The sequence below is a fragment of the Pseudomonas sp. FH1 genome, from assembly GCF_000510895.2.
In the GTDB taxonomy this organism is placed as follows: domain Bacteria; phylum Pseudomonadota; class Gammaproteobacteria; order Pseudomonadales; family Pseudomonadaceae; genus Aquipseudomonas; species Aquipseudomonas azotoformans_A.
In genome coordinates this window covers 1-114,250 of record NZ_AOHM01000058.1, presented here as the reverse complement: position 1 = coordinate 114,250, position 114,250 = coordinate 1, and the positions used below count along the sequence as shown (strand labels likewise).

General features: G+C 60.6%; 105 protein-coding genes and 1 other RNA gene (1 of these 106 cut by a window edge). 51 read left to right on the top strand and 55 right to left on the bottom strand.

The genetic code is table 11. The features are described from left to right. On the top strand, positions 1-531 hold the final stretch of the coding sequence (locus H096_RS18420) for a sodium:solute symporter (RefSeq protein WP_028617385.1). It extends 852 nt beyond the left edge of the window; 531 of the gene's 1,383 nt are visible here — the last part of the coding sequence; its start codon lies beyond the left edge, outside the window; it ends in the stop codon at positions 529-531. 64 nt (positions 532-595) lie between these two features. Here the strand turns inward: H096_RS18420 and H096_RS18415 are convergent, their stop codons facing one another. The 3 genes from H096_RS18415 to H096_RS18410 all read right to left on the bottom strand — a co-directional run bounded on the left by H096_RS18415 (position 596) and on the right by H096_RS18410 (position 4,249). Then, a complete protein-coding gene (locus tag H096_RS18415; protein WP_033900664.1) occupies positions 596-2,686 on the bottom strand; it encodes an FAD-dependent oxidoreductase in 2,091 nt (696 codons plus the stop codon). Between the two features lie 404 nt (positions 2,687-3,090). Then, positions 3,091-3,213: a PA1414 family protein gene (locus tag H096_RS34750; RefSeq protein WP_003193089.1), complete on the bottom strand. Its 123-nt coding sequence runs from the start codon at positions 3,211-3,213 to the stop codon at positions 3,091-3,093. Positions 3,214-3,355: 142 nt separating this feature from the next. Then, positions 3,356-4,249 (bottom strand): LysR family transcriptional regulator, encoded by an 894-nt coding sequence (locus tag H096_RS18410; RefSeq protein WP_033900662.1) that lies wholly within the window; start codon positions 4,247-4,249, stop codon positions 3,356-3,358. 103 nt (positions 4,250-4,352) lie between these two features. Here H096_RS18410 and H096_RS18405 point away from each other — a divergent pair, with 103 nt between their 5' ends. After that, positions 4,353-5,561 carry an MFS transporter gene (locus H096_RS18405; RefSeq protein WP_033900661.1) on the top strand — a complete coding sequence of 403 codons (1,209 nt, stop codon included), beginning with the start codon at positions 4,353-4,355 and terminating at the stop codon, positions 5,559-5,561. Here H096_RS18405 and H096_RS18400 read toward each other — a convergent pair. From H096_RS18400 to H096_RS18390, 3 genes are all read right to left on the bottom strand, one after another. Next, positions 5,473-6,915: an NCS1 family nucleobase:cation symporter-1 gene (locus H096_RS18400; RefSeq protein ID WP_033900659.1), complete on the bottom strand. Its 1,443-nt coding sequence runs from the start codon at positions 6,913-6,915 to the stop codon at positions 5,473-5,475. The two genes, H096_RS18405 and H096_RS18400, sit on opposite strands and share 89 nt — an antisense overlap. Positions 6,916-7,114: 199 nt before the next feature. Next, positions 7,115-7,513: a DUF2177 family protein gene (locus tag H096_RS18395; RefSeq protein WP_033900655.1), complete on the bottom strand. Its 399-nt coding sequence runs from the start codon at positions 7,511-7,513 to the stop codon at positions 7,115-7,117. 52 nt (positions 7,514-7,565) lie between these two features. Further along, entirely contained in the window at positions 7,566-8,402 is an 837-nt protein-coding gene (locus H096_RS18390; protein ID WP_017845295.1) for a S1-like domain-containing RNA-binding protein, read from the bottom strand. A gap of 311 nt (positions 8,403-8,713) precedes the next feature. Between H096_RS18390 and H096_RS18385 the strand changes: the two genes are divergently transcribed. From H096_RS18385 to H096_RS18375, 3 genes are all read left to right on the top strand, one after another. Further along, positions 8,714-8,893 carry a hypothetical protein gene (locus H096_RS18385; protein ID WP_003193095.1) on the top strand — a complete coding sequence of 60 codons (180 nt, stop codon included), beginning with the start codon at positions 8,714-8,716 and terminating at the stop codon, positions 8,891-8,893. A gap of 207 nt (positions 8,894-9,100) precedes the next feature. Beyond that, a complete protein-coding gene (locus H096_RS18380) occupies positions 9,101-9,823 on the top strand; it encodes a TorF family putative porin (RefSeq protein ID WP_033900652.1) in 723 nt (240 codons plus the stop codon). Positions 9,824-9,888: 65 nt separating this feature from the next. Then, entirely contained in the window at positions 9,889-10,755 is an 867-nt protein-coding gene (locus H096_RS18375) for a DUF6279 family lipoprotein (RefSeq protein WP_033900650.1), read from the top strand. Here the strand turns inward: H096_RS18375 and copD are convergent. From copD to H096_RS18350, 5 genes are all read right to left on the bottom strand, one after another. Further along, positions 10,752-11,606, bottom strand: coding sequence for a copper homeostasis membrane protein CopD (gene copD / locus H096_RS18370; RefSeq protein WP_033900648.1), 855 nt, complete (start codon positions 11,604-11,606; stop codon positions 10,752-10,754). The genes H096_RS18375 and copD overlap by 4 nt on opposite strands. Next, positions 11,603-11,977: a copper homeostasis periplasmic binding protein CopC gene (copC, locus tag H096_RS18365; RefSeq protein WP_033900646.1), complete on the bottom strand. Its 375-nt coding sequence runs from the start codon at positions 11,975-11,977 to the stop codon at positions 11,603-11,605. The genes copD and copC overlap by 4 nt, the downstream gene beginning before the upstream one ends. A gap of 50 nt (positions 11,978-12,027) precedes the next feature. Next, entirely contained in the window at positions 12,028-12,843 is an 816-nt protein-coding gene (locus H096_RS18360; RefSeq protein ID WP_033900643.1) for a copper resistance protein B, read from the bottom strand. 10 nt (positions 12,844-12,853) lie between these two features. Continuing rightward, complete coding sequence (locus H096_RS18355) at positions 12,854-14,560, bottom strand: copper resistance system multicopper oxidase (protein WP_033900640.1); 1,707 nt, start codon at positions 14,558-14,560, stop codon at positions 12,854-12,856. 127 nt (positions 14,561-14,687) lie between these two features. Next, the gene (locus H096_RS18350; RefSeq protein ID WP_010208626.1) at positions 14,688-15,077 is read right to left on the bottom strand and encodes a hypothetical protein; all 390 of its coding nucleotides are present in this window, start codon (positions 15,075-15,077) and stop codon (positions 14,688-14,690) included. 154 nt (positions 15,078-15,231) lie between these two features. Here H096_RS18350 and H096_RS18345 point away from each other — a divergent pair, with 154 nt between their 5' ends. Next, positions 15,232-15,507: a hypothetical protein gene (locus tag H096_RS18345; protein WP_033900637.1), complete on the top strand. Its 276-nt coding sequence runs from the start codon at positions 15,232-15,234 to the stop codon at positions 15,505-15,507. Positions 15,508-15,557: 50 nt separating this feature from the next. Here H096_RS18345 and H096_RS18340 read toward each other — a convergent pair whose 3' ends face one another. Continuing rightward, a complete protein-coding gene (locus H096_RS18340) occupies positions 15,558-16,904 on the bottom strand; it encodes a DEAD/DEAH box helicase (protein WP_033900634.1) in 1,347 nt (448 codons plus the stop codon). 193 nt (positions 16,905-17,097) lie between these two features. On the opposite strand from H096_RS18340, the gene H096_RS18335 reads away from it, so the two are divergent. After that, positions 17,098-18,396, top strand: coding sequence for a mechanosensitive ion channel family protein (locus H096_RS18335; RefSeq protein WP_033900630.1), 1,299 nt, complete (start codon positions 17,098-17,100; stop codon positions 18,394-18,396). 2 nt (positions 18,397-18,398) lie between these two features. Here the strand turns inward: H096_RS18335 and H096_RS18330 are convergent, their stop codons facing one another. From H096_RS18330 to H096_RS18315, 4 genes are all read right to left on the bottom strand, one after another. Further along, on the bottom strand, positions 18,399-19,091 hold the full coding sequence (locus H096_RS18330; RefSeq protein ID WP_033900628.1) for an Abi family protein: 693 nt from the start codon (positions 19,089-19,091) through the stop codon (positions 18,399-18,401). 261 nt (positions 19,092-19,352) lie between these two features. Next, positions 19,353-20,225 carry a carboxylate/amino acid/amine transporter gene (locus H096_RS18325; RefSeq protein ID WP_033900626.1) on the bottom strand — a complete coding sequence of 291 codons (873 nt, stop codon included), beginning with the start codon at positions 20,223-20,225 and terminating at the stop codon, positions 19,353-19,355. Positions 20,226-20,427: 202 nt separating this feature from the next. Beyond that, positions 20,428-21,027: an FMN-dependent NADH-azoreductase gene (locus tag H096_RS18320; protein WP_033900624.1), complete on the bottom strand. Its 600-nt coding sequence runs from the start codon at positions 21,025-21,027 to the stop codon at positions 20,428-20,430. Between the two features lie 139 nt (positions 21,028-21,166). Then, positions 21,167-21,481: a hypothetical protein gene (locus tag H096_RS18315; RefSeq protein WP_033900621.1), complete on the bottom strand. Its 315-nt coding sequence runs from the start codon at positions 21,479-21,481 to the stop codon at positions 21,167-21,169. A gap of 49 nt (positions 21,482-21,530) precedes the next feature. Between H096_RS18315 and H096_RS18310 the strand changes: the two genes are divergently transcribed. The 5 genes from H096_RS18310 to aqpZ all read left to right on the top strand — a co-directional run bounded on the left by H096_RS18310 (position 21,531) and on the right by aqpZ (position 26,637). Then, positions 21,531-22,454, top strand: a complete 924-nt coding sequence (locus H096_RS18310; protein WP_016979354.1) for a LysR family transcriptional regulator — start codon at positions 21,531-21,533, stop codon at positions 22,452-22,454. Between the two features lie 14 nt (positions 22,455-22,468). Then, positions 22,469-23,272, top strand: a complete 804-nt coding sequence (locus H096_RS18305) for an alpha/beta hydrolase (RefSeq protein ID WP_033900614.1) — start codon at positions 22,469-22,471, stop codon at positions 23,270-23,272. Between the two features lie 3 nt (positions 23,273-23,275). Further along, positions 23,276-23,839, top strand: coding sequence for a peptidylprolyl isomerase (locus H096_RS18300; RefSeq protein ID WP_033900612.1), 564 nt, complete (start codon positions 23,276-23,278; stop codon positions 23,837-23,839). 81 nt (positions 23,840-23,920) lie between these two features. Continuing rightward, positions 23,921-25,753 carry an ABC transporter ATP-binding protein gene (locus tag H096_RS18295; protein ID WP_033900611.1) on the top strand — a complete coding sequence of 611 codons (1,833 nt, stop codon included), beginning with the start codon at positions 23,921-23,923 and terminating at the stop codon, positions 25,751-25,753. Between the two features lie 182 nt (positions 25,754-25,935). Then, positions 25,936-26,637: an aquaporin Z gene (aqpZ, locus tag H096_RS18290; RefSeq protein ID WP_033900610.1), complete on the top strand. Its 702-nt coding sequence runs from the start codon at positions 25,936-25,938 to the stop codon at positions 26,635-26,637. Positions 26,638-26,693: 56 nt separating this feature from the next. Here the strand turns inward: aqpZ and H096_RS18285 are convergent, their stop codons facing one another. From H096_RS18285 to H096_RS18275, 3 genes are all read right to left on the bottom strand, one after another. After that, the gene (locus tag H096_RS18285) at positions 26,694-26,942 is read right to left on the bottom strand and encodes a BrnA antitoxin family protein (RefSeq protein ID WP_016979349.1); all 249 of its coding nucleotides are present in this window, start codon (positions 26,940-26,942) and stop codon (positions 26,694-26,696) included. Beyond that, a complete protein-coding gene (locus H096_RS18280) occupies positions 26,920-27,198 on the bottom strand; it encodes a BrnT family toxin (RefSeq protein ID WP_033900609.1) in 279 nt (92 codons plus the stop codon). Before H096_RS18280 ends, H096_RS18285 begins: the two co-directional genes overlap by 23 nt. A 77-nt stretch (positions 27,199-27,275) precedes the next feature. Further along, positions 27,276-28,400, bottom strand: a complete 1,125-nt coding sequence (locus H096_RS18275; protein WP_033900608.1) for a GNAT family N-acetyltransferase — start codon at positions 28,398-28,400, stop codon at positions 27,276-27,278. Between the two features lie 283 nt (positions 28,401-28,683). Between H096_RS18275 and H096_RS18270 the strand changes: the two genes are divergently transcribed. Then, a complete protein-coding gene (locus tag H096_RS18270; protein WP_033900606.1) occupies positions 28,684-30,030 on the top strand; it encodes a putative porin in 1,347 nt (448 codons plus the stop codon). A gap of 107 nt (positions 30,031-30,137) precedes the next feature. Here H096_RS18270 and H096_RS18265 read toward each other — a convergent pair whose 3' ends face one another. From H096_RS18265 to hrpA, 4 genes are all read right to left on the bottom strand, one after another. Beyond that, the gene (locus H096_RS18265; protein WP_016979345.1) at positions 30,138-30,383 is read right to left on the bottom strand and encodes a zf-HC2 domain-containing protein; all 246 of its coding nucleotides are present in this window, start codon (positions 30,381-30,383) and stop codon (positions 30,138-30,140) included. Further along, positions 30,377-30,991 (bottom strand): RNA polymerase sigma factor, encoded by a 615-nt coding sequence (locus tag H096_RS18260; protein ID WP_016979344.1) that lies wholly within the window; start codon positions 30,989-30,991, stop codon positions 30,377-30,379. Before H096_RS18260 ends, H096_RS18265 begins: the two co-directional genes overlap by 7 nt. A gap of 17 nt (positions 30,992-31,008) precedes the next feature. After that, the gene (locus H096_RS18255) at positions 31,009-32,130 is read right to left on the bottom strand and encodes a beta-ketoacyl-ACP synthase III (RefSeq protein WP_033900604.1); all 1,122 of its coding nucleotides are present in this window, start codon (positions 32,128-32,130) and stop codon (positions 31,009-31,011) included. A gap of 217 nt (positions 32,131-32,347) precedes the next feature. After that, positions 32,348-36,259, bottom strand: a complete 3,912-nt coding sequence (hrpA, locus tag H096_RS18250) for an ATP-dependent RNA helicase HrpA (RefSeq protein ID WP_033900602.1) — start codon at positions 36,257-36,259, stop codon at positions 32,348-32,350. 280 nt (positions 36,260-36,539) lie between these two features. Here hrpA and H096_RS33975 point away from each other — a divergent pair, with 280 nt between their 5' ends. Together H096_RS33975 and H096_RS18245 are read left to right on the top strand one after the other, a co-directional pair. Then, on the top strand, positions 36,540-36,794 hold the full coding sequence (locus H096_RS33975; RefSeq protein ID WP_156487839.1) for a hypothetical protein: 255 nt from the start codon (positions 36,540-36,542) through the stop codon (positions 36,792-36,794). 51 nt (positions 36,795-36,845) lie between these two features. Then, entirely contained in the window at positions 36,846-37,433 is a 588-nt protein-coding gene (locus tag H096_RS18245) for a hypothetical protein (RefSeq protein ID WP_033900601.1), read from the top strand. A gap of 25 nt (positions 37,434-37,458) precedes the next feature. On the opposite strand, the gene aceK is transcribed toward H096_RS18245, so the two are convergent. After that, entirely contained in the window at positions 37,459-39,177 is a 1,719-nt protein-coding gene (gene aceK, locus H096_RS18240) for a bifunctional isocitrate dehydrogenase kinase/phosphatase (RefSeq protein WP_033900599.1), read from the bottom strand. A 389-nt stretch (positions 39,178-39,566) separates the two neighbouring features. Between aceK and H096_RS18235 the strand changes: the two genes are divergently transcribed. Both H096_RS18235 and H096_RS18230 read left to right on the top strand, forming a co-directional pair. Next, on the top strand, positions 39,567-41,192 hold the full coding sequence (locus H096_RS18235; protein ID WP_033900598.1) for a methyl-accepting chemotaxis protein: 1,626 nt from the start codon (positions 39,567-39,569) through the stop codon (positions 41,190-41,192). A gap of 52 nt (positions 41,193-41,244) precedes the next feature. Then, a complete protein-coding gene (locus tag H096_RS18230; protein WP_033900597.1) occupies positions 41,245-42,132 on the top strand; it encodes a DMT family transporter in 888 nt (295 codons plus the stop codon). Positions 42,133-42,166: 34 nt separating this feature from the next. Here the strand turns inward: H096_RS18230 and H096_RS18225 are convergent, their stop codons facing one another. After that, a complete protein-coding gene (locus H096_RS18225; protein ID WP_033900595.1) occupies positions 42,167-43,027 on the bottom strand; it encodes a DMT family transporter in 861 nt (286 codons plus the stop codon). A 408-nt stretch (positions 43,028-43,435) separates the two neighbouring features. On the opposite strand from H096_RS18225, the gene H096_RS18220 reads away from it, so the two are divergent. Both H096_RS18220 and H096_RS18215 read left to right on the top strand, forming a co-directional pair. Continuing rightward, positions 43,436-44,227 carry a CPBP family intramembrane glutamic endopeptidase gene (locus tag H096_RS18220; protein ID WP_033900594.1) on the top strand — a complete coding sequence of 264 codons (792 nt, stop codon included), beginning with the start codon at positions 43,436-43,438 and terminating at the stop codon, positions 44,225-44,227. Positions 44,228-44,300: 73 nt separating this feature from the next. Beyond that, complete coding sequence (locus H096_RS18215) at positions 44,301-45,866, top strand: PAS domain-containing methyl-accepting chemotaxis protein (RefSeq protein ID WP_033900592.1); 1,566 nt, start codon at positions 44,301-44,303, stop codon at positions 45,864-45,866. Positions 45,867-45,960: 94 nt separating this feature from the next. Here the strand turns inward: H096_RS18215 and H096_RS18210 are convergent, their stop codons facing one another. Then, positions 45,961-46,653: an alpha/beta family hydrolase gene (locus tag H096_RS18210; RefSeq protein ID WP_033900590.1), complete on the bottom strand. Its 693-nt coding sequence runs from the start codon at positions 46,651-46,653 to the stop codon at positions 45,961-45,963. Positions 46,654-46,732: 79 nt separating this feature from the next. On the opposite strand from H096_RS18210, the gene ccoN (H096_RS18205) reads away from it, so the two are divergent. From ccoN (H096_RS18205) to ccoP (H096_RS18190), 4 genes are read left to right on the top strand one after another with little or no spacing between them, the layout of a single operon-like run. After that, a complete protein-coding gene (gene ccoN / locus H096_RS18205; RefSeq protein ID WP_033900587.1) occupies positions 46,733-48,157 on the top strand; it encodes a cytochrome-c oxidase, cbb3-type subunit I in 1,425 nt (474 codons plus the stop codon). Between the two features lie 10 nt (positions 48,158-48,167). Beyond that, on the top strand, positions 48,168-48,776 hold the full coding sequence (ccoO, locus tag H096_RS18200) for a cytochrome-c oxidase, cbb3-type subunit II (protein WP_017735321.1): 609 nt from the start codon (positions 48,168-48,170) through the stop codon (positions 48,774-48,776). Positions 48,777-48,779: 3 nt separating this feature from the next. Further along, a complete protein-coding gene (locus H096_RS18195) occupies positions 48,780-48,980 on the top strand; it encodes a cbb3-type cytochrome c oxidase subunit 3 (protein ID WP_010208563.1) in 201 nt (66 codons plus the stop codon). Next, on the top strand, positions 48,977-49,924 hold the full coding sequence (gene ccoP, locus H096_RS18190) for a cytochrome-c oxidase, cbb3-type subunit III (protein WP_033900586.1): 948 nt from the start codon (positions 48,977-48,979) through the stop codon (positions 49,922-49,924). Before H096_RS18195 ends, ccoP (H096_RS18190) begins: the two co-directional genes overlap by 4 nt. Before the next feature lie 161 nt (positions 49,925-50,085). Here ccoP (H096_RS18190) and H096_RS18185 read toward each other — a convergent pair whose 3' ends face one another. The 3 genes from H096_RS18185 to H096_RS33380 form a co-directional block, all read right to left on the bottom strand. After that, on the bottom strand, positions 50,086-50,472 hold the full coding sequence (locus H096_RS18185) for a hypothetical protein (RefSeq protein ID WP_033900582.1): 387 nt from the start codon (positions 50,470-50,472) through the stop codon (positions 50,086-50,088). Further along, positions 50,469-51,821, bottom strand: coding sequence for a hypothetical protein (locus H096_RS18180; RefSeq protein WP_033900580.1), 1,353 nt, complete (start codon positions 51,819-51,821; stop codon positions 50,469-50,471). Before H096_RS18180 ends, H096_RS18185 begins: the two co-directional genes overlap by 4 nt. A gap of 273 nt (positions 51,822-52,094) precedes the next feature. Then, a complete protein-coding gene (locus H096_RS33380) occupies positions 52,095-52,385 on the bottom strand; it encodes a DUF3077 domain-containing protein (protein ID WP_082461647.1) in 291 nt (96 codons plus the stop codon). Between the two features lie 892 nt (positions 52,386-53,277). On the opposite strand from H096_RS33380, the gene ccoN (H096_RS18170) reads away from it, so the two are divergent. From ccoN (H096_RS18170) to hemN, 11 genes are all read left to right on the top strand, one after another. Next, entirely contained in the window at positions 53,278-54,720 is a 1,443-nt protein-coding gene (gene ccoN, locus H096_RS18170; protein ID WP_016979311.1) for a cytochrome-c oxidase, cbb3-type subunit I, read from the top strand. Continuing rightward, positions 54,720-55,328 carry a cytochrome-c oxidase, cbb3-type subunit II gene (gene ccoO / locus H096_RS18165; protein ID WP_003193167.1) on the top strand — a complete coding sequence of 203 codons (609 nt, stop codon included), beginning with the start codon at positions 54,720-54,722 and terminating at the stop codon, positions 55,326-55,328. The genes ccoN (H096_RS18170) and ccoO (H096_RS18165) overlap by 1 nt, the downstream gene beginning before the upstream one ends. 6 nt (positions 55,329-55,334) lie before the next feature. Further along, on the top strand, positions 55,335-55,520 hold the full coding sequence (locus tag H096_RS18160; protein ID WP_003175465.1) for a CcoQ/FixQ family Cbb3-type cytochrome c oxidase assembly chaperone: 186 nt from the start codon (positions 55,335-55,337) through the stop codon (positions 55,518-55,520). Next, a complete protein-coding gene (ccoP, locus tag H096_RS18155; protein WP_028617469.1) occupies positions 55,517-56,494 on the top strand; it encodes a cytochrome-c oxidase, cbb3-type subunit III in 978 nt (325 codons plus the stop codon). Before H096_RS18160 ends, ccoP (H096_RS18155) begins: the two co-directional genes overlap by 4 nt. A gap of 112 nt (positions 56,495-56,606) precedes the next feature. Beyond that, positions 56,607-56,786, top strand: a complete 180-nt coding sequence (locus H096_RS18150) for a hypothetical protein (protein ID WP_033900576.1) — start codon at positions 56,607-56,609, stop codon at positions 56,784-56,786. Between the two features lie 294 nt (positions 56,787-57,080). Beyond that, positions 57,081-58,484: a cytochrome c oxidase accessory protein CcoG gene (ccoG, locus tag H096_RS18145; RefSeq protein WP_033900574.1), complete on the top strand. Its 1,404-nt coding sequence runs from the start codon at positions 57,081-57,083 to the stop codon at positions 58,482-58,484. Positions 58,485-58,498: 14 nt separating this feature from the next. Beyond that, a complete protein-coding gene (locus H096_RS18140; protein ID WP_015885303.1) occupies positions 58,499-59,038 on the top strand; it encodes a FixH family protein in 540 nt (179 codons plus the stop codon). Between the two features lie 7 nt (positions 59,039-59,045). After that, positions 59,046-61,496: a heavy metal translocating P-type ATPase gene (locus tag H096_RS18135; protein WP_033900571.1), complete on the top strand. Its 2,451-nt coding sequence runs from the start codon at positions 59,046-59,048 to the stop codon at positions 61,494-61,496. 22 nt (positions 61,497-61,518) lie between these two features. After that, positions 61,519-61,731, top strand: coding sequence for a cbb3-type cytochrome oxidase assembly protein CcoS (gene ccoS / locus H096_RS18130; protein ID WP_033900568.1), 213 nt, complete (start codon positions 61,519-61,521; stop codon positions 61,729-61,731). After that, positions 61,724-62,407 (top strand): sulfite exporter TauE/SafE family protein, encoded by a 684-nt coding sequence (locus H096_RS18125; protein WP_033900566.1) that lies wholly within the window; start codon positions 61,724-61,726, stop codon positions 62,405-62,407. Before ccoS ends, H096_RS18125 begins: the two co-directional genes overlap by 8 nt. A gap of 103 nt (positions 62,408-62,510) precedes the next feature. Next, positions 62,511-63,893, top strand: a complete 1,383-nt coding sequence (gene hemN, locus H096_RS18120) for an oxygen-independent coproporphyrinogen III oxidase (RefSeq protein WP_033900564.1) — start codon at positions 62,511-62,513, stop codon at positions 63,891-63,893. Here the strand turns inward: hemN and H096_RS18115 are convergent, their stop codons facing one another. Then, positions 63,894-64,361: a FlxA-like family protein gene (locus H096_RS18115; protein WP_082461644.1), complete on the bottom strand. Its 468-nt coding sequence runs from the start codon at positions 64,359-64,361 to the stop codon at positions 63,894-63,896. A gap of 153 nt (positions 64,362-64,514) precedes the next feature. Between H096_RS18115 and fnr the strand changes: the two genes are divergently transcribed. Together fnr and H096_RS18105 are read left to right on the top strand one after the other, a co-directional pair. Further along, on the top strand, positions 64,515-65,249 hold the full coding sequence (gene fnr, locus H096_RS18110; RefSeq protein ID WP_033900561.1) for a fumarate/nitrate reduction transcriptional regulator Fnr: 735 nt from the start codon (positions 64,515-64,517) through the stop codon (positions 65,247-65,249). Between the two features lie 80 nt (positions 65,250-65,329). Continuing rightward, a complete protein-coding gene (locus H096_RS18105; protein ID WP_016979301.1) occupies positions 65,330-65,878 on the top strand; it encodes an adenine phosphoribosyltransferase in 549 nt (182 codons plus the stop codon). Here H096_RS18105 and H096_RS18100 read toward each other — a convergent pair whose 3' ends face one another. The 5 genes from H096_RS18100 to dnaX form a co-directional block, all read right to left on the bottom strand. Further along, positions 65,879-67,027: an acyl-CoA dehydrogenase family protein gene (locus H096_RS18100; RefSeq protein ID WP_033900559.1), complete on the bottom strand. Its 1,149-nt coding sequence runs from the start codon at positions 67,025-67,027 to the stop codon at positions 65,879-65,881. It lies immediately after the preceding gene. A gap of 64 nt (positions 67,028-67,091) precedes the next feature. Beyond that, positions 67,092-67,694 (bottom strand): recombination mediator RecR, encoded by a 603-nt coding sequence (gene recR, locus H096_RS18095; protein ID WP_028617479.1) that lies wholly within the window; start codon positions 67,692-67,694, stop codon positions 67,092-67,094. A gap of 58 nt (positions 67,695-67,752) precedes the next feature. Continuing rightward, positions 67,753-68,778, bottom strand: a complete 1,026-nt coding sequence (locus tag H096_RS18090) for an NADP-dependent oxidoreductase (RefSeq protein ID WP_033900558.1) — start codon at positions 68,776-68,778, stop codon at positions 67,753-67,755. Between the two features lie 134 nt (positions 68,779-68,912). Beyond that, positions 68,913-69,251 carry a YbaB/EbfC family nucleoid-associated protein gene (locus H096_RS18085; protein ID WP_003175481.1) on the bottom strand — a complete coding sequence of 113 codons (339 nt, stop codon included), beginning with the start codon at positions 69,249-69,251 and terminating at the stop codon, positions 68,913-68,915. Positions 69,252-69,293: 42 nt separating this feature from the next. Continuing rightward, entirely contained in the window at positions 69,294-71,348 is a 2,055-nt protein-coding gene (gene dnaX, locus H096_RS18080; protein ID WP_033900556.1) for a DNA polymerase III subunit gamma/tau, read from the bottom strand. A gap of 133 nt (positions 71,349-71,481) precedes the next feature. Between dnaX and H096_RS18075 the strand changes: the two genes are divergently transcribed. Next, positions 71,482-72,231 carry a transporter substrate-binding domain-containing protein gene (locus H096_RS18075; RefSeq protein WP_033900555.1) on the top strand — a complete coding sequence of 250 codons (750 nt, stop codon included), beginning with the start codon at positions 71,482-71,484 and terminating at the stop codon, positions 72,229-72,231. Between the two features lie 55 nt (positions 72,232-72,286). Next, the gene (locus H096_RS18070) at positions 72,287-72,658 is read left to right on the top strand and encodes a VOC family protein (RefSeq protein ID WP_033900554.1); all 372 of its coding nucleotides are present in this window, start codon (positions 72,287-72,289) and stop codon (positions 72,656-72,658) included. On the opposite strand, the gene H096_RS18065 is transcribed toward H096_RS18070, so the two are convergent. Continuing rightward, positions 72,572-73,531 carry a DMT family transporter gene (locus tag H096_RS18065; protein ID WP_033900553.1) on the bottom strand — a complete coding sequence of 320 codons (960 nt, stop codon included), beginning with the start codon at positions 73,529-73,531 and terminating at the stop codon, positions 72,572-72,574. The genes H096_RS18070 and H096_RS18065 overlap by 87 nt on opposite strands. 102 nt (positions 73,532-73,633) lie before the next feature. Here H096_RS18065 and H096_RS18060 point away from each other — a divergent pair, with 102 nt between their 5' ends. Next, positions 73,634-74,497 (top strand): LysR substrate-binding domain-containing protein, encoded by an 864-nt coding sequence (locus H096_RS18060; protein ID WP_033900552.1) that lies wholly within the window; start codon positions 73,634-73,636, stop codon positions 74,495-74,497. Here the strand turns inward: H096_RS18060 and H096_RS18055 are convergent, their stop codons facing one another. The 10 genes from H096_RS18055 to H096_RS18015 all read right to left on the bottom strand — a co-directional run bounded on the left by H096_RS18055 (position 74,498) and on the right by H096_RS18015 (position 88,053). Beyond that, positions 74,498-75,088 (bottom strand): hypothetical protein, encoded by a 591-nt coding sequence (locus H096_RS18055; protein WP_033900551.1) that lies wholly within the window; start codon positions 75,086-75,088, stop codon positions 74,498-74,500. 1 nt (position 75,089) lies between these two features. After that, on the bottom strand, positions 75,090-76,136 hold the full coding sequence (locus H096_RS18050) for an N-acetylmuramidase family protein (protein ID WP_033900550.1): 1,047 nt from the start codon (positions 76,134-76,136) through the stop codon (positions 75,090-75,092). 156 nt (positions 76,137-76,292) lie between these two features. Further along, positions 76,293-78,254 carry an AAA family ATPase gene (locus tag H096_RS18045; protein WP_033900549.1) on the bottom strand — a complete coding sequence of 654 codons (1,962 nt, stop codon included), beginning with the start codon at positions 78,252-78,254 and terminating at the stop codon, positions 76,293-76,295. Between the two features lie 20 nt (positions 78,255-78,274). After that, complete coding sequence (locus H096_RS18040) at positions 78,275-78,706, bottom strand: hypothetical protein (protein WP_033901074.1); 432 nt, start codon at positions 78,704-78,706, stop codon at positions 78,275-78,277. Between the two features lie 126 nt (positions 78,707-78,832). After that, an RNA gene (gene ffs / locus H096_RS33375) (signal recognition particle sRNA small type) lies at positions 78,833-78,929 on the bottom strand. Between the two features lie 116 nt (positions 78,930-79,045). Beyond that, on the bottom strand, positions 79,046-80,209 hold the full coding sequence (locus H096_RS18035; RefSeq protein WP_033900548.1) for a putative zinc-binding peptidase: 1,164 nt from the start codon (positions 80,207-80,209) through the stop codon (positions 79,046-79,048). A gap of 92 nt (positions 80,210-80,301) precedes the next feature. Further along, a complete protein-coding gene (gene ligA, locus H096_RS18030) occupies positions 80,302-82,659 on the bottom strand; it encodes an NAD-dependent DNA ligase LigA (protein WP_033900547.1) in 2,358 nt (785 codons plus the stop codon). Between the two features lie 88 nt (positions 82,660-82,747). Beyond that, entirely contained in the window at positions 82,748-83,611 is an 864-nt protein-coding gene (zipA, locus tag H096_RS18025) for a cell division protein ZipA (protein WP_016979286.1), read from the bottom strand. Positions 83,612-83,902: 291 nt separating this feature from the next. Further along, a complete protein-coding gene (gene smc / locus H096_RS18020; protein ID WP_033900546.1) occupies positions 83,903-87,391 on the bottom strand; it encodes a chromosome segregation protein SMC in 3,489 nt (1,162 codons plus the stop codon). Positions 87,392-87,393: 2 nt separating this feature from the next. Next, a complete protein-coding gene (locus H096_RS18015) occupies positions 87,394-88,053 on the bottom strand; it encodes a GntR family transcriptional regulator (RefSeq protein ID WP_028617494.1) in 660 nt (219 codons plus the stop codon). A 280-nt stretch (positions 88,054-88,333) separates the two neighbouring features. Here H096_RS18015 and xdhA point away from each other — a divergent pair, with 280 nt between their 5' ends. Genes xdhA through guaD form a run of 4 tightly spaced genes read left to right on the top strand, consistent with a single transcriptional unit; the run spans position 88,334 to position 94,343 of the window. Beyond that, positions 88,334-89,782 carry a xanthine dehydrogenase small subunit gene (gene xdhA, locus H096_RS18010; RefSeq protein ID WP_033900545.1) on the top strand — a complete coding sequence of 483 codons (1,449 nt, stop codon included), beginning with the start codon at positions 88,334-88,336 and terminating at the stop codon, positions 89,780-89,782. Further along, the gene (gene xdhB / locus H096_RS18005) at positions 89,775-92,174 is read left to right on the top strand and encodes a xanthine dehydrogenase molybdopterin binding subunit (RefSeq protein ID WP_033900544.1); all 2,400 of its coding nucleotides are present in this window, start codon (positions 89,775-89,777) and stop codon (positions 92,172-92,174) included. The genes xdhA and xdhB overlap by 8 nt, the downstream gene beginning before the upstream one ends. 12 nt (positions 92,175-92,186) lie before the next feature. Next, positions 92,187-93,026, top strand: a complete 840-nt coding sequence (gene xdhC / locus H096_RS18000) for a xanthine dehydrogenase accessory protein XdhC (protein WP_033900543.1) — start codon at positions 92,187-92,189, stop codon at positions 93,024-93,026. Positions 93,027-93,038: 12 nt separating this feature from the next. Further along, positions 93,039-94,343, top strand: a complete 1,305-nt coding sequence (gene guaD, locus H096_RS17995; protein WP_033900542.1) for a guanine deaminase — start codon at positions 93,039-93,041, stop codon at positions 94,341-94,343. A gap of 57 nt (positions 94,344-94,400) precedes the next feature. On the opposite strand, the gene H096_RS17990 is transcribed toward guaD, so the two are convergent. Further along, positions 94,401-95,165, bottom strand: coding sequence for a GntR family transcriptional regulator (locus tag H096_RS17990; protein ID WP_015885332.1), 765 nt, complete (start codon positions 95,163-95,165; stop codon positions 94,401-94,403). 226 nt (positions 95,166-95,391) lie between these two features. On the opposite strand from H096_RS17990, the gene H096_RS17985 reads away from it, so the two are divergent. Then, on the top strand, positions 95,392-96,582 hold the full coding sequence (locus tag H096_RS17985; RefSeq protein ID WP_033900541.1) for a benzoate/H(+) symporter BenE family transporter: 1,191 nt from the start codon (positions 95,392-95,394) through the stop codon (positions 96,580-96,582). 37 nt (positions 96,583-96,619) lie between these two features. On the opposite strand, the gene H096_RS17980 is transcribed toward H096_RS17985, so the two are convergent. Next, positions 96,620-96,964, bottom strand: a complete 345-nt coding sequence (locus tag H096_RS17980; protein WP_033900540.1) for a YggL family protein — start codon at positions 96,962-96,964, stop codon at positions 96,620-96,622. A 239-nt stretch (positions 96,965-97,203) separates the two neighbouring features. Between H096_RS17980 and dacB the strand changes: the two genes are divergently transcribed. Then, positions 97,204-98,664: a D-alanyl-D-alanine carboxypeptidase/D-alanyl-D-alanine-endopeptidase gene (gene dacB / locus H096_RS17975; protein WP_033900538.1), complete on the top strand. Its 1,461-nt coding sequence runs from the start codon at positions 97,204-97,206 to the stop codon at positions 98,662-98,664. A gap of 124 nt (positions 98,665-98,788) precedes the next feature. Here dacB and H096_RS17970 read toward each other — a convergent pair whose 3' ends face one another. Together H096_RS17970 and rlmKL are read right to left on the bottom strand one after the other, a co-directional pair. Then, on the bottom strand, positions 98,789-101,188 hold the full coding sequence (locus tag H096_RS17970; protein ID WP_033900536.1) for a GGDEF domain-containing protein: 2,400 nt from the start codon (positions 101,186-101,188) through the stop codon (positions 98,789-98,791). 140 nt (positions 101,189-101,328) lie between these two features. Next, on the bottom strand, positions 101,329-103,593 hold the full coding sequence (rlmKL, locus tag H096_RS17965; protein ID WP_016979274.1) for a bifunctional 23S rRNA (guanine(2069)-N(7))-methyltransferase RlmK/23S rRNA (guanine(2445)-N(2))-methyltransferase RlmL: 2,265 nt from the start codon (positions 103,591-103,593) through the stop codon (positions 101,329-101,331). Between the two features lie 532 nt (positions 103,594-104,125). Here rlmKL and H096_RS33370 point away from each other — a divergent pair. Then, on the top strand, positions 104,126-104,341 hold the full coding sequence (locus tag H096_RS33370; RefSeq protein WP_002553055.1) for a ribosome modulation factor: 216 nt from the start codon (positions 104,126-104,128) through the stop codon (positions 104,339-104,341). Between the two features lie 126 nt (positions 104,342-104,467). Here H096_RS33370 and H096_RS17960 read toward each other — a convergent pair whose 3' ends face one another. The 5 genes from H096_RS17960 to sctC all read right to left on the bottom strand — a co-directional run bounded on the left by H096_RS17960 (position 104,468) and on the right by sctC (position 108,251). Next, on the bottom strand, positions 104,468-105,493 hold the full coding sequence (locus tag H096_RS17960; RefSeq protein WP_033900535.1) for a quinone-dependent dihydroorotate dehydrogenase: 1,026 nt from the start codon (positions 105,491-105,493) through the stop codon (positions 104,468-104,470). Between the two features lie 85 nt (positions 105,494-105,578). Then, positions 105,579-106,040 carry a transglycosylase SLT domain-containing protein gene (locus H096_RS17955; RefSeq protein WP_033900534.1) on the bottom strand — a complete coding sequence of 154 codons (462 nt, stop codon included), beginning with the start codon at positions 106,038-106,040 and terminating at the stop codon, positions 105,579-105,581. Next, positions 106,033-106,428, bottom strand: a complete 396-nt coding sequence (locus tag H096_RS17950; protein WP_033900533.1) for a winged helix-turn-helix domain-containing protein — start codon at positions 106,426-106,428, stop codon at positions 106,033-106,035. Before H096_RS17950 ends, H096_RS17955 begins: the two co-directional genes overlap by 8 nt. A 155-nt stretch (positions 106,429-106,583) precedes the next feature. Next, complete coding sequence (locus H096_RS17945) at positions 106,584-106,808, bottom strand: FliM/FliN family flagellar motor switch protein (RefSeq protein ID WP_033900531.1); 225 nt, start codon at positions 106,806-106,808, stop codon at positions 106,584-106,586. Positions 106,809-106,823: 15 nt separating this feature from the next. Continuing rightward, the gene (gene sctC, locus H096_RS17940) at positions 106,824-108,251 is read right to left on the bottom strand and encodes a type III secretion system outer membrane ring subunit SctC (protein ID WP_033900529.1); all 1,428 of its coding nucleotides are present in this window, start codon (positions 108,249-108,251) and stop codon (positions 106,824-106,826) included. Positions 108,252-108,524: 273 nt separating this feature from the next. On the opposite strand from sctC, the gene H096_RS17935 reads away from it, so the two are divergent. From H096_RS17935 to cobA, 5 genes are all read left to right on the top strand, one after another. Then, the gene (locus H096_RS17935; RefSeq protein ID WP_033900526.1) at positions 108,525-109,751 is read left to right on the top strand and encodes a CmpA/NrtA family ABC transporter substrate-binding protein; all 1,227 of its coding nucleotides are present in this window, start codon (positions 108,525-108,527) and stop codon (positions 109,749-109,751) included. Positions 109,752-109,764: 13 nt separating this feature from the next. Then, entirely contained in the window at positions 109,765-110,340 is a 576-nt protein-coding gene (locus tag H096_RS17930) for an ANTAR domain-containing protein (protein WP_010208501.1), read from the top strand. A 157-nt stretch (positions 110,341-110,497) separates the two neighbouring features. Then, positions 110,498-111,709: a nitrate/nitrite transporter gene (locus tag H096_RS17925; RefSeq protein ID WP_016979267.1), complete on the top strand. Its 1,212-nt coding sequence runs from the start codon at positions 110,498-110,500 to the stop codon at positions 111,707-111,709. Then, on the top strand, positions 111,709-113,379 hold the full coding sequence (locus tag H096_RS17920; RefSeq protein ID WP_033900523.1) for a bifunctional protein-serine/threonine kinase/phosphatase: 1,671 nt from the start codon (positions 111,709-111,711) through the stop codon (positions 113,377-113,379). The genes H096_RS17925 and H096_RS17920 overlap by 1 nt, the downstream gene beginning before the upstream one ends. A gap of 26 nt (positions 113,380-113,405) precedes the next feature. Continuing rightward, complete coding sequence (cobA, locus tag H096_RS17915; RefSeq protein WP_033900520.1) at positions 113,406-114,149, top strand: uroporphyrinogen-III C-methyltransferase; 744 nt, start codon at positions 113,406-113,408, stop codon at positions 114,147-114,149. Positions 114,150-114,250 lie beyond the last annotated feature (101 nt).

The window sequence follows — 114,250 nt, the reverse complement described above, 5'->3', positions numbered from 1 at the left end:
GACCTGGATAACGTCAACAACGCCTTTGCCGCCATCGTCAAAGTCTCGCTGCCGGACGGCATCCGTGGCCTGGTGATTGCCGCAGCACTGGCGGCAATGATGTCCACCGCCAGCGCCGGCCTGCTCGCCGCCTCCACCGTCCTGACCGAAGACCTGCTGCCGCGTCTGCGTGGCGGCAAACAGTCGAGCCTGGCCATCAACCGCCTGTTCACGATGCTGACCGGCATTGCCGTGCTGGGTATCGCACTGGTGGTGAGCGATGTGATCAGCGCCTTGACCCTGGCCTACAACCTGTTGGTGGGCGGCATGTTGATCCCGCTGATCGGCGCGATCTTCTGGAAGCGCGCCACCACATCAGGCGCCATCACCTCCATGACCCTGGGCTTCGTGACGGCGCTGGTGTTCATGATCAAGGACGGGTTGGATGCAAACACGCCGATCTACTACAGCCTGGCGATCGGGCTGGTGAGTTTTGTAGTGGTGAGTTTGCTGTCGCGCCGGCCAGAGGGTGTGGCGGCCAACGCGGTTTGAGATACAAGTGGATTTAGAGCGGTTTCTTCAGCGGGCGCGACGTCGGATGTCGTGCCCGTTTTTTTCATTCAACAGCAAGATCTTGATTTGCCTGGATGATTTCCTGGACCAGGGAGGCCCATAGCAATCCCTGTGTTGTGCCGCCGGCGTAGGTTCCTCCTGCTGCAATTCGGTGGTAGGCGGACCAATGCACTATCGACAGCCCATCCGAGGTGCCGGGTCTGGCGCATTCGATAACTTGCAAGTCACCACTTTCGATTGCCCTGCGATAGGACCTCGGAAAGTGCCGAGAGACAGCAGCCAGACATGCCGCCAATATCTGCTCCTTGCGCTCTGCTGTCGAATCGGGCGGAACCTGTCCACCTGAAATGAGAATCCAGTCCCCATCCAAACGGCAATTCATGACACCGATTGGCAAATCGTACTGCAGCTTGAGTCCGCGCATTCCGGCACCTTCGTGATCAGCAGCGCGCAGCTTGAAAAACCAACCAATAGTCGAAACGACTTCAAACTCCTCTACTCCCATGGCAGTCACAACGAAGTGTTGCCTGCTTAGCTCAGAAATTTGGGCCGGATTCAGATGCCCAGGCATGAACTGAACCCCGGCGCTCAGTAAAAGCGCCTCTATCTCATCCTTCAAATGGACAAACTCCAAATCGTAGCCCGACACTTCAATAGCCCCACCAATGCCTGGAACGCCATACCGCTCAAAAAACTGTCGTTGACTGATCTCTGTGAGTTCGCATCCCAGTTTGCCACTCGGCCAAGGCCTGTTTTCGATATCGGACTGCTCCTTTATCGCTGCCTCTATTCCAAGGGCGTCGTCCCTGTAAGCACGTACAATTCGAGCCCGAGCGAATCGCGCCAACGCTGGATTATCAGCCAGCAGTTTTTCAAACAACTCAATGCCCGCGCGATTGCACTCAACGGCCAAATGCTGATTGGCGGGAAGTAGATAATCGTTATGCAGTGGCTTTGCGCTCGTCTCCGTGGCCGACAGGTGGCGCATGTTCACAGGCTTGTGACTGGCACCATCGCTCCTCTGATTGCCTCCATATATCGTCACTTGATAATTCGCCAGGCGGAGCATCACCGCCTGGAGCAGGCCATTGATCCCTCTGCCAATGATCGACACACGCGGTGCACCAGCGCCTGCGGTCCGAAGAGGAATCGCCAATGACTGTGTAAGTTTGCGCCTGACCAGGCCGCGCACAGCCATCAGGCTCAACTGAACTGAAACAGCGTAGTCAAGGTCGCAGTGGCAGGCCTCGCTGGTTGATGCCTGCGTAGTCAGCGTCGCAGGTCTGTACCAAATGGAGACCTCACAGCCGAGCGTTTGCGTACGTAGGCGGAACGCCTCCAATGTCGCAGGCCCATAGTCCACGACAAGCTGGATATCTTCAGCCGCTGCCAGGGCATGCAAAGCATCGTCACTCAACACATCCGGCTTGGCGACACAGACCAGCCGAGCGTGTGTGTGCAGGGATTGGATGAGGGATGAATCAATGCGATGAGTGGACTCATCGTTCAGGGATAAGCACAGGGCGACAGCAGAAGCGCCGTCCAATACCTCGGACCAGTCCACGACAAATGACACTCGACTATCGGGAGATGCATGCCCGAAAGTGTCCAGTGCTCGATCCTGGCGGACTAGTACCTTGATCCGAACATCGGGATCTCGATCAAGTAACAAATTGACCAGTTCCTTTCCCACATTGCCGTATCCCAGTACACGCACATCATGAGGGATGGAGCCATCCGCCAGTGTCAGCCAACGTAGGAGATAGGCAGCCACATGCGGCGCGTTCACCCCCGGCGTGTTGAATACTTGAATACCATTAGATTCACATAGGTCCAGTCGTATCTTATCCAGACTCGTACCTCTGCGGATCAAACAGAGTTCTCCAAAGGGGTGAGAGGCACGCCATTGATGAATGAGGTCCGCATCGATGGCTTGGTCGCCGACGATGATCGTAGTTGGCCGTAAGAGCCCGAGCTGTATGAGCAGAGCCTGCTTGGTCAATGCAGGGGGAAGAAACACGACGTTTCTGGGGGCGTCGGCCTTCCAGCCTTTCGACACCGGTGCAATATGTAGAACACTGTCGATTGTGGTGATGAGTGACGCGGCGACCGGCGGAACTGAAGAGAGCAACATAGCTTTGTCTCCAACAATTCTGGTTTATTGACCCCTTGAGAAGAGGAGTTCAATAACGTTGGGGCGCCACGAATGGGCGCTTGGGTTTCAACCTATGCGCCTCTTAAGAATTAAGTAAGCCGGCCGTTTCTGACTGACTAGTAATCCAATTCTGACAATTGAACGCAAAAGCCTGACTGACAAGCTCCCAGCGTTTGTTTACTCAGAAAGGACGAACAGGGAAAAGGTTACGGATGACGGAATAAGAAGAAGGCTCTGACAATGAGGCATGCCTCGTCAGACAGTTGCGGACACTACGAAATGTACAGCGAATACAGCCTGATTACAGGGAACCGAACACGCCCTGAAGAACGACCCGAGGTGTCAGCGCCCGCGCGATTGAATCGCGTGAGCGCTTCCAGGACTTACCTGCGACGTGGGCGACGCTGCTCGTCATCGGTGCGAATCGGCACGGGTTGCAGCGGAGGCTCGATCAAGCCCAGTGCAACACCCAGATCATGGAGCCAGTTTTGAATTTTCTCTTTCATGGTTGCCCCCTTTGAGGGTAATGCTGGTAGGCGCAAGTTCTGTCGCCTTTTCCTACGGTGATAGTAGCCCTAAGTCCTACGTAATGCTTGAACGAAACCACAACGAACTATTACTGAATTCATCAAAATCCTGACGGATCGCTCAAGCAATGGCGCGCGTGTCGTGCAGGACCGCAGTCTTGCTGGCTTGCTGCAGGTCGATCCATGCGTTGAGGTTAGCGCCGAGCATACCCTTTCGCCACATCAGCCAGGTGGTGGCAGTGGCAAAAGGCCCTTTCAACGGATGAACGGACACGCTGTCCTTGCCTGGCAGGCTCTCCAGCATGGATTCGGACATCAACGCCACCCCGGACCCGGCGATCACGCACGCCAGCATGCCCTGATAAGACTCGATCTCAATCGCCCGGCCCATGGCCACGCGCTCATGGGAAAACCAGGTTTCCAGGCGGGTGCGATAGGCGCAGCTGCGACGGAAGGTGAACACCGAACGCCCCGCCACATCCTGCGGACCCAGTACCGGCGGATGGTCGGCCTCGCAGATCAGCACCAGGCGTTCTTCGCACAGAGGCACACCGTCCAGGGAAGCGATGGTGATGGGGCCGTCCACAAATGCCGCATCCAGCCGGCCGGTGATCAACCCTTCGAGCAGCTCTCCGCTGGGTGCCGATTGCACCTGAAGGTTCACCATCGGGTAGGCCTTGTGATAGCCCGCCAGCAGTTTCGGCAGATGCACCGCCGCTGTGCTGTACATGCTGCCCACCACAAAATCGCCGGCCGGTTGCCCGCCTTGCACCGCGCCGTGGGCTTCGTCGTGTAGGGCCAGCAGTCGAGTGCTGTAGTCCAGCAGCACCTTGCCGGCCGGTGACAGCTGCAAGCGCTGGCGCTCACGCACGAACAGCTCTACGCCGAGCTGCTCCTCCATTTGCTTGAGGCGCGTCGACAGGTTCGACGGCACCCGATGCAAGCGCTCAGCCGCGCGCGTGATGGAGCCCTCTTCCGCCACCGCCTGGAAAATGCGCAATTGACTGAACTCCATACCTTTCTCCAAAACTGAACAAGTTACTCACTATTATTCATTTTTGCAGAAAGTCAATCCACTTTAGCCTGAGGGTATTCGTTTACTCGCAGGAATACTGATCATGTCTCCTTTAGTTCGCTTACTCGCCAGCTTTGTCGCCCTGATGATGGCGATGGGGATTGGCCGCTTCGCCCTCACCCCACAAATGCCCCATCTGCTCAGTGAAGGGCAGATCGACCTGACCGGCGCCGGCCTGATTGCCGCCGCCAACTACCTGGGCTACTTCGTCGGCGCGGTAGATTCGATCTTCGCGCGCAGCCACCATCATGTCCGTGGGCGTTTATATGGTGGGTTGTGGCTGTGCGTGCTGCTGACCCTGGCGTCGTACTGGGCCCACGGGTTCTGGCCGCACCTGTTGTTGCGCTTTGGCACCGGTGTCGCGAGTGCCTGGGCCCTGGTAATGATCACCAGCCTGAGCCAGCCGCTGGCGATTGCCGCCGGGCGTCCGCGCCTGGGTGCCTTGGTTTTTGCCGGGCCGGGGCTGGGGATTTTGTTGACCGGTTTGCTGGCGCTGGGCTCCAACCTGATGGGGCAAAACTCGGGCACGTTGTGGCTGGTATATGGCGCGGTGGCGCTGGTGATGTTGCTGTCCATCTTGCCTTTCCTGCCCAAACCCTCCCCCACCGGTACGCCCGTTGCCGGGCACGTCGACGCTGGCAGCAACGGCAGCATCGCGCATTTGTGCTGGATTTATGTGTTGTATGGTCTTGGCTACATCATCCCGGCGACGTTCCTGTCGCAGATGGCCAGCGCGCAATTCAAAGGTGCCTGGCAAGCCGACCTGTTCTGGCCATGCTTCGGCCTGGCCGCCGCGATTGGCGTAGTGGTGGCAACCCTGCGCCGCAAGGACCCAGACACCACTCGCCGCTGGCTGATGACCACATTGTGGCTGCAAGCGGCCGGGGTGTTTGCCTGCTTGCTGGGCAATGGCTGGGGCCTGGCACTGGGGGTGTTGCTGTGCGGCGGACCGTTCCTGGCCTGCATGCAGTTGGTGATGGCCCGCCTGCGCGAGGTCGCTCCCCACGGCTACCAGCGCAGCACCGGACTGCTCACCGCCAGCTTCGCCATCGGCCAATTGAGCGGGCCGTTACTGGCCTCGGTCAGCAGCCACCTGAGTGGTGGGCTGCAACCGGCATTGGTGGTGGCCGGCGCTGGCTTGCTGTTGGCGGGCTCGATCCTGGTCAGCCGGCAACCAGCGGTGCAGGCACACGCCCCTGTTCACGCCGCGCCAACACCAGGAAAAACAGCCCACCCAGGAAGCAGCCGGTAAACCAGGCAAAGTTGGCCATGCCCTGCAACGCCGGGGTAAAGGTGATCGCGACGCCCACCAGCGTCGCGGGCACCAGCGCTTTGACTGCCGTCCAGTTCACACCGCCGTCGAAGTAATAGCGCCCGCTCGGGCTGTCATCGAACAACGCGTCCACGTCGATCTGCTGTTTTTTGATCAGGTAGAAATCCACCAACAGGATGCCGAACAGTGGCCCGATAAAAGCCGCGAGAATGTCCAGTGTGTAATGGATCATCAGCGGGTTATTGAACAGGTTCCACGGTGTGATGAAGATCGACGCCACCGCAGCGATCATCCCACCCGCGCGCCAGCTGATCTTGCTCGGTGCGACGTTGGCGAAGTCAAAGGCTGGGGAAACGAAGTTGGCGACGATATTGATGCCGATGGTCGCGGTGACAAAAGCAAACGCCCCCAGCAACACCGCCATGCTGTTATCGATGCGCGACACCGTGGCGATCGGGTCATGCAACATTTCGCCAAACACCGGCAAGGTGCCAGAGACGATCACCACGGTGACCAGGGAAAACGCCAGGAAATTCACCGGCAGCCCCCAGAAGTTGCCGCGCCGTACGTCCTGCATGCTGCGGCAGTAGCGGCTGAAGTCACCGAAGTTCAGGGTCGGCCCGGAAAAGTACGACACCACCAACGCCGTCGCCACGATCACCTGGCCGAAGGCCTGCCAGCCCGACAGGGATTTTTCCGCCAGGGTGAAGCTGATGTTCGACCAGCCCGCCTTCCACACGATCCAACCCGCCAGGGCGAACATCACCGCGTAGACCACCGGTCCGGCCCAATCGATAAAACGCCGGATGGATTCCATGCCGGCCCAGAACACCGCCGCTTGCAACAGCCACAGACTGAGGAAACCAAACCAACCAAGGTAGGACAAGCCCGCAAAATGCGGCTCCGCGTACACCTCCATCTGTGGGAAGAAGCGCAGCACCACGATGATCAAGGCGCTCGACGCCAGGTATGTCTGAATCCCATACCAGGCCACCGCGATCAAGCCGCGAATCACCGCAGGAATGTTCGCGCCGAACACGCCAAATGCCAGGCGACAGATCACGGGGTAAGGCACCGCAGCCTGCTGGCTCGGTTTGGCTACCAGATTGGCGATCACTTGCACGATGCAGATCCCGGCGAGCAAGGCGATCAGCACCTGCCAACTGGCGAGGCCCAGGGCGAAGAGGCTGGCAGCGAACACATAACCGCCGACGCTGTGCACGTCGCTCATCCAGAAGGCGAAAATGTTGTACCAGTTCCACTTTTGCGGCAGCGGGCCCAGGTCCTGGTTATACAGGCGTGGGCTGTAGCCTTTGGGCAATTGTTCGGTCATCGCGGGGCTCCTCGAAATACCGGCCTGCACTTCCGTCACGGGGATGCATACGGGAGGCGGCATGGTTTGTATACGAGGTATTCAGCAGAATGCGTGCCAATTGACCCCAATCCCTCTGGAACGGCGTTCCAAAGGGAGGGGAACAGGCTTGTATGCAGGGCCTACGCTCAGCAACGGTGCACAAAAATCCTGTACACAATCAGCGCTGCACTCGATGTGCACACAGATAACCTGCCGTGCAACAGGCCGCAGTCAGGAAGGTGCCCCACGCCATGTCCATGACTGCCAACTGCGCAGACCAACCTTGCAGCGTGGCCCAGTTGCTCAGGTCGTAGGTGCCATAGGCGACCAGGCCCAGCAAGGCACCCAGCCGTGCAGCGCGCTGCCAGCTTGCGCTGGGCAAGACTACGAATACCACGCAACCGAGCACATAAAGGAGATAGAAGAGTGTGGCGGGCAACAGGCGGGGTTGGTCCAGCATCAGTGGACCCAGCAGGGATTTGTAGGTGGGGCCCATGAGGACACCGAGCCAGAGGCCGTCCAGGATCAGGAAGGCGAGCAACGTGCCGAAGTAGGCGAACAGCGATTTCTTGCTCATTGATGCAACCTCTGTAGACGCCGACGGGCGTCTACAGAAGAGCAAATCGGGGTCAGCTTAGTTCAATGCGATCCGCGTGGATCACGATCTGGCCCTGCTTGTACAACGCACCAATGGCCTTCTTGAAGTTGCCCTTGCTCACACCGAACAAGTTGCTGATCACGGCCGGATCGCTCTTGTCGCTGACCGGCAAGCTGCCGTTGTTTTCACGCAACTTGGCGAGGATCTTCGAGTTGAGGCTGGAGGCCGCTTCCTGGCCAACCGGCTGCAGGCTCAGGCTGATGTTGCCATCGGCGCGGATCTCTTTGATAAAGCCTTTTTCTTCTTTACCTGGGCGCAGGAACTTGAACACTTCGTTCTTGTGGATCAGGCCCCAGTGTTTGTTGTTGATGATCGCCTTGAAGCCCATGTCAGTGGCTTCGGCCACCAGCAGGTCGACTTCCTGGCCCACCTGGTAGTTGGCCGGCGTCTTGTCCAGGTAGCGATCCAGGCGCGCAGTGGCGGTGATGCGCTTGGTGTGCTTGTCGAGGTAGACGTGCACCACGCAATATTCGCCTGCGGTCATCTGGCGTTTTTCTTCCGAGTACGGCAGCAACAGGTCCTTGGGCAGGCCCCAGTCGAGGAACACGCCAATGCTGTTGACTTCTACCACTTTCAAACTGGCGAACTCACCCACTTGAACTTTGGGCTTTTCAGTGGTGGCGATAAGTTTGTCATCGCTGTCCAGGTAAATGAAAACGTTAAGCCAGTCTTCATCTTCACTGGGAATATCTTTGGGGATATACCGATTAGGCAAGAGGATTTCGCCATCTTGCGCACCGTCCAGGTACAAACCAAAGTTAGTGTGTTTAACCACTTGCAAGCTGTTGTAGCGCCCGACCAAAGCCATTTTCAATACCCTCATTACGTGGGCGGCATTCTACCCGAGTTGCGCTCGCCACGCGCGCGTGCCTGAAAAATCGCGGGTTGCCATGGCGCTGCCCCGCTCGTCTGATCAATCGGCCCATTTTTTCCAGGCAGTCGGTCGCGGACAGCTGCATGGTTTCGAGTTAAAACAGTAAGTTAGGGGATTATTCCAGCGATCAACTTCGGCTATTTCCCACCGCCCCACTTATTCCCTGGGGATATTTGCCAAGCAATTGTCAAGTATTTCCTGTACGATGCCTGGCCAAGTTAATTTTCTACAGGTTAGTGGCCGCCATGCGCGTAAAAGCATCCAACAGCAAAGCAAAGCCAGCTCCCGCCGTTGAAACCAGCGAATCGATCAACAGCCAGATTGCTGCCTTCCTCAAGTCCGGCGGTGAAATCCAGCAGATTGCCAAGGGCGTGAGCGGCCAGACTTTCGGCCCATCCAAGCAGATCAGCCTGGGTAAGAAGTAATACCGCGCAACACACCTGGTCCCTAAGCGTCTTGCCATCAAGGCGCTAGGACTAGAGCCCGAAAGACCCTCTGCAATACCTTCAATAACACGCTAATCGACGAACGGGCCTCACCGCCTGGCATTCGCCGGTATGCTTGCACACGTCTAGCACGGGCATCTGCCCGACTTTCTCCGTCACTGCTCCTCGCTTTTCATGGAGTGAAGCATGTTCAAACCCTGCATGTTCCTGGTCGGCGCCCTGATTGCCAGCCCTCTCGCCGAAGCCCAGATCTTCCAGCGTGAACTGGGTGACTTCGACTTGAAATTGGGCACGACGCCCAGTCGCAGCATGGCCCAGGGCCTGGTCAAGCCGACGTCTCCCGGCAGCGATTCGTTCCATGGCGGGCTGGACCTGAGCCACGACAGCGGCCTGTACTTCGGCCAGTTTTCACCGAACATGGGCCTGTCCTCGTCCAGCACCCTCGAAGTCGATTCCTACATGGGCTTCAAGCATCCCTTCGACCAGACCCTGGGCTACGAAGTGGGCCTGATCCACTACAGCTACCCCAAGCTCAGCCCCCTCGACAGCCAGGAGTTCTACGGTGGCCTGAACCTATTGGGCAATCGCTTCGGCGCCTCTTTCAGCAACGACCCGGATCGCCAGGACAGCACCCTGTTTGCTGACCTCGGCGGCACCCAGCCGTTCGGCATTGGCGTCAGCATGAAGTACACCACTCATCAGTTGGGCACGCCGGTTTCAGTGGAGGGCGGCTCCATCCGCACCTTCAGCGACTGGTCGGTGCAATTCTCCCGGCAGTGGATGGGCGTGGACTTGAACCTTATCTACAGCGACTCCAGCCTCAGCGGCGGGGATTGCTCGGCCTATTCCGGACACAACTCGCAATGCGATGGCCTGTTGACGTTGAAGGCCGCCCGGTCGTTTTATTGAGGGGCTGAACTGTCGCACCCGGCGCGGGTTCACATGTGATAACCCACTCTGCGAAGGACCCGCCCATGCTGCGTCGGCTCAAACTACTGGTGGTACTGCTGACCCTGAGCCTGGTGCTCGCCGGTTGCAATCGCGTGGGCCTGGCCTATCGCAACCTCGACGTGATCATCCCCTGGACCCTCAACGACTACCTGGACATGAACGCCGGGCAGAAGAGCTGGTTCAACGACAAGCTCAAGGAACACCTGGCCTGGCACTGCACCACGCAATTGCCAGGTTACCTGGATTGGCTGGACCGCCTGCAACGGATGGCCGACGACAACCAGGTCACCGACGCCGCGCTCCAGGCCCGCACCACCGAGGCCAAACAGGCCATCGACGACGTCGCCCGTGAGATCACGCCCTCCGCCATCGAACTGCTCCAAGGCCTGGACGACCAGCAGGTCAAGGAAATGAGCGACGCCCTGGCCAAGGACCTGCGCAAACGCCAGGACGAGTACCTCAAACCGCCCCTGGCCCAGCAGATCAAGGAGCGCGCCGAGCGCATGAACAAGCGCCTGGACGCCTGGATCGGCCCGCTCAGTGCCAGCCAGCAGAACCGCGTGACCGCCTGGTCCATTGCACTGGGCGAGCAGAACGAGGAATGGATCGGCAACCGCGCCCGCTGGCAGGCGCAGTTTATCGACGCCGTGCAACAGCGCAAAAACGCTGACTTCCCACAAAAAATGCAGCAGTTGCTGGTGGACCGCGAAAGCCTGTGGACCCCGCAATACCGCAGCGCCTACGCACAGACGGAAGCCGCGGCCCGCGGCCTGATTGTCGACGTGATGGCCGAAAGCACCGTGCAGCAACGGCAGAAGCTCACCCAGAAGATCGACAAGGTGCGTAGCGATTTCCAGGCGCTCAAATGCTTGAAAAGTGCGCAGTCCTAGCGGGGGGCCAAGGTTCCCAACCAGGCCACCAGCGCCAGGATCAGCACCACCGCCCCAAACTCCAGGGTGATGCTGCGACGCAAGGCTTCACGCGCTGCTCGGTGGTCACCCGCCGCCAGGGAGCGCTGCAACAACGGCGTCAGGTGTGAGCGATTAAGCGCCGCCAGCCCCAACATCAATCCAAACAAGCCCAACTTCAAGCACAACAGGATCGCGTAGACGCCGCCCGTAATGCCATCCAGGTTCGGCCCGACCACAAACAGATAATTCGCCACGCCCGTGCCAATCAGCACCGCAACGAAGACCGCGCCGACACGCTCGAAGCCTGCCAAGGCATGTGCCAACACTGGCACCGCCTGCTCAGATGTACTCCTCAACATCAGCCCGAACGCCACCAATGCCCCGACCCAACCCGCCGCCGCCAGCAGATGCGCACTGTCGCTGAGAAGATGCCACAGCCCCAACGAGCCTTCATGCATCACCCCATGCCCGGTCCAGGCCAGCGTCACCAACGCGACACCGCCGAACCCGGTGGCCAACCGGGTATTGAGTGCAACCAGAACCAGCGCCGCAATCCGCAGCCACCACGTCCAGCCCAATTCGGTGTGCCAGAGCATCATCTGCAGGTGCGTCCACAGCGTTGGCCAATCCTCGGCACCGCTCATGGACTGGGTCATGGACAGCAACGACGCCACCGACAGCAGCAAACCCAGTATCGCCAATGCCCGTAGCTGAGGCTTCAGATTCAGCAACCGGTTATCTGCATAAAGGCCGAACAGCCCCAGTCCAAACAACAGCATCAAGTCCAGATACAGAGCGAAGCGCAGTAACACCGGGATCAGTTCACTCATGGCTGGACGCTGAACACCACATTGCCAAGGATCGGGTGGGTATCGGACGACACCGCGCGCCAATCCACCCGATAGGTGCCCACCGTCAGCGTGGAGGCCGGCTTGATCAGCATCACTTTGGGATCAGCACTGGCGGCGACACTGGCCTTTACCGGCATTGACGAATTGGGCATGCCGGGCATATCGGTCATGGTCAGCTTGGCGCCGGAAAACTGCGTCAGCAGATTTTCCGAGAAGCGCAGTTCAATCACTGCGGGGGCAACACCTTGGGCACCGGATGCCGGGCTGGAAGACAGCAGCGTGGGATGGGCTGAAGCCGCCACGCTGGTGCATAACACAACGCCCGCCAGGGCAGTTTTCAACATCGACATGCAAGGCTCCAGGCCGCTCATGGCGGCGAGTTATAGGAAGAGTAAAAACGTCAGAACCACAAGCGCACACCCACGACCCAGCGCAGTTGCCGCGTGTCTTCGCCTTCATCCCTGGCGTATTGCGCGGTCTGGCCGTAGCTGCGATTCCAGGTCACGCCCACATAGGGCGCAAATTCGCGGCGCACTTCGTAACGCAGCCTCAGGCCCAACTCACTGTCCGAAAGGCCCGAACCGACGCCGCGCTGCGGATCGTTGCGCCCATAAAAGTTGAGTTCGGCGGTGGGCTGCAGGATCAGTCGATTGGTCAGGAGGATGTCGTAGTCGCCCTCCAACCGTGCAGCAGTGCGCCCGGCTTCACCGACAAACACCGTGGCTTCGGCTTCAAAGTTGTACAGCGCCATACCCTGCGCGCCGAAGGCCGCCCAGGTCTGGCCGTCACCGGGTATGAAGTCCTGGCGCACACCGCCAACCAGGTCCCACCAAGGACTGATGGCATGGCCCCACAACGCCTGGACTTCAGCGCTTTCGGTGCGACCGGCGCTGCGCTCGCCTTCGCTGCGCAACCACAGGCGATCGATATCACCACCGACCCAGCCCTTGATATCCCAGTTCAACGCGCCGTCGCCCTCGCCGCCTTGCCATTCCAACTGGTTGATCAGCAGCAGGGAATGGATGCCACTGTCGTGAACCACGTGCCCACCGGGCGCGTTGTAGACCGCAGCGCGATCGGCGTCCGTCAATACGGGGATCGGTGTGCGGCTCTCAGTGAGCGCCGGTATCGCCGGGCTCATGCCCTGGAATTCATCGGCCTGTGTCAACGGAACAAACGCCAACGCGATTAAGCCGGATAAGACACGACGGCTCATGCTCGTTTCCTTATTCATGCACGCGTACCTCACGAAACATGCCCATTTCCATGTGGTACAGCAGGTGACAGTGGTAGGCCCAGCGCCCCAGCGCGTCGGCAGTCACCCGGTAGCTGCGCCGTGAGCCCGGCGGCATGTCGATGGTGTGCTTGCGCACCTGGAACTGGCCGTTTTCGTCCTCCAGGTCACTCCACAGGCCGTGCAAATGAATGGGGTGACTCATCATGGTGTCGTTGACCAGCACCAGCCGGACGCGCTCGCCGTAGGTCAGTTGCAAGGGTTCGGCATCGGAGAACTTCACGCCGTTGAATGACCAGGCGAATTTCTCCATATGCCCAGTGAGGTGCAGTTCGATGGTGCGACCGGGATCGCGTCCGTCAGGGTCTTCGAAGGCGCTGCGCAGGTCGGCGTAAGTCAGGACACGCCGGCCGTTGTTGCGCAGGCCGATGCCGGGATCGTCGAGCTTGGGCACCGGGCTCATGGCTTGCATATCCACCAGCGGGTTGTCTTGCTCGCTGGCCGGATGGGCCTGCATCGACATGGCACTGTGATCCATGCCCGCCATATCCGGCATGTCCGCCATGGCGCCGTGGTCCATCCCACCCATGCCCATATCCTCCATGGTGATCCAGGGGCGCGGGTCCAGTGCCGGTACGGTGGCCATCGCCCCGGTTTGTCGGGCAAGCGTGCCGCGGGCATAACCACTGCGGTCCATTGACTGGGCGAACAGCGTGTAAGCCTCGGCCGTCGGCTCGACCAGTACATCGAAGGTCTCCGCCACGGCGATACGGAACTCGTCGACGCTCACCGGCTGCACTGGCTGGCCATCGGCGGCAATCACGGTCATCTTCAGCCCCGGAATGCGCACATCGAAATAGCTCATTGCCGAGCCGTTGATAAAGCGCAACCGGATCGTCTCGCCCGCCTTGAATACGCCGGTCCAGTTGCGCTCCGGCGGTTGGCCGTTGAGCAGGTAGGTGTAGGTTTCGCCGCTGACGTCGGCCAAGTCCGTGGGGTTCATCTTCATTTGCGCCCACATCAGGCGGTCAGCCACCGTGGCCGACCCGCCTTGCTTGCCCACATCCCGCACGAAGTCGCCCACGGTCGGCTTGTGCAGGTTGTAGTAGTCGGACTGTTTCTTGAGGGTTTTCATCAAGGCGACAGGGTCTTCGTCGGTCCAGTCCGACAGCATCACCACGTAGTCGCGCTGATAGGTATACGGCTCGGGCTCCCTCGGGTCGATCACCAGCGGGCCATACACGCCCTGCTGTTCCTGGAACCCGGAATGGCTGTGGTACCAGTAAGTGCCGTGCTGCTTGACCGTGAATTGGTAGACAAACACGCCACCCGGCTCGATGCCCTTGAAGCTCAATCCCGGTACGCCGTCCATGTTCGACGGCAGGAGAATGCCGTGCCAATGGATCGACGTCGGTTCGGCCAGGCGGTTGTTCACGCGCAAGGTCACGGTGTCGCCTTCACGCCAGCGCAGCAGCGGGCCGGGCAGGCTGCCATTGATAGTCAGTGCCGTGCGTTTACGGCCAGTGAGGTTGACCGGGCTCTGGTCGATGAACAGATCAAATTCGGTGCCGGCCAGCACCGTGGGTTGGCCGGGACTGGTCAAGGCCCAGACCGGGCTGCGCCAGAGGCCGAGCCCGCCCAGCAAGCTGCCGGCAGCCAGGCCTTTGACGAAGGTACGTCGGGTAGTGTTGGAGTGCATGCCGATTCAAATCCATGAGTTGAATGGCAGCAGAGTAGGCAGGGCCGGCTGTCAGCCAGCTTAGCGGCAGATTACCGATCTGACAGTTTCGCCCCGGCATTGCGGCAGCGCCGGGGCGTGAGAGGGATCAGGCGATCTGGGCCTTGGAGGCCACCTCGGCGAAGGTCGCCGGGTCCAGAGCGTCGGGCTGTTCATCCAGCACCTGACGTGGGTGATCATTGCCAGGGATCGAACTGTCGATCAGCGCCAGCAGTTGAGCGCCCAGCGGAGTCAGGATGAAATTCTCGCCATTGCCGCCCTCGTCTTCGGGGCGCGACTCGATAAAACCGCGCTTGAACAGCAGCGCTTCGTAGTCCGCAGCAGTCTTCTTGAGTGCGTCCAGGTTGCCGGTGGACTCGCCCGCCGTGGCCTTCTCGGCCGCTTCCTGCTCGGCGTATTTGCGCGGGGCGAAGCTGCCCTCGCCGTTCTGCACTTCATGCAGCAGACGTTCGATCAGATCCCAGTTGTAAGTCGTCATCCTGATTCCTCCTGCGGGCGGGTGGAAAGTTGCCCGTTAAAAGGTGTGACCGGCCACGTCACTGGCCGTTCAGCCCAACAGACGAGCGTCATTGGCGTGAACTTTCCAGGTGCCCACGACCTCAACTGAATATCCCTGCCAAGGAGGTCCACCCATGAAAACCCTGATGAACCTGGCCATTGCCGCCACCTTGTTGACCGCCCTGCCCGCCTGGGCCTGTACGCCCGACGAGGCCACGGCCAAGCGCGAGCAACTGGCCCAGGAAGTGGCCAAGCTGACCGAGCAGAACCCGACCAAGGCCAAGGAGATGAACGACGAGCTGCAGAAGATGGACCTGGACACCGAAAGCGCGGAGTTCCCTGACAAGTGCCAACTGATCGATGCTCGCCTGAAGGAACTCAAGGAAGCGGCCGCCAAGGCTAAAAATTGATGGCATAAAAAAACCGGACAATCGTCCGGTTTTTTCACATCACCTGCGCCTTATTCGGCAGCCGGGGCTTCCGGCTTGCGGCGCTTGAGTGGCGCCATGCCGTCCTTGCTGACGAGCGACAGGTTGTCGGTCTTCGGCCGATTGGCGATCTTGCGCTTGGTCGGCGACTTGGCACCGGTTTTCTTCTTGTCGCCCTTGGCGTCGGTCTTTTTCTTCTTCACGCCAACGGCCTTGCCCGACGCCTTGACCTTCTTCGGCCCGGTGTAGGTGCCTTTGACTTCCTTGATAGTGCGGCGCTCGAACGACTGCTTGAGGTAGCGCTCGATGCTCGACATCAGGTTCCAGTCGCCGTGGCAGATCAGCGAGATCGCCAGGCCATCGTTACCGGCACGCCCGGTACGCCCGATACGGTGTACATATTCGTCGCCACTGCGCGGCATGTCGAAGTTGATCACCAGGTCCAGGCCGTCCACGTCCAGGCCACGGGCGGCGACGTCGGTGGCGACCAGGATCTTCACGCCACCGGCCTTGAGGCGATCGATCGCCAGCTTGCGGTCCTTCTGGTCTTTCTCGCCGTGCAGCACGAACGCCTTGTATTCCTGAGCTACCAGGCGGCCGTAGATGCGGTCGGCGGCGGCGCGGGTGTTGGTGAACACGATGGCTTTCTGATAGGTCTCGTTGGCCAACAGCCAGTTGAGGATCTGCTCTTTATGCACGTTGTGGTCGGCGGTGACGATCTGCTGGCGCGTGGTCGCGTTCAGGTCGCTGACGTTGTTGACCTGCAGGTGCTCTGGGTTGTTCAGCACCTTGGCGACCATGTCGCGCAGGGTCGAGCCGCCAGTGGTGGCGGAGAACAGCATGGTCTGCTGGCGGTTGACGCACTCGGCTACCAGACGCTGCACGTCGTCGGCAAAGCCCATGTCGAGCATGCGGTCGGCTTCGTCCAATACCAGCACTTCGACTTCCTTGAGGTCGAGGTTGCCGGCATTGAGCTGCTCGATCATGCGGCCTGGGGTGCCGATCAGGATGTCCGGCACCTTGCGCAGCATGGCGGCCTGGACCTTGAAATCTTCACCGCCGGTGATGATGCCGGACTTGATGAAGGTGAACTGCGAGAAACGCTCAACCTCCTTCAGGGTCTGCTGGGCCAGCTCGCGGGTCGGCAGCAGGATCAGGGTCTTGATGCTGACGCGAACCTTGGCCGGGCCGATCAGGCGGTTCAGCACAGGCAGGACGAAAGCGGCGGTCTTGCCGCTACCGGTTTGAGCTGTCACCCGCAGGTCACGCCCTTCGAGCGCGAGCGGGATGGCCGCTGCTTGCACAGGCGTAGGCTCGACAAATTTAAGCTCGGCCACGGCTTTGAGCAGGCGTTCGTGCAGGGCGAATTGGGAAAACACGGGTGCTACCTCGAAGAAATACAAAAAATCAGCTGCATAGGTTACCGGTTTCGCGCGTCCAAACCGAGTTTCTTTACGCGAACGGTGCTAATCGGCTGCTTTTTTGTCAGGGCATTTGTCCATGACATCAACTTTGTTGCACTTAAATGCTCTAATCGCCCCGTGTTGTCTTATAGAAGAATCGGTTTCACCCATGGATATCAAACAGCTCTGGCTCAACGTCCAAGACCTCTGGGGCGCCCTCGACGAACACCCGCTGCTGCATGCCAGCCTCGGCTTGCTGGTGTTGCTGGTGGTGGCGCTGTTGCTCGGACGAGTGGCACGTTACCTCATCCTCCACGCCGTCAAGCTGCTTGGCCGGCAACCGGCCCTGCACTGGCTCAACGACCTGCGGCACAACAAGGTCTTCCATCGCCTGGCACAGATGACGCCGTCCTTGGTGATCCAATTCGGCCTGTACCTGGTGCCGGACCTGAGCAAGACCGCCATCCTGTTCATCGGCAACGTGGCCCTGGCACTGACCATCCTGTTCCTGGTGCTGGCCATGAGCGCCCTGCTCAGCGCCCTGCTGGACATCTACGCCCGCACCGAACACGCGCGCACCCGCTCGATCAAGGGCTACGTGCAGTTGGCGAAGATGGTGCTGTTCGTGTTTGGCGCGATCATCATCGTCGCCACCCTGATCGATCGCTCGCCACTGTTGCTGCTGTCAGGGCTTGGCGCCATGTCGGCGGTGATCCTGTTGGTGTACAAGGACACGCTGTTGTCGTTCGTCGCCAGCGTGCAACTGACCAGCAACGACATGCTGCGGGTCGGTGACTGGATCGAGATGCCCCAGGTCGGCGCCGATGGCGACGTGGTGGACATCACTCTGCACACGGTCAAGGTGCAAAATTTCGACAAGACCATCGTCTCCATCCCCACCTGGCGCCTGATGTCCGAATCGTTCAAGAACTGGCGCGGCATGCAGGCCTCCGGCGGGCGCCGTATCAAGCGTAGCCTGTTCATCGACGCCAGCGGCGTGCGCTTCCTGCGTGACGATGAAGAACTGCGCATGACCCAGGTACACCTGCTCACCGACTACATCGGACGCAAACAGGCCGAACTCAAGGCCTGGAACGAAGCCCAGGGCCACAGCGCGCAACTCTCGGCCAACCGCCGTCGCATGACCAACCTCGGCACCTTCCGCGCTTATGCCCTTGCCTACCTGAAAAGCCACCCGGACATCCAGCCGAACATGACCTGCATGGTGCGCCAGATGCAAACCACCGCCCAGGGCGTGCCGCTGGAGATCTACTGCTTTACCCGCACCACGGCGTGGGCGGACTACGAGCGGATCCAGGGGGATATTTTTGATTACCTGCTGGCGGTGCTGCCAGAGTTTGGCTTGAGCCTGTATCAGCAGCCGAGTGGGAATGATTTGCGTGCGGGGGTTTTGCCTGCGGTGTTGGGGGCCAGTCATTTGCCTGCACCGGAAAAAACCGTGATATAGCGCTATTGAGTGTTTGAGGCCGGTTGGGTGGCCGGACGCTTCGCCGCCTCCCGCCAGTGACTCCAATCGACTAATGCTGTAGGGAGTCGATCGTGGCTTTTTAACCAGGCGCACAAATCAGGATCAATCCACTGCACTACTTCTGTGATATCCCGATGCAAGGCAAATAGCGGTTGCCATAGGAGTGGCTCGTGGTGGAAACAGCGATTTCGCAGGTCCCTCGTATTGTTCAGGCGGCTACGAATAACGTCGGCTTTCTTGGCGTTTCTTGGGCAATAGAAAAATACCTTCATCAAAGGCTTGGAAACATCCGGAAAGGCCTTTCGATTGAACAGTGAAGTCCAGAAGCCAAAGCTCAACTCAGCCGTGATGTCGTCCGGACCTGGGTCGACACCTCTTTTCATGAGTGTCGTACGCGCGTCGTCCACTTTTTGATAGCTGGAGCGAAGCTCTGGATTGGTGCTTGCCTTGAAGGCCTCGTACCAGTCGTCACGACCGTACTCGCGCACCATCTCGCGCTGAATACTGTTGCGCAGCCCAACTTCAAGCACGTGAAAAATCGAGACCAGGGACTCTGCGATCCTCATATTGTGCACATAGGCAGCAGCGGCATGCTCTTGATTGCCCTGATGCCCCTTGAGGTAGCGGTTCATTCGTGGTGTGGAGAGCTTCGCCTCCAACGTTTGCCAGACCATCTACCCGCAAGCTCCGTTTAGCGCAAAGAAATGTACAAGCGCGAGCGATAGTGCAGACAGGTTCTTTTGCTTGAAATAAACATACTGTTGCCGAATGGTGCAGTTGACCTAAACCGGCGCCATAGGGAGTTGACGTAAAAATCGCGGCTGGTAATCTCACCCCGCAGCCCTAGGAACCTCCACTCCCGTGCGACACGAAACGGTGACGAGACTAGGTTATGTGACGGCCCCGCTTTGCGGGGCCTCCGCATTTCTGGCGATTCAACTTTTCGCTGTACTACTGCCCGGTTGATTGCCCAACCGACTGATCCACACCGCCCCCAGAATCACCAACCCACCCAACGCCAACCGCCCAAGCGGCTCATGTTGGTTCCAGATCAGCAAGTTCAACAGCAACCCCACCGGCACATGCAGGTTGTTCATCACCGCCAACGTGCCGCCCTGCACCAGGCAGGCGCCCTTGTTCCACCAGTACATGCCCAGCGCCGTACTGACCAACCCGAGGAACACCAGCACACCCCATTGCAGCGGTGCATCGGGCAGGTAATTGGCCTTGCCAAACATCAGGAACGCCGGTAACACCACCAGCAATGCGCCCAAGTAGAAGAAACCAAAGCGGCGGTAATGCGGCTGGTCGCTTGGGTAGCGTTTGACCAGGTGCTTGTACATCACCTGCCCGGCGGCGTAGGTGAAGTTGGCCAGTTGCAGCAGCAGGAAGCCTCCCAGGAAGTGCGCAGTGATCTGGTCGAAACGGATCACCGCCGCACCCGCCACCGCCACCAACGCGGCGATCAACGCCCAGGGGTTGAAGCGCCGGTTGAGCGCATCCTCGATGAGCGTCACGTGCAACGGCGTGAGGATGGTGAACAACAGCACTTCCGGCACCGTGAGCACGCGAAAGCTCAGGTACAGGCACACGTACGTCACACCGAACTGTAGCGCGCCGATCACCAGCAGGCCGCGCATGAAACCCGGTTCCACCGAGCGCCAGCGCGTCAGCGGGATGAATACCAAGCCGGCCAGCAGCACGCGCACCAAAACGGCGAAGTAGCTGTCGACATGTCCGGCGAGGTATTCGCCGATCAAGCTGAAGGAAAATGCCTGAATCAGGGTGACAACCAGTAAGTAGCCCATGCGCGCCTCGTTTCGAATGGGCGGGACATTAAAGGTTTTCGGCGGTTGAAGAAACTCGGGGCAAAAAAAACCCGACCTCGCTAAAGCGGCAGTCGGGCAGGAGCACTCAGGAGCAAAAGTGCAAAGGGAGGTCTGTTACGCGTACTTGAAGGGCTTGCGTGGAGCTAGATAACCATCGCGGGATTATCTGGCGATTAACGGATCAGGCGACCTGGGCCAACAGCGCCTTGGCGTGGTTGATGCCCTTCTCTTGGAAGTCACCGCTCAAGTTCACTCCTTCGGCGTGAATGAAGGTGACGTCATGAATCCCGATAAAGGCCATGACCTGGCGCAGGTAGGGTTCCTGGTGATCGGAGCTGGCACCCGTATGGATGCCGCCGCGCGCAGTGAGCACGATGGCGCGTTTGCCGGTCAGCAGCCCCTGTGGCCCGGTGGCGGTGTAGTTGAAGGTCACACCGGCGCGCAACACGTGGTCCAGCCAGGCTTTGAGGGTGCTGGGAATGGCGAAGTTGTACATCGGCGCGGCCATCACCAGCACGTCTGCCGCAAGCAATTCGTTGGTCAATTCGTCGGAGCGATCCAGGGACGCCTGCTCGCTGTCGTTGCGTTGATCCGCTGGCTTCATCCAGCCGCCGAGCAGGTTGGCGTCCAGATGCGGAACCGGGTTGAGGGCCACGTCACGCACGCTGATCTGGTCCGCCGGGTGGGCGACCTGCCATTGGCTGATGAATTGCTGAGTCAGTTGGCGGGAGATCGAATCCTGCTGGCGGGCGCTGCTTTCGATGATCAGAACGTTGGACATGGCTGGGTAGGCTCCATCGGAAATTGCTGTAAGGCGATGGAGTGGAGATTAAACAGAGCCAATTCGATAAAAAAGCGCAAAAAACTGCTATAACCCATCTATAAATTTGTTTATAAGCGGAGCATGCTCCGCTGCTGGGCTACTTTGGTGCGCAAGCCAGGGCAATACGCATCTTGATAATGGCGCGATTGAACTTGACCGTGGTGTTGGTGCTTTTGCCCGCCGGCACCGTGACCGTTCTGCGGCGCGGCGATTCCGGGCCGTTGGTGAAGGTTACCGAGCAGACCGCGTCTTGAGTGCCGTAGTTATTGAGTTGAATCGAACTGATATCACCGTCCACATCGGAGGCGGTGTAGTCGATGCTGACGCCGTCGATCTTTTTCGTCACGTCGATAGGGTAGGCAAATGCACTCAACGGCAGCAGCGCCAGCAACACACAACAGAATTTTCTCATTCGGCAGTCTCCAATAAGGACTGTCAGCTTAGGACAAGAGGAACCCATCTTGAAAGCGCCCCGCGTTACCCTCGATCAATGGCGTACGCTGCAAGCCGTGGTCGACCATGGCGGCTTCGCCCAGGCGGCCGAAGCGTTGCACCGTTCGCAGTCCTCGGTGAGCTACACCGTGGCCCGCATGCAAGACCAGCTTGGCGTGCCGCTGCTCCGCATCGACGGGCGCAAAGCCGTGCTCACTGACGCGGGTGAAGTGCTGTTGCGCCGCTCCCGACAGTTGGTGAAAAACGCCAGCCAGTTGGAAGACCTCGCCCACCACATGGAACAAGGCTGGGAAGCGGAGGTGCGCCTGGTAGTGGACGCGGCCTATCCGAACGCACGCCTGGTACGCGCGCTCACCGCATTTATGCCGCAAAGCCGGGGTTGCCGTGTGCGCCTGCGTGAGGAGGTGCTGTCTGGCGTCGAGGAGCTGTTGCTCGATGGCATGGCCGACCTGGCCATCAGCGGCTTCATCATCCCCGGCTACCTGGGCACGGAAATGAGCGATGTGGAATTCATTGCCGTGGCCCATCCGGACCACTCATTGCACCGCCTGAACCGCGAGCTGAGCTTTCAGGACCTGGAAAGCCAGATGCAGGTGGTGATTCGCGATTCCGGCCGCCAGCAACCACGGGATGTGGGTTGGCTTGGCGCCGAACAGCGCTGGACCGTCGGCAGCCTGGCCACCGCCGCCACCTTCGTCAGCAGCGGCCTGGGCTTTGCCTGGTTGCCGCGCCACCTGATCGAACGCGAAATGAAGGAAGGCCTGCTCAAGCAGCTACCCTTGGAAAAGGGTGGAAGCCGCAACCCGACGTTCTACCTGTATTCGAACAAGGACAAACCCTTGGGGCCGGCGACGCAGATCCTCGTGGAACTGCTGCGCACCTTTGACACCGCCCCCTTGGACGCGCCTTTCGCCGCCCCGCAGCAAGCCTGAAACGGAGTTCATGCATGGCCTGGTTCGACCACGAAGGATGCAGCCTGCACTACGAGGAATACGGCCACGGCACGCCGCTGATCCTGATCCACGGCCTGGGCTCCAGCAGCCAGGATTGGGAACTGCAGATTCCGGTGCTGGCCAGGCATTACCGTCTGATCGTGGTCGATGTGCGCGGCCACGGCCGCTCGGACAAACCGCGCGAGCGCTACAGCATCCAGGGCTTCACCTTTGATTTGCTGGCATTGATCGAACACTTGGATTTGCCACCCGCCCATGTGGTGGGCTTGTCCATGGGTGGCATGATTGCCTTCCAGTTGGCGGTGGACGAACCCGCGCAGGTCAAGAGCCTGTGCATCGTCAACAGCGCGCCAGAGGTGAAGGTGCGCAGTGCCGATGATTACTGGCAATGGGCCAAACGCTGGAGCCTGGCGCGTGTGCTCAGCCTGGCCACTATCGGCAAGGCATTGGGCGACCGTCTGTTCCCAAAACCGCATCAGGCCGAGCTGCGCCGCAAGATGGCCGAACGCTGGGCAAAAAACGACAAACGTGCTTATCTCGCCAGCTTCGATGCCATTGTGGGCTGGGGCGTGCAGGAACGACTTTCCAGAATCACCTGTCCAACCCTGGTCATCAGCGCCGACCACGACTACACCCCCGTGGCGCAAAAAGAAAACTATGTAAAACTGCTGCCCGATGCGCGACTGGTGGTGATCGAGGATTCCCGCCATGCCACGCCCTTGGACCAACCCGAAGTCTTTAACGCAACCTTGCTCGATTTTCTAAAGACAGTCGAAACCACTACCCAGGATCACTGACCCATGTTGAAAAAAATCGCCTTCTTCGCCGGTTCTGTTCTGTTTGCCGCCAACCTGATGGCCGCCGAGCCCGTCAAGGCGCCCCACGTATTGATCACCACCACCAATGGCGACATCGAGATCGAACTGGACCCGGTCAAGGCGCCAATCAGCACCAAGAACTTCCTGGCCTATGTCGACAAGGGCTTCTACACCAACACGATTTTCCACCGCGTGATCCCAGGCTTCATGGTCCAGGGCGGCGGGTTTACTCAGTCGATGTCGCAAAAGCCAACTGAAGCGCCGATCAAGAACGAAGCCAGCAATGGCCTGCATAACGTACGTGGCACCCTGTCCATGGCGCGCACCAGTGACCCGGATTCGGCCACCAGCCAGTTCTTCATCAACGTGGCCGACAATGCCTTCCTCGACCCAGGCCGTGATCGCGGTTATGCCGTATTCGCCAAAGTGGTCAAGGGCATGGACGTGGTTGATGTGATCGTCAACTCGCAGACCACCACCAAGCAGGGCATGCAGAACGTGCCAATCGATCCTGTGTACATCAAGTCGGCCAAGCGCATCGACTGAGGTAGCAGGTAGCTCCGCGCGCCGCCCACGAGGCCGCGCGCGCATTTGAAAGGAGAGCCCGCCCTGCGGGCGTCAACCCTAATGCTCTATCGTCGTTTTGAACAACTGATCGATATTTTCCGCGACGCCCCCAGCGAAGCCCCGCCCGACAAAGTCTTGCCCTTCTACCTCTACTACCTGCGCCAGGTGTGGCCGCATTTCGCCGCCTTGCTGGTGGTGGGCCTGATCGGTGCGTTGATCGAAGTCGCACTGTTCAGCTACCTGAGCCGCATCATCGACCTGGCCCAGGGCACGCCGCCGGCCAACTTCTTCCAGGTGCACAGCACCGAGCTGATCTGGATGGCCGTGGTCGCCCTGCTGTTGCGCCCGATCTTCGGCGCCCTGCATGACCTGCTGGTGCACCAGACCATCAGCCCCGGCATGACCAGCCTGATCCGCTGGCAGAACCACAGTTACGTGCTCAAGCAGAGCCTGAATTTCTTCCAGAACGACTTCGCCGGGCGTATTGCCCAGCGCATCATGCAGACTGGCAACTCACTGCGCGACTCTGCGGTGGCGGCAGTGGATGCGATCTGGCACGTGGCGATCTACGCCATCAGCTCCCTGGTGCTGTTTGCCGAAGCTGATTGGCGCCTGATGATCCCGCTGGTGAGCTGGATTCTTTGCTACAGCCTAGCGCTGCGCTACTTCGTGCCACGGGTGAAGGAGCGCTCGGTGATTTCCTCCGAAGCGCGTTCCAAATTGATGGGCCGCATCGTCGACGGCTACACCAACATCACCACCTTGAAGCTGTTCGCCCATACCCGCTATGAGCAGGAATACGCCAAGGAAGCGATCATCGAGCAAACCGAAAAAACCCAGCTGGCCAGCCGCGTGGTGACCAGCATGGACATCGTGATCACCACCATGAACGGCCTGCTGATCGTCACCACCACCGGCCTGGCCCTGTGGTTGTGGACGCAGTCGCTGATCTCGGTGGGCGCGATTGCCCTGGCCACCGGCTTGGTGATCCGTATCGTCAACATGTCCGGCTGGATCATGTGGGTGGTCAACGGCATTTTCGAGAACATCGGCCAAGTCCAGGACGGCCTGAAAACCATCGCCCAGCCACTCGCCGTGATCGACCGCGAGCATGCCCCACGCTTGAGCGTGCCACGGGGCGAAGTGCGCTTCGAACAGGTGGATTTCCACTACGGCAAGAAGAGCGGGATCATTGGCGGCCTGAACCTTGAGATCAAGGCCGGTGAAAAGATCGGGTTGATCGGCCCATCGGGTGCCGGCAAGTCGACCTTGGTCAACCTGCTGCTGCGTCTGTACGACCTGCAAGGCGGACGCATCCTGATCGATGGCCAGAACATTGCCGAGGTCGCCCAGGAATCCTTGCGCGAACAGATCGGCATGATCACCCAGGACACGTCGCTGCTGCACCGCTCGATCCGCGACAACCTGCTGTACGGCAAGCCCGACGCCACCGACGAAGAACTCTGGGCCGCCGTACACAAGGCGCGCGCCGATGAGTTCATTCCGTTGCTGTCGGACTCCGAAGGCCGTGCCGGGCTGGATGCGCATGTCGGTGAGCGCGGAGTGAAGCTTTCCGGTGGGCAGCGTCAGCGTATTGCCATTGCCCGCGTGCTGCTCAAGGACGCGCCGATCCTGATCATGGACGAAGCCACCTCCGCGCTGGATTCGGAAGTGGAAGCGGCGATCCAGGAGAGCCTGGAAACCCTGATGCAGGGCAAGACGGTGATTGCGATCGCGCACCGGTTGTCGACCATTGCTCGGATGGACCGCCTGGTGGTGCTGGAGAAAGGCCAGATTGCCGAGAGCGGCAGTCACGCCGAGCTGCTTGCCCATGGCGGGCTGTATGCACGGTTGTGGCAGCACCAGACGGGTGGGTTCGTCGGTATCGACTGATACTGCAGTGCCGAAACAGCCCCAGCCCCTAAAACACAAGGGCCTGGGGCTTTTTCATGCCCTGGATTTGTGTCGCAATCCTGCTGTAATCAGTGCAGTGCCCAGAAGGGCGCTGAAGTAAATCTGCAGGGAGCATCACTGATTTACGGATCCGGTAGAGCGATCTATCAAGGACGGGCTGCATGTCTTTGTTCAAGCGTTCAATCACAGAGGGGCTAGGTACATTTTGGTTGGTGTTGGGCGGTTGCGGGAGCGCGGTGTTGGCCGCAGCGTTCCCCGCAGTCGGGATCGGATTGTTGGGCGTGTCCCTGGCATTCGGGCTCACGGTGCTGACCATGGCGTTCGCCATCGGGCATATCAGCGGTTGTCACCTCAACCCGGCCGTGTCGGTGGGACTGGTGGTAGGCGGACGGTTCCCGGCCAGGGAACTGCCGGCGTACATCGTGGCGCAGGTGGTCGGCGGTACGATCGCCGCTGCGCTGCTGTATTTCATTGCCAGCGGCAAACCGGGGTTCGAACTGGCGTCGGGGCTAGCGGCCAACGGCTATGGCGAGCATTCGCCCGGCGGTTATTCGATGGCGGCAGGGTTTGTCAGTGAGCTGGTGATGACCGCCATGTTCGTGGTGATCATCCTCGGCGCCACCGACCGCCGCGCCCCGCCGGGCCTTGCGCCCATCGCCATCGGCCTGGCGCTGACACTCATCCATCTGATCTCCATTCCCGTCACCAACACCTCGGTCAACCCGGCCCGCAGTACCGGCCCGGCCCTGATCGTCGGCGGGTGGGCGATCCAGCAGTTGTGGATGTTCTGGCTCGCGCCGATCCTGGGTGCGGTGATGGGTGGAGTTACCTATCGATGGCTTGGCAAGGAGGCGCCGGGCTGAGGCAAGCTGGGTTCAGCCCTGTCGATAAGGCAGGGCTGAACCTTTCTAAACGCCAATCACCCTTGATGGGCCTGCATGTACTGGCGCAATAGCTGATTAATGCGCGTCTGGTAACCAGATCCTTGACCTTTGAACCACTCCAATACGTCAGCGTCTAGCCTGATAGTGACCGCCTGCTTCACGGGGACACGTAACTCAGCACGCCGGAAAAAATCGGCATCCAGCTCAGGGATATCGCTGGTATCGATCTCTTTATCATTCATTTTGGCCAAGCGCTCCCAATCAGTTTTCGATGTTTGCGTCATAATATTTGGCCTCCTTCTTGGTTGCTTTTCGGGCGGAGATGATACGGATCACATCACCACGTCGTTCGGTGTATACGACCACACCTATTAACAATTTGATCCAGCCAATACTAATCCAACGCTCCTCGCCATAATCCGCTCGATCATCGCGCAAGGCCAGCATTGGGTGCCTAAAGATATCCGGGACGTCATTGAAATCGATGCCGTGCTTAACAATATTGGCGTTATTTTTGGATTCATCCCACTCAAATAACATGGCACATCCTGTATGTACTTTTGTACATACAGGATGACGATTTCAGTCTTGGTTTGAAGCGCCGCCAGACCAATGGTTCAGCCCTGTCGATAAGGCAGGGCTGCCCTCGCCTCCTGCGCATACGCCATAATCCCCACCCGCTCGCGCTCCAGAAAATCCTCCACCGCATTCTTCAAGCCCGGATGGCGCAGGTAGTGCCATGACCGTGTAATCACCGGCTCAAACCCACGGATCAACTTGTGCTCGCCCTGTGCCCCCGCATCGAAACGTTGCAGGCCATGAGCGATGGCGTAGTCCATGCCCTGGTAGAAACAGGTTTCGAAATGCAGGCGGTCGAACTCTGCCAGGCAACCCCAGTAGCGGCCGTAGAAGCTGTCGCCGCCGATCAGGCTGAAGGCCATGGCCACCGGGCGTGTGCCTTGTTTGGCCAGGACCACGCGGATCGCTTCGGGCATGCGCTCGGCCAGCAGGCTGAAGAACGCGCGGGTCAGGTAAGGTGATTGGCGGCGGATCGCGTAGGTGTTGGCGTAGCAGGCGTAGACAAAATCCCACTGGGCTTCGCTCAGTTCATGGCCTTGCAGCCACTCGAAGTCGATGCCCTGCCCTGCCACTTGTTCGCGTTCTTTGCGCATCTGTTTGCGCTTGCGCGAACTCAGCGCATCGAGAAAATCCTGGAAGTCGCGGTAACCCCGGTTCTGCCAGTGAAACTGACAGCCCAAACGCTGCAACCATCCCGGTTGTTGGGCCAGTGCCGCATCGGCCAGTTCATCGGTGAAGTTTATGTGGGCGCTCGAGAGCCCTTCGATTTCCAGGTAACCCGGCAGGCTCTTTAGCAGCTCTAGACCATCGTCTGCACTCGCCGCCAGCAGGCGTGGCCCACTGACCGGGCTGAACGGCACGGCGGTCAGCAACTTAGGGTAATACTCAATGCCTGCCCGCTCGCAGGCATCCGCCCAGCCGTGATCAAACACGTACTCGCCGTAGGAATGCCACTTGCGGTAACTGGGCAGTGCCGCCACCAGCCGATCACCTTCCCAATGCAGCAAATGCTCCGGTTGCCAGCCCGATTGCGGGCCCAGGCTGGCGCTGTCTTCCAATGCGCTCAGGAAGGCGTGCCGCACGAACGGCTGGGCCTGTGGCACCAGCGCATCCCAGGCTTGCGGGGCGATCTCGGACAGGCTGTCCAGGCGTTGCAACGGCATCGGCATCCTCACTACTTCAGGGCGTGAAAGCCTGGCGAGTATCGCTGATTGCCGGCCTCGGCACACCCCCGTTTCGCGCGACAAGGCTCTAAACCAATAGTTCCGAACATGAAAAATTTGTCATCTAGATGACATCACTTCGCCACTGCTCCGTCATAAACGATCGTGATACTGACGCCTGTTTTTAGAGCGCCTGGTTCTAGCAGGTGGTTATTTTTCCGTCCGTCATCGGTCGGTTGTGTCCTGGATGGTTTGCCATCCCTCCTCACTTTCGGAGATTGATATGCGTCTTGCTTCCACTAAAACTGCGGCGGTCCTCTGCGGCGGCCTGTTACTGGCCCTGAGCGTTCCGGCCAGCGCTGCAGTCGACGCTAAATTGCTCGACATGCTCAAGGCCAACGGCCAGATCACCAATGCCCAGTACAGCGAACTGCAAGCTGAACTGGCACGGGACCAGAAAGAGCAGCAGATAGCACGGCAAGCTCAACAAGAGACCAACGAACAGATCGCGGCCACCGCGAAGAAAACCAACGAGCTGAGCAGCTTCGACCAGAAGCTGGCCTGGGCGGCTAAGACTCAACTCAAGGGTGACGTGCGCTTCCGCCACGAAACCATCAAGATCGACGGCACCCCGAACAACGGCGGCAAAGACAAGGATCGTGAACGCATCCGTGCTCGTCTGGGCGCCTACACCGAGATCAACTCACAGGTCGACACTGGCATCCGTATCGCCACCGGCAGCAGCGACGACGCCCGCTCCACCAACCAGGACCTGGACGGCTACTTCAACAAGAAGTCGATCTGGCTGGACCTTGGCTATATCGACTACCACCCGACTCAAATCAAGAACCTGCACGTGATCGGCGGCAAAATGCTGCAACCGTGGGTCAGCATGGGCGACGTGATCTGGGATAGCGATATCAACCCGGAAGGCCTGGCCGTCACCTACAAATACCCACTGGGCAGCAGCGCCGAGCTGTTCGGCAGCCTGGGTAACTACAACCTCAAGGACAACGTCAACGGCGACGGCGTGCAATTTCGCAACGACCTGCGCATGACGGCAGGCCAGTTGGGTTCGCGCTTCTCGCTGACCGACAACCTGAAACTGACCGTGGGCGGCAGCGTCTACGCGTTCCAGAACGATGAAGACAGCCGTTGCCCAACCGCTGGCTCCTTCCAATGCCTGACCCCGGCCGAAACCATCGCGAACACCACCGCCGGCAATGCCAGCGAGTACCGTTTGTATGAAGGCTTCAGCCAAATCGACATCGGTGGCCTGGCTGTTCCGCTGTCGTTCTATGGCCAGTACGTGCAAAACACCAAAGCCACAGACAAAGATCAGGACACTGCCTGGTTGCTCGGTGCCAAGTCCAAGGTCTTTGGCTTCAACCTGGACTACAACTACCGCGACGTACAACGTTACGCAGTGGTCGGCGCGCTCACCGACTCGGACTTCGCCGGCGGCTTCACCGGTGCACGCGGCCACAAGTTCAAAGTCGGTTACGACATCGACAAGAACTTCGCGGTCGGCGCCACTTACTTCCTGACCAAAGCGGACTACGCCAGCGCCCCTGGCTATCGCGATGCGAACGCCAATACCCTGCAGCTGGACGCAGAAGCCAAGTTCTAAATCTAAGTGTTAAAAGCCTTGGGCCAGGACGGCCCGAGGTCGCTGCAACAGTCTTGCGTGGGTGGATCGGTCCCCATCATCCGTCCGATCCCTCCACGCGAGCCTGCTTATTCCCCGCCTTTGTGATCCTTGAGTCGTTCTTGCGCCAACCGCTGCGCCAAGGCCTCCACACCCTCTACCGGCTCATCCGGCATTATCTTCAGCGTCGCCTGCATCAGGCGCATCTGGCGGATAAACCGGCGGCAGTTCGGGCAGAACATCAAGTGATGACGCACCAGCAGACGCTCGCGAAAGGTCAATTGCCCATCGAGATAGTCACTGGAACGTGCCACTTGTTCTTTACAGGTCAACATTCGCCCGTTTCCTCAAAATGCTCCACCGTGGCGAAGACTTTAAGCCGTGCTCGATGCAACAGCACACGGACATTGGAGAGCGACAGCGTCAGAAGATTACAGATCTCTTCCAACTCCAACCCCTGGCGCTCACGCAGCACCAGCACGCTGCTCTGCAACTCAGACAGACTCAGCAACGTATGCTCCAGGCATTTACGCAGTTCATCCTCGGTCAGCAGGGCTTCCGGCGTGTCCTGGTGCCAGGCGTAGGGGGCGACGGCCCAGTGGCCATCGTCGGGGGAGAAACGGTCATCGCCAATCGTGCCATGGGGCGAAGGCAGGTCGTCGAGCAACACTTCGCGACGATTCTGCTTATAGCGCCCCTTGGCGGCGTTGGCGGTGATGGTCAGCAGCCAAGTCTTGAGGCTTGAACGCCCTTCGAACTTGGCCAGGTTGCGCACCACCGACAGCCAGGCGTCTTGCACGACTTCGTCGGCGTGACGCTGGCCGACAATGGCATAAGCCACCGCCCGCATGGCGCTCTGGTAGGTGGTGACCAATTCCTTGTAGGCCCGCTGCTCACCCTTGAGCAGGCGTTCAAGCAGGTGCGCGTCGTCCGCTGCTGCCATTCAAGACCTCGATTGTCTTAGCGTTTGCGCAGGATCACGCTGCCGATCGAATAGCCCGCGCCAAACGAGCTGAGTACCGCCACGGAGCCCTTGGTCAAATCATCCTGGTATTTGTGGAATGCAATGACAGAGCCCGCCGAGCTGGTATTGGCGTAAGTATCGAGGATCACCGGCGCTTCTTCCACCGAGGCTTCGCGGCCCAGCAGTTTCTTCACGATCAGGTGGTTCATGCTCAGGTTGGCCTGATGCAGCCAGAAGCGCTTCACATCAGCTACGTTCAGCTGGTTTTCTTGCAAATGCACGCCGATCAGCTCGGCCACCATCGGGCACACATCGCGGAATACCTTGCGGCCTTCCTGCACGAACAGCTTGTCGGGCGCGCCGATGCCTTCTTCCGCCGTGCGGTTGAGGAAACCGAAGTTGTTGCGGATGTTATTCGAGAACTTGGTCAGCAGCTTGGTGCTCACCACATCGAACTGATGCTCGGAAGTCGCCAGGTCGGCGCGCTCCAGGACCACGGCAGTGGCCGCGTCACCAAAGATGAAGTGGCTGTCACGGTCGCGGAAATTCAGGTGGCCGGTGCAGACTTCCGGGTTGACCATCAAAATCGCCCGCGCCTGGCCCAGTTGGATGCTGTTGGCGGCGTTCTGGATGCCGAAGGTGGCCGAAGAACACGCCACGTTCATGTCAAAACCAAAACCTTGGATACCCAGGGCTTCCTGGACTTCAATGGCGATGGCCGGGTAGGCACGCTGTAGGTTGGAGCACGCGACAATCACACCGTCGATGTCGGCGGCGGTCTTGCCGGCGCGTTGCAGGGCCTGTTCGGCGGCACCGACGGCCATCTGGCAGAGCACCGACCATTCGTCGTTGCTGCGCTCGGGCAGGCGTGGAGCCATGCGCTGCGGGTCGAGAATGCCGTCCTTGTCCATCACGAAACGGCTCTTGATACCCGAGGCTTTTTCGATAAAGGCTGCACTGGATTCGGTTAGCGGCTGCACGTCACCGCGCTCGATGGCGGCGGCGTTGTTGCTGTTGAACTGATGCACGTAGGCATTGAAAGACTGCACCAGCTCTTCATTGGAGATGCTGTTGGCCGGGGTGTACAGGCCAGTGCCGCTGATGACGACGTTATGCACGGTCGTTCCTCTAAATCTGTCAGGCAGAAGATATTGGTACCGTCGTACCAAACTATAAGTAGTTCGATCCCGCCCAGCGGACATCAAACTGGCATCGCTTTATTCCATCGCGTCGTAGCCCTTCACGACGATCCCGGCATTTATAGGCGCGAAGTTTGCCACAAACCCAGGGATTTGGCGCCATATGCCAGATAAGCGCCAAATTCCCAGATAGCGATCAGGACTCCACCAAGCTCCATTGCTTGCTCAAACGCTTGTCGGAAATCGGTACTTTGGTGCCCAGTTGCTGGCCAAACAACGACACGCGATATTCCTCCAGCCACCAGCGATAGAGCTCCAGCTGAGGGTCGCGCTTGCCTTCCTGGGCATGCTTTTTCAGGCGGTTTTCGTACTGCGTCCACAAACCGGCCAGTTCGCCGCTCCACACCCGATCCTTTTGCACCTGGCTTGGCAGTTTCTCCAGGCGCAACTCGATGGCCTTGAGGTAACGCGGCAATTCCTTGAACCACTGCGCCGGGGTTTCCCGCACGAAACCGGGGTACACCAGGTAGCTCAGTTGCTGCTTGATGTCGTTCAGGGCCACGGCCTGGGCGAGGTCAATCTTGCCTTTGAAGCGCTTTTGCAGGCCGTGCCACAGTTTCAGCACATCGAGGGTCAAGCGCGCCAGGCGCTCGGCGTGTTCGGTCCAACTGCCGCGCTTACGCTCGGCCAAGGCGGCCAGGCCCGCGCCATCACGCGGCAGGTTGGCTTCGCCTTCGAGTACACAGGTGTCGAGGCTGGCCAGCAGGATGTCTTCCACCAGCGCATCGATGCGGCCCAATTCGCGATACATCAGACCCAGTTCGGTCAGGCCCGGCAATTTGCCACGCAGGAATTTCGCCGGTTCCGCCAGTTGTTGCATCAGCAAACGCTGCAACGCGCGGCGATGCTGGAACTCCGCCTCGGCAGCCGTGGAGAAACGCCCTTCCTTGACCGTGCCGTTTTCTTCCACCAACGCCGGATACACCGTCATCGACAGCCCGGCGATCTTCTGTTGAGTCTTTTCCGCCACCGCGGCAAACACCTTGGCTTCCACCGGCTGTTGGCTTTTCGCGGTTTGTGGCACGGCCAGCGCGGCCTGGCTGGCCTCGGCAAAACGTGCCGTCAGTTCGGCCAGGTCGCGACCTTCGCCGAGGAACTTGCCTTGGCCATCGACCACCTCCAGGTTCATCTTCAGGTGGCTTTCGACCTGCTGCGCGGCTTCGGCCCAGGCTTCATCGCTGACCCGCGCCCCGGTCATGCGCAGCAATTCGCGGCCCAGCGCCTGAGGCAACGAGCCCTGGCCAAACTCGATGCGTTGCAGCGCAGCCTTTACGAAGTCCGGCACCGGCACGAAGTTCTTGCGCAGCGCTTTGGGCAGGTTACGCACCAAGGCAATGCACTTGGCTTCGATCACCCCCGGCACCAGCCATTCCAGGCGCTCTGGCGGCAACGCTGGCAAAAGCGGCGCCGGCACGCGCAGGGTCACACCGTCACGCGGGTGGTTGGGTTCGAAGTGGTAACTTAGTGCCAGTTCCAGGTCGCCCAGGTGCAGGGTATCCGGATAATGCGCGGCAGTGACTTCACTGGCCTCACGGGCCAGTACGTCCTCTTCGCGCATGATCAGCAGTTGCGGGTCTTTCTGGCTGTTGACCTTGTACCAGCTGTCGAAGGTCGCGGTCTGGTGGATCTCCGCCGGCAACCGCGCGTCGTAGAAGGCGAACAGGGTTTCTTCGTCCGCCAGGATGTCGCGACGGCGCGCCTTGGCTTCCAGTTCGTCGAGTTGCTCCAGCAGTTGCTGGTTGGCCGTGAGGCACTTGGCTCGCGACTGGATCTCGCCACGCACCAGGCCTTCGCGGATAAACAACTCGCGAGACACCACCGGGTCAATCGGCCCGTAATGCACCGGGCGACGCCCGACCACAATCAGCCCGAACAGGGTGATCTGCTCAAAAGCTACCACCTGGCCACGCTTCTTCTCCCAATGGGGTTCGAAGTGGTTTTTCTTGATCAAATGCCCGGCCAGCGGCTCGATCCAGTCGGCGTCGATCTTGGCGACCATGCGCGCATACAGCTTGGTGGTTTCCACCAGCTCGGCGGTCATCAGCCATTGCGGACGCTTCTTGCCGATGCCCGAGGACGGGTGAATCCAGAAACGGCGCTGGCGTGCGCCGAGGTAATCGCCGTCTTCGGTTTTCTGGCCGATCTGGCTGAGCAGGCCGGACAGCACCGCCTTGTGCAGTTTCGGGAAATCCGCCGGCTCTTTATTGACGGTCAGCTGCATGTCGCGGCAGATCAGGCTCAACTGGCGATGGGAGTCGCGCCACTCGCGCAAACGCAGGTAGTTGAGGAAGTTCTTGCGGCACCAGTTGCGCAACGGGCTCGCTGTCAGTTCCTGGCGCTGCTCTTCAAAGCCGCGCCATAGATTGACGAGCCCAGCGAAATCCGAATCCGGATCCTTCCATTGCGCGTGCGCCTGGTCGGCGGCCTGTTGACGCTCCGGCGGACGCTCGCGCGGGTCCTGGATCGACATGGCGCTGGCGACGATCAGTACTTCCTGCAAGCTGCCGAGCTTGGCGGCTTCCAGCAGCATGCGGCCCATGCGCGGGTCCACCGGCAGGCGCGCCAACTGACGGCCCAATGGCGTGAGCTGACTGTTGCGGTCCACCGCCGACAGCTCTTGCAGCAAGTTGAAACCGTCGCTGATGGCCTTGCCGTCCGGCGGCTCGATAAACGGGAAATCGGTGATCTCGCCGAGACGCAGGTGCAGCATCTGCAAGATCACGGCCGCGAGGTTGGTGCGCAGGATCTCGGGGTCGGTAAATTCCGGACGCCCGATAAAATCCTCTTCACTGTACAAGCGAATGCAGATGCCCGGTTCAACACGGCCGCAACGGCCTTTACGCTGGTTGGCGCTGGCCTGGGAAATCGCCTCGATCGGCAGGCGCTGCACCTTGGCGCGGTAGCTGTAGCGGCTGATGCGAGCGGTGCCGCTGTCGATCACATAACGAATGCCCGGCACGGTCAGCGAGGTTTCCGCGACGTTGGTCGCCAGCACCACGCGCCGGCCCGGATGGGACTGGAAGATGCGCTGCTGTTCGGCCGGCGATAGCCGCGCATACAGCGGCAGGATTTCGGTGTGCTTGAGCTGGGCCTTGCGCAGCATGTCGGCGGCGTCGCGAATCTCGCGCTCGCCGGGCAGGAACACCAGCACATCGCCAGGGCTGCGCCGCTCGCTGCGCTCATAGGCGGCGATTTCATCGAGTGTGGCGAGGATCGCCTGGTCAACGGTCAAGTCATCCTCGACGCGGTTGCCCTCCTCGTCCTGCTCCAGGGTCAGCGGGCGATACCAGGTGTCGACCGGGAAGGTACGGCCCGAGACTTCGACAATCGGCGCGTCATCGAAATGCTTGGAAAACCGCTCCAGGTCGATGGTTGCCGAAGTGATGATGACTTTGAGGTCCGGACGACGCGGCAGCAGGGTCTTCAGGTAGCCCAGCAGGAAGTCGATGTTCAGGCTGCGTTCGTGCGCTTCATCGACGATGATCGTGTCGTAGCGTTCCAGGTAGCGATCGTTCTGGGTTTCCGCCAGCAGGATGCCGTCGGTCATCAGCTTGATCAGGGTATTGGAATCGCTCTGGTCTTCAAAACGTACCTGATAGCCGACCAACGCGCCCAACGGCGTGGCCAACTCCTCGGCCACCCGACTGGCAACGCTGCGTGCCGCAATTCGCCGTGGCTGGGTGTGACCGATCAGGCCGAATTGGCCACGACCGATTTCCAGGCAGATCTTCGGCAACTGGGTGGTCTTACCCGAGCCGGTCTCACCGGCAATGATCAGCACCTGGTGCTTGTTCAGCGCCTCTTTGATCTCATCACGCTTGGCCGCAATCGGCAGGCTGTCGTCATAACGGATCACCGGCACGCTGGCACGACGCGCCGTGACCTGGGCGCAAGACGCCTGCATGCGCGCAACCCACTGCGCCAGCTTTTCCTCGTCGGGCTTCTTGCGCAGCTCAAGCAACTGCCGCCGCAAGCGGTGGCGGTCGGCGAGCATAGCGTGATCGAGGGTCTTGAGCAGTTGGTCGATAGTGGGCGCTTGGTCGGTCATCAGGGTGGCAAAGGTCTTCTGGGTGAGGCAGGGCGCGCCTGCATAACGGTGGATGGAAAAAACGAGGGGCGATTGTCGCAGATTTCTACATTTCTGGAGATGTTCAGTCAGTGACTGGCCTCGTCGCGCCTGTGAATGAACATATTTCTTACGAGAGAAAGTCGCTCATCCGACCATCTCACCATGCAAATCCGATGGTTTGAGTGACGTACGCAGGGCCAAATCAACCTGCCAGAAGCCATTGGCAGATCGCTGTATCGTTCATGAAACCGGAGCTTTTATGCCTATCGATTCGACAAACAGCCAACCTTATCTACCCAGCTACTCTGTATCCATGCAGGCCCAACCGCGCTCGGCAGCGTCGCAACCACCGCCCAAATATGAGTTCCCGCCCGCCTACACAGAAAAGCCGTCGTCCAACGCAGCCCCGCAGAGCGCGTCGACACCGCCCACCAATTTGACGGCCAATCGAATCTCGAATTTCCACACGACCAGTCAGGCAGTACGCGGCATGAATTTCATGAGCAGCCTGTAACTCAATGGCAAAAACCTGATTGATATCGCCTTTGACGCCCGAGGAACTCTTATGCCCATTGACTCCAGCCGCTACTACAACGCATCCACCCAAAACTTTCATAGTTACGCCAACAAATACCAGGACATTGCACCTACATCCCAATCGACAACCGGGTCCTGGACCTCACACCCCTCTGGGTCGTCCTACGCCGCCAAGGACTATCCGAAGCTACCCAATACCAAGGAGAGAGATCTGGACGCTGAGCTGCATTTGGCGGGATGGGCTACAAACCCCCGAACCCGCACGGCAACGGTGACAAACGTAAAAAAGCCAGAGGATCTGAACATCGCTAAGACACCGAATACGATTACCAAGTTTGTCGTGACGAGAGACGGACAGATGGCGATCGCCAACATCAGTAAAGACGTAGCGCCAAAAATGATATCCCACCCCGCCACCGCCGAACTAGGCGTCGGTGCCGGACAGTCGAATAACATCGTCAGTGCCGGCTATTTAAAGCAAACCATGACAGGGAGAACTCACCTATCCAATACCTCGGGCCATTACCTCCCCACAAAGGAGAACATGAGGCCCGCACAGGATTACTTGGAAAAAATCGGCGTGAAGTCGACCAAAAGCCAATTGGGTGTTTTCTGAAGACAGATCGGTCCGTAAATCAAGTTCAAGAACAGTGATCGCGCTCCTTGCGCCGGTAAGGAAACACATCAATCACCTTGCCGGCGCGAATCGCCTCCTGCAGCCCTTTCCAGTAATCGGCGTTGTACAACTCGCCATGCAGCTCGTCGAACAACTTGCGCTGGCCAGCATCGGCAAACAGGAACGGCGGGAACTCCTCGGGAAATACATCCAGCGGTCCAATGGAGTACCAGGGCTCGGAAGCCATTTCATCTTCGGGGGTACGCGGCGCGGGGATGTGGCGAAAGTTGGCCTCGGTGAGAAAGCAGATCTCATCGTAGTCGTAGAACACCACGCGGCCGTGACGGGTGACGCCGAAGTTCTTCAGCAGCATGTCGCCGGGGAAGATATTCGCGGCCGCCAGTTGCTTGATCGCCAGGCCGTAGTCTTCCAGGGCTTCGCGCACTTGGGCGGGGTTGGCGTTGTCGAGGTAGAGGTTGAGCGGGGTCATGCGTCGTTCGGTCCAGCAGTGGCGGATCAGCACGCTGTCGCCTTCGACTTCGACGGTGCCGGCGGCGACTTCCAGCAATTCGGCCAGGCATTCGGGCTCGAATTTGCTCAGGGGAAAACGGAAGTCGGCGAACTCCTGGGTATCAGCCATGCGCCCGACCCGGTCGACGCTTTTGACCAGCCGGTACTTCTCGATCACGGTGGCGCGGTTGACGTTTTTCGACGGTGAAAAGCGGTCCTTGATGATCTTGAACACCGTGTTGAAACCCGGCAGCGTGAACACGCTCATGACCATGCCACGCACGCCGGGGGCCATGATGAATTGATCGTCGGTGGTCGCCAGGTGGTTGATCAAGGCGCGGTAGAACTCTGACTTGCCGTGCTTGTAGAAACCGATGGAGGTGTACAGCTCAGCGATGTGCTTGCCCGGCAGGATGCGCTTGAGAAAACCGATGAATTCCGCCGGCACCGGCACATCCACCATGAAGTAGGAACGGGTAAACGAGAAGATGATCGACACGTCGGCTTCGTCGGTGATCAGTGCGTCGATCTGGATGCCCTGCCCTTCACGGTGCAGCAGTGGGATCACCAGTGGCCATTGTTCGTCGCGGGTGTAGATACGTCCTACAAGGTAGGCGCCTTTATTGCGGTAGAGCACCGAGGAAAACAGCTCGACCTTGAGGTCCGGGTCCTTGCACACCCAGTCCGGCAGGTTTTCCCGCAGTTGGGTCTCGAGGCGGCGCAGGTCGCCGGCCAGGTCGGCGTAAGGCTCGCTGAAACGGTAGTCGGCAAAGATCTGCGCGAGCATTTCCGGGATTTTCCCGGCAGGCGTGTAGGTACGCGTCTGCGCGGCCCGTGCCCGGCGCAGGCTGGGCCGGGTGGTGTGGATGAACATGCAGCCGTCGCTGATCAGGTCGTGGCTGAACAGACCGCAGAAGATCGAGTTGTACCAGGTCTCGGACAGCTCATCGTCGAAACGCAGGTCGATCAGCCCGATGTAGGCGCTTTTCACCACGGGCCACTGGTCAACATCGAGTAATGCGCCGTCATCAAAGCTGCTGCGCAAACGCGCAATCACTTCGCTGACCTTTTCTTCATAGAGGTTGATGCGCGCCGCCGACGCCGCCTGCCCCTGCTGCCACTGGGCCTTTTCAAAACGCTCGCGGGCGCCATCGGTGATTTGGCGGAAGTGCTCACGGTAATCGTCGAAGCCATCGAGGATCATCCGGGCGACAGCGAGGGCGGATTGCGACATGCGGGAAACCTCTACGGGCATCTGGAAGCCCTGAGCTTAGCCAGTGTACGAGAACAGGAGAAGGGTCATTTCTTGCACTGCCTTGTACAACTTCGTTCATTTCGTACATTTATTTTCAATTTTTTTAATTCGACCATCCGGTCAATAAACGTACCCAAAAGTCGCACTGCGCTTTTCCCGCACGCCTGCAACGGCGGGGCTTGCCAGGTCGATGCCGAAAAACCTCGCACAACGCCGGGCCCGATCTCCGCTCAGCGCTTTGGATCCAACTAAGGGAAACCCTGATTACCACGCTGATGGCACTTTGATATATAGCGCGCCCTCTCCCACCCTAACAAGGTCCAAAGACCGATCCGGGAACAGGTTCTAATCGCCCAAGGAGCATTGAGATGTCATTGAGGAACATGAGGATCGGTCTGCGTGCCAGTCTGAGTTTTGGGGTTTTGGCCAGCTTGCTGGTGATCGTCGGGATGTTTGGGCTGGGCCAGATGGCCAAGTTGCGGCAGAGCGCACTGGTCATCGAAGAATCGTGGATGCCGAGCATCGAGAACATCCACGACAGCGCGGCCTTCGTGGCCAGTATCCGCCTGGAGGCGTTGCGCCTGGCAACCACCGACGAATCGCGGATCCGCGACAACAGCAAAGCCCTGATCACCCGCCAGCGCACCGAGCTGCAAACCTTGCTTGACCATCACAAAACCCTGCTCAGCGGCGATGAAGAGCGCGAAATGCTCAAGCAGCTCGAAGGTAACGTGAATGCCTACCTGACCCTCGTCGCACAGATCGTTGCCCTGGTGGACAAAGATCAGCAACAGGACGCCATCGACCTGCTCAACAGCCGCCTGGCGCCACAGGGCGTGATCCTCAACAAAAGCCTGGAGGACATGATCACCTTCAACCAGAGCGGTGTGGAGACCGCCGTGGACTCCGCCGCGCAAACCTATTCCAGCGCGCAGTGGATCGTCGGTTCGATCATCGTGTTCGCGCTGATCGCCACCTTGCTGCTGGCCTGGCTGCTGACCCGCAGCATCACCGCCCCGCTCGGCCAGGCCCTGAACGTGGCACGCACCATTGCCGGCGGCGACTTGAGCCAGCCGATCGCCGTCAGCGGCAAGGACGAACCCGCGCAATTGCTCACGGCGTTGGCCACCATGCAAGCGCAGTTGCAAGGCACCATCCGTGGCATCAGCGAGTCGGCGCAGCAGTTGGCTTCTGCGGCCGAAGAGATGAGTTCGGTGATGGAACAAAGCACCCGAGGGCTGCAAGCGCAGAACGACGAGATCGAGCAGGCCGCCACCGCCGTGACCGAAATGAGCGCGGCCGTGGACGAAGTGGCGGGCAATGCGGTGTCCAGCGCCGAGGCGTCCCAGGCCTCCGACGAGGACAGCAAGCACGGCCACTACCAGATCAGCGAAACCATCAGCTCGATCCAGAACCTGGTAGACGAAGTACTCGGTGCTTCAAACAAAGCCGAAGGCCTGGCAGTACAGGCCCAGGACATCAGCAAGGTGCTGGAAGTGATCCGTGGCATCGCCGGGCAGACCAACCTGCTGGCGCTCAACGCCGCCATTGAAGCCGCCCGCGCGGGCGAAGCCGGCCGTGGTTTTGCCGTTGTCGCCGATGAAGTGCGCTCCCTGGCGCAGCGCACCCAGGATTCCACTGAAGAAATCGAGCAGATGATCACCGGTATCCAGCAGGGCACCCAAGATACCGTCGAAGCCTTGAACAGCAGCGCCGAGCATGCCGGCCAGACCCTGCAACGGGCCAATAGCGCCGGCACTGCCCTAGAGAAAATCACCGCAGCCATCTCACAAATCAGCCAGCGCAACCTGGTGATCGCCAGCGCCGCCGAACAGCAGGCGCTGGTAGCGCGAGATGTAGACCGCAGCCTGGTGAACATCCGCGACCTGTCGACCCAGACAGCCGCCGGCGCCACCCAGACGTCGGCGGCCAGCCAGGAACTGTCGCGCCTGGCGGTGGACCTGAATGGGCTGGTGACGCGGTTTGTCCTGTAATCATTGGAAATGTCATGCAACACTCGCGGGCTTATTGAGGTAGGAGTGTTGCGTGAGACCTGTCGATAGCCTGTATTTGCTGGGGCTTGCTGCCATTTGGGGGGCGAGTTTCTTGTTTATGCGCATCATCGCGCCGGAGATCGGCACGGTGCCGACGGCGTTTTTCCGCGTGTCGATTGCCGCCGCCGGGTTGCTGGTGATTTTGGCGATGATGCGCGTGAGCTGGGATTTCCAGGGCAAGTTCAAGACGGTGTTGCTATTGGGCGTGATCAACTCCGGGATCCCGGCGACCATGTACTCGGTGGCGGCCCAGGTGTTGCCGGCGGGTTACTCGGCGATCTTCAACGCCACCACGCCACTGATGGGCGTGTTGATCGGCGGGCTGTTTTTCAGCGAACGCCTGACGCCGTCAAAAATTGCCGGCGTGTGCCTGGGCTTGTTCGGTGTGGGTGTACTGACCCGCGCCGGGCCGGTGGCGTTTGACCTGGAATTGTTGATGGGCGCGCTGGCCTGCTTGCTAGCGACCACCTGTTATGGCTTTGCCGGGTTCCTCGCGCGACGCTGGCTGGATCAGCGCGGCGGCTTGGACAGTCGCCTGTCGGCCCTGGGCAGCATGCTCGGTGCAACGCTGTTCCTGTTACCGTTCTTCGCCTACAGCGCGATCAGCCAGCCGCCCGCGAGTTGGGGTGGGTGGCAGGTATGGTTGTCGTTGCTGGGCTTGGGGCTGGTGTGTACGGCGTTTGCCTACATTCTTTACTTCCGCCTGCTGACGTCCATCGGGCCAGTGAAGTCGATGACCGTGACCTTCATGATCCCGCCGTTCGGCGTACTGTGGGGCGCACTGTTGCTGGATGAGCCGTTGTCGATGGCGCATCTGTATGGCGGGGTGTTGATTGCCGGGGCGTTGTGGCTGGTGTTGCGGCCGAAAAAAACCCTGTAGGCGCCCGCTAGTGGACGCCTACAGGGGAGTTGTATCAGGCTTTACGGAAAACGAAGGCCAAGCCGATGATGATCAACCCCATCCCCAGCAGGCTCAACATCGCGAGCCGGTTACCGAAGATCAGGTAATCCATCACCGCCGTCACCGCTGGCACCAGGTAAAACAGGCTGGTGACATTCACCAGGTTACCCCGGGCGATCAGGCGGTACAGCAACAAGGTGGCCAGCAACGACACCACCACCCCCATCCACAGCACCGGCAGGTAGAAACCGCTGGCGTGCTCGAAGTGGAACGGTTGGAACGGTACGAACACCGAACACAGCAGCAACCCTGCCAGGTACTGCACCGGCAACGTGCCCAGGGGGTTGTCGGTGATGCGCTTCTGCATGATCGAGCCGAAGGTCATGCTGGCCAGCGCCAATAACCCGAACAGCATCCCCGCCAACGACATGCCGGACAAACCGATACCCTGGTAGACCACCATGATCAGCCCCGCCAACCCCAGCGCCAGGCCAAACAGCCGGCTCAGCGAACGCTGGCGCTCCATCAACACTACGGTGAGGATCGGCTGCACACCCATGAGGGTCGCCATCACGCCGGGGGTGACGTTGAGGTCCAGGGCCAGCAGATAGAAAATCTGATAAGCCCCCAGCAGCACCAACCCGGTTGCCGCCGCGTACCGCATGGGCTTGCCGGGACGCGGCAGTTTCAACTTGAGGATCGGTATCAGGATCACCAAGCCCACAAGGGCGATGGCAAAGCGGATCAACAGAAACGCAAAGGGTGACGCGTGGGCCAGGCCCCATTTGGAGAAGATCGCCCCGCTGCTCCACAGCAGGACAAACAGGCTCGTCGAGGCCGCCGCGGCCACGGATTGTTTCGAAAGAACAGACATGGATACCACCTGTCATCAGGCAAAAAAGCCAATTCAGCAGACGCTGAAACTCAGTAGGTTTTTTCAGGCGGGCAGACGGGAACAGCCATCAGCTGGTCAGCCCGAAATGCCAACACCCGGCGGTGATACGACTGCGTACACCGGCGTGCTACGGACAGGTGGGGGGTAGTGACTGATCTGCGCAGGCTGCTTGTCCCCGCACGGCACGACCGCAGCGTTGACCGCTGAATCGACTACCGCTGTGCGCTGGCGAGCTGGCATGGGCTGATCTTGTGTGAAGGGATAAAGAGGCTCGGACTATAACCAGCCGGTGACAGGTTTTGCAATCACCCTGAATGGAGGAGTTTTCATGTGGGCCCTATAGGACGGGTCGCTATAATGCTGCCCAGGTTTTTCCAAGGATTCCCCATGATCGCATTGCCCTGGCTGTACCTGGCGCTTCTTTCCATCGGCTATCTGCTGGCCTTGATCTACGGACAACTGGGGGTGCTGGCGGGGGTGTCCGTCGCCCTGTTGCTGATCGCCGGTTACGCCGTACGCCAGCAACGCACGCCCTGGGCGCGCTACCTGGGTCACGGGTTGTTTATCGTCTTGGCCCTGAGCCTGGCGATGCATTGGTTGCCGGGTTTCTACAACGGGCGCGGTATTGCCCCGCAACGGCTCACCGACGATGCTGTGCCCTTCTCGATGTACCTGAACCAGGACAAACCGCTGATCGGCTTCTGGCTGTTGCTGGCCTGCCCGTGGATCGTGGCGCGGCGTTCGCTGCGCCTGTCGATCTGCGTGACCGCCCTGGCCTTGACGCTCACCGCCATCGCGGCCTTGGGCGGTGCCGCCTTGCTGGGGATGATCAGCTGGGCGCCGAAATGGCCGGAACAGGCCTGGCTATGGGTGCTGAATAACCTGCTGCTGGTGACCCTGGTGGAAGAAGCGCTGTTCCGGGGTTATGTCCAGGGCGGCTTGAGCCGGCGCTTCAAACACCTGCCCTATGGCGAAAACCTCGCACTGCTGCTGGCCTCGCTATTGTTCGGCCTGGTGCACCTCGGCGCGGGCTGGCACTGGGTGTTGCTGGCGAGCATCGCCGGGGTGGGGTATGGCCTGGCGTATCGCTTTGGTGGCCTGGGTGCGGCAGTGGCCACGCACTTTGGTTTGAATCTGCTTCACTTCGGCTTGTTTACCTACCCGATGCTCGCCGGTTGATTGTTGCAAAAATAAGTTAAATAAACCGCCGTTCTTGCCGATACCCCCTGAAAGCCTTGCGGATTGAACAATCATGCGTAATAACCAACCCGTTACCCAGCGCGAACGTACCTTCCCCGCTCAGCAACGGTTGATCTCCACCACAGATGCCAAAGGCGTGATCACCTACTGCAACGACGCCTTCGTCGAAATCAGTGGGTTCTCCCGTGACGAACTGGTGCGTGCCCCGCACAATCTGGTCCGTCACCCGGACGTTCCGGCGGCGGTGTTCGCGCACATGTGGTCCACGCTCAAACAAGGCTTGCCATGGATGGGCATCGTCAAGAACCGCTGCAAGACTGGCGATCATTACTGGGTCAACGCCTACGTAACGCCGGTTTTCGAAGGCAACCAGGTGGTCGGCTACGAATCGGTGCGCATCAAGCCCACCGCCGAGCAGATCCGCCGGGCCGAAGCGCTCTACCACCGCATCAACCAAGGCAAGTCAGCGATCCCTCAGCGGGACAAGTGGCTGCCGGTGCTGCAGGACTGGCTGCCGTTTATCCTGGTGAGCCAGTTGAGCTTCATGATCGGCGCGTCCCTCAACTCCCACTGGGGCTTTGCCCTGGCGGCGGGGCTGTCGGTGCCGCTGGGCCTGCTGGGCCTGAGCTGGCAACAACGCGGCCTCAAGCGCTTGCTGCGCCTGGCCGAACAGACCACCTCCGACCCGCTGATCGCGCAGATGTACACCGACAGCCGTGGCGCCCAGGCGCGGCTGGAGATGTCGATCCTCAGCCAGGAGGCACGTCTGAAGACCTGTCTGACGCGCTTGCAGGACACCGCCGAACACCTCAACGACCAGGCGGCGCAGTCCAACACCCTGGCGCATAACAGCTCCAGCGGTTTGGAGCGCCAGCGCGTCGAGACTGAGCAGGTGGCGACCGCCGTCAACCAGATGGCAGCCACCACCCAGGAAGTCGCCAGCCACGTGCAACGTACCGCCGATGCGACCCAGGAGGCCAACCGCCTGACCGGTCGCGGCCGCGATATCGCCGGGGAAACCCGCGAGGCGATTCAGCGCTTGTCCGTAGCAGTGGGCGAGACCGGCGTGACCGTGACCCAACTGGCCAAGGACAGTGACGAAATCGGTGGCGTGGTCGACGTGATCAAAGGCATTGCCGACCAAACCAACCTGCTGGCACTGAACGCGGCCATTGAAGCGGCACGCGCCGGTGAAATGGGCCGGGGTTTTGCGGTGGTCGCGGACGAAGTCCGTCAACTGGCACAACGCACGGCTGAATCGACCGGGCAGATCCACGCCCTGATCGCCAAGCTGCAACAGACTGCCGCCGCCGCCGTGCAAACCATGGACGCCGGGCACCGCCAGGCTGAAGAAGGTGTGGCGCGGGTGATGGAAGCGGATCAGGCGCTGGTGGGCATCAGTGAGGCGGTGGCGCATATCACCGACATGACCACGCAGATCGCGGCGGCAACTGAAGAGCAAAGCTCGGTGGCCGAAGAGATCAGCCGTAACATCAGCACCATTGCATTGCTGGCGGATCAGACGTCGGAGCAGGCGTTGAATTCGGCGCAGTTGAGTGAAGAATTGACTCACACAGCCAATACCCAGTACTCCCTGGTCGAGCGTTTTAACCGGTAGACCGCTTTCGCGAGCAAGCCCGCTCCCACATTTAACCGTGCACGTCCCTTGGAATGCGGTCGAATGTGGGAGCGGGCTTGCTCGCGAAGAGGCCCTAACAGCCGCCGAGAAAATCACCCACCTTCACCGCCGCAGCCTCCAGATGTTGCTCATGGCTGAACCCCGACGCCTTCAACGGCTTCAAGTCATGATCCCCCGCCACCAGCCACATCACCTCGATGCTCGGCGACAACGCATACCCCTCAACCGCAGCTCGATTCCCTAATGCATCCCGTTCGCCCTGCACAATCAAAGTCGGCGTCTTCAACCCAGCCAGATGCTCAGTCCTCGGCTTCTCCGGTTTACCCACCGCATAAAACGGATACCCCAGGCACACCAACCCGTCCGCGCCCAATTCATCCGCCAGCAAACTGGCCATGCGCCCGCCCATGGACTTGCCGCCAATCGCCAGTTTCCCAGCGACATGACGTCGCACTTGCGCATACACCTCGCGCCATGCTTCCAGCAGTTTTGGCGCCGGGTTGGGTGGGCGTTTGCCGCCGTCGACACGGCGTTGCGCCATATAGGGAAACTCGAAGCGCAACACGTTGACGCCATGCCCGGCAAGGCGTGCAGCCATGTCGTTCATGAAGGTTGAGTCCATCGGTGCGCCGGCGCCGTGGGCCAGGATCAGCGTCACAGGTTCACGCCCTGCCACGTTCGCCGCGACATCCCACAACCAGCCGTGTTCCCGCACACACTGCGCCCATTGATCCCCGTCAATACTGGCCTTGTGCTCTTTGCCCATGCTTGCCTCGCTATTTAGTCTGCCTATAACTCCAGCCCAAGTGCCGCATTTGCTTGGGTTGAACCGTGGATGGGGAACCATGAACACTACATTAAGTACCGCCTATAACTACAAGGTGGTCCGCCAATTCGCCATTATGACGGTGGTGTGGGGCATCGTCGGCATGGGGCTCGGGGTTTTTCTCGCCGCCCAATTGGTCTGGCCTGCACTCAACTTCGACTTGCCGTGGACCAGCTTCGGCCGCCTGCGCCCGTTGCACACCAACGCGGTAATCTTCGCCTTCGGCGGCTGCGCGCTGTTCGCCAGCTCCTTCTATTCGGTGCAACGCACCTGCCAGACCCAGCTGTTCGCGCCGAAGATCGCCGCGTTCTGCTTCTGGGGCTGGCAGTTGGTCATCCTGTTGGCCGCGATCTCCTTGCCGCTGGGCTACACCAGCTCCAAGGAATACGCCGAGCTGGAATGGCCGATCGACATCCTCATCACCATTGTCTGGGTGGCCTACGCCATCGTGTTCTTCGGCACGGTGATGAAGCGCAACACCAAGCACATCTACGTCGGTAACTGGTTCTTCGGTGCGTTCATCATCACCGTGGCCATCCTGCATATCGTCAACAACCTGGAAATCCCGGTCAGCCTGACCAAGTCCTACTCCCTCTACGGCGGTGCGACGGATGCCATGGTGCAGTGGTGGTATGGGCATAACGCCGTGGGCTTTTTCCTCACCGCCGGCTTCCTGGGGATGATGTACTACTTCGTGCCCAAGCAAGCCGAACGTCCGGTGTATTCCTATCGCTTGTCCATCGTGCACTTCTGGGCGCTGATCACCCTGTACATCTGGGCAGGTCCCCACCACTTGCACTACACCGCGCTGCCGGACTGGGCGCAATCCCTGGGCATGGTGATGTCGCTGGTACTGCTGGCACCGAGCTGGGGCGGCATGATCAACGGCATGATGACCTTGTCGGGCGCCTGGCATAAGTTGCGCAGCGACCCGATCCTGCGCTTCCTCGTGGTGTCCCTGGCCTTCTACGGCATGTCCACGTTCGAAGGCCCGATGATGGCGATCAAGACCGTCAACGCCCTCTCCCACTACACCGACTGGACCATCGGCCACGTACACGCCGGGGCGCTGGGTTGGGTGGCGATGATCTCCATCGGCGCGCTGTACCACATGATCCCGAAAGTCTTCGGTCGTGAGCAGATGTACAGCCTCGGCCTGATCAACGCGCACTTCTGGCTGGCCACCATCGGCACCGTGCTCTACATCGCCTCGATGTGGGTCAACGGCATCGCACAGGGCCTGATGTGGCGTGCGGTCAACGAAGACGGCACCTTGACCTACTCCTTCGTCGAAACCCTGGTGGCCAGCCACCCTGGCTTCATCGTGCGGCTGGTGGGCGGTGCGGTGTTCCTCTGCGGCATGTTCCTGATGGCTTACAACACCTGGCGCACCGTGCGTTCGGCGCAGCCCGTCGAAGCCGCCACCACTGCGCAGCTGGCCTGAGGAGTCTGTGATGAAACACGAAACGATTGAAAAGAACGTCGGCCTGCTGATGCTGCTCATGGTACTGGCAGTGAGCATCGGTGGCCTGACCCAGATCGTCCCGCTGTTCTTCCAGGACGTCACCAACAAGCCGGTGGAGGGCATGAAGCCCTACACCGCGCTGCAACTGGAAGGCCGTGACATCTACATCCGCGAAGGCTGTGTGCAGTGCCACTCGCAGATGATCCGCCCTTTCCGCGCCGAGACCGAACGCTACGGCCACTACTCGGTCGCCGGTGAAAGCGTGTGGGACCACCCATTCCTGTGGGGCTCCAAGCGTACCGGCCCGGACCTGGCCCGCGTGGGCGCGCGCTACTCGGACGACTGGCACCGCGCGCACTTGTACAACCCGCGCAACGTGGTGCCCGAGTCGAAAATGCCGGCCTACCCGTGGCTGGTCACCGCCGCCGTCGACAGCAGCCACACCGAGACCAAGTTGAAAGTGATGCGCACCCTCGGCGTGCCGTACACCGACGACGACATCAGTGGCGCCGTCGCCAGCCTCAAGGGCAAGACCGAGATGGACGCGCTGGTTTCGTACCTGCAGGTGCTCGGCACTGCCATCAAGAGCAAGAGGTGAGCCATGGGATTTGAATTCGATGCGGGCACCATCCGCGGCCTTGGCACGCTGGTCGTCGCCATCGCCTTTATCGGCCTGTCGCTGTGGGTGTTCAACAACCGGCGCAATGCGGAATTCGAGCAGGCGCGCCTGCTGCCGTTCGCCGATGAACCTTCTCCATCCGACGCTCAAGAAGAGCCTGCAATAAGGAGCACTCGGCCATGACCCTATTCTGGAGTACATGGATCTGCGTACTGACCCTGGGCAGCCTGATCGGCCTGACCTGGCTCTTGGTCGGCACCCGCAAGGGCGAGACCAAGGGCAGCGTCGACCAGACCATGGGCCACGCCTTCGACGGTATCGAGGAATACGACAACCCGCTGCCCCAGTGGTGGTTCATGCTGTTCGCCGGCACCCTGGTGTTTGCGGTCGGCTACCTGATCCTCTACCCGGGCCTGGGCAACTGGAAAGGCGTGTTGCCGGGCTATGAAGACGGCTGGACCCAGACCAAGGAATGGGACAAGGAAATGGCCAAGGCCGACGCCAAGTTCGGGCCGATCTTCGCCAAATTCTCGGCCATGCCCGTGGAAGAAGTGGCCAAGGACCCGCAAGCGCTGAAAATGGGCGGCCGCCTGTTCGCCTCCAACTGCGCGGTGTGCCACGGCTCGGATGCCAAGGGCGCGTTTGGTTTCCCGAACCTGGCGGACAATATCTGGCGTTGGGGCGGCTCGGCCGAAGCGATCAAGACCACCATCCTGAATGGCCGCCACGCGGCGATGCCGGCCTGGGGTGACATGCTTGGTGATGAAGGGGTGAAAAACGTCGCGGCCTATGTGCGTCACGACCTGGCCAAACTGCCTCTACCGGCCGACAACAGCGCCGACCTGGCGGCCGGCAAAGCGGCGTTCAACACCACTTGTGTCGCCTGCCACGGTCCGGAAGGCCACGGCATGGAAGCCATGGGTGCGCCTGACCTGACCAAGCCGGCCGGCTACATCTATGGCACCAGCCTCGCGCAGTTGCAGCAGACCATCCGTCACGGCCGCCAAGGCCAGATGCCGGCGCAGGAAGTGCTGCAAGGCAATGACAAGGTGCACCTGTTGGCCGCCTATGTTTACAGCCTGTCCCACAACGCTGATGGCGCAACGCCAGAAAGCCCCGCGCGATAACCTTTAACTGCCGCCCCTCATCCGGGGCGGCAACCGTTTTTCCAAGGAGCTTGCTCCTTCAGGAAAATGGGGGGAATGGGGACCGGACTCCATTCTTCCGGGGTACTCGCGTTTTTGAAACCTCGCCCGGCCCGGGGGGGAGGCGCTTGAGGGTTGCAGATTTAAATCACGCCGAGCTTAACGGCGATGCCGAAGCTCACCATCACCACCAAAAGCCCAATCATGCACCACTGCAAAAAAACCAACTTGCGTTTGAGATCTGCAGGAAACCCTGCAAAGTCTTTGGCGCTTAAATTCCCTTTTCTGAGCTGGTAGCCCGGAAACGTGATCAGCCCGGAAATGCCACCTATCAAGAGCAGTTTGCCCCAGGGGCCGCCGTGTCGCATGGGAGCCCAAAATGTAATTGCAGGACTATTTTTGAGGTGTTCCAGCATCACTTCCGCTTTGGTGTATGCCAAGTGCAGGCAGACGCCAATCCAAAGGAAAATCCCAGCGAAGTCGGCTAGCGCTATAGTCAAAAGAACTGTGTCGCCGGTGCTTAGTGTCATTTCACAGCCTCGTAGATCTTCTCGCCGACCCACTCGCCAAATGCGCCGCCAAGGGCGCCTCCCGCGACAGAGCCTGCGCCCACCACAATCAGGCCGCACGCCAGAGTAGCAGCGCCCATCGTAGGCACGCCCAGCCCAACACACAAACCGCCAACGACAGCCGTTGATAGCGCCGCCCCCGCAACGGCGCCGCCCCCGATCGTACCGGTAAAACTACCGGTTTCCGTAAATTTGACCTTCTGGCAGGCCTCGTCGTCGCCTGCCGAACACACGTTTTGGACCTTCATGTAAGACGCGCCCCCACCAATAGACGTCCCGACCCAGCCGCCGTACTTGATCACCGTCGCTGCCTTGGCCAGCTTTTGAATGTGGGTGGCGTATCCAGGTATCTGCCCAGGTGCGCCGGCCTGTGTCCATCGATGAACAAGGCTTCGACTTGAGATGCCTAAAGCGGACTTCAGGTTTGGATGATCGGGCAAGCCGATGCCTTTGCGTACAAGGGACGTCAGTTGGGTATCGAGCTGGGCGAGCAGGCGTTTGCGTTCACTGAAAAACTCAGGCGATCGAAGGTGCCCATCCTTGAGGAATGTTGTTTGATGCAATGTTTCGATTTCCTGAAGGACACTTTTGAGGCTGCCCATATTTCTGGCGAACATGGCTTCGCCTGCCCCAATTGAAGTGGAACCTAGGGCGAGGAAGCCTTGGATTTCTTCGCGATGGCGCTGCATGAAGTCAGCCTCATCCGTGCTAAGGGGCTCAAGGGCGTCATTGGTCTGTGCAGCGGCTTCCATCAAGATGGAGTCTTCTCGGGTGCATCGAGGACTGTTTGGGTCGGCCAATACGATCATTGAGCCCGCTTTCACTTCGCCGAGATTGGGGTTCAGCGATTGAAACTTCTCAAGCACCTCGGCACTTGGGGCGGGAAATAACGTGGTTTTCAATTCATCGACGGTCGTGCTTTTTGGCACGATGTAGAAGCCGGGCTCTTGCGGGTGGGGTCTAACTTTTGGCCGGCGTGTTGGAACGGGGGACGGTTCGCTTGCTTGGGGCCTTTGAATACTGCCGGTCCTGCCTTTGCCGGTGAAGAATGAATACCTTCCTAAGGTGTCATTGCTCAATGGGCTGAACGGGTCGTTGGTCACCAAAAAAAGATCGCAGTTTTCGAGCGCGCTTAGAATTTCTTTTTGGCTCCAGACTTTCCCGTTGGAGTGGAACTGTAGTCCATACATCAGTGAAGATGCAGAACTCTGAAAGGCATTTCTTACAGTAGAAACAGCAAAAAATGGGGATTCTATTTGGCTTAAACTTATCCCTTCGCGTTCACGTTCATTCCAGTGAATTAGGCGCATTGATTATCTTCCTGATTGGGTTCAGCCGAGATATTTATTTCCCTCGTGAAAGGGATACGGAAGAGTAATCGTCGTTAGCCATGGCTAAAATGCGGGGTTATTACTTTTTATGTCGGAGGCTCTAGTGCGAGGTGATTAGCGGGTAGTTACCATTAAATTCGTTAGATTAGAAACGATTTGAAATAGAGTGGCTTTGATAGTGGAAGACGCAAAGACGGGAATTGAGTTTTGGCCGGTGCCTGATAGTTCGTATCAGGCGCCGGTCAACTTCAGTTACTGCGGGTGAGGGACGCCCGGCTGGATAGCCAGATGCAGGTCATCCAGAACTGCTTTGCCCATTTCACACAGATAGTGCGCGGCAAATGCGAGCCTCGCGTTTCTGGGGTCCATGGCAACTTCAAGCGAGAGGGTGGTGGCGCAGTCGAGGACGTGCGCTGCGTGTTCAAGCGCTTCACGCAGTGGGACCCCGGCGTTTACACGGAACAGTTTCAGATGACTTTTGTTTTCTCCGCAGTCTGCGAAGGTTTGAACGCCAATGGTTTTTGCTGAGGGTGGGATGCTCATTGCTCACCTCCCGATTTCAGAGGTGGGCAATCGTTACGAACAATTGTGAAAGCAATTACGGATATTTCGTACGGCATAGCTTAATTCCCTTTGTATGAACAAAAAGAACTGCCATTTACGATTCCACGCGTAAAGGTGGCAGCTGTACGCAGGTTGGAATCCGAGGGGAATTTACTCGGCAGACACGAATGTCTCCCACGTACAGCCGCCAAAACGCACAAAAAACAGATCTGAAATAGCATCTGTTTATTGTTTGGCGACGCTGTAACGTCTTTCCCCGCGGGATTCCACGCCCGTTCGCTGATGAGCAGCGACGGAGGGAAGATAACGCTATGTATCTAACGCCGCAACCCACGAACGAATAAGACATGTGGGAGTGATGAAATTCCGTTCAGTCAGGGCTTATGGGGTGGGGCTATGAGAGTTTATTGCAAAGTATGTGGAGAGAAAAAACGAATCGTGTCCCGCGATGAGCTGTCGGTGGAGCTTGCTCGCGAAAAACCTGAGGACACCCCGTTTACCCAGAATGAACGCAGCGTTCTTGAATTCTTCGCGAGCAAGCTCGTTCCGACAGTAGGTTGATACTGAGCGACCAAGTGTCGCACCCTTCCAAAGCACAACTTTCCCCTCCTCACTTTCGGGTCTACGCTTGTTCCCACAGCGGACCAATCCTGGCGTACGCGACGGCATTCGTTGCGACCCCAAAATTTTCCTGTCCACTCGATCAGCTTTCGATTTCGGATTTTGTCCTTACGCCAAACATGGAAAGGGCGCAGAATCTGGCGTGGAACGCATTGATACAGGTCAGCCATTGCGTTGCAATGGCCCCTCGCTTTCTACATACTTGCGGCCGATTTTACCTATAAAAAAACCTAAACCGTGGAACCTTAGAATGAGCACAGCAATCAGTCCGACTGCTTATAACTATAAGGTAGTCCGCCAGTTCGCCATCATGACGGTGGTCTGGGGGATCCTTGGCATGGGGCTCGGGGTGTTCATCGCCTCGCAACTGGTTTGGCCGGAATTGAATTTCGGTTTGCCATGGACGACCTTTGGCCGCCTGCGCCCGCTGCACACCAACCTGGTGATTTTCGCCTTCGGTGGCTGTGCATTGTTTGCCACCTCCTACTATGTCGTGCAGCGAACCTGCCAGACGCGACTGATCTCCGACAGCCTCGCGGCCTTCACCTTCTGGGGTTGGCAAGCCGTCATCGTGAGCGCCATCGTCACCCTGCCGCTGGGGTACACCACCACCAAGGAATACGCCGAGCTGGAATGGCCGATCGCCATTTTGCTCGCCATCGTGTGGGTGACCTACGCCGTGGTGTTCTTCGGCACCATCGTCAAGCGCAAGACCAAGCACATCTACGTGGGCAACTGGTTCTACGGCGCCTTCATCCTGGTGACGGCGATGCTGCACATCGTCAACCACGCGTCGTTGCCGGTCAGCCTGTTCAAGTCCTACTCAGCCTACGCCGGGGCCACGGATGCGATGATCCAGTGGTGGTACGGCCACAACGCCGTGGGTTTCTTCCTGACCACCGGTTTCCTGGGGATGATGTACTACTTCGTGCCCAAACAGGCCGAACGTCCTATTTACTCGTACCGCTTATCCATCGTGCACTTCTGGGCGCTGATCACCCTGTACATCTGGGCAGGTCCGCACCACTTGCACTACACCGCGCTGCCGGATTGGGCGCAGTCGCTGGGCATGGCGATGTCGATCATCCTGCTCGCCCCGAGCTGGGGCGGCATGATCAACGGCATGATGACCCTGTCGGGCGCCTGGCATAAATTGCGCACCGATCCGATCCTGCGTTTCCTCGTGGTGTCGCTGGCGTTCTACGGCATGTCGACCTTCGAAGGGCCGATGATGGCGATCAAGACCGTCAACTCGCTGTCCCACTACACCGACTGGACCATCGGCCACGTACACGCCGGGGCGCTGGGTTGGGTGGCGATGATTTCCATCGGCGCGCTGTACCACATGATCCCCAAACTGTTCGGCCGTGCGCAGATGCACAGCGTCGCGCTGATCAACACGCACTTCTGGCTGGCCACCATCGGCACCGTGCTCTACATCGCCTCGATGTGGGTCAACGGCATCACCCAGGGTCTGATGTGGCGTGCGATCAACGATGACGGCACCCTCACCTACTCCTTCGTCGAAGCGCTGCAAGCCAGCCACCCGGGCTACATCGTCCGCGCCCTGGGCGGTGCGTTCTTTGCCGCCGGCATGCTGTTCATGGCCTACAACGTCTGGCGCACCGTGCGTGCCTCCGACCCTGCAGAAGCCGAAGCCGCCGCCAAGATCGCCGTTGTGGGAGCCCACTGATGAAGCATGAAGTAGTCGAGAAGAATATCGGCCTGCTGGCCTTCTTCATGGTCATCGCCGTGAGTATCGGCGGCCTGACCCAGATCGTTCCGCTGTTTTTCCAGGACGTGACCAACAAGCCGGTCGAAGGCATGAAGCCACGCACCGCCCTTGAACTGGAAGGACGCGACGTCTACATCGCCAACGGCTGTGTCGGCTGCCACTCGCAGATGATCCGCCCGTTCCGCGCCGAGACCGAACGCTACGGTCACTACTCGGTCGCTGGCGAAAGCGTGTGGGACCACCCGTTCCTGTGGGGTTCCAAGCGCACCGGCCCGGACCTGGCCCGTGTCGGCGGTCGTTACTCCGATGACTGGCAACGTGCGCACTTGTACAACCCGCGCAACGTGGTGCCTGAGTCGAAAATGCCGGCGTACCCGTTCCTCGTGGAAAACAAGCTCGACGGCAAGGACACCGCGAAGAAGATGGAAGTCTTGCGCACCCTGGGCGTGCCCTACACCGACGAAGACATCGCCGGTGCAGCCGCAGCCGTGAAGGGCAAGACCGAAATGGACGCATTGGTGGCCTACCTGCAAGGCCTGGGCACCATCATCAAAAGCAAACGGTGATTCTTCATGGATATCGGGATGATTCGTGGCCTGGGCACCGTTGTGGTGATGGTGGCCTTTATCGGCCTGGCGTTGTGGGTGTTCAGCCCCAAGCGCAAGTCGGAGTTTGAAGACGCGACCTTGCTGCCCTTTGCGGATGATCCCGAAGCCATCAAGCACGTCGAGCAAGCTTCTAGGAGTAACAAAGAATGACTACGTTCTGGAGTCTGTACGTCACAGTCCTCAGTCTGGGTACCATCTTCGCCCTGACCTGGCTGCTGCTGTCGACCCGCAAGGGCCAGCGCGCCGAGCAAACCGACGAGACCGTCGGCCACTCGTTCGACGGCATCGAGGAGTACGACAACCCACTGCCGAAATGGTGGTTCATGCTGTTCGTCGGCACCATCATCTTCGCCCTCGGCTACCTGGCGCTGTACCCCGGCCTGGGCAACTGGAAAGGCCTGCTGCCGGGCTACAACTACCTCGACACCGACAAGCAAACCCCGTTCGCCAACGGCCAGACCGGCTGGACCGGCGTACACGAATGGGAAAAGGAAATGGCCAAGTCGGACGCCAAGTTCGGCCCGATCTTCGCCAAATTCGCGTCGATGCCGATTGAAGAAGTGGCCAAGGACCCGCAAGCCTTGAAAATGGGCGGCCGCCTGTTCGCCTCCAACTGCTCGGTGTGCCACGGCTCTGACGCCAAAGGCGCCTATGGCTTCCCCAACCTGACCGACGCCGACTGGCGCTGGGGTGGCGAGCCCGCCACCATCAAGGAAACCATCATGAAGGGCCGCCATGCCGTGATGCCGGCCTGGCTGGATATCCTCAAGGAACAAGGTGTCAGCGACGTCGCCGCGTTCGTGGTGACCAACCTCGACGGCCGCAAGCTGCCCGAAGGCGTGAAAGCCGATGTGGCCAACGGCGAGAAACTCTTCGCTGCCAACTGCGTGGCCTGCCACGGCCCGGCCGGTAAAGGCACCCCAGCCATGGGTGCGCCTGACCTGACCCACCCAGGTGCGTTCATCTACGGTTCGAGCTTCGCCCAACTGCAGCAGACCATCCGTTGGGGCCGCCAGGGCCAGATGCCGGCGCAGGAACAACTGCAAGGCAATGACAAGGTGCACTTGCTGGCGGCGTATGTGTACAGCTTGTCCCATGGGGATAAGAAGGCTGAAGAGCAGTAAAAAATAGCAATTAAAACGGCTCCCTCAGCAAACACTGACGGGGCCGTTTTAATTGCTCTGCATGGCGGTAGGCGATAAGTTTTAAGCCCTACCGATTCAAAGGGGGTCGTTCATGAGTGACAGTGACAGGATACTTCAGCAAAACGATCAGGAAGATATAGTCGACATGTTGCGCATGCTCGAAGACAGCATCGACTTCGATCCTGAGCGCGTAACCATCGTCAATCGGCCGGCTCACAATGAGTTCTGCAATGATGAGGGAACGTTTGCAGCTTCTATTTGCAGCTTCTAAATGAAGCAACGATTTTGTGGCAAGCCCTAGTGCCAGTTAATGAAAAGAAAGACGAGCACATTCTTGTGGTGAGCGGGCTTGCCCCGCTCACCACAACTGCCAAAACCGTCCATACTTCCCAAGTCAATTGATCCAGATCACGTACACCATCAATTGATTTCCCCCAACGCGACCAAAGGTCGCACCCTTTGCGCAGCATCGGGGGCGTATCATTAGGCCACTGCAACACCCCTAATTTGACCCCGGTTGGCACGTACTGGCCGAGGCAAATCTCCACCGCCGTGGGATGCAATGATGAGCGACCAAATACCGGTACATGACGTTACCCCGCCTGCCAAAACTGTCGACCTCTACGCCTCGCGAGAGAAGATCTACACCCGTGCCTTCACTGGCCTGTTCCGCAATCTGCGCATGCTCGGCGGTGCCGGTCTGTTCCTGCTCTACTTCGGCACCGTGTGGCTGAATTGGGGTGGTCACCAGGCCGTGTGGTGGAACCTGCCGGAGCGTAAATTCTTTATTTTCGGCGCGACTTTCTGGCCCCAGGATTTCATCCTGCTGTCGGGCATTCTTATCGTCGCGGCATTTGGCCTGTTCTTTATCACCGTGTACGCCGGTCGTGTGTGGTGCGGTTATACCTGCCCGCAAAGCGTGTGGACGTGGATCTTCATGTGGTGCGAAAAGGTCACCGAAGGCGACCGCAACCAGCGCATCAAGCTCGACAAAGCGCCGATGGGCGTCAACAAGTTCCTGCGCAAATTCAGCAAGCACAGCCTGTGGCTGCTGATCGGTTTTGTCACCGGCATGACCTTTGTCGGCTATTTCTCGCCGATTCGCGAACTGGTGTTCGACTTCTTCACCGGCCAGGCGGATGGCTGGTCATATTTCTGGGTAGGTTTCTTCACCCTCGCCACCTACGGCAACGCCGGCTGGCTGCGCGAACAGGTGTGCATCTACATGTGTCCGTACGCGCGTTTCCAGAGCGTGATGTTCGACAAGGACACCCTGATCGTTTCCTACGATCCACGCCGGGGCGAACTGCGTGGTCCGCGCAAAAAAGGCGTCGACTACAAGGCCCAAGGCCTCGGCGATTGCATCGACTGCACGATGTGCGTGCAGGTGTGCCCGACCGGCATCGACATCCGCGACGGCCTGCAGATCGAGTGCATCGGCTGCGCCGCGTGCATCGACGCCTGCGACAACATCATGGACAAGATGGAGTACCCACGCGGCCTGATCAGCTACACCACCGAGCACAACCTGTCGGGGCAGAAAACCCACAAGCTGCGCCCGCGCCTGATTGGTTATGCATTGGTGCTGCTGGCGATGATCAGCCTGTTGGTGGCCGCGTTCTTCATGCGCTCGCTGGTGGGTTTCGACGTGAGCAAGGACCGCGTGCTGTACCGCGAAAACGCCGAAGGCCGCATCGAAAACGTCTACAGCCTGAAGATCATGAACAAGGACCAGCGCGACCACACTTACGTGCTCGACGCCGCAGGCTTGCCCGACCTCAAGCTGCAAGGCCGCCGCGAAATCAGGGTGGCCGCCGGCGATATCGTCAGCATGCCGGTCGAGCTGTCGAGTGCGCCGGAACAGTTGCCGTCGAGCACCAACGAGGTGAAATTCATCCTCACCGATGCCGATGACGCCAGCGTCCATATTGAAGCCAAGAGCCGATTCATCGGCCCACAAGTTCGTTAGAAGAGAGCAGAACCATGTCCGTAGCCACTGCCGCAAGCCCCTGGTACAAGCACCTCTGGCCCTGGATCATCATTGGGATCCTCGCCTGTTCGGTGACCTTGACCCTGTCCATGGTGACCATCGCGGTGAACAACCCGGACAACCTGGTCAATGACAACTACTACGAGGCAGGCAAAGGCATCAACCGCTCCCTGGATCGCGAACTGCTGGCCCAGACCCTGCAACTGCGCGCCAAGGTGCACCTGGATGAATTGACCGGTGAAGTCGAGGTGAACCTCACCGGCAACAGCAACCCGACCACCCTGGAATTGAACCTGATTTCCCCGACGCAGCCGGAGAAAGATCGCAAGATCAACCTGGCCCGCAGCGACAGCGAACCCGGTCGCTACATCGGCCAGGTCACCGACAAGGTCGAAGGCCGTCGCTTCGTCGAATTGCTCGGCGTCGAAGGCGACCGCACCTGGCGCATGTTCGAAGAAGAACAGGTCAGCCACGACAAAGACTTGCTGCTGGGCGATGAACCGTTGCAGGGTGCTGAAGACCTGAAAAAATAGCAGCGCCATGACCAGCCTAATCCCCTGCTACCACTGCGCCCTGCCCGTTCCGCCGGGCAGCCGCTTCACCGCAGTGATCCTCGGCGAACGCCGCGAGCTCTGTTGCCCAGGCTGCCAGGCGGTGGCCGAAGCCATTGTGGCCGGCGGCCTGGAAAGCTATTACCAGCACCGTAGCGAAGCCTCGGCCAACCCCGAGGCATTGCCGGTGCAACTGGTGGACGAGCTGGCGCTGTATGACCGCGCCGACGTGCAAAAACCTTTTGTGCGCCACGAAGGCGAACTGGCCGAAGCCACCCTGATGATGGAAGGCATCAGCTGTGCTGCGTGCGGCTGGTTGATCGAAAAACACCTGCGCGCCCTGCCCGCCGTGGCCGAGGCGCGGCTGAACCTGTCCAACCATCGACTGCAAGTGCGTTGGGCTGACGGACAACTGCTGCTGAGCCAACTGCTCAGCGAATTGCGCCATATCGGTTACGCCGCCCACCCCTATCAGCCCGACCGCGCCGCCGAGCAACTGGCCAGCGAAAACCGCCTGGCCCTGCGCCAACTGGGGGTCGCCGGGCTGCTGTGGTTCCAGGCAATGATGGCAACCATGGCCACCTGGCCGGAATTCAATATCGACCTGAGCCCGGAGCTGCACGTGATCCTGCGCTGGGTCGCAATGTTTCTGACAACACCCATCGTGTTCTACAGCTGCGCACCGTTTTTCAAAGGTGCCATGCGCGACTTGCGCACGCGTCACCTAACCATGGATGTTTCAGTGTCGTTGGCCATCGGCGGCGCGTATCTGGCGGGGATCTGGACCGCGATCACCGGCGTGGGCGAGTTGTACTTCGATGCGGTGGGCATGTTTGCGCTGTTCCTGCTGGCCGGTCGCTACCTGGAGCGCCGCGCCCGCGAACGCACGGCGGCCGCCACTGCGCAATTGGTCAATTTACTGCCCGCCTCATGCCTGCGCCTGAAAGCCGATGGCCAAAGTGAACGCATCCTGCTCCCTGAACTGGCACTGGGCGACCGCGTATTGGTCCACCCTGGCGCCGTGCTGCCAGCAGATGGCGTGATCCTCGATGGGCAATCGAGCATCGATGAGTCCCTGCTGACTGGCGAATACCTGCCGCAACCGCGCCAGAGCGGCGACGCGGTCACCGCAGGCACCCTCAACGTCGAGGGCGCGCTGACCGTCGAAGTGCGCGCCTTGGGCCACGACACGCGCTTGTCTGCCATCGTGCGCCTGCTGGAGCGGGCCCAGGCCGAGAAACCGCGCTTGGCGCAGATCGCCGACCGTGCCGCGCAGTGGTTCCTGTTGTGCTCGCTGATCGCCGCTGCGTTGATCGGCCTGTTGTGGTGGGAGCTGGATGCGTCGCGGGCGTTCTGGATTGTGCTGGCGATGCTGGTGGCGACCTGCCCCTGCGCGCTGTCCCTCGCCACCCCCACCGCCCTCACCGCTGCCACCGGCACCCTGCACAAACTCAGCTTGCTGCTGACGCGCGGCCATGTGCTGGAAGGCTTGAACCAGATCGACACGGTGATTTTCGACAAGACCGGCACCCTCACCGAAGGGCGCCTGGCGTTGCGGGCCATCCGCCCCCTGGGCAGCTTGAGCACCGACCTGTGCCTGAGCCTCGCCGCCGCCCTGGAAAACCGCTCCGAACACCCCATTGCCCGCGCTTTTGGCCGCGCGCCACTGGCCGCCGATGAAGTCATCAGTTCGCCTGGGCTGGGCCTTGAAGGCCGTGTCGGCGAGCGCGTATTGCGCATTGGCCAACCGGGTTTCGTCTGCGAACTCAGTGGTTGCCCAATCCCAGCTGCGCCTGAGCTTTCTGGCCAATGGCTGCTCCTGGGCGACCGCGAAGGCGCCCTGGCCTGGTTCGTCCTCGACGACCGCCTGCGCAGCGACGCACCGGCCTTGCTCGCCGCGTGCAAGGCACGTGGCTGGCGCACGCTGTTGCTGTCCGGCGACAGTTCGCCGATGGTCGCCAGCGTCGCCGCCGAACTGGGAATCGACGAAGCCCACGGCGGCTTGCGCCCCGATGACAAGCTGCACGTGCTGCAACAACTGCACAAGGAAGGCCGCAAGGTGCTGATGCTCGGCGACGGGGTCAACGATGTGCCGGTCCTCGCCGCCGCGGATATCAGCGTGGCCATGGGCACCGCTACCGACCTGGCCAAGACCAGCGCCGACGCGGTGCTGCTGTCCAACCGCCTGGACGCCCTGGTACAAGCCTTTACCCTGGCACGGCGCACCCGTCGGGTGATCATTGAAAACCTGCTGTGGGCCGGGCTGTACAATGGCCTTATGCTGCCGTTTGCCGCCCTGGGTTGGATCACCCCGATCTGGGCCGCAGTGGGCATGTCCCTCAGTTCGTTGACCGTGGTGCTCAATGCCCTGCGCCTGACTCGCCTGCCGAGCGCGCCAACGGCCCGAGCCCCCTCATTAACCCGCCCGCTGCCGGTGTGAGCCGCACGGCCATGGAGTGCAGATGCCAGCTTTATACGTGATGATTCCGGCGGCGCTGCTGTTAGTGGGCGTGGCCATCTACATCTTCTTCTGGGCGGTGGACAGCGGCCAGTACGACGACCTCGACGGCCCGGCTCATAGTGTGCTGTTCGACGACCAGGACCCCAACCACCTGGCCGGCATCGAAGAGGCCAACCACCCAGAACAACCGCCGAAAGACCCGCCCCATGCTTGAACTGGCGCCACTGCTGGTCTCCGCGCTGATCCTCGGCCTGCTCGGCGGCGGCCATTGCCTGGGCATGTGCGGCGGGCTGATGGGCGCGCTGACTCTGGCGATCCCCAAGGAACAGCGCGGCCGCAGGTTTCAACTGCTGCTGGCGTACAACCTGGGGCGCATCTTCAGCTATGCCGCTGCGGGCGTGTTGATCGGCCTGGCCGGTTGGGCAGTCGCCAACAGCCCGGCGGCGATGTTCATGCGCGTACTGGCCGGGTTGCTGTTGATCAGCATGGGCCTGTACCTGGCTGGCTGGTGGAGCGGCCTGACCCGTATCGAAAGCCTCGGGCGCGGCCTGTGGCGCTATATACAGCCAGTCGCCAACCGTTTGCTGCCGGTGTCCAGCGTGCCGCGCGCCTTGCTGCTGGGCGCGCTGTGGGGCTGGTTGCCGTGCGGATTGGTCTACAGCACCCTGCTATGGGCGGCGAGCCAGGGCAATGCGCTGGACAGCGGGTTGCTGATGCTGGCGTTCGGGCTGGGGACCTGGCCGGTGTTGCTGGCGACGGGGTTGGCCGCTGAACGAGTGACGGCGCTTTTACGTAAACGCAGTATTCGGATGGCCGGAGGTTTGCTGGTGATTCTGTTCGGTATCTGGACGTTGCCCGGTCCGCACCAGCACTGGCTAATGGGCCATTAAAGCGCCATGTGGCATAGCGCCGCTCCCCGTTGATGCAAATCAAGATGGCACCTGCGCCACGCCCCTAGACTCGGCCCACTAGCCTATCCGGGGGAACGCCCGCATGCTCGACGCCATTCGTTGGGACACCGATCTGATTCACCGCTACGACCTGGCGGGACCGCGCTACACGTCCTACCCCACCGCCGTACAATTCGACAGCCAGGTCGGCACCTTCGACCTGCTCCACGCCCTGCGCGACAGCCGCAAAGCCGTGCGACCGTTGTCGCTGTATGTGCATGTGCCGTTCTGCGCGAACATCTGCTACTACTGCGCCTGCAACAAGGTCATCACCAAGGACCGTGGCCGCGCCCAGGCCTACCTGCAACGCCTGGAGCAAGAGATCCAACTGGTGGCCTGCCATCTCGACCCGAAACAGCGGGTTGAGCAACTGCATTTTGGCGGCGGCACCCCGACCTTTCTCAGCCACGATGAACTGCGCCAGGTCATGGGCTGCCTGCGCCAGCACTTCAATCTGCTGGATGACGACTCCGGCGACTACGGCATCGAGATCGACCCCCGCGAAGCGGACTGGGCGACCATGGGCCTGCTGCGTGAGCTCGGCTTCAACCGCGTGAGCATCGGCCTGCAAGACCTCGACCCCGAGGTGCAACGGGCGGTGAATCGCCTGCAGAGCCTTGAGGAAACCCGTGCAGTGATCGATGCAGCGCGCACCCTGCAATTTCGCTCGATCAATATCGACCTGATCTACGGTCTGCCCAAGCAAACGCCGATCAACTTCGCGCGCACCGTAGAAGAGGTGATCAGGCTGCAACCGGACCGTCTGTCGGTGTTCAATTACGCGCATCTGCCGGAGCGTTTCATGCCCCAGCGGCGCATCAACACGGATGAACTCCCCTCCCCCGCGTCAAAGCTCTTGATGCTGCAAACCACCATCGAGCAACTGACCCAGGCCGGTTACCGCTACATCGGCATGGACCACTTCGCCCTGCCCGACGACGAACTGGCCATCGCCCAGGAAGAAGGCACCCTGCAACGCAACTTCCAGGGCTACACCACCCACGGTCATTGCGATTTGATCGGGCTCGGCGTGTCGGCGATCAGCCAGATCGGTGACCTGTACTGCCAGAATAGCAGCGACCTCAACGGCTACCAGAACACCCTGGCCGGCGCGCAGCTGGCCACCAGTCGCGGCCTGGTCTGCACTACGGATGATCGGTTGCGGCGGGAAGTGATTCAGCAGTTGATCTGCAATTTCAGCCTGGCATTCGAGACGATCGAGCAGGCCTTCAACATGGATTTTCGCGGGTATTTCGACGACATCTGGCCGCAACTGACGGCGATGGCCGAGGACGGCCTGATCGAACTCGACGCCCAGGGCATTCGTGTATTGCCGGCCGGGCGATTGCTGGTGCGTTCGGTGTGCATGGTGTTCGATGCCTACCTGGAGCACCAGAACAGGCAACGATTTTCACGGGTGATCTGATTACATCGCCAGTGAGGCGGTCTTCATCGAATCCTCGGCACTCATACCTTTCATCGACTTAGCCAGTGAGGTCTGGGCCGACATCAGGCCCGCCTGCAATGAACTGATCTCGCTCTGCAAAGCGCTGGCCTTTGCGCGAGCCTCTTCGGGGGAGAGGTTAGTGGCTGCAGCAACAGCCGCCAGCTCCGCCTGTTTTTCGGCGATCTGTTGTTTCAATTGGCGGATCATTTTCAGCACCTGCTTGACGTTGTCGTCCAGGCCGCTGTCATCGATATCCGCATTGGAGCTTTTGGCCGCACCTGCCGCCTTGAACGCATCGGCAGAAATAGTCACCGTCACACCCTCCACCACTTTGGGTGCATGGGTGGTTTCAACCTCTGGCGCTGCTTCCTTGGCCTCAGCCGCAGGCTTTGCATCCGGGACGGTCGGAATGCGGATGGCAGGGTTGTAGGCAGCTATAACAGACATGATCCAAGCTCCGACTCAATAGGTATGCCTTCTGTATCGACCCCGACACAAAAACCTTTATACCGCTGCCGGTTTTTTGTACAGGCTGGCCTCACGGCCCCCCAGTGCGTTACCCTTACGTCTTATGTGTGTTTTCCCACAAGGATTTAAGAAATGTCCGAGCCAGTTAAACTGCGCGCTCACAGCCAGGCTCATTGCAAGGATTGCAGCCTGGCCCCCCTCTGCTTGCCACTTTCGTTGAATTTGGAAGACATGGATGCGCTGGACGACATCGTTAAACGTGGCCGCCCGCTGAAAAAAGGCGAGTTTCTGTTCCGCCAGGGCGACAAGTTCGATTCCGTTTATGCAGTACGTTCAGGTGCGTTGAAGACATTCAGCCTGAGCGACAGCGGCGAAGAGCAGATCACTGGTTTCCACTTGCCCAGCGAACTGGTGGGGTTGTCGGGCATGGACACCGAGATTCACCCGGTGTCGGCGCAGGCGCTGGAAACGACATCCGTTTGCGAAATCCCCTTCGAACGCCTGGACGAACTGGCCATCCAACTGCCACAACTGCGCCGCCAGTTGATGCGTGTGATGAGCCGCGAGATCCGTGACGACCAGCAAATGATGCTGCTGTTGTCGAAGAAAACCGCCGACGAGCGCATTGCGACCTTCCTGGTCAACCTGTCGGCGCGGTTCCGGGCCCGTGGTTTCTCGGCCAACCAGTTCCGCCTGAGCATGTCGCGCAATGAAATCGGCAACTACCTGGGCCTTGCGGTGGAAACCGTGTCCCGCGTGTTTACCCGCTTCCAGCAGAACGAGCTGATCGCCGCCGAAGGTAAAGAAGTGCATATCCTCGACCCGATCCAGCTGTGCGCGCTGGCCGGTGGCTCGCTGGAAGGTTGATGCAGACACTTGCGGCCGCGCCAACCGGCGAGGCCGCAGGTATACTTCGAGTCCGTTTCCAGCCCCAGGACTCTTCGACGATGACCTTTGATTCGTTCGACATCAAATCCCTGATCCGCCCCGTCATCGACTTCCCCAAGCCTGGGGTGATCTTCCGTGACATCACGCCGTTGTTCCAATCGCCCCGCGCCCTGCGCCTGGTGGCAGACAGCTTTGCCCATCGGTATGTCGAGGCCGAATTCACCCATATCGGCGCGATGGATGCGCGGGGTTTCCTGATCGGTTCGATCATCGCCTACCAACTGAACAAGCCGCTGATCCTGTTCCGCAAGCAAGGCAAGCTGCCGGCTGACGTGCTGGCCGAGGGTTACCAGACCGAGTACGGCGAGGCGTTCCTGGAAGTGCATGCCGACAGCCTGTGCGAAGGCGATTCGGTGCTGATGTTCGATGATTTGATCGCAACCGGCGGCACCCTGATCGCAGCGGCGAACCTGGTGCGGCGCATGGGGGCGACGATCTTCGAAGCGGCGGCGATTATTGATCTGCCGGAGCTGGGCGGTTCGCAGCGCCTGGAAGACATGGGCATCCCGACTTTTTGCCTGACGCAGTTTGCACTGACCGAACAGTGATCAAAGCCCCATCTGCTTGCTGATGATTTCATTCATCACTTCACGGGTGCCACCACCGATGGACAGGATGCGGTTGTCGCGATACAGCCGCTCTACCAGGGCCCCGCGCATGTAACCCTGGCCCCCGAGGATCTGCACGGCGTCATAGGTGACGCGGTCGGCGGTGTCGGTGGCGAGGTTCTTGGCCATGGAAATCTCTTTGATCACGCTGATGCCCGCGGCCATCTTGGCCGCCTGGCGGTAAGTGAATTCCCGTGAAACCTCCACGGCGGTGGCCATCTCCGCCAGGCGATGCTTGATCACCTGGAATTTGCCGATGGGTTTGCCGAAGGCTTCGCGCTGCGCAGCCCATTCGAGGCTTTCCTCCAGCGCCATCTGCGCCGTCATGTTGGCCATCAATGCCAGGGCCAGGCGCTCGCTTTGGAAGTTGCCCATGATGCAGGCAAAGCCCATGTTTTCAGCGTCGATCAGGCGGCCGACAGGCACGCGGCAATCGTCGAAGAACAATTCAGCGGTGTCCGACGCCCACCAGCCCATTTTTTTCAGGGGCTGGCCGACGCAGAAACCGGGGGTGTCTTTTTCGATCAACAGCAGGCTGATGCCGGCAAAGCCCGGCCCGCCAGTGCGCACGGCCACGGTGTAGAAGTCGGCGCGGCTGCCGCTGGTGATGAAGGTCTTGCTGCCGCTGACGCGGTAATGCTCGCCGTCACGAATGGCGCGGGTTTGCAGGCTGGCCACATCCGAACCGCCACCTGGCTCAGTGACCGCCAGGGCGATGATCTTCTCGCCCGACAGTACTTGCGGGGCGACACGCTCGCGAATCTCTGGACGCGCCCATTTGACGATAGGCGGCAGGCCGATATCCAACGATCCCAACCCCGCCACGACGCCACCGGAGCCGCAACGCATCAGCTCTTCGCTGGCCGCCACCTTGGCGAACAGATCGCCTTCATGGCTGCCGCCCAACGTTTCCGGGTAGCCGATGCCAAGAATCCCCGCCGCGCCCGCCTTGAGGTACAGCTCTCGGGGGAAGCTCTCTGCCTCCTCCCACTGTTCGATGCCCGGCAGCATCTCGCGCTCGACGAAGCGACGCACGCTGTCGCGGACCAATTGGTGGCTGGGGTCGAAGTAGTCCTGATAGGCAGACATCGGCAAGCTCCACGGTGAGGTGGAGGGAACTTACCAAGCGCTTGCTTGGTTATCAAGCCATCCGTTAGAGGGCGATGGGTTTGCGGCCTGCGAAGGAATGCGCCAGCGTGCCGCCATCCACCAACTCCAACTCGCCGCCCAACGGCACGCCGTGGGCGATACGCGAGGTGATCAGGCCTTTGTTGGTCAGCAATTGCGCGATGTAGTGCGCGGTCGCCTCACCTTCCACCGTCGGGTTGGTGGCCAGGATCACTTCGGTAAAAGTGCCCTGCTCTTCGATGCGCGCCACCAACTGCGGAATGCCGATGGCTTCCGGGCCCAGGCCGTCCAGCGGCGACAGGTGGCCCTTGAGCACGAAGTAGCGACCTCGATAGCCGGTCTGCTCCACCGCGTACACATCCATCGGCCCTTCGACAACACACAGCAGCGTATCGTCGCGGCGCGGGTCGGCGCACTGCGGGCAGAGTTCTTCTTCAGTGAGGGTGCGGCACTGGCGGCAGTGGCCGACACCGGTCATGGCCTGGCTCAAGGCCTGGGCCAACCGGGCGCCGCCGCTGCGATCACGCTCCAGCAGTTGCAGCGCCATACGCTGGGCGGTTTTCTGGCCGACACCCGGCAAAATGCGCAGGGCGTCGATCAGTTGGCGAATCAGGGGGCTGAAGCTCATGGGCGAAGGGTCCGACAAAACAACGAGACGCGGTTTATACCCGCGCCCCGGATAAGCGTCAAATGCGCACGACCAACTTACCGAAGTTGCGCCCTTCCAACAGACCGATAAAGGCTTCGGGCGCCTGCTCCAGGCCCTCGACCACGTCCTCACGGAACTTGATCTTGCCGTCACGCACCCACGGCGCCATCGCGCTGAGGAATTCGGGCTGGCGATCACCGTAGTCATCGAACACGATAAAGCCCTGGATACGCACGCGCTTGGTCAGCAAGGTCCGTTGCAGCGCCGGCAGCCGGTCCGGGCCGCTGGGGGGTTGGTGGGCGTTGTAGCCAGCGATGAGCCCACACAGTGGAATCCGGGCCTTGGGATTGAGCAAGGGCACCACGGCGTCGAACACCTTGCCGCCGACGTTCTCGAAATAGATGTCCACACCCTTGAAGCAGGCCTGGGCCAATTCATCGGCGAAGTGTTCACTTTTGTGGTCGATGCAGGCATCGAAGCCCAACTCATCCACCACGTAGCGGCACTTGTCTGCGCCTCCGGCGATGCCGACCACGCGCAAGCCCTTGAGCTTGGCCACCTGCCCCACCACTGAGCCCACCGCGCCAGACGCCGCGGCGACGACCAGGGTTTCCCCGGTTTTGGGCTGGCCGATGTCCATCAGGCCCATGTAGGCGGTCATGCCCGGCATGCCCAGCACTCCGAGGGCCATGGACGGGCTGGCCAGGCCCTTGGGCACCGGCATCAGGTTACGGCCATCGGAAATGCTGTGGCTCTGCCAACCGGTCGAGCCGACCACCAGGTCGCCCACTTCAAATTTCGGATTACGCGATTGCTCGATACGGCTGACAGCCCCGCCGGTCATCACTTCATCGATTTCTACCGGCGCGGCGTAGGACGGTGCGTCGCTCATGCGCCCGCGCATGTAAGGGTCCAAGGACAGGTACAACGTCTTCAGCAGGACCTGGCCGTCGGCCAACTCCGGCAGATTCACGCGTTCCAGGCGGAAGTTTTCCGGGGTCGGTGCGCCCTGGGGGCGTGAGACCAGGACAATGCGCTGGTTCAGGGTCGGTTCTTGAGGCATGAAGGGGCTCCTTTATCGAATCCATCGGTATAGGGTGCAGACCATGCGTGCCGTGCCAGGGTTCGATCAGATTTGGCACAAACAAAAATGCCAGGCACGAGGCCTGGCATTGGAGTCTAGCTAACGCTACCGGATCAGAACGGCAGCTTCATGCCCGGTGGCAATTGCATGCCAGCGGTGACGCCGCCCATTTTTTCCTGGCTGTTGGCTTCGATCTTGCGCACGGCGTCGTTGACGGCCGCAGCGAACAAGGCTTCGAGCATTTCCAGGTCATCTTCACCGACGCCAGGCAATACGCTTGGGTCGATGCTCACGCGCTTGATGTCGTGACGACCGGTCATCACCACGCTGACCATATCGCCACCGGCTTTACCGGTGACTTCGGCGTTGGCCAGTTCTTCCTGCATCTTGGCCATCTTTTCCTGCATCTGCTGCGCCTGCTTCATCAGGCCGGCCATGCCACCTTTCATCATGGGAATCACCTCAAAGTACGTGGATCAAGTTAGTAGCCCGGTTTATGACGCCTGGGGCACCGGGGCTTCGACAGGTTCAATAGTATCGTGACGGACGACCGCACCGAACTGTTGCATCATTTGCTGGATGAGCGGATCACCATGGATCGAGTCCTCGGCCTCACGCTGGCGGTTGATACGCCGGCGCGTCGCGGCCTGGGCCGGGGTTTCCTGCTCCGGCTTGATCAGCTCGATGGCAATGGTCAGCGTGCGCTCATGGTACTGGTTCAGTGCGTCATTCAGGCGACGTTGCTGGGTCGCGTTGAACAGGGCGCTGTGGGCCGGGTCCAGGTGCAACAGCCAGTGATCGCCGTCGATGGAAATCAGCGTGCAGTTGGCGGCGATGCTACCGGTCATGCCGGAAATCGGCAGCTTCGGAAATAATTCCAGCCATTGCAGGGCCAGGCCGGTGGCCGGCGCGGCAGCGGGTTCCGCCTCGGGCTCGGGGGCCGGTTCGGCGGTGTGTTCGCTGGCCAGGTCGTCCAGGTAGCTGTAGGCCGAATCCATGTCCGGCTCGATGTAGTCTTCGTCCAGCGGCGGTTCGTCGTCGAGGTCGATGCCCGGCGTGGCGGCTTCCACCTGGGCCACGGTCGGCTCGGGGACCGGCGCGGACACCCATTCCGGGGCGTCCGGCACCACACTGTCCGGGGTCGGCGTAGGCATCGGCGTCAGCTCGGGCTGCTCGCCGGTGGTTTCCAGCACAGGCTCCACGGCGGGCGCTTGCTCGGCTTCGACTTCAGCTTCAACCGGATCATTCCAGGGCAGGTCGACGACCGGCTCAGGCTCGACAACCGGTTCCGGCTCGACCACCGGCGCAGCGACCACAGGCTCCGGCTCGGGCACCGGAGCGACCGGCGCAGGCGCAGCCACCACTGGCGCGACCACCGCCGCGCCAGCCACTGGTTTGGCGGAATCAACTTTGGCCTGGCTGATCCCCACTGGCTTTAGCGGCTGTCTCGGCGCATCGGCCGAATCGGCGGGCCGGAACGCCAGCATCCGCAGCAGCACCATTTCAAAGCCACCACGCGGGTCGGGCGCCAGGGGCAGGTCACGACGGCCGATCAGGCCCATCTGGTAATAGAACTGCACATCTTCGGCCGGCAATGCCTGGGCCAGGGCCAACACGCGGTCGCGGTCGCCATGGCCGTTGTCGACACCCTCAGGCAGGGCCTGGGCGATGGCGACGCGGTGCAGCACATTGAGGATCTCCGAGAGCACGCCATTCCAGTCCGGGCCTTGCTCCGACAGGTGACGCACGGCTTCGAGCAACGCCTTGGCGTCGCCTTCGATCAACGCGTGCAGCACATCGAAAACCTGACCGTGGTCGAGGGTGCCAAGCATGGCGCGCACGTCGGCAGCCATGACCTTGCCTTCACCAAAGGCAATGGCCTGGTCGGTGAGGCTCATGGCGTCACGCATCGAGCCATCGGCGGCGCGGCCGAGCAGCCACAGCGCGTCGTCTTCGAACGGAACGTTCTCGACGCCCAGCACGTGGGTCAAATGCTCGACCACCCGCTCGGGGGTCATGTTTTTCAGGGAGAACTGCAGGCACCGCGACAGAATCGTTGCAGGAAGTTTCTGCGGGTCGGTCGTGGCCAGGATGAATTTGACGTACGGCGGCGGCTCTTCCAGGGTTTTCAACAGGGCGTTGAAGGAATGGCTGGAGAGCATGTGCACTTCGTCGATCAGGTAGACCTTGAAGCGGCCGCGACTCGGCGCGTACTGCACGTTGTCGAGCAGCTCGCGGGTGTCTTCGACCTTGGTGCGGCTCGCGGCGTCGATCTCGATCAGGTCGACAAAGCGCCCTTCGTCGATTTCCTTGCACACCGAGCAGGTGCCGCATGGCGTGGAAGTGATACCGGTTTCACAGTTCAGGCATTTGGCGATGATGCGCGCAATGGTGGTCTTGCCCACCCCTCGCGTACCGGTGAACAGGTACGCGTGGTGCAGCCGCTGGCTGTCCAAGGCATTGATCAGAGCCTTGAGCACATGGGTCTGGCCGACCATTTCGCGGAACGAGCGCGGACGCCATTTACGTGCAAGAACCTGATAACTCATGGAAAACCGTCGCAACTGGGAAACAGAAGCCGGTAATGCTAGCGGAGCAAGGGGGAAATTGCATCCGGCACGCTTGCCTAATCTGACTAAGCTCTTGTGACTGGCCCCAAAAAGGCCTGAACCCGGAGAGCTTATGCGCGCAGTCCTGGGCGTTTTATGGATGATTGCCACGGCCAGCCTTGCAGCGCCCGCACCGCTGCGCTTCTCGGTTTCCGACAGTTGGGCGATGCCCATGGTGCAGCTGGAGGACGGCCTGCCCACCCAGGGCATTTTGTATGACGTGATGTTGAGCCTGGCCACTCAGGTCGGCCGCCCGGCGCAATTCCACGTGCTGGCACGGGCGCGCATCTCCAGCGCCATGGAACACGGTGATATTGATGTGCGCTGTTATGTCACCCAGGCCTGGGTCGACGACCAGTCCGGTGACTACACCTGGAGCATTCCGCTGATGGTGCAGCGCAACCTGTTGGTCAGCACGCACATTCCTGCGCAGCCGGTACAGGTCGACAAACTCGCGCCGCAAGCCATCGGCACCGTGCTCAATTACCGCTACGCCACCCTCGACCCGCTGTTTGCCAGCGGCCAGCTCAGCCGCGACGATGCGCGCAGCGAAGAGCAGGTGCTGCACAAACTGGTGGCCGGGCGTTTCAAGTTCGCAGTGATCAATGAATGGATACTCGATCGCTTCAACCAGCGGATGCCGGTGGGCAAACGCCTGCACAAGGTGGCTGTGATCGATGAACAGAGCCTTGGCTGCACCGTGCGCAATGACCCGAACGTGCCGGTGCAGTTGATCCTGCGCACCTTGTTACGGATGAAGATGTCGGGCGAGATCGACCAGATCATCCAGCTCTACACCGGTGAGACTCCTGACAGGAACTGACAGCACCGCCTTATAGACTCGGCTCCCTCACAACACGCCCTTCCAAGGAGCCAGCATGCACACCGTCGCCCATTACTTTTTGCTCTACGTCGACAGCCCGGCCACCAGCGCCAACTTCTATAGCCGCCTGCTGGACAAGCCGCCGGTGGAGCTCAACCCGACCTTCGCCCTGTTCATTCTCGACAGTGGCGTGAAGCTGGGCCTGTGGTCGCGCCATACGGTGGAACCCGCCGCGCAGCTCACGGGCGGTGGCGGTGAAGTGGGGATGTCCCTGGCCGACAAGGCCGCCGTGGATGCCCTGCACGACCAGTGGGTAGCACACGGCGCGACGATCATCCAGTCACCGACCACCCTGGATTTCGGCTACACCTTCGTCGCCCAGGACCTCGACGGCCACCGGCTGCGCGCGTTTTGCCTGAGCGAGTGACCGCCAGCGCCCTTCCAGGCTGATGGCGGCCACGCTGGCCAGCACGATCACACCGCCCAGCACCACTTGCAGGGCGATGTGCTCGCCCAGCAGTGTCGCCGCCATCGTCATGGCCACGGGCGGGATCAGGTACATCGCCACCGAGGCGCGGCTGACCTCGACATGTTTCAACACATAACCCCAGGCCAGGTACGCCAGGGCACTGGGAAATATCCCGAGCACCAGCACCGCGAGGTTTTCCGGTAACGGCGCCTGCACCACCGCAGCGGGCAGGCCCGGTAGATTCACGCAGAGCATCAAGGTGCCCGCCCACACCATGTAGCACGCCATGGTCAGCGGGCTATAGCGATGGGCGTAGTGTTTCTGGATGGCGAAGTACAGGCTCCACGACACCGCCGCCAGCAGGATCAACAGGCCCCGCGGGTCGATATCGCCCAGGCCGTGATCGCCCCAGATCACCACCAGCACACCCAGCAGGCCGAGCAACACACAGCTCCAGCGCCAGAGGCTGACCCGTTCCTTCAAGCAGAAAAATGCGATCAGCACGCTGAACAGCGGCGCCGATTGCGCCAACACGCTGGACGCCGCCGCCGTGACGAATTGCTGTCCGTAATTCAGGCTGGTGTGATGCAGGAACACCCCGAAAAAACTCAACACCAGCAGCCACGGCAGATCCCGCAGACGTGGCCGACCAATGCCCATCACCAGCGCCACACCGGCCATGAACACCGAGGCGATCAAGAACCGCAGCAGCGCCAGCTGGCCAGGGCTGTAGCTGTGCAGCCCCATGTGCACACCAATCGGCGAATAGGCCCAACAGAGGATGACGCTGGCGATGACTAGCGTAAGCTTCAGGGGTGACGGGGTGTTCATCGACGGCATCCGAAAACTGAGAAGGAATGCCGTCAGTCTTGGCCCGCACAAGGCGTAGGACAATTAAGCGTTTCTGACTTCTGAAATCACTGGAACTGAGCAATGGAACTGGCCCAACTGAAAATGGTGCGAGCCGTGGCGCAAACCGGCAGCGTGGCCCAGGCCGCCGTGCAACTGCATTGCGTGCCGTCCAACATCACCACGCGGATCAAGCAACTGGAAAGCGAGTTGGGCACGCCGCTGTTCATCCGCGCGGGGCGTGGGTTGGCGATCAGTGCGGCGGGGGAGATTTTCCTCGATTACTGCGAACGCATCCTCGCCCTGGTGGACGAATCCAAACGCGCCGTGGACGCCACCGCCATTCCCCGCGGCACTTTGCGCATCGGCGCGGTGGAGTCCAGCGCCAGTGGCCGCCTGCCGCCGCTGTTGGCGGAGTATCACCGGCGCTACCCGGATGTCAGCCTGGAATTAGTAACCGGCGCCTGGGGCGAGCTGCTCGATGACCTGCAACACCATCGCCTCGATGTGGCGCTGGTGGCCGCCGGCAACAAACGCGCAAAGCTCGACCACAGCGTGGTCTACAGCGAGCGCCTGGTGCTGATCGCCAGCGCCTCCAGCGAACCGATCCGCAGCGCCGAAGACCTGGCTGGCCGCACCTTGCTGGTGTGGCCACCGGGCTGCCCCTATCGGGCGGCGCTGGAGAACTGGGTCAAGCCCCACGCCTTCAAGCCGACCATTGCCAGCTATGCCAGTTGGGGCACGATCATTGGTTGCGTGAGTGCCGGGATCGGCGTGGCGCTGGCGCCGGAAGGCATCCTGGCCCGCTATGAGCAGGCCAATCAGCTGGCATCGTACCGGTTCGAAGAACTACAGGCGGTGGACAACCTGCTGTTCTGGCACAAGGACACCCAGCGGCATCTGGCGCGGGATGCGTTTGCTGGGTTGTTGCGTGAAACCTTCGGCTGATCAGCTTTTAGGGGCCGCCAAACGCGCGTACTGGTCCTGGCTGATCCAGCCAGTAAACGAGCGGTCATCGGCATTGATGAACTCGACCTGGGCCCAGCCATCCTTGAAGGCCAGCACACCGACCACGTCATTCTTGACAATGTAGGGGCGCTTGGCGGCCTTGGCACTCGGGCTCTTCAACAGGTAGGCCTTGTCGGCGGACACCTTCACCAGGCCGATCCATTTCGTGCTGGCAGTCTGGGTCAAGTCCAAACCGGTAGCAATCTCCGGCATCAGCACATTAAGGCAGCCGGGGTGCTGACGGCCTTCCGCCACGGTCAGGGTCACTCCGTCGGATGAAGGCGCCACGCTGCCGGGATAAGCCTCATCGAGCCAGGTGGTCAGCGCGGCGGGCTTGCCTTGCAGGTAGAACGCGCAGCTGCGGGTCACGCCCTCGCCCATCGCTTCCGAGTAATAACCTTCCACCTGGTGCTCAGGCGTCACCGCCAGCATCAGCCCTTCGTACTTGCCAGAATGCAACGCAGGCGAACCAGCAAATGCGGGGACAACGGCGCACAACGACAACACACCTACTGCTAGAAAACGCATCATCTTATTTTTTCCCTTCAAGTTTCTCGTAGGCTTTTTGCATAAGGACGTCATAGTTGCCGTAGTCCTCGCCGTTATAGTTACGCGCCATGCCGGTGAAATCTTTGCTTTTCATGGCTTTCATCAATGCCGGGCTCTTGCTGCAAAAACCGAGGAACGCCTTTAGTTGGTTGCCGGCATTCACTTTTAATGCCGCCGAGAATTCAAACACCGTCTTGTAACCGCAGGACGCGTAGTTGAAGCCCATGATCTGAAACATGCCCCAGGACGCCGACATCAACGCGGCTTCCTGATCCAGCGCAAAGGCGGTGGCCATGGTTTCCCAGGCCTTGGCCTGGTCCTTGTTATTGGCCTGCCACTGCGGCCCGGCCTTTTTCTTGTAGGGGTAGGACAGCAGCGGATGCGCCTGGTCGTAGATGTGCTTGGTGTACTTGCGAAACAGGTGCCCTTCAAACGCGATCACCGGCAGCTTGGCCGGCCCGAACCCCGAACGCCCGCCGGACTCCACGGTGGCGAACGCCTTGATGATATTCACCGAAATACCGCCGCCCAACTGCGTGGCGGCATTCTGGAAATCGCTCTCGCTGAGGGTCATGCCCCCGTCGCACGTGGCCTGGAGCATCAACTGGCGGTTGCGCTTCTCGGCCTCGATCATCGCGCGCATGCGGTCCAGGTACACATTGACCGTGGCCTGTACCGCATCGCCCTGGTTGTTGCCGAACACATTCAGGAAAGTCGGGATGCGCATGCTCGGAAACGCCTTCACCGGCACCTTCACCGCCTCTTCGATCAGACTGTTGAAGGTTTTACCGGTCGGGTCGATCACCCCATCGGGGTGCGCATATTTGAGATGACGGAACTGGTACTGGCTGATGCACTGCACCAACTGGCCGTCGCACTTGCCGTTTTCGGTCAGCGGAAAACCCAGTTTTGGAATGATCAGATTGAATAAATATTGGATGCACTGCACATCGGCGGGCAAGTTGCGGGCTTTACCGGGCGCACCTACCGAAGCACTGATAAGACGGGGCAACCCTTGCAGGCTTTTCATCAAAGACATCCTTGTTAGTTAAAGAAGTGATGGCACTTCAATATCAACTCCACACCTTGTCATACTCTGAAACAAGTGGCTGGCGGAAACTAACAAGGTGGTTTTAGGTTGTCCAGAGCGACCGCTGAAAGTTGTGAAACAGCCGAATTAAATAAATCAGTAACCGTGGAATTCACGGGTTTTCTGATAGGTGTGGAAATCAATCCACTCAACCACGTCGTAAGGCAGGTACAGCTGCACCCGAGCCCGTGAAATGGCGATGTACACCGCACACAGTCGCTGGTCGAACGCATAGGCGTCCTTGAACTTCACGTTGGTCAACAACTCTGGCGTGAGCAACACCCGGTCGAACTCCATGCCACCCGCCTCCTCCGCCAACATCAGCAGGCAGCGTTTGCCGGGGATGCCGCTGAGGCGGTTCAAACGCGTGATATCAGCGACGTTGAAGCCTTTTTCCAGCTCGCTCTCGACCCACAGGAACGACTCGTCGTACTGGCTGGCATCGCGCACCTGTTGCCAGTCATCCATGTCACTGAAGTACGCATGGGGACCATTGTCGTTGTGCTCGTTGCTGTAGAACTCCGGCTTGAACAGCGCGATGACGCTGATCATGAAGCGCTGCAGATCCTGTTGCGCGGCACTGTCGAAGAAGCCAAACGGGCAGTTGGCCTGTTGCAACTGGATGGCCCATTTCATGGTGTCCCAAGGGGACGCGGTCAACACCACGCAGCCTTCGGGCGGCACGAAACCCTGGGGGTAATGCTCAATGCCGACGTCGGCATCCCGCGCGCCTTCGAAGGGTGTCTTGCCCTTCTGCGAGTGCACGCTGATCAGCGGGTTGACCAGGCGCTCGACGTTGCGGCCCGAACGCACGGAGTAATTGATATCGGTGTGCCGGACTTCGCGCTTGCGCCTGACCATTACACCGCTGGCCAATTGATACTCATCGCCAAGGGTGATCAACACCTGGCGGCCGCGTTCGATAATCTGCAACAACGAAGGCGGAATGTCTTGGCTTTCATCGATCAGCACATGGGTGTAGCGAGGCGGCACCACGCATCCATCGAGGCTTGCACGCTTGATCAGTAACAGCGCGGCAAAGGCCGTCTGACCGGCCCATTGCGGGTTGGCTTGAACGTACGTCCACAACCGGCTGGAGTACTCCAGCAACGCCTGGGCATCCACGCTGGACAGAGGCTGTTTGAAATGCGGCAAATGCCGGGCCGACAGACAGTGATGGTTGGAGTGGCAATAGCTGTCGAGCACCTTCAGGCAGATATCGAGCGTGGCCGCGCCATCGTGTCCGCGCCAGCCATGTATATTCAGGGTCTGCGACACTTCGTGTTTGCCGGGCAACCGGGCCGGCGTGGCCTGCGCGGCGGGGCGCTGCCCTTGCAAGAGTGCCTTGGCGAAGGCGGCAAAGGTCGAACCGGTCTTACTGTCCTTGGCCAGCCCCATGCGTTCACGCAAAGTCGCGAGTTTTGCCCCCGTGCGGGCCAATATCAGGGTCTGGGCCGGCCGCAGGCACTCCATCAACGCGCCGAGCAGGTGGCTCTTGCCGATGCCCGCGTAGCCTTGGACATGCAGGTCTTCGTTCAGGTTGGCGCGAAAGGTCCGCACCAGCTTGTCCTGGGCCGGGCTGAGCCAGCGCTCGCGGTGCCGGGGCGTGACCATCTGCTGGCTGAAGGGATCGTTGCTGCGCAAATGGCGGACCTTGTAGCCGATATCCCATTTACCCGTAGGCAGCAGGTAATCCCGCGCCGCGACTTCTTCAGCCGAGAGCAGGCGCAGATTGACGGTTTTAAGGGCATTGAAGCCGAAGTACAGCTTGCGCGGATCGAACAGCCGCTGGGCTTCGGACAACAACGTGGCGGCGCCCTCTGCCTGGGTATCCACCGACCAATCGAGCAACTTGGCCAGGATGCGCTCGGCACCCGCGCACGTCAGGTCCTTTTGCGCCGCCTGGGCCAGGTTCTGGATCACCAGCACGGCGGCCAACTCCGGGTCCGTCAGGCCGACCAGGGCCTTGGCAGCGTCCGCGCCGAGCAGGGCCGTGCAGGTTTCCTCCGTGACAGGCAGGAAGACCGGGCTGGCTAAATCAAAGTGTTCCGGTTGCATAACGCCTCGCCGCCAGGGAATCAGGCATTGCCCTGACCGCCCAGTTCAAACCGATACTCCCCGAGGGAGCCTGACATACCGCCCCAATGAGGACCCGCGTCAGCCGTAGTAACCATCGCAGTGACCTGCTGCTGAAGTTCGAAGACCGCCATATCCAGTAGCCGGCGCAGGTCTTCGGCACTCTGTGCGGCCACATTCAATTGCAGCGTGTAGGCACCTGTGAGGGGCGGCGCTGCTGGATCGGCAGGCGGTGCGGACTCGTTGGCCACCTCCCCCGTCCGGATCATTTCCGCCTGGCTGAGGATTTCCGCGTGTTCGTCGTCCATAAGGTCCAGCACCCGTGACAATTCCAGGGTCTGTTCAGGATGGGATTGAATGCGGTCCTTGATCTCCAGGCGCCGCATCTGCCACTCCCGCAGCTTCTCGCGCGTGAGGTCGTCGACTTTTTCCACGTGTGTTGTCTCCGGATGCCAGGCACTGGAGTATGCCGCCATGGACTGCTCGATGGCAGATGGCTTGAATGCATTTTTTGAATTGAATTTAAGGAGGTGTTGCAAGGAAGAGCGTTATGGAGGCAACCCCACCAGCCACACCCCGGCACACAATGTTCCCGCTGTGGCTGCTGCCTTCCGGCTCTGACCAGGTTCACGGGTAATCGTTGCGGGGGGACCGATGGGGTCACCATAACGACGCCTGCCTCTCGGCAAGCGGGGCCATTGTACCGATCTCATCGGAAGTTACAACCGTTGGGCGCGGATTAAAAATATGAAGGGGCTCAAGCACTTGTACCCCTACAGAATCACCGCCTCATCGGCCCTGCCGCCCTCCTCCTGAATCACCAGATGAATGAAGTGCAATTTGGCAATCACCGCCGGTGGCAGCACGAAGGGATAGAAATCCGGCTGGCCCATGCTGCGCGACAGTTCATTGAGCATGCCGGCCAGCTCGATCCAGGCATTGACGAACGACAGGAACGCCACGCCGCCGGGGTGTTCGGGGTCGTAGAGGGTGGTGAGTGGGAATGGCTGGTAATCCAGGTCCATCTCGCGGGCGCTCATGCCAAAGCCGAGGGCGGTGTCGACGGCGTCCATCATGTGCAGGTAATGCGCCCAGGTTTCGGCCCAGTCTTCCCAGGGATGCATAGTGGCGTAGGCGCTGACGCAGGTTTGCTGCCAGTCCGGGCGTGGGCCGTTCTGGTAGTGCTGGTCGAGGGCCTCGGCGTAACTGGCGCGTTCGTCGCCGAACAGCTGGCGAAACGGTTCAAGCCAATGGGTATTGGCGATCAGCCGGTCCCAGTAGTAATGGCCGACTTCATGGCGAAAGTGTCCAAGCAGGGTGCGATAGGGTTCGCGCATTTGTACGCGGACTTTTTCGCGGTGGGCGTCGTCGGCTTCCTTGATGTCCAGGGTGATCAGGCCGTTGGCATGGCCGGTCATTGGCGCGTTGCCTTCCAGATCGATGCCGACAAAGTCGAAGGCCAGGCCGGTGTCTTCGTCGACGCTTTTGGGCACCACTTGCAGACCCAGGCTGATCAGTTGCGCCACCAGACGGCGCTTGGCGGTTTCGACTTTGCGCCAGCGCTCGTGGTTTTCCGGGATCGATAAGTCAGGAATGGTGCGGTTCAGGCTGCACGCCACGCACAGCGACGCGGTGCTGTGGGCCGGGATCAGCCAGTTGCAGGCGGCCGGCGTGTCGAGATTGGCGCAGCGGCGGAAGGTGCCGGCGTCGAGGTTGCCGTCCTGTAGCCATGTGCCTTCGACCGGGCCGGGTTGCAGGGAGGCGAGTCGACTTCGTTGGGGTTGATAGCCCAGCAGCGCTTGGCAGGCCAGGCACTGGCTGTTGCGAAAGAACAACGATTGGCCGCAGCGGCACTGCCACACCTTGCTATCGCGGGAGGTGCCAGCTACGAAGGGTGCTGCAATGCGCGAACTGAGTTGCTCGAAGTAGCGGAACATGGCGATCTCTCCCTGGGTGACTGAAACTAGATCATTTGTTCTTCTGGATCGTTCCACATTGTTGTATGAGCCCGCTCGCCACAGCGTCCACATCAGACCGTGATGTTGTGCTTGGCGAGGAAGGCGACGAAAGCCTCTTCGTCCAATACCTTCAGGCCCAGCTCGCTGGCCTTGGCCAGTTTGGAACCGGCCCCCGGCCCCGCCACCACGCAATGAGTCTTCGCCGACACGGAACCCGCCACCTTGGCGCCGAGGCTTTCGAGCTTTTCCTTGGCCACGTCGCGGCTCATCAGCTCCAGGGAGCCAGTGAGTACCCAGGTGTGGCCCGCTTCGGGCAAGCCTTCGACGACTTTCTTCTCGCTGTCCCAATGCATGCCGAAGTCCTTGAGCTGTTGCTCGATGGCCAGGGCGCGGCGGGCATTCTCGGCGTTGTCGAAGAACTCGCGCACGGCCTTGGCCTGCTTCTCGGGCAGGGCCTGGCGCATGTCGAGCCAGTCGGCCTTGATCACGCCTTCGAGGGTGACGAACTTGTCCGCCAGCTTCTGCGCAGCACCGGGGCCGACGCTCGGTACGTGCAGTTTGTCGAGCAACCCGCCCAGGGTGGTGCTGGCGGCGAATTCGGCACTCAGGTCGCCCTGATCCTGCAATTGCAGGCCGCATTCTTGCGGCGACAGCAGCGCGCCGATCACGTCCTGGTTATGGCTGTCTTCAAAGAAACTATGAATCTCATGCGCCACTTCCAGGCCCACGTCCGGCAAGTACGTGAGCACTTCGGGCAAGGCCTTCTGCACGCGCTCCAGGGAGGCCAGGGAGCGCGCCAGAACCTTGGCGGTCTCCTCGCCTACATCGGGAATGCCGAGGGCGTAGATAAAACGCGCCAGGGTCGGAGACTTGCTGTTTTCGATGGCGGTGATCAGCTTCTTGCTGGAAATGTCGGCAAAGCCTTCCAGGTCGATGATCTGCTCGTACTTGAGTTTGTAGAGGTCGGCCGGCGAGCCAATGAGTTTTTCATCCACCAATTGCTCGATGGTCTTGTCGCCCAGGCCGTCGATGTCCATGGCGCGGCGCGAAACGAAGTGGATGATCGCCTGCTTGAGCTGCGCGCCACAGGCCAGACGCCCAACGCACCGGTACACTGCGCCTTCGCTGACGGTTTCCTTGCCCTTGCTGCGCTTGACCAGTTGCGTGCGCTCCACGTGGGAACCACACACCGGGCAGCTCTCGGGGATCGGCACCGCACGGGCGTTTTCCGGCCGGCGCTCAAGCACCACCGAGACCACCTGCGGGATCACATCCCCCGCGCGGCGGATGATCACGGTATCGCCGATCATCACGCCCAGGCGCGCCACTTCATCCATGTTGTGCAAGGTGGCATTGGACACGGTGACACCCGCGACCTTGACCGGTTTCAGGCGGGCGACCGGCGTGACGGCGCCGGTGCGGCCGACCTGGAATTCCACGTCGAGCAATTCGGTCAGCTCTTCCAGGGCCGGGAATTTATGCGCGATGGCCCAGCGCGGTTCGCGGGCACGGAAGCCAAGCTCACGTTGGGAGGCGATGCTGTTGACCTTGAACACCACGCCGTCGATCTCATACGGCAGGCTGTTACGGCGCTCGCCGATATCGCGGTAGTAATCCAGGCAATCCTGGATGCCTTTGGCCAGCTTCAGCTCATGGCTGATGGGCATGCCCCATTTCTGCAACTGTTGCAGGTTGCCGATGTGGGTGTCGCTGATATCAGTGGTCACACCGTAGCAGCAGAATTCCAGGGGTCGACTGGCAGTAATCTTCGAATCCAACTGACGCAAGCTGCCGGCCGCGGCGTTGCGCGGGTTGGCGAAAGTCTTGCCGCCGACTTCCAGTTGCGAGGCATTGAGCCGCTCGAAACCGGCCTTGGACATGAACACTTCACCCCGCACTTCCAGGGTCGCCGGCCAGCCGCTGCCGTGCAGTTTCAACGGGATATTGCGCACGGTGCGCACGTTGACGCTGATGTCTTCGCCGGTGGTACCGTCGCCACGGGTGGCGCCGCGCACCAGCTCACCGTCCTGATACAGCAGGCTGACCGCCAGGCCATCCAGCTTAGGTTCGCAGCTGTATTCCACCACCGCGCCACCGCCAAACAGATCGCCGGCCGGCAGGTCGAGGCCTTCGGTGACCCGACGATCAAACTCGAGCATGGTGGTTTCATCAAACGCGTTGCCGAGGCTGAGCATGGGAATCTCATGCTTGACCTGGGTGAACGCCGACAACGCTGCACTGCCGACCCGCTGCGTCGGGGAGTCGCGCGTAACCAGGTCCGGGTGCTCGGCTTCCAGGGCCTTGAGCTCATGGAACAGCCGGTCGTATTCGGCATCCGGAATGCTCGGCTCGTCGAGGACGTGGTAGCGGTAGTTGTGCTGATCCAGTTCAGCGCGCAGTTCGAGGATGCGGGTGTGGGCGGCGGTCATGGGTGTTCTCTCAGAAAGCAAAAGAGCAGCCGAAGCTGCTCAATATGTTAGTGCGCTTATTCTATCCGACAACGCCGAGGAGCAATCCTCAGCGTTTTTGTGTCAGGGCGCGACGCTCGAACTCGACGATGCGCTGACGGTAATGCTCGATGGTCTGGGCGGTCAGGACGCTGCGCTGGTCGTCCTTGAGTTCGCCGTTCAGTTCCTGGGACAGCTTGCGGGCTGCGGCGACCATCACGTCGAACGCCTGTTTCGGGTGACGCGGGCCTGGCAGGCCAAGGAAGAAGCTCACCGCTGGAGTGCTGAACAGGTCGATATCGTCCAGGTCGAAGGTGCCCGGCTTGACCGCGTTGGCCATGGAGAACAGCACTTCGCCGTTACCGGCCATGCTTTCGTGGCGGTGGAAGATATCCATCTCGCCGAAACGCAGGCCGCTTTCCAGAATATTTTGCAACAAAGCCGGGCCCTTGAAGCCGGCGGCATCGCGGCAGATCACGCTGATCACCAGCACTTCTTCGGCGGCAGGCTGGTCGTTCACGGATTGGCGCGGCGCGTTCTTGCCAGCGTTTTCATCCGGGAAATCATCGTCGCGGCTGCTGAAGCTCGGGCCGTCATCGACGTCCAGGTCCAGGTCGGCCTGGCGCGGTTCGGCCACCACCGGCGCGGCGCGCTTGCCACGCTTGGAAGACGGCTCGCGGGCTTCACGCACCGGCGCGCTCATCGACGGCAAGTCGTGCTCGTCCAGTTGCGGTTCTTTATGGGTATCCAGCACACGGGGCGGCCCCAGCAGCTCGGCGCTGCCGTCGTCGTCAGGCAAGTTGGACAGGTTGCGGTCCAGACGGAATTTGAGCTTGCCCTTGCCACCGCGCATGCGGCGCCAGCCATCAAAAAGAATACCGGCAATGACAATTATGCCGATGACGATCAGCCACTCGCGCAGACCGATTTCCATGTAATCCCGTGCCTCTAATAAAAAATGCTGAAAAATAAGGGGTTTAGCAACGTGCAAACCGCTTTAAAACGTGGCGCCAACTCTATGTTCTGACTGACGTTTTGCCCACGCATACGAAAATTTGACATTAAATTAGCACAGTTGGCGAAAGATGTATTGGATTGGCATCTTCGCTCACCAGTGGCATTTTCGTACGTTGACGCCAACTGTGAGCTACAAGCTGCAAGTTATAAGCTGCAAGCTCAAGCCAACTCACTTGCAGCTTGCAGCTTATAGCTAAAAACTGCGCCGCTAGGCGTCCACCATCGCCATCGCTTCTTCCACATCCACCGCAACCAAACGCGAACAGCCCGGTTCGTGCATCGTCACCCCCATCAATTGATCCGCCATCTCCATGGCGATCTTGTTGTGGGTGATATAGATGAACTGCACGGTCTGGGACATCTCTTTAACCAACCGTGCGTACCGTCCAACGTTAGCGTCATCCAGCGGAGCGTCAACTTCGTCGAGCATGCAGAACGGCGCCGGGTTCAACTTGAAGATGGCAAATACCAGGGCCAATGCGGTCAGGGCTTTTTCGCCGCCGGACAACAAATGGATGGTGCTGTTCTTCTTGCCCGGAGGCCGCGCCATGATCGTTACCCCTGTATCGAGTAGATCTTCGCCCGTCAGTTCCAAGTAAGCGCTGCCACCGCCGAAAACTTTTGGGAATAAGGCCTGTAAACCGCCATTAATCTGATCAAAGGTATCTTTGAAGCGGTTTCGGGTTTCCTTGTCGATCTTGCGGATCACGTTTTCCAGGGTGTCCAGGGCTTCGACCAGGTCGGCGTCCTGGGCATCCAGATAACGTTTACGCTCGGATTGTTGCTGGTACTCGTCGATGGCCGCCAAGTTGATCGCGCCCAGGCGTTGAATACGTGCGGCAATCCGCTCAAGTTCTTCTTCGGCGTCTTTCTCATTGGCCTGGGCGGTCAGGGTATTGAGCACGCCGTGCAGGTCGTAGCCGTCTTCCAGCAACTGGTCTTGCAGGGTCTTGCGGCGCACGGTCAGGGCTTGCCATTCCATGCGCTGCTGTTCGAGTTGGCCGCGGATCAGCTGGGATTGCTGCTCGGCCTGGGTCCGGCGCTTTTCGGCGTCGCGCAGTTCGCGGTCGGCGTCTTCCAGGGCGATCTGCGCGGTCTTGAGCTCTTCGTCGACGGTCATGCGCTTGTCGAGCAATTCTTCGAGCTTGAGGCGCAGCTCTTCCAGCGGCGCTTCGCCCTCTTCCAGGTTGAGGCTCAGTTGTTCGCGCTTTTCGGTGAGGCGTTCGGACTGCATCTCCAGGCGTTCAAGGGCCTGGGCGGTGGACGCGTGCTGGGCCTTGAGCGAACCCAGGCGCACCGCCAACTGGTGCGCGTGATCCTTGTGCTGGCGGGCCTCCTGGCGCACGCGGTCGAGGCGTTCGCGCAGGCTGTCGCGCTGGGCCAGCAGCAGTTCGCGCTGCTCGGTGTCGAGCGCCATGCTGTCGAGGGCCTCCTGCAATTGCAGGCGCGCTTCGCCAATCTGCTCGTGTTCCAGGGCGCGTTGCTCGCCCATCTCCGCCACTTCCTCATCAAGACGGGTGCGACGCAGAGTGAGTTGTTCGACCTTGGCTTTGCTCGCGGAAAGCTGGGCTTTCAGTTCACCTTGCTGGCGCGCTTCGTCCTGCAACAAGCGGCGCAGGTGTTCGCGACCGGTCTCTTGCTGGCGCTGGGTGGCGCGCAGGGTTTGCAGTTCGGTTTCCAGGCTTTCCAGGGTGGCTTCGCGTTCTTCGCGTTCGGCGATCAGGTTGACGATTTCCTGGCCACGGGCCAATACGCCGCTTTCGGCTTCACTGGCACGGCGTACGCGCAGGAAGTGGCGGCCGATCCAGTAACCGTCGCGGCTGATCAGGCTTTCACCTGCGCCAAGTTGGCCGCGCTGGGCCAATGCCTGCTCCAGTGATTCGACCGGTTTGACCTGGCCCAACCAGGGCGATAGATCAATCGCGGCCTCTACTTTATCCAGCAGGCTGCCCGGCACCCGCGTGCCATCGGCGGCCGGGCTGAGCAAACGCAAATCGCCCTGGGCAAAGCCAGCCAAATCGAAGCCGCCAAAATCATCGACCAAAACGGCTTGCAGGTCGGCGCCTAAAACGGTCTCTACCGCCAACTCCCAGCCCGCCTCCACTTTCAAGCCTTCAGCCAATCGTGGGCGCTCGGCCAGATGCTGATCGCGCAGCCATTCGGCAGTGCCGATGCCTGGGTCCAACGCGGCTTGCTGCAAGGCTTCCAAGGATGCCAGGCGACCATTGAGCCGCTGCAAGTCACCCTGGGCCTGCTGCTGCGCCTGGGTCGCCTGTTGCAGTTGCTGACGCAATTGCTCCAGCCGCTCCACTTGTTGTTCTTCGCTGGCTTCCAGCTCTTCCAGCGTCATTTCGCTTTCGGCCAGTTGCTCGCTCAGTTCCATGATCGCCGCGTCTTCCGGGTCGGCGGACAGCAATGCGCGTTCTTCCTGCATCCGGCGCTGACGCTCGGCCAGACGCTCCATGCTGGTTTCCAGTTGCTGGATGCGCGACTGCTGCACCTCGGCCTGGCGGCGTGGCTCGGCGGATTGCAGGTTGAAAGTATCCCACTGCTCCTGCCAGCCATGCATGGTGGTTTCGGATTCTTCCAGGGCGGCGGCGGCTTCTTCCGCGGCGGCGCTGGTGATTTCCTGCTCGGGGGTGAGCATGTCCAGCTCTTCGCCAAGGGTCAGCAGCAAGGTGCGGTCGTGGCCCAGGTGCGATTCGGTTTCCAGGCGTGCGCGTTCGGCTTCCTTCAAGTCATCCTGCAATTGGCGCAGGCGTTGCTGGCCGTGCTGGATGCTCTGCTCGACGCGGGCAATGTCGCCGCCCACCGAATAGAAGCGGCCCTGCACCAGATTGAAGCGCTCGGACAGGTCATGGTGACCGTCACGCAGGCGTTCGATGCTGGCGTCGGCGTTGCGCTGCTCGGCCACCAGGGCCTCAAAGCTGATTTCCTGGGTGCCGATGATTGCTTCGCGCTGGCCGACCTGATCATTCAGCGCCTGCCAGCGCAGGGCCGAGAGTTGCGCCTTGAGCTGGCGTTCTTCGCCCTTGTATTCCTGATATTTCTCGGCGGCCTGGGCCTGGCGGTGCAGGCGTTCAAGTTGACGCTCCAGCTCTTCGCGCAGGTCAGTCAGGCGGGCGAGGTTTTCATGGGTGCGGCGGATACGGTTTTCGGTCTCGCGGCGGCGCTCCTTGTACTTGGAGATGCCGGCCGCTTCCTCGATGAAGTTGCGCAGGTCTTCGGGCTTGGCTTCGATCAGCTTGGAGATCATGCCCTGCTCAATGATCGAGTAGCTGCGCGGGCCCAGGCCGGTGCCAAGGAAGATATCGGTGATGTCGCGGCGCCGACATTTGGTGCCGTTAAGGAAGTAGCTGTTCTGGCTGTCGCGCGTCACTTTGCGGCGGATCGAGATTTCCGCATAGGCCGCGTACTCACCAATCAAGGTGCCGTCAGAGTTATCGAACACCAGTTCGATGCTGGCCTGGCTCACCGGCTTGCGGCTGGTGGAGCCGTTGAAGATGACGTCGGTCATCGACTCGCCACGCAGGTTCTTGGCCGAGCTCTCGCCCATCACCCAACGGACGGCGTCGATGATGTTCGACTTGCCGCAACCGTTGGGCCCGACCACCGCCGCCATATTACTGGGGAAGTTCACCGTGGTCGGGTCGACGAAGGATTTGAACCCCGCCAGTTTGATGCACTTGAGCCGCACGCTTAGGCGTCCGCCAACGCGGCGATAACCAGCGAGCAACTGCGCTCGCCGTAGGCCGACAGCACTTGGCGGATCTGCGGCAGGTCACGGGCCAGCACGGCGGCGAGCAGTTGCTCGAACAGCGCCAGGTACTCGCTCATGGACGCCTTGCGTTGATCCAGCGCCAGGTAATAGGCGCGGTTCATCGCCGGTTGCAGGTTCTCGACGGTTTCCTGCAGGTACGGGTTGTTGGCGAAGGGGTACGCGGCGCGCATCACATTGAAGCTTTCTTCGACGAAGGCGCGGATGTCCTGGCGCTCGAAGCTGGCGATCAGGCGCTGCTGGATCTGCATGAACGGCGCCATGTCGGCCTGGGTCTGCCAGCCCTGGGCCACCGCGTTGCCGAGCAGGATGTACAGCTCGCCCATCAAGGTGCACAGGCTCTGCACCTTGTGCGCCGTGAGTTCGGTGACGTGGGCGCCACGACGCGGCAGGATCGCGATCAGGTGGCGGCGTTCGAGGATCAGCAAGGCTTCGCGCACGGAACCACGGCTGACATTGAGTGCCAGCGTGACCTTTTGCTCCTGGATCCGCTCCCCAGGCTTGAGATCGCCGCGAATGATGCGTTCGGCGAGGTGGTGAGCAATTTGCTCGGCGAGACTGTCCGGCGCCTTGAACGTCATGTTTTCCCTTCAAAATCTTCTATCGGTACAAGCGCGGCAGTGTAGCGCATTGGCTGGCTGATGGCGCTACGCCCACCCTGCAGAATTTGGCACGGAATAAGCAGCGATGAACACCCACAAGCCCCCAAAAACACCGGTTCCAGAAGACTGGACCATAATTGAAAGTGTTGCGACTGCACTTTCTTGACCTTCTGGTCAGAAAATTGTTGACCGAAAAGTCAGACATGACTAGATTCGGCGCAAAGCGGTTAACAACAATAATGAGTCTGCGAGGCCTTCCGTGATCCAGTTTTTACTTAACCAGGAACTCCGTAGCGAGCACGCCCTGGACCCCAACCTGACGGTGCTCAACTATCTGCGTGAGCATTTGGGCAAATCCGGCACCAAGGAAGGCTGCGCCAGCGGCGATTGCGGTGCCTGCACCGTGGTGGTCGGTGAGTTGCATACGGATGCTCAAGGCGCCGAGCAGATCCGTTATCGCAGCCTCAATTCGTGCCTGACCTTTGTGTCGTCGTTGCACGGCAAGCAACTGATCAGCGTTGAAGACCTCAAGCACCAGGGCCAACTGCACAGCGTCCAGCAAGCCATGGTCGAGTGCCACGGCTCGCAATGCGGCTTTTGCACCCCCGGTTTCGTGATGTCGTTGTTCGCCCTGCAAAAGAACAGCGACGCCCCCGACAGCCAAAAAGCCCACGAAGCCCTGGCCGGCAACCTGTGCCGCTGCACCGGTTATCGCCCGATTCTCGCCGCTGCCGAACAGGCCTGCTGCAACAAACCCCAGGATCAGTTCGACAGCCGCCAGGCCGAGACCATCGCTCGCCTCAAAGCCATCGCACCAACACAAACCGGTGAACTCAACAGCGGCGACAAGCGCTGCCTGGTGCCGCTGACCGTTGCCGACCTGGCCGACCTCTACGACGCCTACCCGCAAGCTCGCTTGTTGGCGGGCGGCACCGACCTGGCGCTGGAAGTCACCCAATTCCACCGCACGCTGCCGGTGATGATCTACGTCGGCAACATTGAGGAAATGAAGCGCATCGACAACTTCGATGACCGCCTGGAAATCGGCGCCGCCACCGCCCTCTCCGACTGCTACACCGCGCTGCACCACGAATACCCGGACTTCGGCGAGCTGCTGCATCGCTTCGCTTCCCTGCAGATCCGCAACCAAGGCACCCTGGGCGGCAACATCGGCAACGCCTCGCCGATCGGTGATTCGCCGCCCCTGCTGATCGCCTTGGGCGCGCAGATCGTCTTGTGCAAAGGCGAAACCCGCCGCACCTTGGCGCTGGAAGATTACTTCATCGACTACCGCGTCACCGCGCGCCAGGACAGCGAGTTCATCGAGAAGATCATCGTGCCCAAAGGCCACGCATTGTTCCGCGCCTACAAAGTTTCCAAGCGCCTGGACGATGATATTTCCGCCGTCTGCGCCGCGTTCAACCTGAAGATCGAAAACGGGGTGATCAACGAGGCCCGCGTTGCGTTCGGCGGCATGGCCGCCACGCCAAAACGCGCCAAAAGCTGCGAGGCCGCGTTGGTGGGTGCCACCTGGAATTCCGCCACCGTGGAAAAAGCCTGCGCCGCCCTGGCCGAGGATTTCACCCCGCTGTCGGACTTCCGCGCCAGCAAGGAATACCGCCTGCTCAGCGCGCAGAACCTGCTGCGCAAATACTTCATCGAACTGCAAACGCCGCACATCGAGACTCGGGTGACCGCTTATGTCTAACCATCACGCCGTCGTTAAAACCCAGGCTGAACTGGCCGAGCTGTTCGCCCAGGACCTGACCTCCGGGGTCGGTCGCAGCGTCAAACATGACAGCGCCGCCAAGCACGTGTCCGGTGAAGCGCAGTACATTGATGACCGCCTGGAATTCCCCAACCAATTGCACCTGTATGCGCGCATGTCGGACCGCGCCCACGCCCGCATCCTCAGCATCGACACCGCGCCCTGCTATGCCTTTGAAGGCGTGCGCATTGTCATCACCCATGAAGACGTGCCGGGGCTGAAAGACATCGGCCCGTTGATGCCAGGTGATCCATTGCTGGCCATCGACACCGTGCAGTTCGTCGGCCAGGTCGTGCTGGCGGTTGCCGCTCGCGACCTGGAAACCGCACGCAAAGCCGCGATGGCCGCGGTGATCGAATACGAAGACTTGGAGCCGGTGCTGGACGTGGTCGAGGCCTTCCGCAAGAAGCATTTCGTGCTCGACAGCCACACTCACCAACGCGGCGATTCGGCCGGCGCCTTGGCCACGGCGAAAAACCGTATCCAGGGCACCCTGCATATCGGCGGCCAGGAACACTTCTACCTGGAAACCCAGATCTCTTCGGTGATGCCCACCGAAGACGGCGGCATGATCGTCTACTGCTCCACGCAGAACCCCACCGAAGTGCAGAAACTGGTGGCCGAAGTGCTGGACGTGTCGATGAATAAAATCGTCGTCGACATGCGCCGCATGGGCGGTGGTTTCGGCGGCAAGGAAACCCAGGCCGCCAGCCCCGCGTGCCTGTGCGCGGTGGTTGCACGTCTCACCGGCCAGCCGACCAAGATGCGCCTGCCGCGCGTCGAAGACATGCTGATGACCGGCAAGCGCCACCCCTTCTATATCGAATACGACGTGGGCTTTGACGACAGCGGCCGCCTGCACGGGATCAACCTGGAACTGGCCGGCAACTGCGGTTGCTCGCCGGACCTGTCGAACTCGATTGTCGACCGCGCGATGTTCCACTCCGACAACTCGTACTACCTGGGCGACGCCACGGTCAACGGCCATCGCTGCAAGACCAACACCGCGTCCAATACCGCCTATCGCGGCTTCGGCGGCCCACAAGGCATGGTTGCCATCGAAGAAGTGATGGACGCCATCGCCCGCCATCTGGCGCTCGACCCGCTGGCGGTGCGCAAGGTCAATTACTACGGCAAGACCGAGCGCAACGTCACCCACTACTACCAGACCGTCGAGCACAACATGCTCGAAGAGATGACTGCCGAACTGGAAGCCAGCAGCCAATACGCCGAACGCCGCGAAGCGATCCGCCTGTACAACGCCCACAGCCCGATCCTGAAAAAAGGCCTGGCATTGACCCCGGTGAAGTTCGGCATTTCGTTTACCGCCAGCTTCCTCAACCAGGCCGGTGCGCTGATCCATATCTACACCGATGGCAGCATCCACCTGAACCATGGCGGCACCGAGATGGGCCAGGGTTTGAACACCAAGGTTGCGCAGGTGGTGGCCGAAGTGTTCCAGGTGGAAATCGACCGCGTGCAGATCACCGCCACCAACACCGACAAGGTGCCCAACACCTCACCGACCGCTGCCTCCAGCGGCGCTGACTTGAACGGGAAAGCCGCGCAGAACGCCGCCGAAACCATCAAGCAGCGCCTGGTGGAATTCGCCGCGCGCAAGCACGACGTGAGCGAAGCGGACGTGGAATTCCACAACGGCCACGTGCGCGTGCGGGATCAGATCCTCACCTTCGAGGCGCTGATCCAGCAGGCGTATTTCGCCCAGGTTTCGCTCTCCAGTACCGGCTTCTACAAGACCCCGAAAATCTTCTATGACCGTAGCCAGTCGCGCGGTCGGCCGTTCTACTACTTCGCCTTCGGCGCGGCCTGCTGCGAAGTGATCGTCGACACCCTGACCGGCGAATACAAGATGTTGCGCACCGACATCCTCCACGACGTCGGCGCCTCGCTGAACCCGGCCATCGACATTGGCCAGGTCGAAGGCGGCTTTATCCAAGGCATGGGCTGGCTGACCATGGAAGAGCTGGTGTGGAACAACAAGGGCAAGCTGATGACCAACGGCCCGGCCAGCTACAAGATCCCGGCCGTGGCGGACATGCCGTTGGACCTGCGGGTGAAGCTGGTGGAAAACCGCAAGAACCCCGAAGACACGGTGTTCCATTCCAAAGCCGTGGGCGAACCGCCGTTCATGCTCGGCATTGCGTCGTGGTGCGCGATCAAGGATGCGGTGGCGAGTCTGGGTGACTATCGCCATCAGCCCAAGATTGATGCGCCAGCGACGCCGGAGCGGGTGTTGTGGGGGTGTGAGCAGATGCGCAAGTTGACGGCGGCGAAGGCTGTCGAAACCGAAAACGAGTTGGCCTCACTCTGAGCCGAGGTGACTATGAACAACTGGATCAGCGCCCTCGCCGACCTGCAAAACCGGGGTGAACCCTGCGTCCTGGTAACCATCATCGAAGAGCTCGGCTCCACGCCGCGCAATGCCGGTTCGAAGATGGTGATCAGCGCCGCCCAGACTTTCGACACCATCGGCGGCGGGCACCTGGAATACAAGGCGATGCAGATCGCCCGCGAGATGCTCGTACGCGGTCAGCAGAACACCCATCTGGAGCGCTTCAGCCTGGGCGCCAGCCTGGGCCAGTGCTGCGGTGGCGTGACCGTGCTGCTGTTCGAGCCCATGGGCCAGGTGCAGGCGCAGATCGCGGTATTTGGCGCCGGCCACGTCGGCCGTGCGCTGGTGCCGTTGCTGGCTAGCCTGCCGTGCCGGGTGCGCTGGATCGATTCGCGGGATCAGGAGTTTCCGGAACATATCCCACAGGGAGTGCGTAAAATCGTCAGCGAAGAGCCGGTCGACGAAATCGCCGACCTGCCAGTGGGCAGTTACTGCATCGTCATGACCCATAATCACGCGCTGGACCTGGAACTCACCGCTGCCCTGCTCAAGCGCAATGACTTTGCCTACTTCGGCCTGATCGGCTCGAAGACCAAACGGGTCAAGTTCGAACACCGCCTGCGTGATCGCGGTTTCGATGCCGCGCAGTTGCAACGCATGCGCTGCCCCATGGGCCTCACCGAGGTGAAGGGCAAGTTGCCGGTGGAAATCGCCATTTCCATCGCCGGCGAAATCATCGCCACCTATAACGCCAATTTCGGCCAGCACACCGCCAGCGCCGAACCTATTGCCAAACTGCTGCCGGCTTCACGTCGCAGCCAAGCCCTTTGAATTGAGATCACCATGCCTTTGACTCGCAAAGCCTACCGTGCCGCCCTTTTGCACAGCATCGCCGACCCTGCTGAAGTGGGGATCGAAGCCTCCTACGAATATTTCGAAGACGGCCTGCTGGTGATCGAAAACGGTCAGATCAGTGCCCTTGGTCATGCCAGCGATTTGCTGCCAACCCTGCCTGCCGACATCGAAATCACCCATTACCAGGACGCGCTGATCACGCCCGGCCTGATCGACACCCACATCCACCTGCCGCAAACCGGCATGGTCGGCGCCTATGGCGAACAGTTGCTGGACTGGCTCAACACCTACACCTTCCCGTGCGAAAGCCAGTTCGCCGACAAGGCCCACGCCGAAGAAGTCGCGGATATTTTCATCAAGGAACTGCTGCGCAACGGCACCACCACCGCGCTGGTGTTTGGCAGTGTGCATCCGCAGTCGGTGAATGCGTTCTTCGAGGCTGCCGAGAAGCTCGACCTGCGCATGATCGCCGGCAAGGTGATGATGGACCGCAATGCGCCGGACTACCTGACCGACACCGCTGAATCCGGCTACCAGGAAAGCAAGGCGCTGATCGAACGCTGGCACGGCAGGGGCCGCCTGCACTACGCGGTCACCCCACGTTTTGCGCCGACCAGCACGCCCGAGCAACTGGCGCTGGCGGGGCAACTGTTGGGGGAATACCCGGACCTGTACATGCAGACTCACATCAGTGAGAACAAGCAGGAAGTCGAGTGGGTGAAGGAACTGTTCCCAGAGCGCAACGGCTATCTGGATGTGTACGACCACTACAAACTACTGGGCGAGCGCTCGGTGTTTGCCCATGGCGTGCACCTGTGTGATGACGAGTGTGCACGTTTGGCGCAGACCGGTTCGGCGGTCGCGTTTTGCCCGACCTCGAACCTCTTCCTCGGCAGCGGTTTGTTCAACCTGCCGATGGCTGAGAAGCACAAACTGAATGTGGGCTTGGGCACGGACGTGGGCGGCGGCACCAGCTTCTCGCTGCTGCAAACCTTGAACGAAGCCTACAAGGTCATGCAATTGCAGGGTGCGCGGTTGAGCCCGTTCAAATCGCTGTACCTGGCAACGCTGGGCGGTGCGCGTGCATTGCGCTTGGAAGACAAGATCGGCACGTTGCAACCGGGCACCGATGCGGACTTTTTGGTGTTGGATTACAACGCCACGCCGCTGCTGAGCTACCGCTTGAAGCAGGCGAAGAACATTGCCGAGACGTTATTTGTGCTGATGACGCTGGGGGATGACCGGACGGTGTTGCAGACGTATGCAGCCGGGCAGCTGGTGCACCAGCGCTAATCCCGGAAACAAAAAATCCCCGGTTCATTACACATGAACCGGGGATTTTTTTGACTGTTACAACTTGATCGAAGAACGACCCGGCTTCTTGGTCTGCAACAAATGCGAGAACACCGCATGCAGATCATCCGATGCGCTCTCTTCATCGAGGTTGAGCTTGCTGTCGATGTGATCCATGTGATGCATCATCAGGTTCACCGCCAACGCCGCGTCCCGCGCTTCGATCGCATCGATCAATTGGGTGTGCTCGTCGTAGGAACAGTGCGAGCGGTTGCCGCTTTCGTACTGGGCGATGATCAATGAGGTCTGGGACACCAGGCTGCGCTGGAAGCTGATCAGCGGCGCGTTCTTCGCCGCTTCGGCCAGCTTGAGGTGGAATTCGCCGGAGAGGCGGATACCGGCGCCACGATCGCCACGGGAAAAGCTGTCGCGCTCGTCGTTGACCATCTGGCGCAGCTCAGCCAGTTGTTCGGCCGTGGCGTGCTGGACGGCCAGTTCAGTGATCGCCCGCTCCACCAGACGCCGCGCAAGGAACACCTGGCGGGCTTCCTCGACGCTCGGGCTGGCCACCACCGCACCGCGATTGGGCCGCAGCAGGACCACGCCTTCATGGGCCAGGCGCGACAGGGCGCGGCGAATGATGGTGCGGCTCACGCCAAAGATTTCGCCCAGTGCCTCTTCACTCAATTTGGTGCCGGGTGCCAGGCGTTGTTCGAGGATCGCCTCGAAGATATGCGCGTAGACGATATCGTCCTGGGTTCCGCTGCGACCGGCCTTGCCGGCTCGCGGTTGTTTCTTGAGAGGTTGCAACTGTTCGTTCATGGGCACTCGGGTTTGGAGAACGGCGGCGAATTAACGGTAATACGTCAACAGCGGGTCGCTGGCAAGTATCACCTAAAAACAGGGCACATTGTACACAACCGGATGCGCCAACACACTGTACGGCTGTTTGCGCCGTCGGCTGTATTGCAATGAGTCGTTACGTTTGAGTTTAGGCTTGAATCCGTGCCGACAACGGCAAAAATCCAGGTAAAAGGAACACCTCTCCATGAACGACGCCACCCAAGCGCCTTTGCGCCCGCTGGCCGACACTTCTCCCTCGGCCATTGTAGCCGGCTTCATCGCCATGATGACCGGCTACACCAGCTCCCTGGTCCTGATGTTCCAGGCCGGGCAAGCCGCCGGTTTGACCACGGCGCAGATTTCTTCATGGATCTGGGCGATTTCCATCGGCATGGCGGTGTGCAGCATCGGCTTGTCCCTGCGCTATCGCACGCCGATCACCATTGCCTGGTCGACGCCGGGCGCGGCGCTGCTGATCACCAGCCTGGGCGGTGTGAGTTATGGCGAGGCCATCGGTGCCTACATCACCTGTGCGGTGCTGGTGACGATCTGCGGGCTGACCGGCAGCTTTGAAAAACTGGTCAAGCGCATCCCGGCGTCACTGGCGGCGGCCTTGCTGGCGGGGATTCTGTTCAAGATCGGCAGCGAGATCTTCGTCGCCGCGCAGCATCGCACCGGGCTGGTACTGGGAATGTTCTTCACTTACCTGGTGATCAAGCGCCTGTCGCCACGCTATGCGGTACTGGCTGCGCTGGTAATCGGCACCGTATTGTCGGGGTTGATGGGGCTGCTGGACTTCAGTGGTTTTGACCTGGAAGTGGCGACGCCGGTGTGGACCACGCCGCACTTCTCGCTGGCCGCAACCATCAGCATCGGCATCCCGCTGTTCGTGGTGGCGATGACGTCGCAGAACATGCCCGGCGTCGCGGTGCTTCGGGCCGACGGTTACAACGTGCCCGCCTCGCCCCTGATCACCGCGACCGGCCTGGCCTCCCTGGTGTTGTCGCCGTTCGGCTCCCACGGTATCAACCTGGCGGCGATCAGCGCGGCCATCTGCACCGGTCCCCATGCTCATGAAGACCGTAACAAACGCTACACCGCTGCCGTGTGGTGCGGAGTGTTCTACGGGATTGCCGGGGTGTTTGGCGCGACCTTGGCGGCGTTGTTCGCAGCCTTGCCCAAGGAGCTGGTGCTGTCGATTGCGGCGTTGGCGCTGTTTGGCTCGATCATCAATGGCTTGAGCATCGCCATGAATGAGCCGAAGGAACGGGAAGCGGCGCTGATCACCTTTATGGTCACGGCGTCCGGCTTGACGCTGTTTTCCATCGGGTCGGCGTTCTGGGGGATTGTGGCGGGGGTATTGACGTTGCTGATTCTGAACTGGCGCAAGGCATAAAAAAACGGCGACCCTGAGGTCGCCGTTTTTTTTAGTATCACTTAGCCGCGTTGATCGGCTTTTCCGGATACCACACGTCCAGCAGTGGGCTGACTTCAGCGCTTTTCAGTTCGCTGCGGCCTTTGAGCCAGCTTTCAACAGCTACGCGCTGTTCTTCGTTGACCGAGCCACGCTTCTGCAGGCAAACCAGACCGAAGTCATCGCCGCCAACATAGCCCAGACCATTGGCTTCCATGGCTTCTTTGATGAATGCTTCGAGGAAAGCGTCGGTAGCTTCTTCACTCAGGTCTTCTTTGAAGTCCAGGTTCAGTTCGAAACCCAGCTCTTGAAATTCATCAACGCACAGTTTTTTGCGCAGACGCTGGGAACGGTTAGTCGCCATTGGAACAATCCTCATAAGTAATAACGGGCGGCACTTTAGCAGTTTAAGGCGGCGATTGCCCGACTCTCTAGGACAGGCGGCAATTTGCCTGCAAAAAAAAACGCAGAATACCAGCTATGGTTCAGCTACAAGTGGCTCCACCTTGGGGCATAATGTCGACACTTTCATGACCATTGAGGGATTTTTCTTATTTACCCCTCGCCTTTTTCACCCTCCTCAGCAGTAGGGTTTTACTTCTTATGATCAAATCTTTGCGTTCTGTGTTTTTTGCCGGTCTTATTCTGCCACTGGCCTTTTCCGTCTCCGCTGCCCCCGTCAACAACACCCTGCCGCCGAATGTTCAACAGGCGCTGGCCAAAGCCAAGCTGCAAAACACTGCGTTGTCCTTGGTAATGATCCCCCTGAACGGTCCCGGCACGCCGACCGTGTTCAACGCTGACGTCTCCGTGAACCCGGCGTCGACCATGAAGCTGGTCACCACCTACGCGGCCCTGGAGATGCTCGGCCCGAACCACCAGTGGAAAACCGAGTTCTACACCGACGGCACCCTCAGCGGTGGCGTGTTGCACGGCAACCTCTACCTCAAGGGCGGCGGCGACCCCAAGCTGAACATGGAAAAACTCTGGCTGCTGATGCGCGACCTGCGTGCCAACGGCGTACAGCAAGTCACCGGCGACCTGGTGCTGGACCGTGGCTTCTTCAACCAGCCGCTGTTGCCGGAGTTCAATGACGATGGCAATGACGAGAACAAACCGTTCCTGGTCAAGCCGGACGCGCTGCTGGTCAACCTCAAGGCCCTGCGTTTTGTAACGCGCAATGACTCCGGCCGCGTACTGGTGTCGGTCGAACCGCCGATTGCCAGCATTCGCATCGACAACCAGGTCAAGGTCTCCAACGCCAAGCAGTGCACCGGTGATGTGCGCTACAACCCGGTCATCGCCGCCGATGGCAGTGTGACGGTCACCGTCAGCGGCCAATTGGCCGATGGCTGCAGCTCGCAGACTTATCTGTCATTGCTCGACCACGCCACCTACACCGCCGGCGCCGTGCGCGCGATCTGGCAGGAACTGGGTGGCACCATCCAGGGCCGTGATATCCAGGCGCCAGTGCCCAAGGATGCCAAGGTACTGGCCCGGGCCTTCTCGCCGGACCTGGCGGAAATCATTCGCGACATCAACAAATACAGTAACAACACCATGGCCCAGCAGCTGTTCCTGAGCCTGGGCGCGCAGTTCCGCAACGACGCGGACGGCGACGATGCCAAGGCAGCCCAACGTGTGGTGCGCCAGTGGCTGGCGAAGAAAGGCATCACCGCGCCGCACCTGGTGATGGAAAACGGTTCCGGCCTGTCCCGCGCCGAACGCGTCAGCGCCCGCGAAATGGCGGCCATGCTGCAAGCCGCGTGGAAGAGCCCTTACGCTGCCGAATACATCAGCTCGATGCCGATCGCCGGCACCGACGGCACCATGCGCAAGCGCCTGAAGACTACTGCCATGCGCGGCGAAGCCCACGTCAAGACCGGTACTTTGAACACCGTGCGTGCCATCGCCGGGTTCAGCCGCGACAATAACGGCAATACCTGGGCCGTGGTGGCGATCCTCAACGATCCAAAACCATGGGGTGCTTCGTCGGTGCTGGATCAGGTGTTGCTCGACCTGTACCGCCAGCCGAAGGCAGTGGCGGCCGCTCCGGTCCTTTAAAAGGTAACGCAGTCCCCATGTGGGAGCGGGCTTGCTCGCGAATGCGGAGTATCAGTCGCCAAATGGAGTGGCTGGTCTACCGCATTCGCGAGCAAGCCCGCTCCCACATTGGCCTGCGGCGGTCTCAGGCGCGCAGTCTTTCAGCCTCCACCCGGTCCCTGCCCGCCTGCTTGGCCACATACACGGCCGAGTCGGCGCGTAGCAGCAACCCGTCAATGCCTTCATCCACCCGCCAGCTGGCCACGCCAAAGCTGGCGGTGACGATGCCCACCGGTTCCATCGGCGCACTGCGCAGCGACGTCCACAATTCCATCGCCAGGCTGTAGGCCTGTTCGCCATCGGTGTGCGGGCACAGCACCATGAACTCCTCGCCACCCAGGCGACAGAACACATCGGTGCGGCGCAGGCGCTGGCTGATGCGTTTGCACAACTCCTGCAACACCCCATCGCCGACGGCGTGTCCGTGCTGGTCGTTGATGCGTTTGAAGTGATCGATATCCAGCATGATCACCGACAAGTTGCCCGAAGTCCGGTTGAGCCTCACCATCTCGGCCTTGAGGCGATCCTGGAAATAGCGACGGTTATGGATGCCGGTCAAAGAGTCGGTGATGGACAGCGCACGCAGCTCTTCTTCCACCCGCTTCAGATCGGAAATATCCGACACGTAGCCATGCCACAACGTACCGCCTGCGGGTAACTCTTCCGGGGTCGCCTCGCCCCGAATCCAACGCAGGCCGCGTTGCGGCAACAGCACGCGGTATTCCTCGCGCCAATGGCTCAACTGCAATGCTGACAAGCGGATCGAAGCACGCACGCGTTCCGCATCCAGCGGGTGGATGCGCTCGAAGACCTGCTTCGCATCCTGCTGCAACACATTCGGTTCGATTTCATAGATGTCGCGCATGCCGTCGCTGGCGTAGATGAATTTCCAGTTGTCCTGGGGTTCCAGGGTGAACTGGAAGATCCCGCCGGGCACATGGGCGCTGAGTTTCTTGAGCAGGCGGTCGCGGGCCGCCAAGGCCTCGTAGGCACGTTTCTGTTCGGTAATGTCCAGGTAGATCGCCAGGTGGCCGATCCACAAACCATGGTCGTCCAGCAACACCGTGGCCAGCATGTTCACAGTCAACTGGGTGCCGTTTTCGCGGATCAAGGTCCATTCGCGGGCTTCGTGCAGCGTGTCCGGGCTCTCTACCAGCATCGCCTGGCTGGCGGGAATACGCTTGCCCAACGCCACACTCAGGCTGGCCGCGCGCGCCTCCAGCTCAGGCGCCAGGTGCAGGCTTTCCAGTGTGTGCGTGCCCACCACGTGATCGGCCTTGAAACCCAGCATCTGCTCGGCACCGGCGTTGAAGGTATTGATGACGCCGCGCAGGTCGGTGGCAATGATCGCCACCTGGGTCGCGGCATTCAGCACACTGCGCAATTGGCCATGGGCGCCACGCAATTCCTGTTCACGCAGGCGCAACTGGGCAGTGCGTTGTTCCACCAGCTTCACGGCGCGCTGGCGTTGGCTGACCAGCACATAAAGCAAGGCACTGAGCAGCAGGCTGAGCAGGCCGCCCATGGTCAGGATGGTGTTCAGCGAGGAATGGTTGGCCTGGTCGAACACCTGGCTGGGGCGCAGTTTCAGGGCGTACACATGGTCACCCAGCGTGAGGCGGCGCGCGCCGACCAAGTCGCTGCTGCCTACCTCATTGCTGGACTCGAAGAGCACGCGTTTCTGCAGATCGGACGTGTCGATGATCTGCATCACCAAGTTGTCTCGGTCCGGCTTGGGCAAGCCGTCGGCTACCAGCTGGCGCATGCTGATTACGGCCATTACATAGCCGTAGGGCTCGTTCTGGGATTGATCAGAGGTGGGCAAATGGCTGACCGGCGCGACCAGTAAAACCCCGGTGGCATAGGCCGGCTCCACCCCCACCAATTGCATGGGCTGGGACACCGCCAGCTTGCCGGTCTTCTGCGCACGTTCAAGGGTTGAACGGCGCAGGGGCTGGGCCAGAAGGTCAAAACCGAGGGGGGCGCCCAGCAAGCTTTGGGTCTGGCTGTACAGCACCGGCACGTATTCGTCGCGCTCGAGCGCCGGGGCCAGTTCGCCAGCCGAATTCAATTCGCGGATGAAAAAGGGGGCACCGCGTTGGCTGGATACCTCTTGCTCGAACTGGCTGCGCTGTTCGCGATACACCCGTGGCGCCCAGGAGTAAGCACGGGCGCGCAACAACAAGGGCTGGGCAAAACCGTCGAATTCTTCGCGGGACACATCATCGGAGTTGACGAAGAAGCGCCGCAGGCTGTTCAGCCGTTGCTCCTGGTCTTCGAAACGCTCCTGCAGGCGGGTGTAGCGCTCATTGACCAGCAATTGAAAGCGCTGGCGCACCTGTTGCTGATAGAGGTCGGCGGCCGCCCAGGCGACAATCGCGGTCAAGGCAAACCCTGCCAGTAACACCACCAATGCCACCAGCCAAGCCGACGCCTGCTCACTGATAAAGCCTAGGATTTTCGGGCGAACGGCTTGCAACGGCATAGGCAACACTCACAACGCCAGCGTGCGGGGGGTGTCACTTTGGCTAGGCCTTAAGTTATAGCCATCGGCCCTGGGTTTGACCAGCGTAAAAAAGCCGCAAGCCCGGAATAATCCAGGCTTGCGGCTTTTTGGTGCAGCAATCAGCGTGCGGTGATTTTCCACGCCCGGTGGATCTTGGCATTGCGCGCAAAATCCGGGTCGATGGTCTTGTCGCTGATCTCCTCGACCGCATAGCGTTCGCTGAGGTTGTCCTCCAGCGCGAACTTGCGGAAGTTGTTCGAGAAGTACAGCACGCCGCCCGGTGCCAGGCGCGCCATGGCCAGGTCGAGCAACTGCACGTGGTCGCGCTGTACGTCGAAGATGCCTTCCATGCGCTTGGAGTTGGAGAAGGTCGGCGGGTCGATGAAGATCAGGTCGAACTCATCGCGGCTGGCCTCCAGCCACGCCATCACGTCACCCTGCTCCAGACGGTTCTTGTCGGAGAAACCGTTGAGGGAGAAGTTGCGACGCGCCCAGTCCAGGTAGGTCTTGGACAGGTCGACACTGGTGGTGCTGCGCGCGCCGCCCTTGGCCGCGTGCACACTGGCGGTGGCGGTGTAGCAGTACAGGTTGAGGAAGCGCTTGCCGGCCGCTTCTTTCTGGATGCGCATGCGCATCGGGCGGTGGTCGAGGAACAGGCCGGTGTCCAGGTAGTCGGTGAGGTTGACCAGCAACTTCACGCCGCCTTCGCTGACTTCGGTGAACTTGCCCTGGGCGCTCTGGCGCTCGTACTGCTTGGTGCCGCTCTGACGCTCACGACGCTTGACCACCACGCGGCTCTTGTCGATGTTCAGCGCCTGGGGAATCGCCGCCAAGGCATCGAACATGCGTGCGGAGGCTTTTTCCGGGTCGATGGATTTCGGTGCGGCGTATTCCTGCACGTGGACCCAATCGTGGTACAGGTCGATGGCCATGGAGTATTCCGGCATGTCGGCGTCGTACACACGGTAGCAATCCACGCCTTCACGCTTGGCCCACTTGCCCAGCAGCTTGAGGTTTTTCTGCAGGCGGTTGGCGAACATCTGCCCGCCTTCGCTCAGGCGCGCCTGCTCGACCACAGGTGCCGGAGCAGGTTTGATCGGGTTGCCGTTCTTGTTGTACTGGCGCTCTTGCGGCTCAGCCGGTGCTTGATCGTAAGCGGCTTGCTCACGCTCAGCCTGGCGCTGTTCCGGGGTGCGACGCTCACCGGTGACGAACTGGTCTGGATTGACCTTGATCAGCAGCAGCTTGCACGGCAACGCGCCGTTCCAGAACGAATACTGTTTGTGGCTGCGGATGCCCATGCGCTTGCCCAGGTCCGGCGCGCCGGTGAACACCGCCGCTTCCCAGCCCATGCACGCCTGGCGCAGGCGCTCGCCGAGGTTCTGGTAGAGGTACAACAGGCTGGCTTCGTCACCCAGACGCTCGCCGTACGGCGGGTTGCAGATGACCAGGCCTTTCTGGTTCTGGTCCGGACGCGGCTCGAAGGTGCCGACTTCGCCCTGGTACACCTTGATCCAATGGCTCAGGCCTGCGCGTTCGATGTTGTTGCGCGCGGGTTGGATCAAGCGGGGGTCGGCTTCGTAGCCTCGGATCCACAGGGGCGGCTTGTTCATGCCGATGGCGGCGCGTTCGGCAGCCTCTGCGTGCAGCTTCTTCCACAGCGCCGGGACGTGGCCCAGCCAAGTGGTGAATCCCCACAGTTCACGATTCAGGTTGGGCGCCATGTCGGCGGCGATCATCGCGCCTTCCACCAGGAAGGTGCCCACGCCGCACATCGGGTCGCTCAGCGCGCCGCCTTCAGCGGCAATACGTGGCCAGCCTGCACGGATCAGGATCGCGGCGGCCAGGTTTTCCTTCAACGGTGCCGCGCCTTGCTGCAGGCGGTAACCGCGCTGGTGCAAGCTGTGGCCGGACAAGTCGAGGGACAGGATGGCTTCGCCACGGTCCAGACGCAGGTGGATGCGCAGGTCCGGGTTGATCTTGTCGATGGACGGGCGTTCGCCGGTCGGCGTGCGCAGCTTGTCGACGATCGCATCCTTGACCTTCAGCGCGCCGAAGTGAGTGTTGTCGATACCCGAGCCGTGACCGCTGAATTCAACAGCCAAGGTACCGTCCGGCACCATGTGGTCGGCCCACTCGATATCCAGCACGCCGTGGTAGAGGTCTTCGGCGTCCTTCATCGGGAAGCGCTTGAGCACCAACAATACGCGGTTTGCCAGGCGCGACCAGAGGCACAGGCGGTAGGCGGTTTCCATGTCGGCCATGCCGCGCACGGCCGAGGTGTGCTCGCGGGCTTCCTCAAGGCCAAGCCCGACGGCTTCCTCGATCAGCAGGCCTTCGAGGCCCTTGGGGCAGGTGAGGAAGAGTTCAAAACGGTCCGACATGGGGCATTCCAGGCTTTTCAGCAATAAATGAACGGGCGACGCATCGCCGGCTCGGTTTTCAATCAAGCACTTTTCTTGAAGAGTGCTCGCGTGGCACGAATGTGCCGTCCCACCCCGTCCGACAGGCCCTTGGGCCTTTATTGACGGGGCAGATAAACAATTAGCTGTAACAAAAAGAAATATTCCGACCCTTCGTCGAATAATAACCGACTGCAACGGGCGGACATTCTCACTAAAGGATTAAACCCATCCTCTATGCAGGGTGCATCATAGCTGGCTTTGCCCCACAAATGGGGCGAAAAGCCATCCCAGCTTATGGCTATAGCATCGTTATCGTTACGTGCTTATGACAAAACGATCATTGAATCCATGTGACCTATTGGTTAGAACTCAACACAGGTTGGCGCCGTAACGACGCCGACACATAGGCTCGCCACGCCGGCAGCGAGCCCACCAACGGCAGAAAAACTCTGCCCGGCCCCAAGCGGGGCCGAAGGATATCAAGACAGTCAACAAGTGAGGGAAACACCCTATGAGAAGACTTAAGCGTGATCCGTTGGAAAGAGCATTTTTACGCGGATATCAATATGGCGTTCATGGCAAATCCCGTGAGCTTTGCCCATTTACTCTACCGTCGGTACGCCAAGCCTGGATCAACGGCTGGCGAGAAGGACGCGGCGACAACTGGGACGGTATGACTGGCACTGCGGGAATCCACAGACTCAACGAACTTCACGCCGTCGGCTAATCAAGGGCAACTAATTCCGACATCACCACCGATGAAGATTTAACGACTTAACCACGCACGCCCCATCCGGGCGGCGGGCTTCGGCCCAGGGGGCTCCTTGATGGAGCCCTTTTTAATGGGCGCAGTTCAGGCTTTTGGCAGTGCTGCGATAGCGTCCACCGACTGGCGGATCAGCGCCGGGCCCTTGTAGATAAAGCCGGAGTACAACTGCACCAGGCTGGCACCTGCGGCGATCTTCTCCGCTGCGTGCTTGCCTTCGGTGATGCCTCCTGCGGCGATGATCGGCAAACGCCCAGCCAGTTCGGCGGCCAGCACCTTGACGATATGAGTGCTCTGCTCACGTACTGGAGCACCGGACAGACCGCCCGCCTCATCACCATGGGCCAGGCCTTCGACACCGACGCGGCTGAGAGTGGTGTTGGTCGCGATCACCGCGTCCATGCCCGCGTCCACCAGGGCCTGGGCGACCAGTACGGTTTCTTCGTCACTCATGTCCGGGGCAATCTTGATCGCCAGCGGCACGCGCTTGCCATGGCGCACGGCCAGGTCTTCCTGGCGCTGGCGCAGGGCTTCCAGCAATTGCTTGAGGGAGTCACCGAACTGCAGGCTGCGCAGGCCCGGCGTGTTAGGTGAACTGACGTTGACCGTGACATAGCTGGCGTGGGCGTAGACCTTGTCCAGGCAGATCAGGTAATCGTCAACGGCACGCTCGACCGGCGTATCGAAGTTCTTGCCGATATTGATACCGAGAATGCCCTTGTACTTCGCCGCCTGAACCCGCGACAGCAGATGATCAACGCCCAGATTGTTGAAGCCCATGCGGTTGATGATCGCCTCGGCTTCCGGCAGGCGGAAGATGCGCGGCTTGGGGTTGCCCGGCTGTGGACGTGGGGTGACGGTGCCGATTTCGACAAAACCGAAACCCAACTGCGCAAAGCCATCGATGGCCGCACCGTTTTTATCCAGGCCAGCCGCCAGGCCGACCGGGTTGGGGAAATCGAGCCCCATCACCGAGACCGGCATTTTTGCCGGAGCCTTGCATACCAGGCCATTGAGCCCCAGGCGGCCACCGGCACCGATCAGGTCCAGGGACAGATCGTGGGAAGTTTCCGGGGAAAGTTTGAACAACAGCTGGCGGGCCAGGGTATACATGGGCGGGCTAGACTCGGAGGCGGCGAAAGGTGACGGCGATTATAGCCGGGGTGACAGGTAAGGCGCGAGGCGTGAACCCCAATCGTCAGTAACGATGCGCGACCAACTGCTCGTAATACGCCCAGATTTTCTGCGCATACTGCATGCGCAATGCCTCACGCTCGGGCCCGGCGCCTGCCCCCACATTGTACGAACCCACTGCCGTCCAGTTGTACCCAAAGCGCTGGATGAACTCGGCCAGGATCGAAGCCCCCACCTCAACCGACAAACACGGCTCGTTGAGCAACCGATCCTCAGTGATGCCCTGCTTGAGCAAGCGTGGCAGATGACTGCTGTTGATCTGCATCAGGCCGATGTCCCGGGTGCCATTACGGTTGGCATGATTCATCGCTTGGGCGCGGTTACCCGACTCTACGACGGCGATCGCCTGCAACAACTCCGGCTCGATATTGTAGTGACTGGCGGCCTCCTCCCAGCAGTAGGCCAACGCTTGATGACTGACCATCAGCGCACCCAGCACCCAGCCCTTGCTCCAGAACCTAGCCACGCTTCAACAAACCCTGGCTGACGTGCCCGCAGGCGGCACACACCTGTTGCGCACGCTCCGACACGGCGCGCACTGGACAGGTAAAGCGATACCCCCGGCCGTAGATCGTCTTGATAAACCCCTTGTCGGCACCGAGGTACTTGCGCAGCGAGTAGATGCAGCGTGTCAACGACTCCTCGGCAACCTCTCCCTGCGGCCAGCCCAGTTCCAGCAAGCGATCCTTGGTCATCAAGGCACCGTCAGACACCAACAACAGCCGCAACACCTGGCACTCCTTGGGCGGTAATTGGACATCCGAACCCTCACCGGTCAGGCGGCCGTGGTGATGCAGGGTCCAACGTGCGAACACCAGGGAAGTCGCCGTCTCTCCATCATCCATGACGGCCATGCTTACCTCGGCATCCGACTGCTGACATTGAAGCCCTCATTTCAATCACTGACCCATGCACCCATGTCACGACTATAAAAACCTGGCTCACGACTCACACTAGGAAAAAACCCATACATCCAGCGGCTTTTGAAAACGTGCTGTAAGACGTTTCGCTACCCCTCTTCCACAGGCAGCCACGCTTGATACACCTCATGCAACTCAACCCCCAGTCGGTCCTCCAACTGCACCAGCTCGCCCAAGGCCAGCAGTTGCCCGTTCACCCGGACTTCCACGCTGTGGATGATCTCCGGGGCCAACGGCAGCACCTTTCCGGGTGCAAAGGCCGCCAGCCGCCTGCGGCTGATCAGTTGTTCCTGCAGAAGAATTTCCAGATGCATGGGTTAACACCTTGTTTACGGTGAGACATCGCGCTGCGGTCGCACAAACGCACGCTGGACACGCTCGTATTGCGACGCAGTCAGGGGCGGTGGCCCTCCCGCCTCTTCCTGCCCCTTCAATTCACTACCCACCGCCCTGGCCTGGATCACAAACAGGCGCACTTGGGCTGCACGACCTGCCGCGCGCCCTTCTGATTCCCGTTGAAACGCCCCCAGCCACAGGCGTCTGCCCTGAGGCACTCGGACCACGCTGTTGATGCCGATCCGCCCCACCGCCGCATTTTTTTCGCGCTGCCCCGACTCACTCACCTGGCGCCCTTCGTCCACCGCCAGGCGCATCTCAATCTGGTTGCCCTCGCCAAAACGCGGCAGCACGCTGACCTGGGTGCCATAACGCATCGGTTTCCAGTCAGCGCGATCATCTCCGCGGGGCGGTAGATAAAACGTGTGATTGTCCTGAAACACCGCCGGCACATTCTCCTGGGTGAGGATCACCGGCAACGTCACCACCTTCGCCCGTCGACGGCGCTCCAATGCACCTACCTTCGCCATAAGCTGGCTATCGTCCAGGGGAGCCAAGACGCGCGTGGTCGACGCCTTCGGTTGTTCGTCCGAATCCAGGCCCAACTTCTTCAATTCATCGCGCTCAACATCCACCAGCCACAGCGAAACCTCGATCGCTCGCTTGGGCACGTCGAGTTCCGCCACCAGTTTCTGGATGAAACTCACCTGGGCCGGCTTGCCCTTGATCAACAGGCTGTTGCTGTCCGGGTAAGCGATCACGCCCAGGCTCTTGTCCGAGAGCAAGCCCTTTTGCTCGCTGGCCAACAAGGTCTCGATCATCGACGCCATCCCCGGCACGGTGACCGGGTTGTCGCGCGTGCCGTACTGTCGATCCACTACATCAGTGTTGAGCACCTGGACGACGGCAAAAGACTGAGCGCCCACCCGCAATTCCGCCCGTTGCCGGTCCATCAGCTGAGCCAGACGCAGCACCTGGTCGATGTAATTCGGCGGGCCGGAGACAGAAAACGTGCGTGCTCCGCTTTCACGCAACGGATAGCGCGACGCATCGAGGCCGGAGCGCCGCATGAGGTTACGCAGCCTGTCGACGGAGATATGCCGCAAGGTCACCGCAGAGCTCTTAGCTTCACCCGCGTCATAGACATACAACGCTTGCCCGTCGCTGTACCAGATCAACCCTTGCTCAAGTGCAACCGCCTCCAGGGCCTGTTGAGGCGCATCAAAATCCAGTGCTGCGCTGAGGCGTTTGCGTGCAACTTCGCGACTGACAACGATGGGCAACCCAAGTGGCACCGACAGCGCAGTGAACACGGTATGCAGGCTCTCGTCCTGCGCTTGGTAAAGCTCGCCCCAGGCCAGCGCACTAATCAGTAGCAGCACGACAAACAACAGTCGGCGGTACAGCCAGAGGCGAGGCATCGTTGCTGGGACTTCGGCGTACACCGTGGGCTTTCCTGGGGGGCTGGCAGTGGGAGAGTCGCCATACTGAGAGCCCGCCCGCTTTCAATCTTGATGGAAAGTTGATGACGCTCCAGGCCCAGCCTGCCGTGGCATGTGCCTTGCTATGAACTCTGTATCAGAGCACGCGCCAACGGCGGAGCGAGCTTACGGACAAAGGCGTCGTTACCCGCGTTGGCTTACATCGCCATCTGAGGGAACGACGCTTTTTTTTGAAAGAAAAGGTAGGTGTTGATGAACGATTCGGTTGGCAACAGCCCGATGAACGACCCGCTGGCCTGGGTCAACGGCAGTGATGCCCCGGAAAAGAGCAGCCTCGACCTGGGCTTCATGGCCTTGAGCGACTGCGCCTCGATGGTGGTGGCGGCGACCCAGGGCTTCGCGCAACCCTATGGCCTGACCTTGAACCTCAAGCGCCAATCGTCCTGGGCCAACCTGCGCGACAAACTGGTCAGCGGCGAACTCGACGCCGCCCACAGCCTGTACGGGCTGATCTACGCCGTGCACCTGGGTATCGGCGGCGTCGCACCCACTGACATGGCCGTGCTGATGGGGCTCAACCAGAACGGCCAGAGCATCAACCTGTCCCACGGCTTGCAACAACAGGGGGTGATCACTCCTGAGGCACTGGACCGCCACGTGCACCAAAGCCGAACAAAACTGACCTTCGCTCAGACGTTTCCCACAGGCACCCATGCCATGTGGCTGTATTACTGGCTGGCGAGCCAGGGCATTCACCCCTTGCAGGATGTGGACAGCGTGGTGGTCCCGCCGCCGCAAATGGTGGCGCACCTGCAAGCCGGGCGCATCGACGGGTTTTGCGTGGGTGAGCCCTGGTGCGCCAGTGCGGTCAAGCAAAACCAAGGATTTACCCTGGCAACCACCCAGGCGATCTGGCCGGATCATCCGGAAAAGGTACTTGGCTGCAACCAGGCGTTCGTCGACCAGTATCCAAACACAGCACGCGTGCTGGTGAGGGCGATCCTGGAGGCCAGCCGGTTTATCGAAGAAAGCACTGAAAACCGCCGCTCCACCGCGCAACTGCTCAGTGGCCGCGAATACCTTGACGCTCCGCTGGATTGCATCGAACCGCGCCTGTTGGGCGCCTATGACGACGGCCTGGGCAATCAGTGGCAGGATCCCCACGCGCTGCGCTTTTTTGCCGACGGTAAAGTGAACCTGCCCTACCTCTCCGACGGCATGTGGTTCATGACCCAGTTCCGGCGCTGGGGCCTGTTGCGCGAAGACCCCGACTACCTCGGCGTCGCGCGCCAGGTGCAACAACTGGCGCTGTATCGCCAGGCCGCCGATGGGCTGGGTATCGCCACAAATGACCAGGACATGCGCAGCAGCCAGCTGATCGACGGCAAAATCTGGGACGGTTCCGACCCCGCCGGCTATGCCCGCAGCTTCCGGTTGCATGCGCTGGCCGATCCGACCCACCGCCAAGCCTTGCGCTGACAGGAGGACCTCCATGCTGCGAATCCTGCTGATCAACGACACGCCGCGTAAAGTCGGCCGACTGAGGACGGCACTGATCGAAGCCGGCTTTGACGTCATCGATGAGTCCGGCCTGACCATTGACCTGCCCGCACGCGTCGAAACGGTGCGCCCGGACGTCATCCTGATCGATACCGAGTCACCGGGCCGCGATGTGATGGAGCAAGTGGTGCTGGTCAGTCGCGACCAACCCCGGCCCATCGTGATGTTCACCGACGAACACGACCCGAACGTGATGCGCCAGGCGATCAAGTCCGGCGTCAGCGCCTACATCGTCGAAGGTATCCAGGCCCAACGCCTGCAGCCGATCCTTGATGTAGCCATGGCCCGCTTCGAAAGCGACCAGGCCTTGCGCGCGCAGCTTCAAGCCCGCGACCAGCAGTTGGCCGAGCGCAAGCGCATCGAGCTGGCCAAGGGCATGCTGATGAAAATGAAGGACTGCAACGAGGAAGAGGCCTACACACTGATGCGCCGCCAGGCCATGAGCCGCCAGCAGAAGCTGATCCAGGTGGCGGAGCAGATTATCGCCATGAGTGAGCTGCTTGGATGATTTGGCGCAGCTCTTGCTAAGCATTCATCACAGGTAGCCAACGGCGGTTGCCCCTCCCCGACAAAGACGTCGCACACCCGGTTTGCCCTCGCGAACCCGGTGGCGGCGTTTTTTCGTTTTGGCCTTCTTGCAAGACTCCCAACCGTTGAGGTGCGTGATGAAATCAAGCTTCTGGAAATCCGGGCACACCCCGACCCTGTTTGCCGCGTTCCTGTATTTCGACCTGAGCTTCATGGTCTGGTACCTGCTCGGCCCCTTGGCGATACAGATTGCCGCCGACCTGCACCTGACCACTCAGCAGCGTGGCCTGATGGTCGCGACGCCGATCCTCGCCGGTGCGATTCTGCGCTTTTTGATGGGCATGCTGGCAGACAAGCTGTCGCCCAAGACGGCCGGGCTGATTGGTCAGGTGATCGTGATCTGCGCCCTGTTCGGCGCCTGGAAACTCGGAATCCATAGCTACGAACAAGCGCTGTTGCTGGGCGTGTTCCTCGGCATGGCCGGTGCCTCGTTTGCCGTTGCGCTGCCCCTGGCCTCCCAATGGTATCCGGCGGAACACCAGGGCAAAGCCATGGGCATCGCAGGTGCAGGCAACTCCGGCACGGTGTTCGCCGCGTTGCTGGCACCGGTTTTGGCGGCCGCGTTTGGCTGGAGCAACGTGTTCGGTTTCGCGCTGATCCCCCTGGTGCTGACCCTGATTGTCTTTGCCTGGCTGGCGCGCAACGCCCCGGAACGCCCGAAGGCCAAGTCCATGGCCGACTACTTCAAGGCGCTGGGTGACCGGGACAGTTGGTGGTTCATGTTTTTCTACAGCGTGACCTTTGGCGGCTTTATCGGCCTGGCGAGCGCCCTGCCCGGCTATTTCAATGACCAATACGGCCTGAGCCCGGTAACCGCTGGCTACTACACCGCCGCCTGCGTGTTCGGCGGCAGCCTGATGCGCCCACTGGGCGGCGCATTGGCGGACCGTTTCGGCGGGATTCGTACCCTGCTGGGCATGTACAGCGTGGCGGCGATCTGCATCGCGGCGGTGGGATTCAATCTGCCGAGTTCCTACGCAGCGCTGGCGCTTTTCGTCTGCACCATGCTGGGCCTTGGCGCAGGCAATGGCGCGGTGTTCCAACTGGTGCCGCAGCGTTTCCGCCGTGAAATCGGCGTGATGACCGGCCTGATCGGCATGGCCGGCGGTATCGGCGGCTTTGCCCTGGCAGCCGGCATGGGCGCGATCAAGCAAAGCACCGGCAGCTATCAGATGGCGCTATGGTTGTTCGCCAGCCTGGGCGTGCTGGCCTGGTTCGGCCTGCACGGCGTGAAGCGTCGCTGGAGAACCACCTGGGGCTCGGCGGCCGTGACGGCTGCGCGGGTCTGATGAGCCTGCAACTGAGCGTCGCCCAGGCCAGTGCCATTGGCCCACGGGCGGAAAACCAGGACGCGCTGCGGGTGGTCACGCCCGTGGCCGAACTGGCGGCGAGCAAGGGCTACCTGTGCGCCATCGCCGACGGCGTGAGCCAATGCGCCGACGGCGGCCTGGCCGCGCGCTCGACCTTGCAGGCACTGGCCTTGGATTACTACGCCACACCGCAAACCTGGGGCGTGGCCCAGGCCCTGGAGCGTTTGCTGCTGGCACAGAATCGCTGGCTGCAAGCCAATGGCGGTGGTCAGCCGCTGCTGACCACCCTGAGCGCGCTGGTGTTTCGCGGCCAGCGTTTTACCCTGGCGCATGTCGGCGATTGCCGGGCGTATCGTTGGCTCGCCGGCCAATTGCAGCGCATTACCGAGGATCACGTGTGGGAGCAACCGGGCATGCAGCATGTGCTCAAGCGCGCCCTTGGCCTGGATCAACACCTGGTGGTGGATTTTCTCGACGGTCAGTTGCGTGAAGGCGAATGTTTCCTGCTGCTCAGTGATGGTGTGTGGGCCACCCTGGGCGATCAGAGTATCCAGGCAATTCTGCGCGAACAGACGGACATGCAATTGGCCGTCAACACCCTGGTGACTGCCGCGCACCTGGCCGGCAGCCAGGACAATGCCAGCGCGTTGCTCATCCGGATCGACACCCTCGGCGCCGCCACCCTCGGCGACGCGCTGGTGCAGTTGCGGCAATGGCCACTGCCACCGCCGTTGAAAGCCGGGCAGCATTTTGAAGGCTGGCAGGTGGAAAGCGTGTTGGCGCAAAGCCGGCAGTCACTGCTTTACCGGGTGCGCGATGCCCAGCAGCAACCCTGGCTGCTGAAAACCCTGCCGCTGAGCCGCGACGATGATCATGATGCCGGCCAGGCCTTGCTGTCGGAGGAATGGTTCCTGCGGCGGGTTGCGGGACGGGCGTTTCCTGAAGTGCATGCCGGCAACGGTCGCCAGCATTTGTACTACGTGATGCGTGAGTATTCCGGCCAGACCTTGGCCGAACTGTTCCAGCATCAAGGCCCCTTGCCCTTGGCGCAATGGCAGTCGATTGCCGAGCGTTTGCTGCGCGCTGTGGGCATGCTGCATCGACGGCAGATCCTGCATCGTGATATCAAGCCGGAAAACCTGCTGCTGGGAGACGACGGCGAATTGCGGGTGTTGGATTTCGGCCTGGCGTATTGCCCTGGCCTGTCGGAAGACAGCGACCATGCGTTGCCGGGCACACCCAGCTTTATTGCACCTGAAGCCTTCAATGGCGACCGTCCTACGGCCCAACAGGATTTATACAGCGTTGGCGTAACCTTGTATTACCTGCTGACCGGACATTACCCCTACGGCGAAATCGAGGCTTTCCAACGGCCCCGGTTCACTCACCCTGTCAGCGCCAGCCGCTACCGCCCCGATCTTCCGGATTGGCTGCCCCTCAGCCTGGAGCGGGCCGTGGCGGCCCAACCCGCCCATCGCTATGAGACCGCCGAAGAGTGGTTGCGCGTGCTGGAACAGGCTGACCGCCAGGAACTTAGCATCCGCCCCAAGCCATTACTGGAGCGTGAACCCTTGAAGGTCTGGCGCACCCTGGCGCTGCTCTCGCTGCTGATCAATCTGGTGCTGCTGTACTCACTCTTTCACCGCTGACGTCATCCCTGGACGAGGAACACCTTATGAATGCAAAAGTCTGGCTGGTAGGCGCGGGTCCGGGTGACCCGGAGCTGTTGACCCTCAAGGCCGTACGCGCCCTGCGTGAGGCCGATGTGGTGCTGATCGATGACTTGGTCAACCCGGCAGTGCTGGAACATTGCGTTGAAGCGCGGGTGATTACCGTGGGTAAACGCGGTGGCTGCCGGTCGACCCCGCAGGATTTCATCCACCGCCTGATGCTGCGTTATGCGCGCCAAGGCAAGTGTGTGGTGCGCCTCAAAGGCGGAGACCCGTGCATTTTCGGGCGCGGTGGTGAGGAGGCGATGTGGCTGCGTGAACGGGGTGTCGAGGTGGAGTTGGTCAACGGCATTACCGCAGGGCTGGCAGGCGCGACGAATTGCGCGGTGCCGTTGACCTTGCGCGGGGTGAGTCGCGGCGTGACGCTGGTTACGGCGCATACCCAGGACGACAGCAGCCTGAATTGGCGTGCGCTGGCAGAAGGCGGGACCACTCTGGTGGTGTACATGGGCGTAGCGAAGCTGGAGGAAATCCGCCAGCAACTGCTGGACGGCGGGATGGCGGCGGATATGCCGGTGGCGATGATCGAGAATGCATCGCTGCCCCAGCAGAGGGAATGTCGCAGCGAGCTGTGGCGTCTGTACGAAGATGCGCAGGCATTCGCCTTGAAGAGCCCGGCTATCCTGGTGATCGGCCGTGTTGCAGCCCCAGGCCAGGTCGCTAGACTCGCCCAAGTCGCCAGCGCCTGAGGCAAATTGCAGGCGAAAAAAAGCCCGGCCTAAGCCGGGCTTTTTTCTACCACTTGTCCCGTCCTGAATAAGGTTTACGCCTTCTGACCTATCTTCAGGAG

What these genes read in the sequence shown, in the direction of transcription:
- H096_RS18355 (WP_033900640.1), bottom strand. Translation starts at nt 14,560, where the DNA reads ATGCACTCCAACACTACCCGACGTACCTTCGTCAAAGGCCTGGCTGCC.
- H096_RS18215 (WP_033900592.1), top strand. Translation starts at nt 44,301, where the DNA reads ATGCGTAATAACCAACCCGTTACCCAGCGCGAACGTACCTTCCCCGCT.
- H096_RS18105 (WP_016979301.1), top strand. Translation starts at nt 65,330, where the DNA reads ATGACCTTTGATTCGTTCGACATCAAATCCCTGATCCGCCCCGTCATC.
- H096_RS33975 (WP_156487839.1), top strand. Translation starts at nt 36,540, where the DNA reads ATGCCTATCGATTCGACAAACAGCCAACCTTATCTACCCAGCTACTCT.
- H096_RS33370 (WP_002553055.1), top strand. Translation starts at nt 104,126, where the DNA reads ATGAGAAGACTTAAGCGTGATCCGTTGGAAAGAGCATTTTTACGCGGA.
- hrpA (WP_033900602.1), bottom strand. Translation starts at nt 36,259, where the DNA reads ATGACCGACCAAGCGCCCACTATCGACCAACTGCTCAAGACCCTCGAT.
- H096_RS33380 (WP_082461647.1), bottom strand. Translation starts at nt 52,385, where the DNA reads ATGAGCATCCCACCCTCAGCAAAAACCATTGGCGTTCAAACCTTCGCA.
- hemN (WP_033900564.1), top strand. Translation starts at nt 62,511, where the DNA reads ATGCTCGACGCCATTCGTTGGGACACCGATCTGATTCACCGCTACGAC.
- H096_RS17945 (WP_033900531.1), bottom strand. Translation starts at nt 106,808, where the DNA reads ATGCATCTGGAAATTCTTCTGCAGGAACAACTGATCAGCCGCAGGCGG.
- H096_RS18140 (WP_015885303.1), top strand. Translation starts at nt 58,499, where the DNA reads ATGTCCGTAGCCACTGCCGCAAGCCCCTGGTACAAGCACCTCTGGCCC.
- aceK (WP_033900599.1), bottom strand. Translation starts at nt 39,177, where the DNA reads ATGTCGCAATCCGCCCTCGCTGTCGCCCGGATGATCCTCGATGGCTTC.
- sctC (WP_033900529.1), bottom strand. Translation starts at nt 108,251, where the DNA reads ATGCCTCGCCTCTGGCTGTACCGCCGACTGTTGTTTGTCGTGCTGCTA.
- dacB (WP_033900538.1), top strand. Translation starts at nt 97,204, where the DNA reads ATGATCAAATCTTTGCGTTCTGTGTTTTTTGCCGGTCTTATTCTGCCA.
- aqpZ (WP_033900610.1), top strand. Translation starts at nt 25,936, where the DNA reads ATGTCTTTGTTCAAGCGTTCAATCACAGAGGGGCTAGGTACATTTTGG.
- H096_RS17925 (WP_016979267.1), top strand. Translation starts at nt 110,498, where the DNA reads ATGAAATCAAGCTTCTGGAAATCCGGGCACACCCCGACCCTGTTTGCC.
- ccoS (WP_033900568.1), top strand. Translation starts at nt 61,519, where the DNA reads ATGCCAGCTTTATACGTGATGATTCCGGCGGCGCTGCTGTTAGTGGGC.
- ligA (WP_033900547.1), bottom strand. Translation starts at nt 82,659, where the DNA reads ATGACCGCCGCCCACACCCGCATCCTCGAACTGCGCGCTGAACTGGAT.
- H096_RS18295 (WP_033900611.1), top strand. Translation starts at nt 23,921, where the DNA reads ATGCTCTATCGTCGTTTTGAACAACTGATCGATATTTTCCGCGACGCC.
- H096_RS18260 (WP_016979344.1), bottom strand. Translation starts at nt 30,991, where the DNA reads ATGGCAGCAGCGGACGACGCGCACCTGCTTGAACGCCTGCTCAAGGGT.
- H096_RS18320 (WP_033900624.1), bottom strand. Translation starts at nt 21,027, where the DNA reads ATGTCCAACGTTCTGATCATCGAAAGCAGCGCCCGCCAGCAGGATTCG.
- dnaX (WP_033900556.1), bottom strand. Translation starts at nt 71,348, where the DNA reads ATGAGTTATCAGGTTCTTGCACGTAAATGGCGTCCGCGCTCGTTCCGC.
- H096_RS18285 (WP_016979349.1), bottom strand. Translation starts at nt 26,942, where the DNA reads ATGACGCAAACATCGAAAACTGATTGGGAGCGCTTGGCCAAAATGAAT.
- H096_RS18195 (WP_010208563.1), top strand. Translation starts at nt 48,780, where the DNA reads ATGGGATTTGAATTCGATGCGGGCACCATCCGCGGCCTTGGCACGCTG.
- H096_RS18185 (WP_033900582.1), bottom strand. Translation starts at nt 50,472, where the DNA reads ATGACACTAAGCACCGGCGACACAGTTCTTTTGACTATAGCGCTAGCC.
- H096_RS18135 (WP_033900571.1), top strand. Translation starts at nt 59,046, where the DNA reads ATGACCAGCCTAATCCCCTGCTACCACTGCGCCCTGCCCGTTCCGCCG.
- H096_RS18180 (WP_033900580.1), bottom strand. Translation starts at nt 51,821, where the DNA reads ATGCGCCTAATTCACTGGAATGAACGTGAACGCGAAGGGATAAGTTTA.
- H096_RS18070 (WP_033900554.1), top strand. Translation starts at nt 72,287, where the DNA reads ATGCACACCGTCGCCCATTACTTTTTGCTCTACGTCGACAGCCCGGCC.
- H096_RS18090 (WP_033900558.1), bottom strand. Translation starts at nt 68,778, where the DNA reads ATGCCTCAAGAACCGACCCTGAACCAGCGCATTGTCCTGGTCTCACGC.
- H096_RS18245 (WP_033900601.1), top strand. Translation starts at nt 36,846, where the DNA reads ATGCCCATTGACTCCAGCCGCTACTACAACGCATCCACCCAAAACTTT.
- H096_RS18270 (WP_033900606.1), top strand. Translation starts at nt 28,684, where the DNA reads ATGCGTCTTGCTTCCACTAAAACTGCGGCGGTCCTCTGCGGCGGCCTG.
- H096_RS18395 (WP_033900655.1), bottom strand. Translation starts at nt 7,513, where the DNA reads ATGAGCAAGAAATCGCTGTTCGCCTACTTCGGCACGTTGCTCGCCTTC.
- H096_RS17920 (WP_033900523.1), top strand. Translation starts at nt 111,709, where the DNA reads ATGAGCCTGCAACTGAGCGTCGCCCAGGCCAGTGCCATTGGCCCACGG.
- H096_RS17970 (WP_033900536.1), bottom strand. Translation starts at nt 101,188, where the DNA reads ATGCCGTTGCAAGCCGTTCGCCCGAAAATCCTAGGCTTTATCAGTGAG.
- H096_RS18330 (WP_033900628.1), bottom strand. Translation starts at nt 19,091, where the DNA reads ATGGTCTGGCAAACGTTGGAGGCGAAGCTCTCCACACCACGAATGAAC.
- H096_RS18065 (WP_033900553.1), bottom strand. Translation starts at nt 73,531, where the DNA reads ATGAACACCCCGTCACCCCTGAAGCTTACGCTAGTCATCGCCAGCGTC.
- H096_RS18035 (WP_033900548.1), bottom strand. Translation starts at nt 80,209, where the DNA reads ATGTTCCGCTACTTCGAGCAACTCAGTTCGCGCATTGCAGCACCCTTC.
- H096_RS18210 (WP_033900590.1), bottom strand. Translation starts at nt 46,653, where the DNA reads ATGGGCAAAGAGCACAAGGCCAGTATTGACGGGGATCAATGGGCGCAG.
- xdhC (WP_033900543.1), top strand. Translation starts at nt 92,187, where the DNA reads ATGAACAACTGGATCAGCGCCCTCGCCGACCTGCAAAACCGGGGTGAA.
- H096_RS18045 (WP_033900549.1), bottom strand. Translation starts at nt 78,254, where the DNA reads ATGCAACCGGAACACTTTGATTTAGCCAGCCCGGTCTTCCTGCCTGTC.
- H096_RS18390 (WP_017845295.1), bottom strand. Translation starts at nt 8,402, where the DNA reads ATGGCTTTGGTCGGGCGCTACAACAGCTTGCAAGTGGTTAAACACACT.
- H096_RS18385 (WP_003193095.1), top strand. Translation starts at nt 8,714, where the DNA reads ATGCGCGTAAAAGCATCCAACAGCAAAGCAAAGCCAGCTCCCGCCGTT.
- H096_RS18050 (WP_033900550.1), bottom strand. Translation starts at nt 76,136, where the DNA reads ATGAAAAGCCTGCAAGGGTTGCCCCGTCTTATCAGTGCTTCGGTAGGT.
- H096_RS17990 (WP_015885332.1), bottom strand. Translation starts at nt 95,165, where the DNA reads ATGAACGAACAGTTGCAACCTCTCAAGAAACAACCGCGAGCCGGCAAG.
- H096_RS18305 (WP_033900614.1), top strand. Translation starts at nt 22,469, where the DNA reads ATGGCCTGGTTCGACCACGAAGGATGCAGCCTGCACTACGAGGAATAC.
- H096_RS18235 (WP_033900598.1), top strand. Translation starts at nt 39,567, where the DNA reads ATGTCATTGAGGAACATGAGGATCGGTCTGCGTGCCAGTCTGAGTTTT.
- H096_RS18405 (WP_033900661.1), top strand. Translation starts at nt 4,353, where the DNA reads ATGTCTCCTTTAGTTCGCTTACTCGCCAGCTTTGTCGCCCTGATGATG.
- H096_RS18275 (WP_033900608.1), bottom strand. Translation starts at nt 28,400, where the DNA reads ATGCCGTTGCAACGCCTGGACAGCCTGTCCGAGATCGCCCCGCAAGCC.
- H096_RS18085 (WP_003175481.1), bottom strand. Translation starts at nt 69,251, where the DNA reads ATGATGAAAGGTGGCATGGCCGGCCTGATGAAGCAGGCGCAGCAGATG.
- H096_RS18300 (WP_033900612.1), top strand. Translation starts at nt 23,276, where the DNA reads ATGTTGAAAAAAATCGCCTTCTTCGCCGGTTCTGTTCTGTTTGCCGCC.
- H096_RS18060 (WP_033900552.1), top strand. Translation starts at nt 73,634, where the DNA reads ATGGAACTGGCCCAACTGAAAATGGTGCGAGCCGTGGCGCAAACCGGC.
- rlmKL (WP_016979274.1), bottom strand. Translation starts at nt 103,593, where the DNA reads ATGTCGGACCGTTTTGAACTCTTCCTCACCTGCCCCAAGGGCCTCGAA.
- ccoG (WP_033900574.1), top strand. Translation starts at nt 57,081, where the DNA reads ATGAGCGACCAAATACCGGTACATGACGTTACCCCGCCTGCCAAAACT.
- H096_RS17985 (WP_033900541.1), top strand. Translation starts at nt 95,392, where the DNA reads ATGAACGACGCCACCCAAGCGCCTTTGCGCCCGCTGGCCGACACTTCT.
- copD (WP_033900648.1), bottom strand. Translation starts at nt 11,606, where the DNA reads ATGAGTGAACTGATCCCGGTGTTACTGCGCTTCGCTCTGTATCTGGAC.
- H096_RS17935 (WP_033900526.1), top strand. Translation starts at nt 108,525, where the DNA reads ATGAACGATTCGGTTGGCAACAGCCCGATGAACGACCCGCTGGCCTGG.
- ccoP (WP_028617469.1), top strand. Translation starts at nt 55,517, where the DNA reads ATGACTACGTTCTGGAGTCTGTACGTCACAGTCCTCAGTCTGGGTACC.
- H096_RS18100 (WP_033900559.1), bottom strand. Translation starts at nt 67,027, where the DNA reads ATGTCTGCCTATCAGGACTACTTCGACCCCAGCCACCAATTGGTCCGC.
- ccoP (WP_033900586.1), top strand. Translation starts at nt 48,977, where the DNA reads ATGACCCTATTCTGGAGTACATGGATCTGCGTACTGACCCTGGGCAGC.
- H096_RS18015 (WP_028617494.1), bottom strand. Translation starts at nt 88,053, where the DNA reads ATGACGTTCAAGGCGCCGGACAGTCTCGCCGAGCAAATTGCTCACCAC.
- H096_RS18150 (WP_033900576.1), top strand. Translation starts at nt 56,607, where the DNA reads ATGAGTGACAGTGACAGGATACTTCAGCAAAACGATCAGGAAGATATA.
- H096_RS18160 (WP_003175465.1), top strand. Translation starts at nt 55,335, where the DNA reads ATGGATATCGGGATGATTCGTGGCCTGGGCACCGTTGTGGTGATGGTG.
- H096_RS18415 (WP_033900664.1), bottom strand. Translation starts at nt 2,686, where the DNA reads ATGTTGCTCTCTTCAGTTCCGCCGGTCGCCGCGTCACTCATCACCACA.
- H096_RS18375 (WP_033900650.1), top strand. Translation starts at nt 9,889, where the DNA reads ATGCTGCGTCGGCTCAAACTACTGGTGGTACTGCTGACCCTGAGCCTG.
- xdhB (WP_033900544.1), top strand. Translation starts at nt 89,775, where the DNA reads ATGTCTAACCATCACGCCGTCGTTAAAACCCAGGCTGAACTGGCCGAG.
- H096_RS18345 (WP_033900637.1), top strand. Translation starts at nt 15,232, where the DNA reads ATGAAAACCCTGATGAACCTGGCCATTGCCGCCACCTTGTTGACCGCC.
- H096_RS18360 (WP_033900643.1), bottom strand. Translation starts at nt 12,843, where the DNA reads ATGAGCCGTCGTGTCTTATCCGGCTTAATCGCGTTGGCGTTTGTTCCG.
- H096_RS18380 (WP_033900652.1), top strand. Translation starts at nt 9,101, where the DNA reads ATGTTCAAACCCTGCATGTTCCTGGTCGGCGCCCTGATTGCCAGCCCT.
- zipA (WP_016979286.1), bottom strand. Translation starts at nt 83,611, where the DNA reads ATGGAAATCGGTCTGCGCGAGTGGCTGATCGTCATCGGCATAATTGTC.
- H096_RS18055 (WP_033900551.1), bottom strand. Translation starts at nt 75,088, where the DNA reads ATGATGCGTTTTCTAGCAGTAGGTGTGTTGTCGTTGTGCGCCGTTGTC.
- ccoN (WP_033900587.1), top strand. Translation starts at nt 46,733, where the DNA reads ATGAACACTACATTAAGTACCGCCTATAACTACAAGGTGGTCCGCCAA.
- H096_RS17980 (WP_033900540.1), bottom strand. Translation starts at nt 96,964, where the DNA reads ATGGCGACTAACCGTTCCCAGCGTCTGCGCAAAAAACTGTGCGTTGAT.
- H096_RS17960 (WP_033900535.1), bottom strand. Translation starts at nt 105,493, where the DNA reads ATGTATACCCTGGCCCGCCAGCTGTTGTTCAAACTTTCCCCGGAAACT.
- H096_RS18225 (WP_033900595.1), bottom strand. Translation starts at nt 43,027, where the DNA reads ATGTCTGTTCTTTCGAAACAATCCGTGGCCGCGGCGGCCTCGACGAGC.
- H096_RS18410 (WP_033900662.1), bottom strand. Translation starts at nt 4,249, where the DNA reads ATGGAGTTCAGTCAATTGCGCATTTTCCAGGCGGTGGCGGAAGAGGGC.
- H096_RS18265 (WP_016979345.1), bottom strand. Translation starts at nt 30,383, where the DNA reads ATGTTGACCTGTAAAGAACAAGTGGCACGTTCCAGTGACTATCTCGAT.
- guaD (WP_033900542.1), top strand. Translation starts at nt 93,039, where the DNA reads ATGCCTTTGACTCGCAAAGCCTACCGTGCCGCCCTTTTGCACAGCATC.
- H096_RS18335 (WP_033900630.1), top strand. Translation starts at nt 17,098, where the DNA reads ATGGATATCAAACAGCTCTGGCTCAACGTCCAAGACCTCTGGGGCGCC.
- H096_RS17930 (WP_010208501.1), top strand. Translation starts at nt 109,765, where the DNA reads ATGCTGCGAATCCTGCTGATCAACGACACGCCGCGTAAAGTCGGCCGA.
- ccoO (WP_017735321.1), top strand. Translation starts at nt 48,168, where the DNA reads ATGAAACACGAAACGATTGAAAAGAACGTCGGCCTGCTGATGCTGCTC.
- H096_RS18315 (WP_033900621.1), bottom strand. Translation starts at nt 21,481, where the DNA reads ATGAGAAAATTCTGTTGTGTGTTGCTGGCGCTGCTGCCGTTGAGTGCA.
- H096_RS18075 (WP_033900555.1), top strand. Translation starts at nt 71,482, where the DNA reads ATGCGCGCAGTCCTGGGCGTTTTATGGATGATTGCCACGGCCAGCCTT.
- cobA (WP_033900520.1), top strand. Translation starts at nt 113,406, where the DNA reads ATGAATGCAAAAGTCTGGCTGGTAGGCGCGGGTCCGGGTGACCCGGAG.
- H096_RS18350 (WP_010208626.1), bottom strand. Translation starts at nt 15,077, where the DNA reads ATGACGACTTACAACTGGGATCTGATCGAACGTCTGCTGCATGAAGTG.
- copC (WP_033900646.1), bottom strand. Translation starts at nt 11,977, where the DNA reads ATGTCGATGTTGAAAACTGCCCTGGCGGGCGTTGTGTTATGCACCAGC.
- H096_RS17950 (WP_033900533.1), bottom strand. Translation starts at nt 106,428, where the DNA reads ATGGCCGTCATGGATGATGGAGAGACGGCGACTTCCCTGGTGTTCGCA.
- H096_RS18125 (WP_033900566.1), top strand. Translation starts at nt 61,724, where the DNA reads ATGCTTGAACTGGCGCCACTGCTGGTCTCCGCGCTGATCCTCGGCCTG.
- H096_RS18400 (WP_033900659.1), bottom strand. Translation starts at nt 6,915, where the DNA reads ATGACCGAACAATTGCCCAAAGGCTACAGCCCACGCCTGTATAACCAG.
- H096_RS18325 (WP_033900626.1), bottom strand. Translation starts at nt 20,225, where the DNA reads ATGGGCTACTTACTGGTTGTCACCCTGATTCAGGCATTTTCCTTCAGC.
- H096_RS18280 (WP_033900609.1), bottom strand. Translation starts at nt 27,198, where the DNA reads ATGTTATTTGAGTGGGATGAATCCAAAAATAACGCCAATATTGTTAAG.
- H096_RS34750 (WP_003193089.1), bottom strand. Translation starts at nt 3,213, where the DNA reads ATGAAAGAGAAAATTCAAAACTGGCTCCATGATCTGGGTGTTGCACTG.
- H096_RS18115 (WP_082461644.1), bottom strand. Translation starts at nt 64,361, where the DNA reads ATGTCTGTTATAGCTGCCTACAACCCTGCCATCCGCATTCCGACCGTC.
- fnr (WP_033900561.1), top strand. Translation starts at nt 64,515, where the DNA reads ATGTCCGAGCCAGTTAAACTGCGCGCTCACAGCCAGGCTCATTGCAAG.
- ccoO (WP_003193167.1), top strand. Translation starts at nt 54,720, where the DNA reads ATGAAGCATGAAGTAGTCGAGAAGAATATCGGCCTGCTGGCCTTCTTC.
- recR (WP_028617479.1), bottom strand. Translation starts at nt 67,694, where the DNA reads ATGAGCTTCAGCCCCCTGATTCGCCAACTGATCGACGCCCTGCGCATT.
- H096_RS18220 (WP_033900594.1), top strand. Translation starts at nt 43,436, where the DNA reads ATGATCGCATTGCCCTGGCTGTACCTGGCGCTTCTTTCCATCGGCTAT.
- ccoN (WP_016979311.1), top strand. Translation starts at nt 53,278, where the DNA reads ATGAGCACAGCAATCAGTCCGACTGCTTATAACTATAAGGTAGTCCGC.